This window comes from Actinoplanes sp. NPDC051388 (assembly GCF_055586225.1).
Genome location: NZ_JBVJIP010000014.1, coordinates 160,767 through 274,560, shown reverse-complemented (window position 1 = coordinate 274,560; position 113,794 = coordinate 160,767). Strand labels below are relative to the sequence as shown.

Annotated in this window: 100 protein-coding genes, 2 tRNA genes and 1 pseudogene; 47 read left to right on the top strand and 56 right to left on the bottom strand. The window is 71.7% G+C overall.

Going from position 1 to position 113,794, the window contains the following annotated elements:
* Positions 1-68: 68 nt before the first annotated feature.
* The gene (locus tag ACZ6TI_RS32075) at positions 69-707 is read left to right on the top strand and encodes a hypothetical protein (protein ID WP_465348919.1); all 639 of its coding nucleotides are present in this window, start codon (positions 69-71) and stop codon (positions 705-707) included.
* Here ACZ6TI_RS32075 and ACZ6TI_RS32070 read toward each other — a convergent pair.
* The 5 genes and pseudogenes from ACZ6TI_RS32070 to ACZ6TI_RS32050 all read right to left on the bottom strand — a co-directional run bounded on the left by ACZ6TI_RS32070 (position 704) and on the right by ACZ6TI_RS32050 (position 5,212).
* On the bottom strand, positions 704-1,912 hold the full coding sequence (locus tag ACZ6TI_RS32070; RefSeq protein ID WP_465348918.1) for a hypothetical protein: 1,209 nt from the start codon (positions 1,910-1,912) through the stop codon (positions 704-706). The two genes, ACZ6TI_RS32075 and ACZ6TI_RS32070, sit on opposite strands and share 4 nt — an antisense overlap.
* Positions 1,909-2,388 (bottom strand): sigma factor-like helix-turn-helix DNA-binding protein, encoded by a 480-nt coding sequence (locus tag ACZ6TI_RS32065; RefSeq protein ID WP_465348917.1) that lies wholly within the window; start codon positions 2,386-2,388, stop codon positions 1,909-1,911. The genes ACZ6TI_RS32070 and ACZ6TI_RS32065 overlap by 4 nt, the downstream gene beginning before the upstream one ends.
* A gap of 84 nt (positions 2,389-2,472) precedes the next feature.
* A complete protein-coding gene (locus tag ACZ6TI_RS32060; RefSeq protein ID WP_465348916.1) occupies positions 2,473-3,540 on the bottom strand; it encodes a TetR/AcrR family transcriptional regulator in 1,068 nt (355 codons plus the stop codon).
* A 649-nt stretch (positions 3,541-4,189) separates the two neighbouring features.
* Positions 4,190-4,435, bottom strand: a pseudogene (locus tag ACZ6TI_RS32055) (hypothetical protein); the annotation flags it as partial.
* Between the two features lie 516 nt (positions 4,436-4,951).
* Entirely contained in the window at positions 4,952-5,212 is a 261-nt protein-coding gene (locus ACZ6TI_RS32050; protein ID WP_465348915.1) for a hypothetical protein, read from the bottom strand.
* A gap of 1,046 nt (positions 5,213-6,258) precedes the next feature.
* On the opposite strand from ACZ6TI_RS32050, the gene ACZ6TI_RS32045 reads away from it, so the two are divergent.
* The 5 genes from ACZ6TI_RS32045 (at position 6,259) to fabF (ending at position 10,963) form a co-directional block, all read left to right on the top strand.
* A complete protein-coding gene (locus ACZ6TI_RS32045; protein ID WP_465348955.1) occupies positions 6,259-7,401 on the top strand; it encodes a PucR family transcriptional regulator in 1,143 nt (380 codons plus the stop codon).
* 165 nt (positions 7,402-7,566) lie between these two features.
* Positions 7,567-8,490 carry an ACP S-malonyltransferase gene (locus tag ACZ6TI_RS32040; RefSeq protein ID WP_465348914.1) on the top strand — a complete coding sequence of 308 codons (924 nt, stop codon included), beginning with the start codon at positions 7,567-7,569 and terminating at the stop codon, positions 8,488-8,490.
* Positions 8,491-8,509: 19 nt separating this feature from the next.
* Positions 8,510-9,460: a beta-ketoacyl-ACP synthase III gene (locus ACZ6TI_RS32035; RefSeq protein WP_465348913.1), complete on the top strand. Its 951-nt coding sequence runs from the start codon at positions 8,510-8,512 to the stop codon at positions 9,458-9,460.
* A gap of 32 nt (positions 9,461-9,492) precedes the next feature.
* Entirely contained in the window at positions 9,493-9,735 is a 243-nt protein-coding gene (locus ACZ6TI_RS32030) for an acyl carrier protein (RefSeq protein ID WP_183226129.1), read from the top strand.
* A gap of 1 nt (position 9,736) precedes the next feature.
* Positions 9,737-10,963 carry a beta-ketoacyl-ACP synthase II gene (fabF, locus tag ACZ6TI_RS32025; protein ID WP_465348912.1) on the top strand — a complete coding sequence of 409 codons (1,227 nt, stop codon included), beginning with the start codon at positions 9,737-9,739 and terminating at the stop codon, positions 10,961-10,963.
* Here the strand turns inward: fabF and ACZ6TI_RS32020 are convergent.
* Together ACZ6TI_RS32020 and ACZ6TI_RS32015 are read right to left on the bottom strand one after the other, a co-directional pair.
* The gene (locus ACZ6TI_RS32020; protein WP_465348911.1) at positions 10,960-12,567 is read right to left on the bottom strand and encodes a glycoside hydrolase family 3 protein; all 1,608 of its coding nucleotides are present in this window, start codon (positions 12,565-12,567) and stop codon (positions 10,960-10,962) included. The two genes, fabF and ACZ6TI_RS32020, sit on opposite strands and share 4 nt — an antisense overlap.
* A 28-nt stretch (positions 12,568-12,595) precedes the next feature.
* Positions 12,596-13,087 carry a DUF3145 domain-containing protein gene (locus tag ACZ6TI_RS32015; protein ID WP_465348910.1) on the bottom strand — a complete coding sequence of 164 codons (492 nt, stop codon included), beginning with the start codon at positions 13,085-13,087 and terminating at the stop codon, positions 12,596-12,598.
* 233 nt (positions 13,088-13,320) lie between these two features.
* On the opposite strand from ACZ6TI_RS32015, the gene ACZ6TI_RS32010 reads away from it, so the two are divergent.
* Positions 13,321-13,647: a hypothetical protein gene (locus ACZ6TI_RS32010; RefSeq protein ID WP_465348909.1), complete on the top strand. Its 327-nt coding sequence runs from the start codon at positions 13,321-13,323 to the stop codon at positions 13,645-13,647.
* A gap of 701 nt (positions 13,648-14,348) precedes the next feature.
* Here ACZ6TI_RS32010 and ACZ6TI_RS32005 read toward each other — a convergent pair.
* A complete protein-coding gene (locus ACZ6TI_RS32005) occupies positions 14,349-14,981 on the bottom strand; it encodes a carbonic anhydrase (protein ID WP_465348908.1) in 633 nt (210 codons plus the stop codon).
* Between the two features lie 185 nt (positions 14,982-15,166).
* Between ACZ6TI_RS32005 and ACZ6TI_RS32000 the strand changes: the two genes are divergently transcribed.
* Positions 15,167-16,117 (top strand): alpha/beta fold hydrolase, encoded by a 951-nt coding sequence (locus ACZ6TI_RS32000; protein WP_465348907.1) that lies wholly within the window; start codon positions 15,167-15,169, stop codon positions 16,115-16,117.
* Positions 16,118-16,672: 555 nt separating this feature from the next.
* On the opposite strand, the gene ACZ6TI_RS31995 is transcribed toward ACZ6TI_RS32000, so the two are convergent.
* On the bottom strand, positions 16,673-18,028 hold the full coding sequence (locus ACZ6TI_RS31995) for a glycosyltransferase family 87 protein (protein WP_465348906.1): 1,356 nt from the start codon (positions 18,026-18,028) through the stop codon (positions 16,673-16,675).
* Between the two features lie 175 nt (positions 18,029-18,203).
* Between ACZ6TI_RS31995 and ACZ6TI_RS31990 the strand changes: the two genes are divergently transcribed.
* On the top strand, positions 18,204-20,321 hold the full coding sequence (locus ACZ6TI_RS31990; protein ID WP_465348905.1) for a HelD family protein: 2,118 nt from the start codon (positions 18,204-18,206) through the stop codon (positions 20,319-20,321).
* Here ACZ6TI_RS31990 and ACZ6TI_RS31985 read toward each other — a convergent pair.
* The gene (locus ACZ6TI_RS31985; RefSeq protein ID WP_465348904.1) at positions 20,308-21,237 is read right to left on the bottom strand and encodes an SMP-30/gluconolactonase/LRE family protein; all 930 of its coding nucleotides are present in this window, start codon (positions 21,235-21,237) and stop codon (positions 20,308-20,310) included. The two genes, ACZ6TI_RS31990 and ACZ6TI_RS31985, sit on opposite strands and share 14 nt — an antisense overlap.
* Before the next feature lie 134 nt (positions 21,238-21,371).
* Here ACZ6TI_RS31985 and ACZ6TI_RS31980 point away from each other — a divergent pair, with 134 nt between their 5' ends.
* From ACZ6TI_RS31980 to surE, 4 genes are read left to right on the top strand one after another with little or no spacing between them, the layout of a single operon-like run.
* Complete coding sequence (locus ACZ6TI_RS31980; RefSeq protein WP_465348903.1) at positions 21,372-22,289, top strand: cation diffusion facilitator family transporter; 918 nt, start codon at positions 21,372-21,374, stop codon at positions 22,287-22,289.
* 42 nt (positions 22,290-22,331) lie between these two features.
* On the top strand, positions 22,332-22,637 hold the full coding sequence (locus tag ACZ6TI_RS31975) for a hypothetical protein (protein ID WP_465348902.1): 306 nt from the start codon (positions 22,332-22,334) through the stop codon (positions 22,635-22,637).
* Between the two features lie 42 nt (positions 22,638-22,679).
* On the top strand, positions 22,680-23,615 hold the full coding sequence (locus ACZ6TI_RS31970; RefSeq protein ID WP_465348901.1) for a 1-phosphofructokinase family hexose kinase: 936 nt from the start codon (positions 22,680-22,682) through the stop codon (positions 23,613-23,615).
* A complete protein-coding gene (gene surE, locus ACZ6TI_RS31965) occupies positions 23,612-24,454 on the top strand; it encodes a 5'/3'-nucleotidase SurE (RefSeq protein ID WP_465348900.1) in 843 nt (280 codons plus the stop codon). Before ACZ6TI_RS31970 ends, surE begins: the two co-directional genes overlap by 4 nt.
* Here the strand turns inward: surE and ACZ6TI_RS31960 are convergent.
* Positions 24,429-25,187 (bottom strand): alpha/beta hydrolase, encoded by a 759-nt coding sequence (locus tag ACZ6TI_RS31960; protein WP_465348899.1) that lies wholly within the window; start codon positions 25,185-25,187, stop codon positions 24,429-24,431. The two genes, surE and ACZ6TI_RS31960, sit on opposite strands and share 26 nt — an antisense overlap.
* A 118-nt stretch (positions 25,188-25,305) precedes the next feature.
* Between ACZ6TI_RS31960 and ACZ6TI_RS31955 the strand changes: the two genes are divergently transcribed.
* Positions 25,306-26,061: a PIG-L deacetylase family protein gene (locus tag ACZ6TI_RS31955; RefSeq protein WP_465348898.1), complete on the top strand. Its 756-nt coding sequence runs from the start codon at positions 25,306-25,308 to the stop codon at positions 26,059-26,061.
* A 4-nt stretch (positions 26,062-26,065) separates the two neighbouring features.
* Here ACZ6TI_RS31955 and ACZ6TI_RS31950 read toward each other — a convergent pair whose 3' ends face one another.
* Positions 26,066-26,887 carry a serine/threonine-protein kinase gene (locus ACZ6TI_RS31950; protein ID WP_465348897.1) on the bottom strand — a complete coding sequence of 274 codons (822 nt, stop codon included), beginning with the start codon at positions 26,885-26,887 and terminating at the stop codon, positions 26,066-26,068.
* Positions 26,888-26,978: 91 nt separating this feature from the next.
* The gene (locus ACZ6TI_RS31945; RefSeq protein WP_465348896.1) at positions 26,979-27,344 is read right to left on the bottom strand and encodes an STAS domain-containing protein; all 366 of its coding nucleotides are present in this window, start codon (positions 27,342-27,344) and stop codon (positions 26,979-26,981) included.
* Positions 27,345-27,632: 288 nt separating this feature from the next.
* Here ACZ6TI_RS31945 and ACZ6TI_RS31940 point away from each other — a divergent pair, with 288 nt between their 5' ends.
* From ACZ6TI_RS31940 to ACZ6TI_RS31915, 6 genes are all read left to right on the top strand, one after another.
* On the top strand, positions 27,633-28,130 hold the full coding sequence (locus ACZ6TI_RS31940) for a hypothetical protein (RefSeq protein WP_465348895.1): 498 nt from the start codon (positions 27,633-27,635) through the stop codon (positions 28,128-28,130).
* 564 nt (positions 28,131-28,694) lie between these two features.
* A complete protein-coding gene (locus ACZ6TI_RS31935; protein WP_465348894.1) occupies positions 28,695-30,095 on the top strand; it encodes a serine/threonine-protein kinase in 1,401 nt (466 codons plus the stop codon).
* Between the two features lie 3 nt (positions 30,096-30,098).
* Positions 30,099-30,941, top strand: a complete 843-nt coding sequence (locus ACZ6TI_RS31930) for a MerR family transcriptional regulator (protein ID WP_465348893.1) — start codon at positions 30,099-30,101, stop codon at positions 30,939-30,941.
* A gap of 92 nt (positions 30,942-31,033) precedes the next feature.
* Positions 31,034-31,615 (top strand): hypothetical protein, encoded by a 582-nt coding sequence (locus tag ACZ6TI_RS31925; protein ID WP_465348892.1) that lies wholly within the window; start codon positions 31,034-31,036, stop codon positions 31,613-31,615.
* A gap of 302 nt (positions 31,616-31,917) precedes the next feature.
* On the top strand, positions 31,918-33,195 hold the full coding sequence (locus tag ACZ6TI_RS31920) for a signal peptidase I (RefSeq protein ID WP_465348954.1): 1,278 nt from the start codon (positions 31,918-31,920) through the stop codon (positions 33,193-33,195).
* A gap of 85 nt (positions 33,196-33,280) precedes the next feature.
* The gene (locus ACZ6TI_RS31915; RefSeq protein ID WP_465348891.1) at positions 33,281-33,922 is read left to right on the top strand and encodes a hypothetical protein; all 642 of its coding nucleotides are present in this window, start codon (positions 33,281-33,283) and stop codon (positions 33,920-33,922) included.
* A gap of 57 nt (positions 33,923-33,979) precedes the next feature.
* Here the strand turns inward: ACZ6TI_RS31915 and ACZ6TI_RS31910 are convergent, their stop codons facing one another.
* Positions 33,980-35,728 (bottom strand): bifunctional metallophosphatase/5'-nucleotidase, encoded by a 1,749-nt coding sequence (locus ACZ6TI_RS31910; RefSeq protein ID WP_465348890.1) that lies wholly within the window; start codon positions 35,726-35,728, stop codon positions 33,980-33,982.
* Between the two features lie 97 nt (positions 35,729-35,825).
* On the opposite strand from ACZ6TI_RS31910, the gene ACZ6TI_RS31905 reads away from it, so the two are divergent.
* The 6 genes from ACZ6TI_RS31905 to ACZ6TI_RS31880 are packed head-to-tail and all read left to right on the top strand — an operon-like array spanning position 35,826 to position 41,617.
* A complete protein-coding gene (locus ACZ6TI_RS31905; protein ID WP_465348889.1) occupies positions 35,826-36,653 on the top strand; it encodes a hypothetical protein in 828 nt (275 codons plus the stop codon).
* Entirely contained in the window at positions 36,650-37,198 is a 549-nt protein-coding gene (locus ACZ6TI_RS31900) for a DUF4129 domain-containing protein (RefSeq protein ID WP_465348888.1), read from the top strand. Before ACZ6TI_RS31905 ends, ACZ6TI_RS31900 begins: the two co-directional genes overlap by 4 nt.
* Positions 37,195-38,490, top strand: a complete 1,296-nt coding sequence (locus tag ACZ6TI_RS31895) for a DUF4350 domain-containing protein (RefSeq protein ID WP_465348887.1) — start codon at positions 37,195-37,197, stop codon at positions 38,488-38,490. Before ACZ6TI_RS31900 ends, ACZ6TI_RS31895 begins: the two co-directional genes overlap by 4 nt.
* The gene (locus ACZ6TI_RS31890) at positions 38,487-39,437 is read left to right on the top strand and encodes an AAA family ATPase (RefSeq protein WP_465348886.1); all 951 of its coding nucleotides are present in this window, start codon (positions 38,487-38,489) and stop codon (positions 39,435-39,437) included. Before ACZ6TI_RS31895 ends, ACZ6TI_RS31890 begins: the two co-directional genes overlap by 4 nt.
* The gene (locus tag ACZ6TI_RS31885) at positions 39,437-40,756 is read left to right on the top strand and encodes a DUF58 domain-containing protein (protein WP_465348885.1); all 1,320 of its coding nucleotides are present in this window, start codon (positions 39,437-39,439) and stop codon (positions 40,754-40,756) included. The genes ACZ6TI_RS31890 and ACZ6TI_RS31885 overlap by 1 nt, the downstream gene beginning before the upstream one ends.
* Positions 40,757-40,807: 51 nt before the next feature.
* Positions 40,808-41,617, top strand: coding sequence for an alpha/beta fold hydrolase (locus ACZ6TI_RS31880; protein ID WP_465348884.1), 810 nt, complete (start codon positions 40,808-40,810; stop codon positions 41,615-41,617).
* Here ACZ6TI_RS31880 and ACZ6TI_RS31875 read toward each other — a convergent pair.
* Positions 41,614-42,606: a stage II sporulation protein M gene (locus ACZ6TI_RS31875; RefSeq protein ID WP_465348883.1), complete on the bottom strand. Its 993-nt coding sequence runs from the start codon at positions 42,604-42,606 to the stop codon at positions 41,614-41,616. The two genes, ACZ6TI_RS31880 and ACZ6TI_RS31875, sit on opposite strands and share 4 nt — an antisense overlap.
* Positions 42,607-42,642: 36 nt before the next feature.
* Between ACZ6TI_RS31875 and ACZ6TI_RS31870 the strand changes: the two genes are divergently transcribed.
* Entirely contained in the window at positions 42,643-43,539 is an 897-nt protein-coding gene (locus ACZ6TI_RS31870) for an RDD family protein (protein ID WP_465348882.1), read from the top strand.
* Here the strand turns inward: ACZ6TI_RS31870 and argS are convergent.
* A complete protein-coding gene (gene argS, locus ACZ6TI_RS31865) occupies positions 43,489-45,135 on the bottom strand; it encodes an arginine--tRNA ligase (protein ID WP_465348881.1) in 1,647 nt (548 codons plus the stop codon). The two genes, ACZ6TI_RS31870 and argS, sit on opposite strands and share 51 nt — an antisense overlap.
* Before the next feature lie 168 nt (positions 45,136-45,303).
* On the opposite strand from argS, the gene dhaL reads away from it, so the two are divergent.
* Both dhaL and ACZ6TI_RS31855 read left to right on the top strand, forming a co-directional pair.
* A complete protein-coding gene (gene dhaL, locus ACZ6TI_RS31860; RefSeq protein ID WP_465348880.1) occupies positions 45,304-46,977 on the top strand; it encodes a dihydroxyacetone kinase subunit DhaL in 1,674 nt (557 codons plus the stop codon).
* The gene (locus ACZ6TI_RS31855) at positions 46,941-47,399 is read left to right on the top strand and encodes a phosphatase domain-containing protein (protein ID WP_465348879.1); all 459 of its coding nucleotides are present in this window, start codon (positions 46,941-46,943) and stop codon (positions 47,397-47,399) included. Before dhaL ends, ACZ6TI_RS31855 begins: the two co-directional genes overlap by 37 nt.
* A 37-nt stretch (positions 47,400-47,436) precedes the next feature.
* On the opposite strand, the gene ACZ6TI_RS31850 is transcribed toward ACZ6TI_RS31855, so the two are convergent.
* A complete protein-coding gene (locus ACZ6TI_RS31850; RefSeq protein WP_465348878.1) occupies positions 47,437-49,431 on the bottom strand; it encodes a methyl-accepting chemotaxis protein in 1,995 nt (664 codons plus the stop codon).
* Between the two features lie 67 nt (positions 49,432-49,498).
* Here ACZ6TI_RS31850 and ACZ6TI_RS31845 point away from each other — a divergent pair, with 67 nt between their 5' ends.
* Positions 49,499-49,948, top strand: coding sequence for an SRPBCC family protein (locus ACZ6TI_RS31845; RefSeq protein ID WP_465348877.1), 450 nt, complete (start codon positions 49,499-49,501; stop codon positions 49,946-49,948).
* On the opposite strand, the gene ACZ6TI_RS31840 is transcribed toward ACZ6TI_RS31845, so the two are convergent.
* Together ACZ6TI_RS31840 and ACZ6TI_RS31835 are read right to left on the bottom strand one after the other, a co-directional pair.
* Entirely contained in the window at positions 49,945-50,754 is an 810-nt protein-coding gene (locus tag ACZ6TI_RS31840; protein ID WP_465348876.1) for a class I SAM-dependent methyltransferase, read from the bottom strand. The two genes, ACZ6TI_RS31845 and ACZ6TI_RS31840, sit on opposite strands and share 4 nt — an antisense overlap.
* 10 nt (positions 50,755-50,764) lie before the next feature.
* Positions 50,765-53,365 carry an ATP-binding protein gene (locus ACZ6TI_RS31835; RefSeq protein WP_465348875.1) on the bottom strand — a complete coding sequence of 867 codons (2,601 nt, stop codon included), beginning with the start codon at positions 53,363-53,365 and terminating at the stop codon, positions 50,765-50,767.
* 175 nt (positions 53,366-53,540) lie between these two features.
* Here ACZ6TI_RS31835 and ACZ6TI_RS31830 point away from each other — a divergent pair, with 175 nt between their 5' ends.
* Positions 53,541-54,941, top strand: coding sequence for a glycosyltransferase (locus ACZ6TI_RS31830; protein ID WP_465348874.1), 1,401 nt, complete (start codon positions 53,541-53,543; stop codon positions 54,939-54,941).
* Positions 54,938-57,052, top strand: a complete 2,115-nt coding sequence (locus ACZ6TI_RS31825) for a glycosyltransferase family protein (RefSeq protein WP_465348873.1) — start codon at positions 54,938-54,940, stop codon at positions 57,050-57,052. The genes ACZ6TI_RS31830 and ACZ6TI_RS31825 overlap by 4 nt, the downstream gene beginning before the upstream one ends.
* Here ACZ6TI_RS31825 and ACZ6TI_RS31820 read toward each other — a convergent pair.
* Positions 57,007-58,605 carry a glycosyltransferase family 4 protein gene (locus ACZ6TI_RS31820; protein ID WP_465348872.1) on the bottom strand — a complete coding sequence of 533 codons (1,599 nt, stop codon included), beginning with the start codon at positions 58,603-58,605 and terminating at the stop codon, positions 57,007-57,009. The genes ACZ6TI_RS31825 and ACZ6TI_RS31820 overlap by 46 nt on opposite strands.
* 36 nt (positions 58,606-58,641) lie before the next feature.
* The gene (locus ACZ6TI_RS31815) at positions 58,642-60,285 is read right to left on the bottom strand and encodes a glycosyltransferase family 4 protein (protein ID WP_465348871.1); all 1,644 of its coding nucleotides are present in this window, start codon (positions 60,283-60,285) and stop codon (positions 58,642-58,644) included.
* A gap of 121 nt (positions 60,286-60,406) precedes the next feature.
* Between ACZ6TI_RS31815 and ACZ6TI_RS31810 the strand changes: the two genes are divergently transcribed.
* On the top strand, positions 60,407-62,269 hold the full coding sequence (locus tag ACZ6TI_RS31810; protein ID WP_465348870.1) for an asparagine synthetase B family protein: 1,863 nt from the start codon (positions 60,407-60,409) through the stop codon (positions 62,267-62,269).
* On the opposite strand, the gene ACZ6TI_RS31805 is transcribed toward ACZ6TI_RS31810, so the two are convergent.
* A complete protein-coding gene (locus ACZ6TI_RS31805) occupies positions 62,266-63,291 on the bottom strand; it encodes an arabinan endo-1,5-alpha-L-arabinosidase (RefSeq protein ID WP_465348869.1) in 1,026 nt (341 codons plus the stop codon). The genes ACZ6TI_RS31810 and ACZ6TI_RS31805 overlap by 4 nt on opposite strands.
* 257 nt (positions 63,292-63,548) lie before the next feature.
* Here ACZ6TI_RS31805 and ACZ6TI_RS31800 point away from each other — a divergent pair, with 257 nt between their 5' ends.
* Positions 63,549-65,006, top strand: coding sequence for a diguanylate cyclase (locus tag ACZ6TI_RS31800; protein WP_465348868.1), 1,458 nt, complete (start codon positions 63,549-63,551; stop codon positions 65,004-65,006).
* A 172-nt stretch (positions 65,007-65,178) separates the two neighbouring features.
* A complete protein-coding gene (locus ACZ6TI_RS31795; RefSeq protein ID WP_465348867.1) occupies positions 65,179-66,240 on the top strand; it encodes a glycoside hydrolase family 43 protein in 1,062 nt (353 codons plus the stop codon).
* A gap of 69 nt (positions 66,241-66,309) precedes the next feature.
* Here the strand turns inward: ACZ6TI_RS31795 and ACZ6TI_RS31790 are convergent, their stop codons facing one another.
* From ACZ6TI_RS31790 to ACZ6TI_RS31775, 4 genes are read right to left on the bottom strand one after another with little or no spacing between them, the layout of a single operon-like run.
* Positions 66,310-66,576, bottom strand: a complete 267-nt coding sequence (locus ACZ6TI_RS31790; protein WP_465348866.1) for a hypothetical protein — start codon at positions 66,574-66,576, stop codon at positions 66,310-66,312.
* A complete protein-coding gene (locus tag ACZ6TI_RS31785; RefSeq protein ID WP_465348865.1) occupies positions 66,573-66,839 on the bottom strand; it encodes a hypothetical protein in 267 nt (88 codons plus the stop codon). The genes ACZ6TI_RS31790 and ACZ6TI_RS31785 overlap by 4 nt, the downstream gene beginning before the upstream one ends.
* Before the next feature lie 6 nt (positions 66,840-66,845).
* Entirely contained in the window at positions 66,846-67,271 is a 426-nt protein-coding gene (locus ACZ6TI_RS31780) for a hypothetical protein (RefSeq protein WP_465348864.1), read from the bottom strand.
* Between the two features lie 13 nt (positions 67,272-67,284).
* The gene (locus ACZ6TI_RS31775) at positions 67,285-74,574 is read right to left on the bottom strand and encodes an RHS repeat-associated core domain-containing protein (RefSeq protein ID WP_465348863.1); all 7,290 of its coding nucleotides are present in this window, start codon (positions 74,572-74,574) and stop codon (positions 67,285-67,287) included.
* A gap of 151 nt (positions 74,575-74,725) precedes the next feature.
* On the opposite strand from ACZ6TI_RS31775, the gene ACZ6TI_RS31770 reads away from it, so the two are divergent.
* Positions 74,726-75,175 carry a helix-turn-helix domain-containing protein gene (locus tag ACZ6TI_RS31770; protein ID WP_465348862.1) on the top strand — a complete coding sequence of 150 codons (450 nt, stop codon included), beginning with the start codon at positions 74,726-74,728 and terminating at the stop codon, positions 75,173-75,175.
* Here ACZ6TI_RS31770 and ACZ6TI_RS31765 read toward each other — a convergent pair.
* The 5 genes from ACZ6TI_RS31765 to ACZ6TI_RS31745 all read right to left on the bottom strand — a co-directional run bounded on the left by ACZ6TI_RS31765 (position 75,168) and on the right by ACZ6TI_RS31745 (position 80,170).
* The gene (locus tag ACZ6TI_RS31765; RefSeq protein ID WP_465348861.1) at positions 75,168-76,247 is read right to left on the bottom strand and encodes a Dyp-type peroxidase; all 1,080 of its coding nucleotides are present in this window, start codon (positions 76,245-76,247) and stop codon (positions 75,168-75,170) included. The genes ACZ6TI_RS31770 and ACZ6TI_RS31765 overlap by 8 nt on opposite strands.
* Before the next feature lie 92 nt (positions 76,248-76,339).
* Positions 76,340-76,693 carry a hypothetical protein gene (locus tag ACZ6TI_RS31760; RefSeq protein WP_465348860.1) on the bottom strand — a complete coding sequence of 118 codons (354 nt, stop codon included), beginning with the start codon at positions 76,691-76,693 and terminating at the stop codon, positions 76,340-76,342.
* Between the two features lie 6 nt (positions 76,694-76,699).
* On the bottom strand, positions 76,700-77,047 hold the full coding sequence (locus tag ACZ6TI_RS31755) for a hypothetical protein (protein WP_465348953.1): 348 nt from the start codon (positions 77,045-77,047) through the stop codon (positions 76,700-76,702).
* An 11-nt stretch (positions 77,048-77,058) separates the two neighbouring features.
* Positions 77,059-77,787 (bottom strand): hypothetical protein, encoded by a 729-nt coding sequence (locus tag ACZ6TI_RS31750; RefSeq protein ID WP_465348859.1) that lies wholly within the window; start codon positions 77,785-77,787, stop codon positions 77,059-77,061.
* 91 nt (positions 77,788-77,878) lie between these two features.
* The gene (locus tag ACZ6TI_RS31745; RefSeq protein ID WP_465348858.1) at positions 77,879-80,170 is read right to left on the bottom strand and encodes a S1 family peptidase; all 2,292 of its coding nucleotides are present in this window, start codon (positions 80,168-80,170) and stop codon (positions 77,879-77,881) included.
* Between the two features lie 157 nt (positions 80,171-80,327).
* Here ACZ6TI_RS31745 and ACZ6TI_RS31740 point away from each other — a divergent pair, with 157 nt between their 5' ends.
* Positions 80,328-81,482 carry a DUF418 domain-containing protein gene (locus tag ACZ6TI_RS31740; RefSeq protein ID WP_465348857.1) on the top strand — a complete coding sequence of 385 codons (1,155 nt, stop codon included), beginning with the start codon at positions 80,328-80,330 and terminating at the stop codon, positions 81,480-81,482.
* Here the strand turns inward: ACZ6TI_RS31740 and ACZ6TI_RS31735 are convergent.
* From ACZ6TI_RS31735 to ACZ6TI_RS31710, 6 genes are all read right to left on the bottom strand, one after another.
* A complete protein-coding gene (locus ACZ6TI_RS31735) occupies positions 81,463-81,891 on the bottom strand; it encodes a hypothetical protein (RefSeq protein WP_465348856.1) in 429 nt (142 codons plus the stop codon). The genes ACZ6TI_RS31740 and ACZ6TI_RS31735 overlap by 20 nt on opposite strands.
* 8 nt (positions 81,892-81,899) lie before the next feature.
* Positions 81,900-83,096, bottom strand: a complete 1,197-nt coding sequence (locus ACZ6TI_RS31730) for an ABC transporter permease (RefSeq protein WP_465348855.1) — start codon at positions 83,094-83,096, stop codon at positions 81,900-81,902.
* A complete protein-coding gene (locus tag ACZ6TI_RS31725; RefSeq protein WP_465348854.1) occupies positions 83,093-83,773 on the bottom strand; it encodes an ABC transporter ATP-binding protein in 681 nt (226 codons plus the stop codon). Before ACZ6TI_RS31725 ends, ACZ6TI_RS31730 begins: the two co-directional genes overlap by 4 nt.
* Positions 83,770-84,909, bottom strand: a complete 1,140-nt coding sequence (locus ACZ6TI_RS31720; protein WP_465348853.1) for an efflux RND transporter periplasmic adaptor subunit — start codon at positions 84,907-84,909, stop codon at positions 83,770-83,772. Before ACZ6TI_RS31720 ends, ACZ6TI_RS31725 begins: the two co-directional genes overlap by 4 nt.
* A 66-nt stretch (positions 84,910-84,975) precedes the next feature.
* A complete protein-coding gene (locus ACZ6TI_RS31715; RefSeq protein WP_465348852.1) occupies positions 84,976-85,683 on the bottom strand; it encodes a response regulator transcription factor in 708 nt (235 codons plus the stop codon).
* Positions 85,684-85,789: 106 nt separating this feature from the next.
* Entirely contained in the window at positions 85,790-86,893 is a 1,104-nt protein-coding gene (locus ACZ6TI_RS31710) for an efflux RND transporter periplasmic adaptor subunit (protein WP_465348851.1), read from the bottom strand.
* A 114-nt stretch (positions 86,894-87,007) separates the two neighbouring features.
* On the opposite strand from ACZ6TI_RS31710, the gene ACZ6TI_RS31705 reads away from it, so the two are divergent.
* A complete protein-coding gene (locus ACZ6TI_RS31705; protein ID WP_465348850.1) occupies positions 87,008-87,523 on the top strand; it encodes a hypothetical protein in 516 nt (171 codons plus the stop codon).
* Positions 87,524-87,526: 3 nt separating this feature from the next.
* Here ACZ6TI_RS31705 and ACZ6TI_RS31700 read toward each other — a convergent pair whose 3' ends face one another.
* Entirely contained in the window at positions 87,527-88,111 is a 585-nt protein-coding gene (locus ACZ6TI_RS31700) for a CGNR zinc finger domain-containing protein (protein WP_465348849.1), read from the bottom strand.
* A gap of 95 nt (positions 88,112-88,206) precedes the next feature.
* On the opposite strand from ACZ6TI_RS31700, the gene ACZ6TI_RS31695 reads away from it, so the two are divergent.
* Both ACZ6TI_RS31695 and ACZ6TI_RS31690 read left to right on the top strand, forming a co-directional pair.
* A complete protein-coding gene (locus ACZ6TI_RS31695) occupies positions 88,207-88,407 on the top strand; it encodes a hypothetical protein (RefSeq protein WP_465348848.1) in 201 nt (66 codons plus the stop codon).
* A gap of 21 nt (positions 88,408-88,428) precedes the next feature.
* Positions 88,429-89,238 carry an aminoglycoside phosphotransferase family protein gene (locus ACZ6TI_RS31690; RefSeq protein ID WP_465348847.1) on the top strand — a complete coding sequence of 270 codons (810 nt, stop codon included), beginning with the start codon at positions 88,429-88,431 and terminating at the stop codon, positions 89,236-89,238.
* On the opposite strand, the gene ACZ6TI_RS31685 is transcribed toward ACZ6TI_RS31690, so the two are convergent.
* A complete protein-coding gene (locus ACZ6TI_RS31685) occupies positions 89,214-89,423 on the bottom strand; it encodes a hypothetical protein (protein WP_465348846.1) in 210 nt (69 codons plus the stop codon). The two genes, ACZ6TI_RS31690 and ACZ6TI_RS31685, sit on opposite strands and share 25 nt — an antisense overlap.
* A gap of 248 nt (positions 89,424-89,671) precedes the next feature.
* Between ACZ6TI_RS31685 and ACZ6TI_RS31680 the strand changes: the two genes are divergently transcribed.
* Positions 89,672-90,346 (top strand): DNA alkylation repair protein, encoded by a 675-nt coding sequence (locus ACZ6TI_RS31680; RefSeq protein WP_465348845.1) that lies wholly within the window; start codon positions 89,672-89,674, stop codon positions 90,344-90,346.
* A gap of 16 nt (positions 90,347-90,362) precedes the next feature.
* Here ACZ6TI_RS31680 and ACZ6TI_RS31675 read toward each other — a convergent pair whose 3' ends face one another.
* Complete coding sequence (locus tag ACZ6TI_RS31675; RefSeq protein ID WP_465348844.1) at positions 90,363-91,187, bottom strand: phosphotransferase; 825 nt, start codon at positions 91,185-91,187, stop codon at positions 90,363-90,365.
* Between the two features lie 101 nt (positions 91,188-91,288).
* Between ACZ6TI_RS31675 and ACZ6TI_RS31670 the strand changes: the two genes are divergently transcribed.
* Both ACZ6TI_RS31670 and ACZ6TI_RS31665 read left to right on the top strand, forming a co-directional pair.
* Entirely contained in the window at positions 91,289-92,125 is an 837-nt protein-coding gene (locus ACZ6TI_RS31670; protein ID WP_465348843.1) for an MBL fold metallo-hydrolase, read from the top strand.
* A 48-nt stretch (positions 92,126-92,173) separates the two neighbouring features.
* Positions 92,174-92,929 (top strand): DinB family protein, encoded by a 756-nt coding sequence (locus ACZ6TI_RS31665; protein WP_465348842.1) that lies wholly within the window; start codon positions 92,174-92,176, stop codon positions 92,927-92,929.
* 61 nt (positions 92,930-92,990) lie between these two features.
* On the opposite strand, the gene ACZ6TI_RS31660 is transcribed toward ACZ6TI_RS31665, so the two are convergent.
* On the bottom strand, positions 92,991-94,529 hold the full coding sequence (locus ACZ6TI_RS31660; protein ID WP_465348841.1) for a glycerol-3-phosphate dehydrogenase/oxidase: 1,539 nt from the start codon (positions 94,527-94,529) through the stop codon (positions 92,991-92,993).
* Positions 94,526-95,131, bottom strand: a complete 606-nt coding sequence (locus ACZ6TI_RS31655; protein ID WP_465348840.1) for a TetR/AcrR family transcriptional regulator — start codon at positions 95,129-95,131, stop codon at positions 94,526-94,528. The genes ACZ6TI_RS31660 and ACZ6TI_RS31655 overlap by 4 nt, the downstream gene beginning before the upstream one ends.
* Before the next feature lie 17 nt (positions 95,132-95,148).
* On the opposite strand from ACZ6TI_RS31655, the gene ACZ6TI_RS31650 reads away from it, so the two are divergent.
* On the top strand, positions 95,149-96,714 hold the full coding sequence (locus tag ACZ6TI_RS31650) for an FAD-binding oxidoreductase (RefSeq protein WP_465348839.1): 1,566 nt from the start codon (positions 95,149-95,151) through the stop codon (positions 96,712-96,714).
* Positions 96,715-96,868: 154 nt separating this feature from the next.
* Positions 96,869-97,465 (top strand): hypothetical protein, encoded by a 597-nt coding sequence (locus ACZ6TI_RS31645; protein WP_465348838.1) that lies wholly within the window; start codon positions 96,869-96,871, stop codon positions 97,463-97,465.
* Between the two features lie 564 nt (positions 97,466-98,029).
* Here ACZ6TI_RS31645 and ACZ6TI_RS31640 read toward each other — a convergent pair.
* A complete protein-coding gene (locus tag ACZ6TI_RS31640) occupies positions 98,030-98,560 on the bottom strand; it encodes a peptidase inhibitor family I36 protein (RefSeq protein WP_465348837.1) in 531 nt (176 codons plus the stop codon).
* 252 nt (positions 98,561-98,812) lie between these two features.
* Here ACZ6TI_RS31640 and ACZ6TI_RS31635 point away from each other — a divergent pair, with 252 nt between their 5' ends.
* Positions 98,813-101,449, top strand: a complete 2,637-nt coding sequence (locus ACZ6TI_RS31635) for a tetratricopeptide repeat protein (protein ID WP_465348836.1) — start codon at positions 98,813-98,815, stop codon at positions 101,447-101,449.
* A gap of 75 nt (positions 101,450-101,524) precedes the next feature.
* On the opposite strand, the gene ACZ6TI_RS31630 is transcribed toward ACZ6TI_RS31635, so the two are convergent.
* The 6 genes from ACZ6TI_RS31630 to ACZ6TI_RS31605 all read right to left on the bottom strand — a co-directional run bounded on the left by ACZ6TI_RS31630 (position 101,525) and on the right by ACZ6TI_RS31605 (position 104,694).
* Positions 101,525-101,698: a hypothetical protein gene (locus tag ACZ6TI_RS31630; RefSeq protein ID WP_465348835.1), complete on the bottom strand. Its 174-nt coding sequence runs from the start codon at positions 101,696-101,698 to the stop codon at positions 101,525-101,527.
* Positions 101,699-102,154: 456 nt separating this feature from the next.
* A complete protein-coding gene (locus ACZ6TI_RS31625) occupies positions 102,155-102,556 on the bottom strand; it encodes a type II toxin-antitoxin system VapC family toxin (protein ID WP_465348834.1) in 402 nt (133 codons plus the stop codon).
* Positions 102,553-102,849: a type II toxin-antitoxin system Phd/YefM family antitoxin gene (locus ACZ6TI_RS31620; RefSeq protein ID WP_465348833.1), complete on the bottom strand. Its 297-nt coding sequence runs from the start codon at positions 102,847-102,849 to the stop codon at positions 102,553-102,555. Before ACZ6TI_RS31620 ends, ACZ6TI_RS31625 begins: the two co-directional genes overlap by 4 nt.
* A gap of 265 nt (positions 102,850-103,114) precedes the next feature.
* A tRNA-Ile gene (locus ACZ6TI_RS31615) sits at positions 103,115-103,191 on the bottom strand.
* A gap of 48 nt (positions 103,192-103,239) precedes the next feature.
* Complete coding sequence (locus tag ACZ6TI_RS31610) at positions 103,240-104,505, bottom strand: NAD(P)/FAD-dependent oxidoreductase (protein ID WP_465348832.1); 1,266 nt, start codon at positions 104,503-104,505, stop codon at positions 103,240-103,242.
* Positions 104,506-104,621: 116 nt separating this feature from the next.
* Positions 104,622-104,694: transfer RNA gene (locus ACZ6TI_RS31605), tRNA-Asn, on the bottom strand.
* A 198-nt stretch (positions 104,695-104,892) separates the two neighbouring features.
* On the opposite strand from ACZ6TI_RS31605, the gene ACZ6TI_RS31600 reads away from it, so the two are divergent.
* Positions 104,893-105,171 carry a hypothetical protein gene (locus tag ACZ6TI_RS31600; protein ID WP_465348831.1) on the top strand — a complete coding sequence of 93 codons (279 nt, stop codon included), beginning with the start codon at positions 104,893-104,895 and terminating at the stop codon, positions 105,169-105,171.
* A gap of 56 nt (positions 105,172-105,227) precedes the next feature.
* On the opposite strand, the gene ACZ6TI_RS31595 is transcribed toward ACZ6TI_RS31600, so the two are convergent.
* The 7 genes from ACZ6TI_RS31595 to ACZ6TI_RS31565 form a co-directional block, all read right to left on the bottom strand.
* Positions 105,228-106,235: a sugar phosphate isomerase/epimerase family protein gene (locus ACZ6TI_RS31595; RefSeq protein ID WP_465348830.1), complete on the bottom strand. Its 1,008-nt coding sequence runs from the start codon at positions 106,233-106,235 to the stop codon at positions 105,228-105,230.
* 183 nt (positions 106,236-106,418) lie between these two features.
* Entirely contained in the window at positions 106,419-107,522 is a 1,104-nt protein-coding gene (locus tag ACZ6TI_RS31590) for a TIM barrel protein (RefSeq protein ID WP_465348829.1), read from the bottom strand.
* 412 nt (positions 107,523-107,934) lie between these two features.
* The gene (locus tag ACZ6TI_RS31585) at positions 107,935-108,543 is read right to left on the bottom strand and encodes a DUF1349 domain-containing protein (protein ID WP_465348828.1); all 609 of its coding nucleotides are present in this window, start codon (positions 108,541-108,543) and stop codon (positions 107,935-107,937) included.
* Between the two features lie 85 nt (positions 108,544-108,628).
* Entirely contained in the window at positions 108,629-109,813 is a 1,185-nt protein-coding gene (locus ACZ6TI_RS31580; RefSeq protein ID WP_465348827.1) for a Gfo/Idh/MocA family protein, read from the bottom strand.
* Positions 109,814-109,850: 37 nt separating this feature from the next.
* On the bottom strand, positions 109,851-110,894 hold the full coding sequence (locus tag ACZ6TI_RS31575; RefSeq protein ID WP_465348826.1) for a substrate-binding domain-containing protein: 1,044 nt from the start codon (positions 110,892-110,894) through the stop codon (positions 109,851-109,853).
* Positions 110,895-110,965: 71 nt separating this feature from the next.
* Positions 110,966-112,021 carry an ABC transporter permease gene (locus ACZ6TI_RS31570; protein ID WP_465348825.1) on the bottom strand — a complete coding sequence of 352 codons (1,056 nt, stop codon included), beginning with the start codon at positions 112,019-112,021 and terminating at the stop codon, positions 110,966-110,968.
* Positions 112,018-113,574 (bottom strand): sugar ABC transporter ATP-binding protein, encoded by a 1,557-nt coding sequence (locus ACZ6TI_RS31565; RefSeq protein ID WP_465348824.1) that lies wholly within the window; start codon positions 113,572-113,574, stop codon positions 112,018-112,020. The genes ACZ6TI_RS31570 and ACZ6TI_RS31565 overlap by 4 nt, the downstream gene beginning before the upstream one ends.
* Positions 113,575-113,794: the final 220 nt, after the last annotated feature.

Sequence of the window (113,794 nt, the reverse complement as noted above, 5' to 3'; positions counted from 1 at the left end):
GTGGGTCGGCGCGCATCACGGGGCGGGGAGGCCGGGCGATGATTCGAGGGTTGCTGGACCGCGCGCGGATGACCCGACCGGTTTCCGCGGCATGCGCGCTCGCGATTGCCTTCGGTCTGGTCCTGGGCTTGGCGCCGGGCACCGCGCACGCGGCCCCGAAAGCGCCGAAGCCCACCGCGGTCACGATCACCGGCAAGGGTCTGGAAAAGATCACCGTCGACGGCGCGAAGAGCGGCGAGATCTTCCAGTTGCTGCTCAGCGAGGTCAGCTGGATGACCACCGCGACGCCGCAGACCACCCCGCCGAAGGCGAAGAACCTGGGTCCGCAATACGTGATCACGGTGCTGGCCAAGGACAAGGCGCAGCAGACCTTCGAGCTCTACCCGCTGGCGGCCGGCGGCCCCCGCGCGCACCGACCGGCCAAGCAGCCCACCGGCAAGAAGACCGACGGCTGGTTCTACGGCCGGCTCACCATGTCGGAGTCGCTGCGGGTCAGCGGGGTGCCGCTGAAGCCGCGCACCGACCTGGTCAGCGGCGGCATCGGCGGCGGCATCGGTGAGCAGGTGGTCGAAGAGGTCAACCCGATCGACACGGTCAACGACATGCTCGCCCAGATGCGCCAGCTGTTCCTGCTGAACGGCGCCGTCCTGGTCGTCATCCTGTTCGGCCTGGCCGGCATCTCGTTCCTGATCCGCCGCCGCGTCTAACGCTCCAGCGGCACGGGCACCTTCAGGACCGGGCATGCGGGATCAGGCCCGTTGCACCGTTCCGACGGATCAAAGGCAGACATCACGGGTACGGCCACAGCCAGCCCAGCGGTCTCCGCGACGCTCAACGGCGGCCGCCCGGCGTCGGCGCTCCCGGTCCCCCGCTCGCCGGTGGCCATCACCGCGATCACCCGCCCGTCCGACAGCCGCCGGGCGATCGCCTGGTGCACCTGCCAGTTCGGGTCCCGGTCGTCGCTGTAGCGGGCATATTCCACGTTGTCGCCGGCGTGCATGGCCCGCGCGCACGCCCGGGGATCGCCGCCGACCGGAAAGCAGATGCCGTCCGGCGCCGCGTAGGCCGAGATCTCGATCAGTCCGCGCGGGCGCCCCGACGTCCGGTCGACCACGGAATACTGCCGCCAGCCCTCGCCCCGCGCCGGCTCACGCGGGACGGCGCGCAGCCCTTTGGCTCGGACCACCGGCGCGATGGCGGTCAGCAGCGGGTCGACGTTCGGGGTGGGTCCGGCGACGACCGGGGTGACGGGTTGGCGTACGCCCGGGATGACCGCAGCGGTGAGCGCGTAGCCGACGGCGGCGACCAGCAGCGCGGCGAAGGCGCCGGAGGCGACGACCCGCCGCAGGCGACGGCGGCGCAGGATCTCGGCCCGCCGATAGACCTCGTCGATCCCGTCGCCGACCGGCGGTTCACCGACGAGCACGCTCTCCAGCAGCGCCGCAAACCCACCTTCCGCCGCGAGCGACCCGCCATTGCGAGCGGCCTCCCCCGCCCCGGCCGAGGCAGGCTCGGGCGCCGCTGCGACTTCCTGGTCGTCCTCGATCGCGGCCTCGGCGAGCGCGCCCTCCAAGCTCGCGGCTGCCGAGGCGCTGCCCGCGACGGGCTCACGGTCCGGCGCGGCCATGTCTTCCGGGTCCTTCTCAGTCGCCAGGACCGCCGCTTCCGCGAGCGCGCCCTCCACACTCCCGGCCGCCGACGCCCATGCCGTGTCCTCAGCAGGCTCATGGTCCGGTGCCTGCTGGTCGCCATCGCCGGCCGGTACCGCCGCTAACGGCCTACTCGCCTTGGATTTTCCTGCCGAGCTTCCTAGGGCGATTTCGGTGTCCGCCGCGCCCGCCTGGGCGGCCCGGGCGGCCTCGACGGTCAGCTCGTCCTGGTGGGAGCGCACGTCCGGAGCCTTGGGCGTCATGCCGGCACCACCTCGGACTCGGCCAGCATCTTCTGCATCGCGGCCAGCCCCGCCCGCTCGTAGGCCTCGACCCGATCATCGGAGAGATCCAGGATGTCCGCGGTCTCGTCCACCGCGAACCCGTCCCAATGCCGCAGCACCAGCACGGCCCGGCACCGCGGCGCCAGCTTGTGCAGCGCGTCGTGCACCAGAATCGTCCGCATCGGGTCCTCGACCGCCGCATCCGGCGTGGCCACGAAGACGTGCTCCCGCTTGGCCGGCCGGCACTGGAACCCCGCCATCAGCTCGGCGAAGACCCAGGCGTCCGGGTCGTCGACCCCGTTCCGGGCGCTCTCCGCCACGAACCTGGCCAGCGTCGCCTGTGTCAACTCCTCGGCGAGCACCCAGTCTCCGCACATCAGGAACGCGGACCGCCGCAGATCGTGATACCGCCCGGCCACGAACTCATGCAACGCCTGATCGTCGTCGCTCGCCATTGCTCGCCCCCGCGATGCGTACCCCTGAATCGGCCTTAAAGGTCTTTATAGGCCTCCCGCAGCAAGATCAACGGAGAACGGCCGTCACCGCCCCCGAATGGAGACCTCAACCAGCCGCACCAGGTCTTCGAGATCAGCATCAAACTCAGCGCCCGGCCCTCCACCAGCCGCTTCCGCGGCCCCGGTCTCCGCCACACCGCCGGCGGTCGGCAGCTCACCCCCGACGCCCGGCGTGCACTCAACCGACTCCCCGGCCGCCGTTCCTCCACCAGCCCCGGACCCACGCTCCGCCGACCCGACAGGCGCAGCCCGCCGCGGCTCAGCGCCGCCATTGGCCACTTCGTCCGGCGGCCCCGCATCCGCGTCCGCCGCGGTCGTCGGCCGCCCCAAGCCGGCGTCCGTCTCAGAGCCCGACGACCCGTCCCCCGCGCCCTTCGCCGCCTCCGAAAGCCCAGCGCCCAGGCTCACCGCACTCTCCGTCAGCTCGGTGCCTTCACTCGCCGCAACACCCGCCACCCCTGCGCCTGCGCTCGCCGCAGCACCCGCCACCCCTACGCCTTCACTCGCCGCAACACCCGTCAGTCCCTCACCCGCGCTCGCCGCAGCACCCGAAAGCTCTGTGCCCGCGCTCGTCGCGGTCTCCCGCGGCTCGGTTGCGGTGGTGTTCTGAGGCCGGGCACCGGGCGAACCGGGCAGACCACCGGTCACCTCGCCCGTGCTGTAGCCCAGCAGAAACGCACAGATCATCCGAGCCATCCGCGGCACCTCGAGATCCGGCACCCCGGCGTCATGCAACACCCCGCGCAGCGCCGCCACCAGCCACGACGCCGAAGCCCCGGCAGCGGCCCGATTCAGCAACAGCGGGAACGCCCCCGGATGCGCATGCGCAAGCCCTCGCACCGCCCGCCCGAGCGCCCGCAACCGCTGGCGCCAATCCGCCCCGGCCGGATCCCCGCAGGCCGCACCGAGCTCCAGGTGCAGCAGATCGACAAGCCCGTCAAGCAGCGCATCCTTGCCACCCACATAGGGATACAGCGCCATCGACGTCAGCCCGACCCGCTCGGCCACCGCCCGCATCGACATGGCAGCCAATCCGTGCTCATCAACGAGCGCGAGCGCCTGGTCCAGAATTCGCCGCCTCTTGTCATCCACTTACCAACGGTGAGTGCAAGCCCCCGCCAAACCCACCGGACGCGCCGCCACCGCACACCGTCCACCCAACCGGGCGACCCCATTCACCCCTTTCAAATCAAGATCCAGAGGTCGCAGCGGGGTGGGTGACCCAGACCGCAGCTCACGCCGAGGCCGGTACGGCCGCCCGCACGCTACGCTCCGCGGCCGCCCTTCCCTGCAACGTGCGTGAGCGCCCACTCCCCTCGCTCCGCTCGCAAACCCCAGCCCACAGAGTGCTGCTCGCCCACGGCTCTGGGCACGCCCGCCGGCTCTTTGCTCTGCACACATATACGCAACACCCGAACTGCCTGACCGAGCCGGCTCAACGGTCCAGCTCGGAGTGGTTGCTCCGTGAGACCTTCCAGCTCGTCATCACCCAGAGCAATCCATCGACATCGGCGACCGACCCATGCCCGCCGACGGCAAACCCATCATCGGATTCCTCCGACCGCCGAACCTGAACCCGATCCCGGCCTGTCCGTTTCGCCGCCGGGCACCGACAAACCAGGCCCGTGTCCAGCAACCGCGGCACGCCACCAGCAGGCTCAGCTCGGGTCTGTCAACGAACGGCAGCCAGCCCGCAGGCGGCAGGTATATCTCGATCGGCGCGCTGGTATGGCGTCAATGATCATGGCTGTAGACCGCGGTCAAACAGGTTGGTGTGACGGCGGCTCGTTGGCGGTCGGGTTGAGTCGCCTTCGAAGATCATCTCGAAGGCGTTGGGTGCGGATTTCCAGCGGATCGCCCACCGGCGTCGGCCGGCGCCGGTCGGGTCAGCTCATGACTGCCAGGCAGACGCATTAGAGCGCGGCTTGCTCGTGGGGAAGCGGCCGCTGGCCCGCACAGCGCGGCGGATCCGGGCGTTCATTTCCTCGGTCAGCGCGGGCGGACCCGCGCTCCGCGCCACCAAGGCCGCACCCGCGCTCCTCGCCCAGCAAAGCCGCCCCGCACCCCCTCGCCCAACAAAGCCGCACCCGCGCTCCTAGCCCATCAAAGCCGGCGCCGTCTTCTTCGCTTGGCGAGGTCGGAGCCGTAGCCCGCTCCACCGAGGAAGCAGAGCAAAGCCGCGGAGCGAAGGGTTGGGCGCCTCTTCCGAGGAAGCAGAACGGTGCGAGGCGGGCAAAACACCAGTTCAGCGACGGTGTTGCGCATACGTGTGCAAAGCAAAGGGCCCGCGGGGGAGCAGCCGGGCTGCGGCGGACTTCGGTTCTTGCCGAAGCTGCTAAGCCGCATCTCGGAAGCGCGCCAACAGCGGGCGATCATCGCGGCAGCGCTCTGGCAGTGCCGACGCTGTTCCGGTTGAGCGGCCGCAGAGGTCGACCGGGCGGAGCTCACACGGCAGATCTTGTGGGCGTCGCGGTCCTGGGTCAGAGAGCGTGGTGGGGCTTGGTCAGCACCAGCGGCCTGGGGGGCGGCCTCGGCCGGCGGCTCGGCGGCGGGGGCGGACGGCGCCGTGGAGGTGGGCGCCGGCCCAGCCGCTGAGGTGGGTGCGGCAGCCTACGCGGGCGGGGACGAAGTCGTGGGCGTCCTCGTCCGCGGGAGTGGGCTCGGTGCGGGCGGTGGGTGCCGCCTGAGCCGGGGCGACCTGGGTGTCCTCGGTGTCGGTCGGCTCGGCGTCGGCGCACAGCCGGCCGTCGTCGCGTTCGGTCATGTCGCCTCCTCTCCTCGCCGGTTGCCCGGATCCATCGGCGCCTCGGCGGCGTTCTTTACCTGTTGGCGGAGTGATTCCGCATGCTGTCCGACGACACCCTGCCAGGTCACCGACCGAAATCGCGGTAGAGGCGCACCGCTATAACGGTCAAATAAGGCAAAGGTTGCATAACGGAGCTGCCGTTTACTCTCCCGCCGGTTTGTCGCCGCCCATACTTGCGCGCTCACTCCATGGTCACCAACCATCACTCCCCTCAGTGACCGTTGTCGCACGTCGCGTCGTGCGGCAGAACCACTGGACCCGGCCACTGTTGGTCTTGCGCGGCACGCGGCGACGTGACCGCACACCAGCTCAGCGCCGACAATGAGATGCCCGTGCGAGCCATGGCAGACCTTGCAACGTGTGCACTCTTCAAGTCAACGGACAAACGGGCAACATCACCTCGCGTAGCCGTACCAAAGTGGAAAGATCGCAGAGCGCGGGCACGACCTCCCGGACCTGACGCACTCAGCCGGGCCGCGCAGAGCTAAATCGAGCCCGACCAGCGCGCGGCCGGCCCACGGCCGGGCGCCGCAGAACGGCTGGGTGGGGATCGGCGCTGGTCGCGGCGATAGCGGCCGGGCTGGGCGTGGGATGCTGGCGGCGTGGCAGCCGGAGCGGGACCCGAGAGCGCGGCCGAGGTCGGCGGCCGGGCCGACGCCGGGTCCGGCACCAGAGCCGACGCCGGAGCCCGCACCGCGGCCGGCGCCAGAGCCGACGACCACACAGGCACCGCGGCCAACACCAGAGCCGACGGCGGGTCCGGGACCAGAGCCGACGGCGGGTCCGGGACCAGGGCCGACGCCCGGGCCGGCACCGCGGCCGGCGCCAGAGCCGAGGGCAAGACCGGCATCGCGGCCGGCGCCGGAGCCGGCGACCGGACCGGCACCAAGGTCGATGCTGCAGTCGGCAGCAGAGCCGACGACAAGGGCGGCTTCAAGGCCGGCGACAAGGGCGGGAACAAGGCGGATGGGAAGGGCGGGGGTAAGGCTCCGCTCGCGGCCACTCTGCGGCGGATCGAGCGGCATGCCGGGAAGCTGGCCACTTCGGCCGTCGCCAAGATGGATGAGACGTTGCCCTGGTTTCGGGCTCTGCCCGCCGATCAGCGGTCCTGGGTCATGCTCGTGGCGCAGGCCGGGGTGCGGTCGCTGGTCGAGTGGCTGCGGTCGGGGGGCACGATCGCGGCCGACACGCAGGAGCTGTCCGATGAGGTGTTCGCGGCGGCGCCCCGGGCGCTCGCTCGGTCGATCACGTTGACGCAGACCGTACAGCTGATCAAGGTGACCATCGACGTGGCCGAGGCCCAGGTCTCGGCGCTCGCCGCGGCGGGCGAGGAAGAGGCGCTGGAAGCGGCGATCTTGAAGTTTTCGCGGGAGATCGCCTTCTCCGCGGCCCGGGTCTATGCGCGGGCCGCCGAGTCGCGCGGCGCCTGGGACGCGCGGCTGCAAGCACTGCTGGTCGACGCACTCCTGCGCGGGGACACGCCGGACACCGTGGCCAGCCGGGCCGCCGCCCTGGGCTGGACCGACAAACCGCCGGTCGCGGTCGTGGTGGGACGGTCGCCGGGCGGGGACATCACCGCCGTGCTGCATTCGGTCTACCGGGCGGCGCGGCGGGCCCGGGTCGAAGTGATCGGCGGCGTGCACGGCGACCGGCTCGTGGTCGTGGTCGGCGGCGCGGACGACGCCAAGCTCGCCGCGGGGCAGCTCGCGACCAGCTTCGGCGACGGGCCGATCGTCGTCGGGCCGGCGGTGCCCTCGCTGGACCAGGCCACCGAGTCGGCCCGGGCGGCGCTGGCCGGCTTTCGCGCGGCGACCGCCTGGCCGGGGGCGCCCAACCCGGTCGCGGCCGACGATCTACTGCCCGAGCGGGCGCTGGCCGGCGATCCGGACGCGCGGCGGATGCTGCGGCACGACGTCTACGGTGCGTTGTTCCGCACCGGCGGCGGGCTGCTGGAGACGCTGGACGCGTTCTTCACCACCGGCGGTGTGCTGGAGAGCACCGCCCGCGAGCTCTACGTGCACCCGAACACCGTCCGCTACCGCCTCAAGCGGGTGGCCGAATTGACCGGCCTGTCCCCTCTGGACGGGCGGGACGCCTTCGCGCTCCGGCTCTCGTTGACCATCGGGCGGCTCGACCCTGCGACATGAATCACCAATGACGTTGATGGATCGTTCAAGGATTCAACGACTATCAAACTGCCACCAATCGGGGCATAACCTGATAGCTGTTGTAGGAATCTGACAACGCGAGTCGTAGGGTTTCGTGCAGTGCAGCACCCGCGCAACGAACGCCTATCCGGGAGAGTCAGGGACGTGCTCGCCGTACTCTCGCCCGGTCAGGGCTCCCAGAAGCCCGGCTTCCTCGCCCCATGGCTCGAGTTGCCCGGTGCTGAGGCCCGCCTGCGCGAATGGTCGGCGCTGGCCGGAGTGGACCTGATCCACCTGGGCACGACGGCCGGCGCCGACGAGATCAAGGACACCGCGAGCACCCAGCCGCTGCTGGTGGCCGCCGCCCTGCTGGCCGCCGAGCAGCTGCCGATGCAGGACGTCGGCCTGGTCGCCGGGCACAGCGTCGGTGAGCTCGGCGCCGCCGCACTGGCCGGCGTGCTTCCGGCCGAGGCGGCGATCACGCTGGCCGGAGTGCGCGGCCGCGAGATGGCCGCCGCCTGCGCTCTGGAGCCGACCGGGATGAGCGCGGTGCTGGGCGGCGACCCGGACGAGGTGGTCGCCGCGATCGAGAAGCTCGGCCTCTTCCCGGCCAACCGCAACGGCGCCGGTCAGATCGTGGCCGCCGGGGCGATGGACGCGCTGGCGAAGTTCGCCGAGGAGCCGCCGGCCAAGACCCGGGTGATCGCGCTGCCGGTGGCGGGCGCGTTCCACACGCCGTACATGGCTCCGGCCGAGCAGGCGCTGGCCGCGGCCGCCGCTGAGGTGAGCGTCTCCGACCCGGCGCGCACCCTGTTGTCGAACCTGGACGGCACCGCAGTCGATTCCGGCCGGGAGATGCTGCAGCGCCTGGTCCGGCAGGTCACCGCGCCGGTGCGCTGGGACCTCTGCATGGCGGCGCTGCGCGAGCTGGGCGTCACCGCGATCATCGAACTCCCCCCGGCCGGCACCCTGGCGGGCCTGGTCAAGCGCGAGCTCAAGGGCGACGGCGCCCCCGAGATCCGCACCCTGAACACCCCGGACGACCTGCCCGCCGCCCGCGATCTGATCGCCCGGCACGGCACGCAGTGACATTCGAAGGAGACACCCGATGACCGCTGGTTCCCGCATTCTCTCGCTGGGTCATTACCAGCCGTCGCGCGTGGTGACCAATGACGATCTGGCGCAGATCGTCGACACCAACGACGCCTGGATCCGGGACCGGGTCGGCATCGCCGAGCGCCGCCTGGCCGACCAGGAAACGGTCGCCGACATGGCCACGTTCGCCGCGGAGAAGGCGCTGGCCGGCTCGGGTCTGACCGCCGCCGACATCGACATGGTGGCGGTGGCGACCTGCTCGTCGATCGACCGCTGCCCGAACGTGGCCACCCGGGTCGCGGCCCGGCTGGGCATCGCCGCGCCGGCCGCCTTCGACCTGAACACCGCCTGCTCCGGCTTCTCCTATGCGCTGGGCACCGCCGACCACGCGATCCGGGCCGGAGCCGCCCGCAACGCGATCGTGATCGGCGCCGAGAAGCTCTCCGACGTCACCGACTGGACCGACCGCTCGACCGCCGTGCTGTTCGGCGACGGGGCCGGCGCCGCGGTGGTGACCGGGGTGCCGGACGGCGAGGAGCCCGGCGTCGGCCCGGTGCTCTGGGGCTCGGCGCCGGACAAGGGTGACGTGCTGCGGATCGAGGGCTGGCAGCCGTACATCAAGCAGGAGGGGCAGATCGTGTTCCGCTGGGCGACCACCGCGCTCGCCCCGTTCGCGATCGAGGCCTGCGCCAAGGCCGGCATCAAGCCGAGCGACCTGGCCGCGTTCATCCCGCACCAGGCGAACACCCGGATCATCGACGGCATCGTGAAGCGGCTCGGGCTCGGTCCCGACGTCGTCGTCGCGAAGGACCTCGTCGAGTCGGGCAACACCTCCGCGGCGAGTGTGCCGCTGGCCCTGTCCAAGCTGATCGAGCGTGGCGGCGTGCCCTCGGGCGCCCCGGTGCTGCTGTTCGGCTTCGGCGGCGGCCTCACCTACGCCGGACAGGTCATCCGCTGTCCGTGAGCGATCCCCACCAATGGAAGGAAAGACTGACGATGGCAACTCGTACTGAGATCACCTCGGGCCTCGCCGAGATCCTGGAGGAGGTCGCCGGGGTGAACCCGGACGACGTCGCCGAGGAGAAGTCCTTCACCGACGACCTGGACGTCGACTCGCTGTCCATGGTCGAGGTCGTGGTGGCCGCCGAGGAGAAGTTCGGCGTCAAGATCCCCGACAACGAGGTGCAGAACCTGAAGACCGTCGGCGACGCCGTTTCGTACATCGAGGCGAACCACTGACATGAGCAGTCAAGACGTCGTCGTCACCGGGCTCGGCGCGACCACCCCGTTGGGCGGGGACGTCGCGTCCACCTGGGACGCCATGCTCGCCGGCCGCTCCGGGGTGAGTGCCCTCACCCAGGAGTGGGCCGCGCAACTGCCGGTCCGCATCGCCGCTCAGCTCGCCGTGGATCCGTCCGAGGTGATCGAGCGGGTCAAGATGCGCCGGCTCGACCGTTCCGAGGCGATCGCCCTGATCGCCGCGCACCAGTCCTGGGCGGACGCCGGCCTCAAGGACTCCGGGCTCGACCCGGAGCGCCTCGCGGTCAGCTTCGGCAGCGGCATAGGAGGCGCGCAGACCCTGCTCAGCCAGGACGACATCCTGGAGGCCTCCGGGCCGCGCCGGGTCAGCCCGCACACCGTGCCGATGCTGATGCCGAACGGTCCGGCCGCGTGGGTCGGCCTCGAGCTGGGCGCCCAGGCGGGCGTGCACTCGATGGCCAGCGCCTGCGCCACCGGCGCCGAGGCGTTGTCGCTGGGTCTGGACATCATCCGGTCCGGCCGCGCCGACGTGGTGGTGGCCGGCGGCACCGAGGCGGTCATCCACCCACTGCCGATCGCCGGCTTCGCCTCGATGCGGGCGATGTCCACCCGCAACGACGAGCCGGAGAAGGCGTCCCGCCCCTGGGACAAGGCCCGCGACGGGTTCGTGCTGGGCGAGGGGGCGGGGTCTCTGGTGCTCGAGCGCGCCGACCACGCCGCGGCCCGCGGCGCCACCGTGTACGCCCGGTTCGCCGGCGCCGGCATCACGTCCGACGGGTACGACATCGTGCAACCGCATCCCCAGGGACGGGGCAGCATCCGCGCGATGACCAGGGCGCTGCAGGACGCCGGGCTGCAGAAGTCCGACATCGTGCACATCAACGCGCACGCCACCTCCACCCCGGTCGGCGACATGGCGGAGATCCACGGCATCCGGGCCGCGATCGGCGACCACCCGGTGCTGACCGCCACCAAGAGCATGTCCGGTCACCTGCTGGGCGCGGCCGGCGCGCTGGAGTCGATCGCCACCATCCTGGCGATCCGCGACAGCGTCGTCCCGCCCACGATCAACCTGGACGACCCGGACGACGAGCTCAGCCTCGACGTGGCCGCGCACAAGGCCCGGCCGCTGGACATCCCCGCCGCGATCAACAACTCGTTCGGCTTCGGCGGACACAACGTGGCCCTGGTCTTTACGAGGGCTTAAGCACAAACCGTCCTAGGCAGCCCGGGAAGCGCCACCGGCGACTTCCCGGGCGCCTTGGCTTTTCCGGCCAGCACCTGGGCCAGCGCGGCGAGCGAGTTCGGGCTGGACGAATAGGTGGCGATCAGCGTCGGCGACTTGCTGATCGCCAGCAGGTCCGGCTTGTCCATGGACACCGTGACAGCGGCCGCCGGGTCGAGGTCGGCCTGCTTGTCGCCATAACCGACGAGGTGCACGACGGTGCCCCCGGTCTCCTGGACCGGCACGCCCGCGGCCTGCAGTTCCTTGATCAGCGTGGCGCGCGCGACCTCCCGGCCGCCGGATGCGGTCACGGTGATCGGGCCGGCCGCAAAAGCACAGCGGCCACGCAGCACGGTGATCGCCGCGGCGGCCGCCTCGCGCACCGCGGTCGGATCCGCGGCCGGCGCGGCCTTCGGCAGTGCGGACTTGAGCGCGCGGATCCGGGTGACCGCCTCCACCAGCCGGTCCCGCGGCAGCGTGCCGTCCTTGAGCGCGGCCAGGATGCCGTCCCGCGCGCCGGTCAGGTCCGGCGGCATCAGCAGCAGGTCGTTGCCGGCCAGCAGCGCCCGGACCGCGGCCTCGCCGGCCGGCCACTTCATCGCCGGCGCCATGTTCATCGCGTCGGTGACCGCCACCCCGGTGAACTTCAGCTCGCCGCGCAGCAGGTCGGTCATGACCTTCTTGGAGAAGGTGGCGGGCACGCCCTGGTCGATGCCCTGCACGTCGAGGTGGCCGGACATCACCAGCCCGGCGCCGGCCTCGATGCCCGCCGCGAACGGCGGCCGGTCCTGCCGATCCCACTCGGCCTTGGTCAGCGCCACGACCGGCAGCTCGGTGTGGCTGTCCGCGGTGGTGTGGCCGTGCCCCGGGAAGTGCTTGAGCGCGGACGCGACACCGCTCCTGCGCAGTCCGCGGACCGCGGCGGCGACCTGGGCGGCGTTCGCGGCCGGGTCGGCGCCGAACGAACGGGAGCCGATCACCGCGCTGCCGCCCGGGCCGAGGGTGTCCGCCACCGGGGCGAAGTCCACGTTGACGCCCATCGCGGCCAGTTCGCCGCCGGCCACGCCCCAGGCCCGCTCGGTCAGCTCGGGCCGGCCCGCGGCGCCGAGGCCCATCGCGGACGGCAGCAGCGTCACGCCCTCGCGCACCCGGGTGACCACGCCGTACTCCTGGTCGGTGCCGATCAGCAGCGGGCCGGTGGCGGCCGCCTGCAGACCGTCGGTCAGCTCCTTGACCTGCGCGGGGTTCTCCACGTTGGTCGCCGGGTTGGTGGCGCCGGTGGGATCCTCGGCGGCGAAGCTGACCAGGATCACCCCGCCGAGGTGGAACTTGGCGACCATCTCGGCCGGAGTGTCCACGCCGGCCAGCTTCTGATTGGCGGCGGCCGAGGCGGCGTCGACCTTGGTGGCGTGGTTGCCGTACGCATAGGGCATGAGCACCTGGCCGGCGAGCTGCTCATCGGTCATCTCCACCGGCGCGGACTCCCTGGGGGCGGCGGACTGCGGGGACGCCGTTGGCGCATCGTTGCCACAGCCCGCGAGCAGCACGAGTGGCACGGCGACGGCAACGCGAAACCCTCTGCTCATCGGAGCATTGGATCAGCTCGCCCCGCGGTCATCCCACCCGGGTCAGCAGCGTGACCGGGGCGCCGTCGCCCGCGTACCGATATGGCTCCAGCTCGGCGTCCCAGGCCGTACCCAAGGCCTTCTCCAGCGCGTGCGAGAGCGCCTCCGGCGCGCGAGCCGTCGCCATGATCGACCGCAACCGGTCCTCGCCGATCTGGATGTCGCCGGACGCGCCCATCGTGCCGTGGAAGAGCCCGCGGCCCGGCACGTGCATGAAGCGCTCACCGTCGACGCCCTGACTGGGCTCCTCGGTGACCTCGAAACGAACCATGGGCCACTGCCTGAGGGCAGCAGCCAGCTCGGCGCCAGTGCCCGGACGCCCGGACCAGCCGCACTCGGCACGGCGGGCCGACGGATCGACCGGCTGCGCAGTCCAGTGCAGGTTGACCGGCGCTGTCAGGACGCGCGCGATCGCCCACTCGACGTGCTGGCACACGGCGAGTGGGGTCGAGTGGACGTATACGACGCCACACGTTGGCACGGTGACCTCCCGGAGACCGAGGTGCGTCTTCCCCTACGACCTCGATCGCGGTTGATCGTGTCCCATGATGCCGGTTGCCACGGATGGTGCGCCAGAGAAACCGCAATATCGACTATGGAACCGCCGCGGGGGCGTACCAGGACTAACGCCCGGACCTGCTCCGACGGCACGGCGTCGCGGCGGTCGTGTAGGCTAGCTGCGGCCTTTTTTCTGCTTTTGCAAGGAGTACCGCCGTGGCGAGCAACACCTCAAAGACCGCCCGCGCATCAGTCCGCGCCGGACAGAGCACCGGTGGCGCGCTGAGCGTTCTCGGTGAGTACAAGTACGTCATTCCGCTGGCCAAGGGTCGCTTCGCCTATGTGCGAAACCTGACCAACGGGCGCACGAACCACCTCAAGACCGACTCGGATGCCTTCGTCGAGGAGATTCGCGTGCTCGCCGCCGCCGGTCACGGCGCCAAGATCCGGTCGGAGCTCACCGTGCTCGATTCGCAGTTCCCGAGCGACGGCTGGGGCGACACCGAGAAGCGCCTGGTCGACGCCGGCGTCTTCGAGAGCTGAGCCTGCTCGTTGGACAGCCCATCCGGCCTCTGTAGGACCGGATGGGCTTTCTTTCATGTTCTGAAGATCAACCCAAATCTTCGAGTACGCCGGGCGTCCGGTGCCCGTGGCACACACGCCGGCCAGGCGTAACTAACCCTCCGAGCCCCGCCGCCGGGCTGTCCCGGTCGGGTCGGCCGGCTTCCGCTGATCCTGGCTCTACCGCCGCGAGCAGATTGCCGGCTGAACTGACCGAGCGCGGGGTCCCGTCTCAGCGGCGGCACCTCCAGCACGACGACCCGATTCAACGGCCGCTCATCCGGCAGATGACTCACTGAAGCCGGCCGAACCTTCCGTTGCGAACCGAGCGCCGGTCGATCTGCCCTGGGGGCGGGTTACCGAAGCTTTCCCGCGAGCCGCGAGCAAGGGCGCCGGCCGAGCTGATCGCGGGCGTCGAACGGCTACGGCAGGATCGCCACGTCCGCGCGTCCGTCCCGCAGAGCCGGCGCTTGCTCGTCCACCCGCCAAAGCGTCAGGTCTACCGGCAGAGCCGCTGACCCGGCAGAGCCAGCCACCTTCCGCTGAAAGCAGAGCGCCGGCCGATCTGTTTGGCAGGGCAGGCCGAACCTCCCCGGCAGGGCAGGCCGAGCTTGACGCTCGGCTGCCCCGGCGCCGAGGGCGGCGAGCCTGCCCGCTGAACGCGCCCGGGACCCGAGCCGGCGTCAGGGCTGCAGGTCGACCCAGCCTGTGTCGAGGTCATAGACGGCACCGGCGACAGCCACGCGCCCCTCGGCGATGCCTTCGGACACTCCCGGCACCTCGTGCATGCGATGCACGGTGCGGGTGACATGGGCGCGCATCGCTCGATCCGGCGCCTCGGGGGAATCCAAGCCCACCGCCAGCGCGGCCGGGGCGATCTCGTCGACCAGGTAGCCGATGTCGCCCGGCGGGCGGCTGCCCTCGCGCAGCGCCTCCACGGTGGCCGTCACCGCGCCGCACCGGACGTGACCGAGCACCATGATCAGCGGCACTCCGAGCGCACCCACCGCGAAGCCGACCGAGCCCAGCACGGCCCGGTCCACCACGTGCCCGCCGGAGCGCACCACGCAGATCGAGCCGAACGTCTGGTCGAAGATCGCCTCGAGCGGCACCCGGGAGTCGATGCAGCCCAGCACCACCGCGTGCGGCTGCTGCCCGCCCGACGCGGCCGCCGCGGCCGACACCTTGTGCCCGTGCTCGGGGCGGCCACTGACGAATCTGCGGTTGCCGGCGACCAGCTCCGCGAGTGCGTCCGCCGGGCGCATCACCGGGGGTGCGGTGACCCGGTCGGAGGGAACTTGCGAGGTGGCCGTCATAAATCCACATTCTCGCCGAGTGGAGCCGCCGGAACACCCAGTGCGAGGCAAGTCACTTCGATGGCTCGTCGCGGCTGAACGACCGTTCGGCGCTTGATCCGGTCGGCCGGTGGATTTTGGCGCTTACACGAGTGATGCTTATTACCCGTGGGTACAACGGGGCCGTGCGAACCGCGGAGGTGCCCATGACCGAACGCTCGGAAGCGATCCTTCCGGACGGCGTCCGGCTGCACGTCGAGACGTCCGGTCCGGCCGAGGCGCCGGTCACCGTGGTGCTGCTGCACGGGTGGTGCCACGACACCAGCATCTGGAAGCACCAGGTCGAGGCACTCGGGGACGTCCGCGTGGTGTCCTACGACGCGCGCGGGCACGGCCGCTCCGACTCGTTCCGGCTCAAGTCGGCCACCCTCGGCCAACTCGGCGCCGACCTGGCCGAGGTGCTCCGCACGCACGTGCCGACCGGCCCCATCGTGCTGGTCGGCCATTCGATGGGCGGCATGACGATCATGGAGTACGCCGCCACGCACCCGGACGAGTTCGCCGACCGGGTGGCCGGTCTGGTCTTCGTCTCGACCACCGCCGAGGGGCACACGCACACCCGCTACGGCCTGCCCACCCAGCTCGCGACGCTGATGCGCTGCGGCGAGACGATCGGCGCCGGCGTGCTGGCCCGGCTCGGCGCATGGCGTCCGCACCAGGCTCTGCTGCCGGTGCTGCGGCCCAGCGTGCGGTGGCTGCTCTTCGGCGACGCGTGCGACGACGCGGCGCTGACCCTGACGATGCGGGCGGTCGGCCGGGCGTCGCTGCGCTCGATCGGCGGCTTCCGCCCCTCGATCGGCGCCCAGCAGCGCCTGGAGACCCTGGCAGTGCTGGGCGACGTGCCGAGCGCGGTGCTGGTCGGCGACCGCGACCGCCTGACTCCCCCGCCGTGCGCCGAGTCGATTGCCGCCGCACTGCCCGGCTCCGAGCTGAAGATCTTCCCAGGCGTGGGGCACATGCCGATGCTGGAGCGCCCGGCCGAGATCATCGAGGCGCTGCGCGACGTGATCGCCCGGGCGTCGGGGACCACGACGATCGAGCGCGGCCGCAAGCGCCGCCAGGAGCGCACCCAGCCCCGCTTGGACGAGGCCGCCTGACGCTTCCTCTCGGGAAGCAGAGCGGCTCTGCTGCCTAAAAGGAAGCGGCCACAACCGAAACCCACGCATCGGAGACCCCATCCGGAGGAAGCAAAGAAGCTCTGCTTCCTGAGAGGGTGCGGCCAGAATCCCGGTTCGCTGACCCCGAAGCCGCTTCCCCAGAGGAAGCAGAGCGGCTCTGCTCCCCACGAGGAAGCGGCGACAACCGAAGCCCGCCCACCCCACGCCCGCTTCCCCAGAGGAAGCAGAGCGGCTCTGCTCCCCACGAGGAAGCGGCGACACCCGAAGCCCGGCCACCCCACATCCGCTTCCCCAGAGGAAGCAGAGCGGCTCTGCTCCCCACGAGGAAGCGGTGACACCCGAAGCCCGGCCACCCCACATCCGCTTCCCCAGAGGAAGCAGAGCGGCTCTGCTCCCCGAGAGGAAGCAGAGCGGCTCTGCCCCCCGAGAGGAAGCAGCCACGAGCGCAGACCTGATGGCCTCAGAGGAAGCAAAGCAAAGGGGCCGCAGAGCTGCGGAGGCCCCGCGGGGCGGGGCGGCCACGGCCGCCCGGCCTCAGCGGGACATCCGCTCGGCTCGGCCGGTGTCCTCTGCCGGATGGTTCTGTTCGGCCCTGTCCGCGCGCCGCGCCCGGATCCCAGGGTCGGCGGCGGAGGCCGGATCGCCGGATGCCGGGTCGCCCGCGGCTGGAGAAGGACCGCCGGGTGCCGGGTCGCCCGCGGCTGGAGAGGGATCGCCGGGCGGTGGGGTCGGGTCGGGGCTGGAGGCGACGGCGCGGCGGCGGGTGATCGCGTCTGCGGCCAGGACGGTCAGCAGGATCAGGGTCCAGGCGAGGGTCTTGAAGGACTGGCGGTGGGCGGCCTCGCCGCCGTCGGCGAAGTCGACTCCGTACCAGTAGATCCAGCGGGCCCACGGGAGCATCGCGACCCAGAACCACAGCGAGCGGGCGATCGACCCGGGCAGCACGATGCTCGCCAGCATCGCGGGGACGACCACCATCGCGTAGTGGTCGAAGGACGGCGACATCACCAGGAAGGTGCCCACCATCAGGGCCGCCGAGGACTCCACGATGCGCAGGCGTTCGTCGTCGTTGCGGCGCCAGCGCAGCACCGCCACCGTGATGGCCAGGGCCAGGACGGCGACTCGTACCAGGGTGATCAGGAAGCTGTTGTCGACGCCGGCTCGCGGCAGGATCGCCGGGAGTGCCGCGTCGTAGAGGCGGGCGAAGTCGTCCTGACCGCCCAGCAGGAACGGCACGGTCTTGGTGAAGAACAGGCCCGGCTCGGGCAGCAGCGGCAGCACCACCGCGCAGACCAGCACCGGCAGGCCGGCGGCCAGGGCGAAGCCGCGCCAGCGGCGGGCCAGCAGGAAGATCAGCCCGATCGGCATCAGCATCGGCTTGATCGCGATGGACAGGCCGATCACCGCGCCCGCCCAGCCCCACTTCCCGCGGCTCATCAGCAGGAACGCGACGCCGGTCAGGCAGGCGACGATCGCGGTCCAGGTGCCCAGCGCGGCCAGGTGGGTGCCGGGGATGAAGGCCGGGAACGCGAAGACGCCGGCCACGCCCAGCCAGGAGAACAGCGAGACGTCGAACATCCGCAGGGCCGCCCACCAGCCGATGAGCAGCAGCACCCCGCAGACCCACGGCGAGGCGACGCGGATCGCGGCGTCACTGAGCGGCACCTGCACCAGCGCGAACGGGATGCTCGACGGCGGGTAGAGGAAGCGCTCGCTCACATAGGGTGACACGCCGTCCTGCAGGTTTCGCACGGCCTGCACCACGAGCAGGTTGTCCATGCTGCTGCCGGCGCTCAGCGCAGTGCGCCAGAGTGCCTGCGCCGCGAGCAGGACCGCGACGATCGGAACCGGCCACGGAGCTCGGCGCGTTACGACAGAAGTGAACAACACTTGGCGCACTGTAGAACATGGATGTGACGGTATGGCCAAGGGGACACCGCAGGATGAACGTCACAGTATGGGCGCGGAGCGTGCCGCGATCGACGCGGGCAGCCGTGCAGGAGTAGGTTCGAGTGCCCCCTTTTTACGGGGTGCGACCTGCGAAGGCACGAGGAGCGGAACAGAGTTGAGCGACGCCACCGTCCTGCAGCAGGAGATCGCCGTCGAGCAGGAGCACGTCAACCGGGTCTATGCCCGGCTGGCCGAACTGCGCCGCGACGCCTCCCGCGCGGAGAAGGAGGGCTACCAACTGGCCGGCGTCGGCACCTACGGCGCGCTGGTCGAGCGGGACGCCATGGTCTTTCACGCCGCCCGGCGCCGGCACGCCCTGGACACCGAATACGAGGGCCTGGTCTTCGGCCGCCTGGACCTGGACACCGAGGCCGTGCACTACGTCGGCCGGATGGGCATCCGGGACGAGAACTCGCTGCCCCTGGTGGTGGACTGGCGGGCCCCGGCCGCCGCCGCGTTCTATCGCGCCACCCCGGCCGACCCGATGGGGGTGGTGCGCCGCCGGATGATCCAGTCCCGACGCGAGCGGGTGGTCGGCATCGAGGACGACCTGCTCGACCCGGAGGCGGCGCCGGAGGACATGCGGGTGGTCGGCGACGGCGCCCTGCTGGCCAGCCTGTCCAAGGCCACCGGCACCGGCATGCGCGACATCGTGGCGACCATCCAGCGCGAGCAGGACGAGGCGATCCGCTCTCCCGCCTCCGGCGTGACGATCGTGACCGGCGGCCCGGGCACCGGCAAGACCGCGGTGGCGCTGCACCGAGCGGCCTACCTGCTGTATTCGGACCGCAACCGGTTCGCCGGCGGCGGCATCCTGGTGATCGGGCCGTCCGGCGTGTTCGTGGAGTACATCGCGACGGTGCTGCCCTCGCTCGGCGAGGACACCGCCACCCTGCGGTCGCTGGGCACCCTGGTGCCGGGCTACGCCGCGGATCGGGTGGACTCCACCGAGGTGGCCGCGATCAAGGGGTCGCTGCGGATGCGGCGGGTGCTCGAGCGCGCTTCGCACGACGCGGTTCCGGGTGGGCCGACCGAGTTGCGGCTGCTCTATCGGGGGGCGTTGCTGCGGCTCAACCAGCAGGAGCTGGAGAAGATCCGGCGCCGGGCGCTGCCGCGCGGGGCCCGGCGCAACGAGGTGCGCGGGCACGGCTTCGACGGGATCTTCGACGCGCTCTGGTCGCAGGCCCGGTCGCTGAAGATCGGCGGGCTGCCGGAGAAGGCCGACTTCGAGGCGGAGCTGGCCGATCGCGGCGACTTCCGGGACTTCCTGCGGGCATGGTGGCCGCGGCTCAGCCCGATCCGGGTGCTGCGCTGGCTGGCCGAGGGGCCGCGGCTGCGGGCGTACGCGAATGGGGTTTTGACCCGGGAGGAGATCGCCCTGCTGCAGGGCACCTTCCGGGAGAGCCCGACCATCGCGGACATCGCTCTGCTGGACGAGCTGGACGAGCTGATGGGCCGGCCGCGGCTGCCGCAGAAGAAGCAGCGCAACCCCTATCACGTGCGGGACGGCGTGCAGGAGGTCACCACGCAGGCGGACCGGATGGCGGCGCAGCGGGCGCAGCGGGTGCAGCGCGAGGAGGACTACCGGGATTACGCGCACGTCGTGGTCGACGAGGCGCAGGACGTCTCGCCGATGCAGTGGCGGATGGTCGGCCGCCGCGGGCAGTACGCGTCCTGGACCATCGTCGGCGACCCGGCCCAGACCGCGTGGTCGGGTGACCCGGAGGAGATCGACCGGGCCCGCGACAAGGCCCTCGGTTCGCGCCGCCGCAACACGTACGCGCTGACCACGAACTACCGCAACTCCGCCGAGATCTTCGCGGTCGCGGCTTCGGTGATCCGCCGGATCATGCCGGATCTGCCGCTGCCCACCGCGGTCCGCAGCACCGGCGTGGAGCCGGTCGACCTGGTGGTGGACGCGGCTTCGCTGCCCGAGGCGGTGCGCGAGACGGCGGAGAAGCAACTCGCCGACGTCGACGGCACGATCGGCGTGATCACGCCGGTGCCGCGCCGCGACGAGATCGCCGGCTGGCTGACCGGGCTGCCGGAGCGGGTGCGGGTGGTCAACGCGCTCGAGGCCAAGGGCATGGAGTACGACGCGGTCGTGCTGGTCGCCCCGGGAGAGATCGCCGTGGACGCGGCCGGCACCCGGACGCTCTACGTCGCTCTCTCCCGGGCCACTCAGCGCCTCACCACGGTGGGCGCCACGCCCTGGCGGACTACGGAATCCTGACCGACACCACGCTGTACGGCGTCTCCGGCGTCGGCGGCGTGGTGAACCGGGCGTTCGGCAGGTAGAGCCGGTGCCCGTACTCGGCGATGGTGGTCGGCACGTCGAATCCCTCGCCGGTGGTGCGCGAGACGACCGTGCCCCGGGTGCCGGAGGAGTTCAGTTCGACCTTGGCGATCACGTTGAGCCGGTTCTGCACCACGTAGAGCGTGCGGCCGCGCAGCCACAGCCCGTCGCCGTTGGGCACGGACTCGCCGCCCAGGTCGATCTCGGTGGTCACGCCGCGATAGGTGGTGTGGAACAGCTTGCCGGTGTTGGACTGCACGATGATCAGCGCCCGGCCGTCCGGGGTGGCCGAGATGCCGTTGGCGTTGATCCCGGTCGTGTACTGGATCGCGCCGCTCAGCGGGACGGGCCGGGCCGCGGCCGGCAGCTTGCCGTGCCGGCCCAGCTCGACCTGGAACAGCGTCGGGTTGGTCGAGTCGGTCAGCCAGGCCGAGCCGCCGGTGAGGATGACGTCGTTGATGAACGACGGTGTGGTGTCCGGCTGCAGCTCGTAGGACTCGAGGACGCGGCCGCTGCGGGCGTCGATCACCCGGGAGTCACCGCCGGCGCCACCGGCCACGAAGAGCCGGCCGCGGCCGTCGAGCTTCATGCCGAGCGACTGGGTGCCCGGGCCCTGCGAGATCACTTCGCCCCGGCCGGTCACCAGGCTGGCCCGGTAGATGTCGCCGTCGACCCGGGAGCCGAAGAACGCGTACGGGCTCTTGCCGATGGCGATGCCTTCGGGCTGGAAGCCGGCGGGCAGGTCGAAAGTCGTTCTGAGGTGGTTCCGATGCGACGATGCCGAGGCCGGCGCCGCGCCCGCGACGACCGCGAGAGCGGCCATGGCGACGATCGCGAGAATGCGTCTGGACACGAAGATGCTTCCTTCCAAACGGGTTCGATGGTCCTCTCCCCATACCCCGGTAACGACAATCGCGTTCAACTTGCACACATAGCGATGTGAACATATATTGGCGAAGGCTTGCCGCCGCGTCGGAGGGTTGACTCATGGGAGCCGGACACGACCACGCAGGCGCGGCGCGCCACGCCGGTGAGCGTCATCGCTCCCGGCTCTGGCTCGCGCTCGGCCTGCTGGCGGCGTTCATGGTGGTCGAGGCGGCCGCCGCGCTGGCCACCGGCTCGCTGGCCCTGCTCTCCGACGCCGGGCACATGTTCACCGACGTGCTGGGCATCGGCATGGCCCTGGCCGCGATCACCGCGGCCGGCCGGTCGTCGGCGGACTCGCAGCGCACGTTCGGGCTCTATCGCCTCGAGGTGCTTGCCGCTCTGGCCAACGCCGTGCTGCTCACCGGCGTCGCGGGATATGTGCTGATCGAGGCGGCGCACCGGTTCACCGACCCGCCCGCGGTGCCCGCCGGCTCGATGCTGATCGTCGCGGTCGGTGGCCTGCTGATCAACATCGTGGCGTTCCTGCTGCTGCGCTCGGGCGCCCGGGAGAGCATCAACGTGCGCGGGGCCTATCTCGAGGTGGTCGGTGACCTGCTGGGCTCGGCCGGGGTGATCGTCGCGGCCGTGGTGATCGCGCTGACCGGGTGGGCCTATGCGGACCCGATCGTCGCCGTCGTGGTGGCGCTGATGATCCTGCCGCGCACCTTCGCGCTGGGCCGGTCGGCGGTGCGCATCCTGGTGCAGGCCGCCCCCGAGCACCTCGACGTCACCGTGGTGCGCGACCGCCTGGCCGCCGTGCCGGGCGTGTGCGACGTGCACGACCTGCACGTCTGGACGCTGACCTCGGGCATGGATGTGGCCTCCGCGCATCTGAGCCTGGAACCGGCGGCCGAGCTCGGCGCGGTGCTGACCACCGCCCGCGAGGCGCTGCACCACGACTTCGCCATCGATCACGCCACCCTGCAGGTCGAACCGGTGGGCGCGGGTGGCGGGCGCTGTGGGCCGGCCGGATGGTGAATGGGTGTGGCGCTCATCACGTATCGAGGCGATGATGATGGCATGACGGTCACCCACCAGCCTCGCGTGGCCTGGGATGCGGCTCGCGCCTTCGTCCGGGTCGCTCAGACGCCCTATTACGACGCGTTCGCGGACCACGTGATCCGGCGCCTCGGCCCCGACTTCTTCCTGCCGCTCGAGGCCACCCGCCAGAACATGCTGGAAAACCTGGCCCGGACCGGCGGCGACCGCTCCGTCGTCGACCTCGAGATGGGCAAGTGGCGGATCAAGATGGACGAGCTGCTGCGCGAGCACCCGGACCAGCTCGGCACGGTCATGGAGCTGACCTCGATGGTCCCGAGGTTCTGAGAACACCCTTCGGTACAGACGGGCATCAGTGAGACTTGCGGCATGAGCCGTGTGCTGGTGTTCGCCCCCGCGCCGCAGCTCACGGTGACCATCGAAGGGCCACGTGACCGGCCCGATCTGCATGTCCACGCGGGCGGCCAGGGCATCTGGCAGACCCGCATGATCACCGCGCTGGGCGTCGAGGTCACCCTGGTGGCCGCCGTCGGCGGCGAGGTCGGCGCGGTGCTCGAGCCGCTGCTGAGCGCCGAGCGGATCACCGCGCGCACCGTCGCGCGGGACGCCGGCGGCAGCGGATGGTACGTGCACGACCGCCGCACCGGCGAGCGCGACGAGGTGGCCCACCAGCCCGGCCCTCCCCTGTCCCGGCACGAGCTGGACGAGCTCTGCACGATGGCGCTCGCCGAGGGCCTGCGCGCCGGGCTGGCGGTGCTGAGCGGCCCGGCCCACCCGTCCGTGATCGCGCCCGAGGTGTACCGCCGGCTCGCCGGTGACCTGGGCGCGAACGGCTGCCGGGTGATCGCCGACCTGTCCGGCGAGCACCTGGCCGCGGTGCTCGTGGCCGGACTGCACCTGGTCAAGGTCAGCCATGAGGAACTGCTCGCCGACGGCCGGGCCGAGGACGACTCGACCGAATCGCTGGTGGCCGCGCTGCGCCGGCTGCACGCGGACGGCGCCGAGAACGCCCTGGTGTCCCGGGCCGACCGCGGCGCGCTGGCCTTCCTGGACGGGCGGGTCTTCCGGGTCGGCATGCCGCGACTGACCCCGGCCGAGACCCGCGGCGCCGGTGACTCGATGACCGCCGGGGTGGCCGCGACCCTGGCACAGGGCGGCGACCTGCACGAGGCGGTGCGCACCGGCGCCGCGGCGGGCGCGCTGAACGTCACCCGGCACGGACTGGGCACCGGTCACCGGGACGCCGTCCAGGTGCTGACCGGCCACGTCGAACTGACCCCGATCGAAGAGGCGGGCGACGCATGAGCGAGCGCATCCTGATCACCAACGACGACGGGATCGAGGCGCCCGGCCTGCGCTGGCTGGCCCGTGCGGTGCAGCGTGCCGGGTACGACGTGGTGGTCGCCGCGCCGCTGACCGAGGCGAGCGGCAGCAGCGCGTCGATGACCGCGATCGAGCAGGACGGCAAGATCGTGGTGGAGCCCCAGCAGCTCGGCGGGGCGCGCAACGTGCCGGCCTACGGGGTGGCCGCGACGCCCGCGTTCATCGTGCTGCTGGCGCTGCGGGAGGCGTTCGGCGCGCCGCCGTCACTGGTGCTCTCCGGCATCAACCGGGGCGCCAACGCGGGCGCCGCGGTGGTGCACTCCGGCACGGTCGGGGCCACGCTCACCGCCTCGCACGCCGGGCTGCGCGGGCTGGCCGTGTCGCTCGACGTGCTCACCCCCGCGGCGGCCACGGCGGCCAGCGGCGGCGCGGCGATCGCGGACCTGGACCAGATGGACGACGAGCAGCGGCACTGGGCCAGTGCGGCCGGCCTGGCGGTGAAGCTGCTGCCCACGCTGACCCACACGCCGGCCGGGACGGTCCTCAACCTGAACGTGCCGGACCTGCACGTGGACGGCATCCGCGGGCTGCGCCGGGCCACGCTGGCCAGGTTCGGCCAGGTGCAGGTCAGCATCGCCGAACGGGAGGACGGCTTTGTGCGCACGGCGGTGCAGGCCGCGGACGAGACGCTCGAGCCGGGCACCGACCTGGCCGCGCTCTCCGAGGGATATGCGTCGGTGACGCCGATCCGGGCGCCCGGCGAGGCCCGCGACGTGCGGCTCAACCTGGAGTCGATCAGGGTGCAGACGCCCGCGATCTGAGCACCGCGGCGATCTGGGCCACCGCGGCGCCGGCCGCGTCGAAGATGGCCAGCTTGCGCACGAAGTTGTGGTTCACGCCCAGGTAGCGGGTGGCGATCACGGGCACGTCGGCGGCCTGCAGCCGGGCCGCGTAGCGCTCGCCCTCGTCGCGCAGCACGTCGAACTCGGCGGTGATCACCACGGCGGGTGGCATGCCGGTGACGTCCATCCGCAGCGGATCCACGGCCGCGTCGAGGCCGGCCGGCGCGAACGCGTCCCAGAAGAAGCGCATCTCGTCGCGGTGCAGGCCGTAGTCGTCCAGGTCCGGATAGGTCATCGCCGGGTCCAGGGCCGGGCAGATCAGCACCTGGGCGGCAATCGGGCGGGTCGCGCGCCGGGCCGCGACGGCCGCCAGGTAGCCGCCCGCCGAGTCGCCGCCGAGCGCCACCGGGCCGGGTGGCAGCCAGGCCAGCGCGCGCTCCACATCGTCCAGCGCCGCCGGGTGCGGGTGCTCCGGCGCGAGCCGGTAGTCCACCGACAGCACCGACCAGCCGGAGTCGTGCACGAGCTGCCGGGACAGCCCGTCGTGCGTGGCGAGGTCGCCCATCACCCAGCCGCCGCCGTGCGCGAGGACCAGCACCGGCGCATCGTCGCGGTCGCGGTAGAACCGGGCCGGCACGCCGCCGGCGTCGACGTCGGTGACGCTGCGCACGGGCGGGCCGGCGCCCACCTCCGCGACGGCAGCGTCGGTCATGCTGCGGCGCACCGCGGGAAGGTTTTCCGTGGTCAGCGGGGCTCGAACTTGAGCACGAAGGGCGGAACGAGCCTGGGGGTGGAGGCGCGAGAGGTCCACGCGGAGCAGACTATCCGCCATGAGCGATCTGCTGCCCGCGCTGCCGGAGGACTGGGACCGTTGCCTCTGCGTGGCCGCACACCCGGACGACATCGAGTACGGAGCCGCCTCCGCCGTGGCGCGCTGGACCGCGCAAGGTAAGACCGTGACATATCTGCTGGCGACCAGCGGCGAGGCCGGGATCGACGGCATGCACCCGGACGAGGCGAAGCCGCTGCGCCAGGAGGAGGAGCGGGCCGGGGCCCGCGAGGTGGGGGTCGAGGTGGTCGACTTCCTCGAGCATCGCGACGGGGTCGTGGAGTACGGGAACGAGCTGCGCCGGGACATCGCCCGGTCGATCCGCAAGCACCGCCCCGAGATCATCGTCTGCGGCGACTTCGAGGTGCGGATGATGGGCGGCATGGTCAACCAGGCCGATCACCGGGTCGTCGGCCTGGCCACCCTGGACGCGGCGCGCGACGCGGGCAACCGGTGGATCTTCCCGGAGCTGCTCGACGAGGGCCTGGAGCCGTGGGGCGGCGTGCGGTTCGTCGCGTTCGGCGGCAGCGGCCGCTCCACCCACGGCGTGGACATCTCCGGCGAGCCGTTGCAGCGGGGCATCGCCTCGCTCAACGCGCACGCCGAATACACCAAGGGCCTGGGCGCCGGCGGCCCGGAGCCGCGCGCGATGCTGACCTGGTTCGCCCGCAGCTCAGGCCCGGCGATGGGGGTCGAGGAGGCCGCTCTCTTCGAGGTCTATCAGCTGGCCTTCACCGGCCCGCCGCCCTGGGCCTGAGGGCCTATCCGAAGGCGGCGTGCGGCGGTGTGTCGAGCACCGCCCACAGGCTCAGCGCCACGTCGGCGCTCGCCGGGCGCGCGTCCGCGGTCTTGGCCATGCAGTTGCGGACCAGATCCCGGATGCGCGACGGCAGACCGGGGATGGCCAGCACCGGGGTGGGCGCGAGGTGGGAGGTGCGGCCGGCCGCCAGGATGGTGGCGGCGGCCGCGGCCGGATAGGGCGAGCGCCCGGTCAGCATCTCGTAGAGCAGGACGCCGAGCGTGTAGATGTCGTCGGCCGGGCGGGCGAACGCCGTCTTCGGATGATGCGGCCGCTGGGCGCCCGCCCAGGGCGCGGAGCCCGACGCGGCGGTGGCCAGGCCGAAGTCGATGATCTTGGCGCCCTCGGCGGTGACCATGATGTTGCGCGCGCTCAGGTCGCGGTGCACCACGCCGCGGCGGTGCGCCACGGCCAGCACGTCGGCGGCGGTCGCCGCGATCCGCACCGCCTCACGCCACGGCAGGGCCCCGCCGGCCAGCAGTTTCGTCAGCGGCACGCCGGCCAGCAGCTCGAGCACCACATAGGGCACCACCGTGCCGTCCGGCAGCGGCGCCTCGCCGTATTCGAACACCTTGGGCACGCTCGGGTGCCGCAGACGATCCGTGATCAACGCCTCGCGCCGCACGTCGTCGCGGGCGCCCGGGTCGTCCGCCAGCGCCGGTGCCAGGATCTTCACCGCCAGCTTGCGGCCGCGCCGGGCGTCCACCGCCGAATAGACCGTGGAGACACCACCCTGACCGATGGCACCGATCAGCACATAACGCCGGAAGATGGCGGTGCCCATCGGAAGTCTTGCCACAAACGGCGACTATTCCGCATCGACGAGCGTGCCAACAAGCCCCTTCAGGAGGGCTTAATGTGAGGGGTACTCGCGGTCAGGTGCCGGACACAGCGGGCTGCCCCGCGGCGTCGTAACCCCCCGGCACCGGGTCGGGGTTGCCGAAGAGGCCGAGCAGTCCGGTCACCCAGAGTTGCCGGTGTGCGAAGCGGCTGGGCTTCGTGACGACGACCTTGACACCGGAGACCCCGGCCAGCTGATGAGCGCTCACGAGACCGCTGATGCCCACGGAGTCGATGAACGTGACGCCACGCATGTTGAGCTCGATGCGACGCGGCCGGCCCTGTGCGAGCGCCTCCACCACCGCGTCCTTGATCATGTACGCGTTCTCAACGTCGATCTCCCCGGTGGGAGCCACCTCGACCGTGTCGGCCGATGTCGACGTCGTTATCGACAGCGTCACGCCTCTTACCTCCACCCACCCGGGATGCCCCGAGCGTCTGCCTTGCAGAGCCGTGTCGCGACTCTGCGAAGGGTCCGGTGAAACTGCCTGCAAGGCTATGCACCGAACCTGATAACCACCTGTGTGATCACCTTGAATCGACCCCACCCTACCCAGCCGGGTCCAGCGGTTTTCCCCCTCGTGACGCTCCACACAAGACCGGCCCGCGCACTGTTGGCCGTACGTTTGCCGCGGGGACCGGTTGGTTACTAGAAGACTTAACCCGGCGAAACGGAAGGCGGGAGCACGATGTTCTCGAAAAAGAACAAGGCGGAGCGTACGGCCGCTGAGGCGTGGGAATATCTGTCGTCCGCGGTGACCACGGCCGGCGACAGCGCACGGGAGGCCGGCGCGCACGCGGTCGACGTGACCAGCGCCACCGCGAGCAGGCTGGCGGGTCAGGCCGGCAAGAAGTCGTCGAAGCTCGCCGACCAGGCGAGCAAGAAGTCCTCGAAGTTCGCCGCCAAGGCGTCCAAGAAGTCGTCGAAGCTGGCGGGCAAGGCGTCGAAGAAGTCGTCCGCGGCCAAGGACGAGGCGTGGACCCGTGCGGTGCTGGCCGCCGACGCGCTGTCCGGCAAGCGTCCCGGGGTGCCGTGGGGTCTGGTGATCGGCGTCGGCCTGCTGGGCGCGGCGATCGGCTGGGCCGCGGCGACCTCCGCGCGGGCCGCGCTCGAACGTCAGCAGGAGCAGGAAGAGCTCGAGCTGGCGGAGACCGCGGTCGTGGTCACCCCGACGTACGACAAGTAAGACAAAGCAGGACCGGTGGAACCGCCGGGCGGCGCCCCTCACTGCCCGGCGGTTCTGCGCTTGCCCGATGATCGACGCTGTGTTCTTCGCCACCCCCGCCGAGCTGCGCGAATGGTTCGAAAGCACCCATGAGTCCGCGCCCGGACTCGTCCTCGACCGGCGGCCAACGCCCGGCTCACCGAGCAGGGGCCGATGCGGCCCGCCGGGGATCGAGGTGTTCGAGCAGCGCAAGCCGGACCCGGTCGCGGTCCGCTCCGGTGAGCAGCCGGACGGCACGGACCTCGACGAGATCCAGATCGCCCAGCTCAGGGCCGATCCGGGGCCTGCCACCGGTCGTCGGCGCGGACCGCTTCCTCTCGCAAAGCAGCAGCTCAGCGGGTGGTCAGCGGCAAGCGGGAGGACACCCGCGCCCGCCGCCTGGCGCAACCGGTCGCCGACCGCGCCGAGGGCCGCCGGGCGCCACCGCTGGTCCGGCGGTGAGGGCCGACTCTCGGTAGCATGGTGCGTTGTTCCGTCCCCACCCGCGTCACCCCACGAACGCCCCCTCACAGATAAGGTCCGCTGGTGCTCGATGTCGGTCATCTCCTCGACAACCGTTACCGGTTGGACGAGCGCATCGCCACGGGCGGGATGGGCGACGTCTGGAAAGGGACGGACGTGGTGCTCGGCCGCGTGGTGGCCGTCAAGGTGCTGCGCCAGGCGATGATGTCCGATCCCGAGTTCGCCGCGCGGTTCTACGGCGAGGCCCGGATGATGGCGGCCTTCCGGCACCCGGGCGTGGTCGAGGTGTTCGACTACGCGAGCTCCGACGACACCGGCGACCCGGACCAGTGCGCCTACCTGGTGATGGCGTTCGTCGAGGGCGAGCCGCTGTCCACCCGGCTCAAGGACGCCGGCAAGCTCGAGGTCGCCGAGACCATGTCGATCGTGGCCCAGGCCGCCGACGCGCTGCACGCCGCGCACCTCAACGGCACCGTGCACCGCGACGTGAAGCCGGGCAACCTGATGGTCAAGCCCACCGGCGCGGTCATCCTGGTCGACTTCGGCGTGGCCCGGTCCAACGCGGTGACCAGCGTGACCGGCATCAACTCGATCGTCGGCACCGCGCTCTACATGGCTCCCGAGCAGGTCGCCAAGGGCAACGTCACACCCGCCACGGACATCTACGCGCTGGGCGCGGTGGCCTACCACTGCATCGCCGGGCGGCCGCCGTTCGACGGCGACAACGCCCTGCAGGTCGCGCTGATGCACCTGGAGGACGAACCCGAGCCGCTGCCGGCGGACGTGCCGATCGCGGTCCGCGAGCTGATCAGCCGGGCGATGGCCAAGCACCCGGACGACCGCTTCAGCAGCGCCGCCGAGTTTGCCGAGGCGGCCCTCAATGCCACGGGTCCGCTGAGCTACCGATCCGTCACCGGCACGGCGCTGACCGCGCCATTGACTCCGGCGCCACCGACCCGGCAGGTGCCGGTGCCGCGCGATCTGCCGCTCGCCACGCCCGGGCCGGGCCGGGACAAGCGCACTCCCGGGCAGCTCGCCGTGCTGGTCGCGGTGATCGTGCTCGGGCTGGCCGCGGCCGGTCTGGGGCTGGCCATCGCGCTGCGGCCCAGCGACAACGACGGCCAGGTGGTCGAGCCGAGCAACAGCAGCACCGCCGAGCCGTCGCAGAGCGCCGAGCCCGAGGTTCCGCTCGCGCCGCTGCCGACGTCCACCCCGACCCGGCGACCCAACGGGGAGCAGCCGGCGCCGCCGCGCACCACGCCGCCGCGCTCGACGACGCCCAGTTCGCAGGCGCCGACCTCGAGCACGCCGACGACGCCGACCGACGACCCGACGCCACCCACCGACGACCCGACCCCGCCGACCGACGACCCCACCCCGCCGACGGACGACCCGACGCCCCCGGCCGAGGGCGGTCAGAACAACGGCGGCCTGGGCGGCATCTTCGACGGCGCCGACACCTGAGCCGTGTTCGGCATCGGGGACTTCGCGAACCTCGGCCGGGTGTCCGTGCGCATGCTGCGGCACTACGACGCGATCGGGCTGCTGCGACCGGCCCGGGTCGACGAGTTCAGCGGCTACCGCTACTACACCGCGGTCCAGCTGTCCGTGCTCAACCGGATCGTCGCGCTGAAGGATCTGGGCTTCACGCTCGAGCAGGTGCAGACCATGATCGACGAGAAGGTCGATCCGGGTGAGCTGCGCGGCATGCTGCGGATGCGCCGCGCCCAGCTCACCGAGCAGCTGGCCGCGGACACCGCCCGGATGGCCGGGGTCGACGCCCGGCTCCGGATGATCGAGACCGAGGGCCACATGGAGACCGGCGACGTGCTGCTCAAGAGCGTGCCGGCACAGCGCGTGGCGCAGCTCTCGGCGCCCTGCGCCAGTTATCAGGCGGCCGACATCTCGCCCGCGCTCAGCCCGCTCTACGCGCCGCTGCTCGAGCGGATGGAGGCGGCCGGGCTGCGGATGACCGGCGCGCCGATCGCGCACTACCGGGGGGCGCCGGCCGGTCCGGGCGACGAGTCGATCACCGTGCACGCGGCCTTCCCGTTCGCCGGCGAGCCGCCCGCCGACCCGCCGTTCGAGGTGGTCGACCTGCCGGCCCTGCCGCACGCCGCGACGATGCTGCACCGCGGGCACATGAACGAGGCGTTCCGCACCGTGCAGACGATCGCGGCCTGGATCGACGAGAACGGCTACCGCGCGGTCGGCGCGGGTTACGCGCGCGAGATCTACCTCGACTGCCCGCCCGGCGAGTTCGATCTATGGGTCACCGAGATGCAGGTGGAAGTGCGTTCGCCGGACTGAGCAACTTCTCGCGGGAGATTCTCAAGTGTGACGCTCCGTCACCGAAAGGGACTCTCGAGCCGGTAACCGGCCGGTAACTCGAGGAGAGACGCATGATGCTCAACCGGACACGGGTGGCGACGGTGCTTGGCGTGCTGCTCGGCGCCTCTCTGACCTCGACGATGGTCGTGCGGACCACCCAGGCGGTGTTCGCCGGATACGACTCGACCGGCAACACCTGGGCCACCGGTGGCGCGGAGATCACCAGCGACGGCACCGGCACGGCGGTGTTCAACAGCGCGGGCGACGGGCTGCTGGTGAACGGGCAGACGATGACCAAGTGCATCGTGGTGACGTACAAGGGTGTGACGGCGCCGGCCGCGGTGCGGCTCTATGCAAGCGCGATCAGCGGCACCCTGCCGACGTATCTCGACCTGACCGTGGAGACCAGCACCAACACCTCCTCGACCAACGGCGACTGCACCGGCTTCAGCTCCCCCACCAGCGTCTGGACCGGCACGCTGGCCAACTTCGCCTCGGCAAAGAACTCGTTCGCCAACGGCGCGGGCACCTGGGGACCTACCGTCAAGGACGAGAAGCTGACGTACCGGTTCACCGTCTCCGTGCAGAACGTGCCGCAGGCCCAGAACCAGACCGCGTCGGCCACGTTCACCTGGGAGGCCCAGACCGTTTGATCCCGGCTCGATCATGCGGACCGCAGAGCCGGCCCGCTGATCGCGGGCTCGGCGTGCTGGTGTTCGCCGCCGCCGCCACGCTTGCCTATGCCGCGTGCATGGCGGCGTCCCGGCCTCCACAGACTCGGCCTCCAAAGACCCGGCGTCCAGAGACCCGGCCTCGGAGAACCCCTGTCGCCGGGGGTCCGCACGAGCAGGTCGCCGGCACGCCTCCCCGGCCGGTGGACGGGAGTCCGTCGCGGGAGGCGGGGGCCGGGGCCGGCGTACCCTCCGGAGGAGCCGGACCACCGCGCTTGCGGTGGGTGATCGCCGAGGGTGTGCGACTCCTGCTGGTGATGTCCTTGATGGTGGTGCTCACGCTTGGTGCGTGGGTGGTCGTGCCGCTGCTGTGGGGGTGGGACGCCTACACGGTGACGTCCGGCTCGATGACTCCCCTGGTGCGCCCCGGTGACGTGGTGGTCGCCTCGGGGATCGCGCGCGGGCACACCATCCGGGTGGGCACCGTCGTGGTGATCGCGGCGCCGCGAGCGGGCGAACAACCGGTCACCCATCGTGTTGTCGAGCAGTTGCCGGACGGTCGCTATCGCACGAAGGGCGACGCCAACCGGCAGGCCGACACCCGGCTGATCGGCGGCGACCAGGTGATCGGGGCGGCCCGCATCGTGGTGCCGCTCGCCGGGCTGGTCCAGCTGCACTTCGGGCGGGCGGCGCCGATCGCCGGGCTGGTGATCATGGTGCTCAGCCTGCTGCTGCCGCTGCGCCGGCGGATCCCCGCCAAACCGGCGCTGTCGGCGGCCGTGGCCTGCGTGCTGGTCAGCAGCGCTGGGGCGGCCGGCACCTCGTGGGTGAGCTCGCGGGCGGCCTGGACCGGCACCACCACCGCGACGCAGAGCTGGGGCACGTCGCTGACCTACTACAACGCGGTGCTCGCCACCGGGCCGGTCTCCTACTGGCGGATGGGCGGCACCACCACCTCGATCCCGGACGCGATGGGCGGGGCGTCGCTGGCCGTCACCGGAACGGCCGCCTCGCTGCGGAGCGGCGGGCTGCGCGGCGACACCGACCAGTCCACGCACTTCACGCACACGTCGTCCACCACCTCGACGGTGGCGACGGTGAGCAACGCGGCGCACCGGTTCAGCACGCCGTTCACGGTCGGCGCGTGGACCAACGGCCTGGGCGGCTCCTTCTACCGCCTGGTGTTCAAGGGCAGCGCCGGCACCGGCGACATCAACTACCTGCTCGCCTGGGGCAGCACCGGCAACTACATGCGGTTCCTGGTGGACACCGCGGTCGGGACGCGGCTGACCGCGGGGTCGGCGACCAAGTCCGTCTGGCCCAAGGACGGCGCGTGGCGGTTCGTGGTGGGGGTGTGGGACGGCGGCTACGCGCGGCTCTACATCAACGGGGTCGAGGTGGACACCGTGAACGTGGGCACGGTCGGCGGCTCGAACAATCCGCTGACCGTGTCCGAGGGCAGCGCCAGCGGCATGGAGGGCGACGTCGACGAGGTCGCGGTCTGGGGCAAAGCACTCAGCGCGGCCGACATCCTCAACCTCTACAAGATCGGCAAGAAGTAGCGCTCAGGTCCCACCGCGCGCCGCCGATGTTGAGGCCACTCAGGTACGACGTTGCTCCCGACCAGCAACCGGAGAGGCCCCCCGAATGACCACTCAACTCCCCTACCAGCAGCAGCAACCGCCCCCACCGGCATACTCCACCGCGCCGCCGTGGGCGACTCCGCAGGCCCCCGCCACCGTTCCGGACGAGGCCCCGGCCTGGCCCTACGGCGAACGGTCGACCCCGCACGGCGGCCTGCTGGTGCCGTTCCCGGAGGAGATGCAGAACGCCGCCCGCCCGCAGCCGCCGGCCTGGTGGCCGGTGGTGATCTGGACGTTCTTCTTCGGCATCCTGGCGCTCATCTCGGTGGTGAAGCGTGCCAACATGGCCCAGCGCGGCCGCAACAGCGCGGCGCCCTACTGGATCGCGTGGGGCGTGACGATGGTGCTGGCCACGGTGCTGGGCAGCATGGTCGTGTCCGTCGGCGTCCCGGCCTACCTGAATTTCCGCGAGGGCGCGCTCACCAAGCAGTTGCAGGGGAACATCGTCGAGGACGGCAACCTGATGAACACCATGCAGGTCAAGGCGACCTCGGCGAAGTGCGAGCCGGTGGGGCCGCGGGACGTCGCCGGTGAGCGGGCGTACGACTGTGTGCTGCAGCTGGACGATGGGCGTACCGGGACGCTGGCGGTGATCGCGGACGGCGACGGCAAGTGGTCGGCCGTGATCCCCACGAAGAAGAAGTAACCGACAGGCTCGCGGCGCACCCCTCCGGCGGGGAGGGGGTGCGCCGCGTTTTGTCGTCTAAGCCGGGAAAACCGGTTCGCCGGCCCGGACCAGCCGCCAGTTCGGCACGAAGAAGTCGGCCGGGTTGATCTCTCCCTGGGCCTGGGCCCAGTCGATCAGCAGCTGCCGGATCTCCTGCTGGGCGTTGTAGACCTGGGTCTTCACGATGCCCGGGAAGTTGCCGCCGCCCGACCTGCGGTAGTTGTTGACCGCGACGACGAATCGGGCATCTGCCTGGATCTCGATCATGATGCGGTCACCGACCGGCCTGCTGATGTCGATGTCGTAATCGATGCCCGAGATCACGTCGTAGTTGTAGTCCGGCACGGCCGGGTCGCTGATCGTGGCCGGGTCCACCGGCGCGCCCGGGGCGAGCGTGCGGAAGTACTTCGCCGAATACTCCAGATAGGCCTTCACCTCGGCGCCGGTGAGCACCACCGCTTCCAGGGTGTTGTCGTAGATGTAGAGGCCGGCCACGTCCTTGATCTTCACGTCGCCCTGCGGGAAGACCGCGGTGCGGCTGAACGGCGCGGCGATGGAGAGCACCGGCAGGTCCGCATATTCCGTGCCGGCCAGGGCGGCGGTCACCGTGTCGGTCTGCACCCGGTTGATGTAGTCCAGGATCGGCGTGTCCTTGTAACGCGACTCGGCGGCGGACAGCTCCACGGTGGATCGGGCGACGACCTGGTTCACGTAGGCGACCGTCGTGGCGTGCTGGCGGCGCACCGCGCGGAGCACGTCCGGGTCCTCGGTGACCGTGTTGGTGTTCAGGGTGGCCGACTTCTTGGCCGCGACCACCCACTTGCCGCGCTCGCGGGCCAGCGTGAAGTCCATCCGGGTGAGCCGCTGACCCCAGCGGGACGGCTCGGAGAGCAACACCTGATCGCCGGTCTCGGCGTTGGTGACGAAGCGCTGCGCCACCTCGGCGTGCGCGTGGCCGAACAGGATCGCGTCGATGCCCGGCACCTGCTCGGCGATCAGCGCGCTGGGGTTCTCGTTGGGCAGCTCCGGGCCATAGCTGGAGGTGCCGCTGTCCCCGCCGTGCGCCGAGATGATCACCAGGTCGGCGCCGTTGCGCCGCATGATCGGCACGAACTTCGCCGCGGTCGCGACCAGATCCTCGAAGCGCAGCAGCCCCTCGACGTTGGCCCGATCCCAGATCGCGGTGCCCGGGTTGGTCAACCCGAGAATGCCGACTCGCAGGGTTTTGCCGCCCACGGTCAGCTTCTTGATCACGTACGGCCGGAAGGCCGGCCGTCCGGTGGCCACGTTCACGGCGTTCGCGGCGAGCGCCGGGAAGCCGAGCTGGCGGATCCAGAGGTTGAGCAGCGGCAGGCCGTAGTTGAACTCGTGGTTGCCCAGGGTCACCGCGTCGTAGTGCAGCACGTTCATGGCCTTGGCCATCGGGTGCTTCTCGCCGGTCTCGGTGATCGGCTCCTGCTTCGCGTAATAGGTGGCCAGCGGGGTGCCCTGAATCGTGTCGCCGGCGTCGAGCACCAGCGTGGTGATGCCCTTCTCCTCGCGGATCTGGTTGATCAGGGCGGCCAGCTTGGCCACCCCGACGTCGTTGTGGGCGCTGTCATCGTATTCGGCGTCCTTGTAGTAGTCCCAGTTGTAGACGTTGCCGTGGGTGTCGGAGGTGCCGAGCACGGTGAGCTGATAGGTCTTCGACCCGGCCGCGGCGGCGGGGCCCTCGAAGGCGAGCGGCGCGGCGGCGCCGGCTGCCGAAGCAGCCAGCACGGTGCGCCGGGACAGTCCGGAGGTCATCGCCGCACCATATCTTTCGATGCATCGATGAGCGAGGTCAGACGGCATCCGCGTGCTCGGCACGGGCGGGATGACCCGGTCGAATAGGATTCGGCGCATGTCTGCGCAGCCGGAGCTTCCGCTGCGCCCGATGACGCTCGGCGAGCTGCTGGACGCGGCGATGGCGCTGCTGCGACGCCGGGCGTTGCCGCTGCTCGCCGCGTCCGCGGTGCTCGCCTCGGCGGAGCAGGTCGCGCTCGCGCCGCTGCGGGCCTGGGGCAACATGACCCCGCCCTGGTACGGCCCGACCGAGGCCGAGCTCTTCGAGTGGTGGACCACCGTGGCCGTCGGGTTCGGGTTCGAGCTGACCATCCTGACCCTGCTCGGCGCCTATGCGGGGGCCGCCGCCGGGCCCGCGCTGCTCGGGCGCGCCGTGCGGCATCGCGCGCTGTGGCGGCAGACCCGTCCGCTGCCGGCCGTCGGGCTCGCGCTGCTCCTCGGGCTGGTCGGCGCCGCCGCCGCGGTGCTCGCCGTGCTGCCCTGGGTGGCGGTGTTCGGGTTCTTCGCGATGACCGGCGCGGCGCTGACCAACGACCGGGCGCGCAATCCGCTCGGGCGGTCCGCGGCGCTCGCCGGGCGCGGTCTCGCGCGTGGCTTCTGGGTCCTGGTGGTGGCATATCTGACCTGGTGCGCGGTGCGGTTCGCGCTGGGCGCCGGCTGGACCCAGCTGGTCGCGCAGATCACCGGCGCCGAGCCGGACGGGCAGTCCTGGCTGGTGCCGATCGCGCGGGCGCTGGCCAACACGGTGGCCTACGCGGCGCTGGCCTGCCTCACCGCGGTGCTGCTGCTGGACGTGCGGGTGCGCACCGAGGGCCTGGACATCCTGATCAGCCGCACCCGCAGCCGGGGCGGCGACCCCGATGCGATGTTGGCACATCGGCCATGACCCGGGCCTGGGACGAGTTCATGGCCGGCGTCTTCGACGTCGTGCCGCCCGGCGTGCTGCTGCTCATCCTGCTCGGCGCCGCGGCGCTGGTCGGCGGCCTCTGGTACTGGTGGCCGGCCTGGGTGCCGCGCCGGTGGCCGCGGCTGCCGCGGTTCAAGCGGCGGCGCAAGGACAAGAAGGACAAGGCGCCGAAGACCGACGCGGTGATCACCGCGGCCGAGCCGGAGGAGGCCGCGCCGGTGCCGGTCGGCGACCTCTCGCTGGCCGACCGGCTGGCCGCCGAGGGGCGCTACGCCGAGGCGATCCGCCAGCGGCTCCGGGTCACGCTGGGTGAGCTGGTCGCCGCGCGGCTGGTGCCGCCGCAGCCGGGCTGGACCGCCGCCGAGCTGGCCGGCATCGCGGGTGGGCAGCGGCCGACGGTGGCCGCGCCGCTGGGCGGTGCCACCGAGCTCTTCTCCGAGATCTGGTACGGCGACCGCCCCGCCGAGCAGACCCACGACCAGCACATGCGCGTGTTGACCGACCAGGTGCGGGCGGCGCTGTGAAGAAGTGGATCAAGGCTGTCCTGCCGATGGGTGTCGTGCTGACCGCGGTGAGCGCCACGCTGGTCGTGCACTCGATCGAGAAGCCCGACCCGTCGCGACCGTCCTTCCTCTCCCCTGCCAGCACCGCGCAGGACGGCGCCGCCGACCTGGCCGAGCAGCTGTCCAGTGCCGGGATCGCGGTGGACCGGCGCACCCGCACCCCGGAGGCGATCGCCGCGGCCACCTCCGCGCCCGGCTCGACGATCTTCGTGCCGGCGCCCGAGATGATCCATCCGGAATACCTGCGCGACCTGCGCAGCATCCCGCCTTCGGTGCGGATCGTGCTGGTCACGCCGACGATCGGGGTGCTCACCCGGCTGGGCGCGGTGGTGCCGATGGCCGGGCCGCGCTGGACCGCGGCGGCCCCCGACCCGGGCTGCGGCGAGGAGTTCGCCACCCGGCCGGCGGCGGTCGGGCGGTGGCAGTACCACGGCGACGACGGCATGACGTTCAGCTGCTACGCCGGGTCGGTGGTCGAGCTCGACCGCGCCGGCGGGCCGCCGTTCACGCTGGTCGGCGCCTCCGACCCGTTCCGCAACGACCGGCTCGGCGAGTGGGGCAACGCCACCTTCGCGACCCGCCTGCTCTCCCGGGGGCAGCGGGTGGTCTGGCTGGATCTGCACGAGCGGGAGCAGCCACCGGCGGTCGACCCGGCGCTGGAGGGCGAGCCGGAGCCGGGCAGCGAGCCGGAGCCCGACCCGGACGCGGACCGCGACTACCCGGACAGCGGCGACGGCCCGGCCGAGCCCCGGGAGGACGGTCCCGGACAGCAGGAGCCGCAGAGCGGTGGCCGGCCGGACGACGGCAACGCGCTCGCCGAGGCGTTCCCGGCGGCCTTCTGGGCCACCCTGCTGCTGCTCGCGCTGGCGCTGCTCGCGCTGGCCCTGGCGTCCGCGCGCCGGCTGGGGGCGCCGGTCCCGGAACCGCTGCCGGCCCGGGTGCGCGCGGCGGAGACCGTACACGGGCTCGGTGGTCTCTATCGGCGGGCGCGGGCGCGCGACGCCTCGCTGGCCACCGTGCAGGCCGCGGCCGTGCGCAGGCTGGCCGTGCACTTCGGGCTGCCGCCCGAGAGCGATGTGGACGTGGTGTCGGAACACGTGGCCGAGCATCTGGGCGAGCCGACGCACGAGGTGCGCGCGCTGCTCGGCGGCGGGGTCGAGGACACCGACGAGGACCTGGCCGAGAAGGCCGCGGCCGTGCAGCGGCTGGTACGCCATGTGATCGGCGAACAGAACGAGGGGAATCAGTTGTGACGTCTTCCGTGGACGCGCTGGGCCGGCTGCGGGCCGAGGTCGGCAAGGCGGTGGTGGGCCAGGACGCCGTGGTCGGCGGGGTGGTCATCGCGCTGCTCTGCGGCGGGCACGTGCTGCTCGAAGGTGTGCCGGGGGTAGCCAAGACGCTGCTCGTGCGCACCCTGGCGACCGCGCTCGACCTGGACACCAAGCGGGTGCAGTTCACCCCCGACCTGATGCCCGGCGACGTGACCGGCTCGCTGGTCTACGACGCCCGGACCGCGGCCTTCAACTTCCGGCCCGGGCCGATCTTCACCAACCTGCTGCTCGCCGACGAGATCAACCGGACGCCGCCGAAGACGCAGGCGGCGCTGCTCGAGGCGATGGAGGAGCGCACGGTCAGCGTGGACGGCGTGCCGCGGCGGCTGCCCGAGCCGTTCATCGTGGCGGCCACCCAGAACCCGATCGAGTACGAGGGCACCTATCCGCTGCCCGAGGCGCAGCTGGACCGGTTCCTGCTGAAGCTGTCCGTGCCGCTGCCCGAGCGCCACGACGAGCTGAACGTGCTGCGCGCCCACCACCACGGCTTCGACCCGCGGGATCTGAAGGCGGCCGGGGTGAGCCCGGTGGCGACCGCCGAGGATCTGGCCGAGGGCCGGGCCGCGGTGCGCCGGGTTGGCCTGACCGATCCGGTGCTGGAATACATCGTGGACCTGGTGCGTGCCACCCGGGTGGCGCCGTCGCTCGAGCTGGGCGCGTCGCCGCGCGGCGCCACCGCGCTGCTGGCGGTGTCCAAGGCGCGGGCCTGGCTGAGCGGCCGCGACTACGTGACGCCCGATGACGTGAAGGCGTTCGCGCTGCCCACGCTGCGGCACCGGGTGCGGCTGCGCGCCGAGGCGGAGCTGGACGGCATCACGGTGGACTCGGTGCTGCGCCAGGTGCTCTCCGCCGTGCCGTCGCCGCGCTGATGGTCACCCGGCGCTTCGCGCTGCTGCTGGCGGTGGGCGCGGTGCTGCCCGCGGTGCTGCCGTGGCCGTGGCTCGCGGCGATCGTGGTGCTGCTCGGACTGGCCGCGATCACGGTCGGCGACCTGGTCGTCGCCGGGCCGCTGACCGGGGTGGCGCTGCGCCGCGAGGGTGACACCACGGTGTGGCTGGGCGGCACGGCGACGGTCACGCTGGGCGTCGCGAACACCTCGCCGCGACTGCTGCGGCTGTCCCTTCGGGACACCTGGGTGCCGTCCGCCGGTTCGGCCCACGAGGAGCACCGGCTGACGTTGGATCCGGGTACGGAGGACACGATCGCGACCGTCCTCACCCCCACCCGGCACGGCGATCGCCCGTCGGTGCGCGTGACGCTGCGGTCGTACGGTCCGCTGCGCCTCGCGTATCGCCAGCGCCGGGCGGCCTGGAACGACGAGCACACGCCGCCCTGGGTGTTGCGTGTCCTGCCACCCTTCCCGTCCCGCCGCCTGCTCCCGGAAAAGCTGGCCAAGCTGCGGGTGTTCGACGGCGCCGTGGTCACCCGCGGGCGCGGCCAGGGCACCGAGTTCGACAACCTGCGCGAATACGTGATCGGCGACGACGTCCGCTCGATCGACTGGCGGGCCAGCGCCCGTGCCCAGGACGTGGTGGTGCGCACCTGGCGGCCGGAACGCGACCGCCGGGTGCTCTGCCTGCTGGACACCGGGCGCACCTCGGCGGCCCGGATCGGCGACGAGCCCCGGCTGGACGCGGCGATCGACGCCGCGCTGCTGCTGTCCGTGCTGGCCACCCGCGCCGACGACCGGGTCGACCTGCTGGCCGCGGACACCGCGATCCGGGCCAAGGTGGAGGGCGGCGGCCACCGCACCAAGCTGACCCGGCTGATCTCGGCCATGGCGGCGCTCGAGCCGGCCCTGGTGGAGACCGACTTCCAGCTGGCGGTGGCGGAGCTGCTGCGCCGCGACCACAAGCGCGCGCTGGTGGTGATCTTCACGGCGCTGGACGCGGCGCCGATCATCGAGGGCCTGCTGCCGATGCTGCACCGGCTGACCACCCGGCACCGGGTGGTGGTGGCCAGCGTCCGCGACCCCGAGACGGCTCGTCTGGCGGTGCTGCCGGAGGCCGGCGCGACGGCCGACGACGTGCACGTGGCGGCCGCCGCCGAGCTGGCGCTGGCCGAGCGCGACCGGGTGCGCGCGGTGCTCACCCAGCTCGGCGTGATCGTGGTGGACGAGACCCGCGACCTCTTCGCTTCCAAGGTCGCCGACGTCTATCTGATGTTGAAAGCAGCCGGCCGCCTGTAAGCCTTCTCAAGAAACGCGATGATTTCGCGCGGCGGCGCCGGTCCTACCAACATGACGAAGACCGACATCCTCTCTGTTCCGGACGCTGATCTCTACTACGAGCTGCGCGGCGACGGCCCGCTGATCGTGCTGGCCGCGGCGCCGATGGACGCCGGCGCGTTCGCGCCGCTGGCCGATTTGCTGGCCGTCGACCACACCGTGCTGACCACCGACCCGCGCGGCATCAACCGCAGTTCGGTGCGCGACCGTTCGGCGCCGTCGACCCCGCGCCAGCGCGCCGGCGACCTGGCCCGCCTGATCGAGCACACCGGCCGCGGTCCGGCGGCGCTGGTGCTGGGCTCCAGCGGCGGCGCGGTCAGCGTGCTCGCGCTCGCCGAGGAGCACCCGGCGAGCGCCGCGATCTTCGTGCCGCACGAGCCGCCCCTGCTGGAGGTGCTGCCGGACCGCGACGAGCTGTGGGCCGGCACCGAGGACATGCTGGCCACCTTCGAGACCGGCGACCGGCTCGCGACCTTCCGCAAGTTCATGCGGGTCGCGAACCTGGAGCTGCCGGCCGAGGTGGTGCAGATGATGGCGGGCGGCGTGCCGACCCCGCAGGAGGCCGCCGACGAGGCGTTCCAATACCGGAACATGTATCGCGGCACGGTCGGCTTCCGGCCGGACGTCGCGAAGCTGCGGGCCACGCGGGTGCTGGTCGGCCTGGGCGAGGACTCGGCCGGCGAGCTCTGCGACCGTGCCTGCCGGGTGCTGGCGACCATGCTCGGCACCGAGCCGACGATGTTCCCGGGCGGCCACGTCGGCTTCGCCCAGGACCCGGCCGCGTTCGAGGCCCGGCTGCGGAAGGTGCTGGCGGAGGGTTAGCGCTGGGGCAGCTCGGCCGGGGCGATGTCGTCCAGGTCGGCGGTCGACTGGCGGCGGTGGGCCGCGGCGCCGAGGCCCAGGGCGTACGCCAGGAAGGCGAGCCAGACCATCGCGCCCAGCGCGATCCGGACCGCCGCCGGGAGCGGTGACGGCGTCACGTAGGCCTCGACCAGCCCGGCCACCAGCAGCACCAGTACCAGGCCGAGCGCGACCAGCATGCCGCTGCGGGCGCGCTCGGCCAGGGCCTGCCCGCGGGTGCGGTGCGGGCCCGGCGCGATCCACGCCCAGCCGATCCGCAGGCCCACGCCGGCGCCGACGAAGACGCTGGTCAGCTCGAGCAGGCCGTGCGGCGCGATGTAGATCAGGAAGATGTCGCCGGCGCCCGCGCCGACCATCACGCCACCGGTCACGCCGATGCTGAGCAGGTTGGTCGCGAGCAGATAGAAGACCGGCACGATGAGTACGCCGGACGCCAGGCATTGCGCGGTGAGCAGGGCGTTGTTGGTCCACACCTGGGCGGCGAAGTTCTGCGCGCGGAACTCGCTGTAGTAGTTGACGAAGTCGGTGGCGACCAGGCGGTCGATGTCCTGCTGGGACATGAACAGGCCGGCCACGTCCGGGTTCGCCGCGACATATTGGATCATCGCGGTGGCCAGCACGACGCAGGTCACGCCGACCGAGATCCACCACCAGCGGGTGCGATAGAGCTCGCCGGGCAGGGACGTGGTGAAGAACCGGCCGATCGGCGCCCAGGAGAATCTGCGGCTGCCGGTGATCGCGGCGCGGGCCCCGAGCACCAGCCGGGACAGGCCGGCCACCAGCACCGGATCGGGCGAGCGGCTGCGGATCACCGAGAGATGCGTGGCGGCCCGCTGATAGAGCAACACCAGCTCGTCCGCCTCGTCGGGCTTGAGCCGGCGCTTGCGGGTCAGCGCCTCCAGGCGGTTCCACTCCCCGCGGCGCTCGGCGACATATGCGTCGAGGTCCACCGGCGCAGCGTAGCGGGCGTCGTGTTGACTACGTGTGTGGAGAAGGGGTCGGATCGCCTCGTCAACGGTGAAGCCGTCGAGGTTGATGTCCGTTATGCCCGGCTCGGTTCGCGGGCGCTGGCCCTGGTGCTGGACATCGCCGTGCAACTGGTGCTGGGCTTCTTCCTCTTCATCGTGGTGCTCACGCTGCTGCCCCTGGCGCTGGGCGACCTGGTCGACGACGCGCTGCTGCAGACCGTCTCGGTGCTGGTGCTGGTGGCCGTGTTCATCGCCTATCCGACCACGATGGAGACCCTGACCAACGGTCGCAGCCTGGGCAAGCGGGCGCTGGGGCTGCGGGTGGTGCGCGAGGACGGCGGCCCGATCCGGGTGCGCCACGCGCTGACCCGCACGCTGGTCGGCGTCGCCGTGGAGTGGCCGGGCCTGATCATGCCGCTGGTCACCTGGGTGGTCAGCATGCTCACGATGACCCTGCATCCGCGCGGCCGCCGGCTCGGCGACCTGGCCGCGGGCACCTTCGTCATCCACGAGCGGTCGGCCGCCGAGTGGGGCTGGATGCCGGCCATGCCGCCGCCGCTGCGCGGGTGGGCGGCCACCGCCGACCTCAGCTCGGTCGACGACGACCTGGCCCTGGCCGCCCGGCACTTCCTGTCGCGTCAGCGGGACATCCGGCAGCCGCACCACGAGCGGTTCGCGCAGGGGCTGGCCGCCGAGATGATCGAGCGGATCCCGCAGCACCCGCCACTGGGCACGCCGCCGCTGGCCCTGCTCGCCGCGGTGCTGGCCGAGCGGCGGCGGCGCGCGGGCGGCCAGGTGCTGACCACCCGCGCGCTGACCGAGCGGATCTGGCCGGGCTTCGGCCGGATCGACCGGTTCACCCGCTCACAGTCGCTCGGGAGTGCCGATGCCGAGCAGACCCAGCCCCTGCCGTAGCGTCGCCGCGGTCCGCGCGCACAGCGCCAGCCGGCTCTCCCGCACGCCGGGCGGCGCCTTGAGCACCGGGCAGTGCTCGTAGAACGTGGAGAACGCGCCGGCCACCGCGTGCAGATAGCCGGCCAGCCGGTGGAACTCGAGCGACTCCGCGACGCCGGCCAGCAGCGGCTCGAAGGCGAGCAGTTCCAGCGCGAGGGCCCGCTCGCGCGGATCGGTGAGCGTGACCGGGCCGGGCCGCGCCTCGTCCCCGGCCCGCTCGAAGATCGACCGGATCCGGGCGTGCGCGTACTGCAGATAGGGCCCGGTGTTGCCGGTCAGCGCGAGCATCCGGTCCCAGTCGAAGGTGTAGTCGTTGAGCCGGTCGCCGGACAGGTCGAAGTACTTGATCGCGCCGATCCCGACGGTCCGGGCCACGCCGGGCGGGCCGGGCAGCTCGGCGGCCCGGGACTCCGCCTCGTCGAGCAGGTCGGCGAGGCGCACGGTGCCGCCGGCCCGGGTCTTGAACGCCTTGCCGTCGGCGCCCAGGATCGAACCGAAGCCGACGTGTTCGACCTGGACGTCGTCCGGGATCCAGCCGGCCTCCCGGGCGACCGCGAAGACCATCTGGAAGTGTGTGCGCTGCGGTGAGCCGACGACGTAGAGCAGCCGGTCAGCGCCGAGCACCCCGACCCGATGCCGGACGGCGGCCAGGTCGGTGGCCGCGTACCCGAAACCGCCGTCGCTCTTGCGCACGATCAGCGGAAGCTCCTCGCCGGCCCGGCCGGTGAAGCCCGCCGGGAACGCGCACAGCGCGCCGTCGCTGACCCGGAGCAGACCGGCGGCGGTCAGGTCGTCGACGACTCCGGGAAGCAGGTCGTTGTAGAAGCTCTCCCCCACGAAGTCGTCCGCGGTCAACGTGACGCCGAGCCGGTCGTAGACGTCGAGGAAGTAGCTCTCGGACCGGGCGACCAGCCGCCGCCACACCGCGAGGGTCTGCTCGTCGCCGCTCTGCAGGGCGACCACCCGCAGCCGCGCCCGGGTGCGGAAGTCGTCGTCGGAGTCGAACCGGGCCCGGGCGGCCTGATAGAACGCGGTCAGGTCGTCGTCGCCGGCTCCCGTCTCGAGCAGGTGCTCGACCAGCATGCCGAACTGGGTGCCCCAGTCACCGAGGTGGTTCGCCCGCCGCACGTCGTGGCCGAGCGCCTCGAGCAGCCGGGCCGCGGCGTCGCCGATGAACGTCGACCGCAGGTGCCCGATGTGCATCTCCTTGGCCACGTTCGGCGCGGAGTAGTCGATCACCACGGTCTGCGGCTTGGCCGCGCGCGGCAGCTCCGGCGGCCGGGCGACCAGGTCGGCCAGCAGCGCATCGTCGACGGTCAGGTTGAGGAAGCCCGGGCCGGAGACGGCGGCCGTCGCGAGGCCGGACAGGTCGGCCCGGGCGGCGACGTCGGCCGCGATCTCCCGCGGCGGGCGGCCCAGCTCGCGGGCCAGCTGCAGGGCGGCGCCGCTCTGGAAATCGGCGTGCTGGGAACGCCGCACCAGGGGATCGACGGGATGCCCGGCGACCGCGGCGAAGGCGGACGCGAGCCGGTCCTCGAGCTGTGCTTCAAGATGCATGACGACCTCGGAAGGATCGGGCGAGCCGTCACCCCGAGCAGCCCCGGCGGCGGACAACCCGCCGGCGGAAGACATGTGTCAGCGCGGACGGTCGGGAGACTCCCGGCGTCGGTCGCGGCGCACGCTGCTGCTGAGCACGGAGACCACTTTACAAGAGAAGATGAGCGGGTGAAGAAACTCATCAACGCCACCGACGACGTGGTGGCCGATGCCCTGGACGGGCTCGCGCTGGTCAACGCCGGGATCGCGCGGCTCGGCGAGTCGACCACGGCGATCCGCTCGGACGTCGCCGCGGTGCGCGCGGCCGGGCAGGTCGCGCTGGTCTCCGGTGGCGGCGCCGGCCACGAGCCCGCGCACGCCGGCTACGTCGGCGCCGGCCTGCTCACCGCCGCGGTGGCCGGCGCGGTCTTCACCTCGCCGCCGGTGGACGCGGTGCTGGACGGCATCCGGGCGGCCGCGACACCCGGCGGGGTGCTGCTGATCGTCAAGAACTACACCGGCGACCGGCTCAACTTCGGCCTGGCCGCGGAGCTCGCGCGGGCCGAGGGCATCGCGACCGAGATGGTCGTGGTGGCCGACGACGTGGCGCTGAACGCGGCCGACGGCGCCGGGCGGCGTGGGCTGGCGGGCACCGTGCTGGTGCACAAGGTCGCGGGCGCGGCGGCCGCCGAGGGCCTGCCGCTGGCCGAGGTCGCGCGGCGGGCGCGGCGGGTGGCGGACACGGTCGGCACGATGGGTCTCGCGCTCAGCTCGTGCACGGTGCCGGCCGCCGGGCAGCCGGGCTTCCTGCTGGACGGCGACGAGGTCGAGTGGGGGCTGGGCATCCACGGCGAGCCGGGCGTCGAGCGGGCGCTCCTGCAGTCCGCCGGCGACGTGACCGCGCGGCTGGTGGAGTCGATCGTCACGGACCGCGGGATCGCCGCCGGCGCCCGGGTCGCGTTGCTGGTCAACGGATTGGGCGCGACGCCGCCGATGGAACTGTCCATCGTGGCCGGCGCCGCCGCGTCCGCACTGCGCGACCGCGGAATCGAGGTCGCCCGGGTGTGGGCCGGCAACTTCCTCACCGCGCTGGACATGGCCGGGGTCTCGCTGAGCGTGCTGCCGGTGGACGACTCGCTGCTGGCCGCGCTGGACGCGCCGACCTCCGCGCCGGCCTGGCCGGCCTCGATCACCGCGGCGGCGCCGGTTTCCATCCCGGCGCCGGCCGCCGCCGCTGCGGCCGAGGCCGGCACGCTGCCCGCCGACGACCCCCTGCGGCGCGGGCTGGAGACGATCGCGGAGGCCCTCATCTCGGTACGCGACGAGCTGACCGAACTGGACCGCGAGACCGGCGACGGCGATCTGGGCATCAACCTGGCGCGCGGGTCCGCGGCGGTGCTGGCGGAGTGCCCCACCTATCCGGGCGAGCGCGGCCCCGCGGCGGTTCTCGAAGCCCTGTCGGCGACGCTGCGCCGCAGCATTGGCGGCACCTCCGGCCCGCTCTACGCGATCATGCTGCTGCGCGCTGCGGCGGCACTTCCTTCCTGGCCGGCGGCCTTCCGCGCGGGCGTGGACGGCGTCCGGGAGGCGGGCGGCGCGGAGGTCGGCGATTGCACGATGGTGGACGCCCTGGTCCCGGCGGCGGACGCGTTCGAGGCGGCGGTCTCGCGGGGTGAGCCGTGGCGCGATGCGCTGGGCGCGGCGGCCGACGCCGCGGCGGCCGGTGCGGCGTCCACTGCGGACCTGCGGGCGCGACTGGGCCGGGCCAGCTATCTCGGCGACCGGGCGCTGGGACACCCCGACCCGGGCGCGCAGGCGGTGGCGCTGTGGCTGTCCGCCCTGGCCGGGCCGGCGCGGCCGTGACCGGGTTCTCGGCCGGGGACCCCGGCGTGGTGACGCTGCCGTCCGGACTGCTGGTGCGCGGACGCGGGCTGCGAAATCCGATGCCGTCCGGGCACCCGCCGACGTTCGGGGTCTATCTGCTCGGCGCGGCGCCACCGGAGTTCGGCTGGGAGAGCCGATGGGTGTGCTGGCCGGATTTCCGGTTGCCGCGCGATCCGGCGCACCTGCGGAAGGTGTTGGAAGAGGTCCTGGACCGCGCGCGGGACGGCCGCGTGGAGATCGCCTGCGGCGGTGGTCGCGGCCGGACCGGCACCGCGATGGCGTGCCTTGCGGTGCTCGACGGAGTGGCCGCGCCGGCGGCGGTGGCCTGGGCGCGCGAGCACTACGACAAGCGGGCCGTCGAGACGCCGTGGCAGAAGAAGTTCGTCCGCCGGTTCAGCTGACCCGGTGGATGTGGCCCGCCGGTCGCCTGTGCTTCGGTCAGGCCAGCAGCGCGCTCACGTGTTCCTCGACGCGGGCGGCGTGGGCCGCGTCGGTGAACTGGAACTGCAGGCCCACCTGGTCGTCGTCGTTGTTCACGACGCGGGCCTGCACCGGCACCGCGTGCGCGCCGTCGCCCAGGTTCAGGTCGACCAGGGCGCCGACGTTCAGGCTCTCGGCGCGGTCCGGGTCGACCTGGATCCGCATGCCGCCGACGCTCAGGTTGAGCAGGACGCCGGTGACCGGGTCGTGGCCGGGCACCCGCACGATCACCGGCCCGGTCGCCGCGATCCGGTCGGACTGCCGGCGTTCCAGCTGCGCGGCCAGCCCGGACATCTGCTCGACCCGCGCGATCGTCGAGTTCATCTGGTCGGCCAGCCGGGTCACCACGGTGCCCTGGTCGGAGGCGAGCGACCGCAGCGAGGTGGCCGCGTCGCCCACGCTGCCGATGCCGGTCACCATCGCCGAGATGGTGTCGGCCATCTCCGCGGTGGCGCGTTCCAGCTCCTGGATCGTCTCGGCGATCTGCTCGGTGGACTGCGTGGTCGTGGTGGCCAGTTCCTTGACCTCGTCGGCCACCACCGTGAAGCCGAGCCCCAGCTCGCCGGCTCGGGCCGCCTCGATGGTGGCGTTCAGGGCCAGCAGGCGGGTCTGCCCGGCGATGCCCTTGACCAGCGCGGCGGTGCTCGCCACCCGGCGCAGGCTCAGCTCCAGCGTGGAGATCACCTGCTCGGCGTGCCGGGCATGCCCGACCACGGCCGAGGTCGCCTCGTCGGTCGCGGAGATCTCGCTGTCGATGGTGTCGGCCGCCTGCCGCACCTCGCCGACCTGCTCGGTGACCGTGCGCAGCTCGTCGGCGATCACCGAGGTGGACTCATCGATGATCGACTGGGCGCGGTCGCGCAGCCGCAGCTCGGCCTGCCGCTGGTGCAGGAAGCTGACCCGCAGCTGCTCCTCGCGCACCGCCTCGGCCTCGGTGAGCTCGCCGTCCTGCTGCATCATGCGGTCGCGGGCGACGGTCAGCGCCTGGCCGATGTCGCCCAGCTCGTCGCGGCCGGAGGGCAGGGCCCGCTCGGTGAGGTCGCCGTCCGCGATGGCCTGCACGCCGGTCACGGCAAGGGCCACATCATGACGGGTACGCCAGAGCACCCCCGCCGCGAACCAGGCCGCCAGCACGAACCCGCCCAGCGCCAGCGCCAGCACCACGAGCCGGCCCTGGGTGAAGCCGCCGATCCGGGTCTCCAGCAGCCCGCGCATCGCGTCGACCAGTGCCGGAACGGCGTCCCGGATGGCCGTGGCGGTGGTCGTGACGTCGGCCGGGCCGGGAGTCTCCAGCGAGCCGGTGAGCTCGGTGGCGAGTCCGGCCAGGGCGTCCGCGGCCCGGCCCAGGGGCTCGAGCTCGGCGTCCAGCCCGCTCGCCTTCGTGGTCTCGGTCGCGGTCTTCACGTCCGTACGCAGACTCTCCGCCGCACCCGACAGCGTGCCGGCCCGCACCGCCTGCGCGGCCACCGCCTCGCTGGTGTCCGCCCGGGTGGCGGTGGCCGCCTCGGCCGCCGCCAGCAGCGCCTTGGGCAGCTGCACGATCTGCGCGTCCATCACATAGAACGAGTCCAGATCGGGGTCCAGGATCAGGTTCGAGTTGTTGCCGACCTCGGTGACCAGGGCGACCAGCGCGGCCGGGTCGCCGGACACCTCGGTGGTCAGGTTCAGCTCCGGGTTGGCGGCGATCGCCGCACGCACCGCGTCGACGTCGGGCGTGCGGCCGCCCACGGCATCGGCGAGCGCCAGCAGCGCCGGCTCGACCACCTCGGTGCCCTGCTCCTCCATCGTGCTGAACAGGATCTTCGCGTTCACCTCGGCGGTGTACGCCCAGGTCACGACGATCCCCGGCACGCAGAGCACCAGCACCAGCACGCCGAGACGCATGCTGGTGCGCATCCGGTCGGCGGCGTGCAGCACGGGGCGCAGCAACACCGGCGGCGGCGTGGCGGGCATGCCCCGATTCCACCATGTTTGAGATCATTCCGAGCCGGTTCGCCAGAGCCGCCCGTAGTCTGGTGCGATGAGCATCGTCGTGAAGCGGAACTTCGGCGTCGGCGCTCCCGCCGAGGCGGTGCTCGATTATCTGCGCGACTTCGGCAACACCGAGGAGTGGGATCCGGCCACCCGCCGCACCGAGCGCATCGACGACGGCCCGATCCGGGTGGGCAGCTCGTGGCACAACGCGTCGAAGGTGCTGGGTGTGACCACCGAGTTGACCTACACGCTGTGCGAGGCCGATGCCGACCGGCTGGTCTTCATCGGACGCAACGAGGGCGCCACCGCGACCGGCACCATCACGGTGCGGCCGCGGGGCCGGGGCTGTGAGGTCACCTATCACCTCGATCTGGAGATGCACGGCGTCGCCAAGCTGGCCACACCGGTGATGAAGATCGAGTTCGAGAAGCTCGGCAACGAGACCGTGCACAGCCTCGCCGCCGTGCTGGACCGCCGGTTCGCCCAGGCCGCTTAGGCCCGGATCGCGACGACCTCGACATACTTCGACGGGATCTTGGCGGTGCCGTCGGTGGCCACGTTGAACTCGCTCGCGAGCGCGACCAGGTCGTCGTAGAGAGCCTTGCCGCCGTCACCCAGCGCCTCGAACGCCTTGAGCGTCGGGCCGTAGTGCAGCTTGAAGTAGTCCGCCCAGGCGGCCGGTGTCGGGAACCGGAAGACGAAGTTCCGCGGCGTGATCCGCAGGTCCGAGACGCCCTCGCCGAACAGCTCGCGCAGGCGGGCCTCGTCGCCCCAGAGCGGCGGCGGGCGCACCCCGGCGGGCGGCGGCACGTGCCGGCCGATGGTTTTGAACACCTGTCCGATGAAGCCGTCCGGGGTCCAGTTGGCCAGCGCGATCGTGCCGCCGGATCGGCAGACCCGCACCAGCTCACCGGCGGCGGCGTCCTGGTTCGGCGCGAACATCACCCCGAACACCGAGATCACCGCGTCGTACTCGCCGTCGTCGCAGGGCAGCGCCTCGGCGTCGGCCTCGCGGAACTTGATCGTGAGGTGCTCGGCCGCGGCCCGCTCCTTCGCCCGGTCCATCAGCTCGGGCACGTAGTCGATCGCGGTGACCTCGGCCTGGCACCGGGCGGCGGCGAGCGCCGCGTTGCCGGTGCCGGTCGCCACGTCGAGCACGCGGGAGCCGGCGGCGAGGTCCGCGGCCTGCACCAGATCTTCCGCGGTCACGTGGATGAGGGTCGCGACCGCGCCGTAGTCGCCGCTGGCCCATGTCTTCTGCTGCTTGGCCTTGATGCCGTCGAGTGCAAGTGAGGTCGTCATGCCAGGGACGTTAGGTGCGCGGCCGACCCGGCCGCATGGGTGAAGCTCCCCATGTTGGGTCGCGCAGCGCGGCCGCCGCCTGACCCCGGGAGGACACCCCGAGCTTGCCGAGGATCGCCGAGACGTGGTGGTCGACGGTCTTGGTCGAGAGGTGCAGCCGCTCCGCGATGCCGGCGTTGCTGAGTCCCTCGGCGAGCAGCTCGAGGACCTCACGCTGACGGGCGGTGAGGCCGGTGGGGTCGGCCGCCGTCGACGGTCGCGGTCCTCTGGGTACGCGCAGACCACGCTCCCGCAGGTCGAGCCGCAGCCGCCGGGACCGGGCCACCGCCCCGTACCGGTCGAACTCGCGCAGCGCCTCGGCGGCGGCCTCCGCATCGCCCTGGGACAGCGCCTCGGCCCGCGCGTACGGGCAGCCGCGCGCCGCCCACTCCTCGGCCGCACCCCGCCAGTCGCCGTTGATCAGCAGCCGATAGGGCGTGGCCGCGCGGGCCGGCGCCTCGCCCATCCGCCCGCAGCGCCACAGCCAGAACGCCAGCTCACCGACGTACCACGGCTGCTCGCAGCGCTCGGCCACCTCGAGCCCGCGCTTCGCCTCGGCCGCCGCGCGGTCCGGCTCGCCGATCATCCACAGGTGCTCGGCCAGCGCGATCGAGGCCGGTGCGACGAACTGCGACTCGCCGGTGCGGTGGGAGCGCTGTGCGGCGAGCATCAGATCGGCCTCCCCGGCCGGATCGCCGCGCCGGGTGGCGATCAGCCCGCGCACGGTCAGCGCTCCGGTGATGCAGCCGCCGGGCTGGTCCGGGCCGATGATCGCCTGCTCGGCGTCCGCCGCCGCACCGGACCAGTCGCCGCGCAGCAGGCGCAGGCGGGCCCGATAACCGAACATGTGCCGGGTGTAACCGTCCAGGTCACGAGCCACCGTGAAGGGCATCACCCGGTCGAGGGCGTCCGCCGCGGTCTCCAGGTCGCACCAGTCGAGCGCCATGCTCGCCAGATTCACCAGAGACCGGGCGGCCTGGTCGTCGTCGCCCGCCTCGACCGCATAGGCGTGCGCGCCCTCCAGCTCGTCGCGGCCCACCGGGTAGCGCCGATGCATCATCGCGGTGCCGATGTTGACCAGTGCGTGCAGTTCGACCTGGACGGCGCCGACGCGGCGGGCCAGCTCCAGCGCGCGCTCACCCCAGACGATCGCGTCGTCCGGCTCGTCGCCGAGCATGTGCAGGCCGGACAGCTGGCTGTAGGCCGCCGCCAGACCCGGGCCGGGCGGCAGCCCCTCGAGCACCTCGATGGCCCGGACCGCGGCCGGCCGGGCCTCGTCGGGCCGCCCGTTCCACCAGCTCAGCCGGGACACCCAGCGCAGGTCGTCACCGATCCGGGCCAGGTCACCGGTGCCCTCGCGCAGCACCAGCGCCTCCCGGTAGGCCCGCAGCGCCTCCGCCGTCAGCCCGCCCAGGTAGGCGGCCAGCGCGTATTCCTCCAGCAGCTCGGCCCGCTCGGCCGGGGCGAAGTCCACCGCCATCGGCAGCGCGGTCGCGTAGTGCGCCGCGGCCTGCCGGTAGGCGCCCAGCTCGGCGGCGCGCGCGGCGGCGGCCGGCACCCAGCGCAGCACCGCGGCCGCGTCGCCCGCGTGGTAGGCGTGGTGCACCAGCCGGGCCGGGTCGACGCCCGGCCGGCCGGTCAGCGCGGCCAGCACCCGGGCGTGCAGCGCGGCCCGGCGCACCGGGGACAGCGACTCCTCGACCGCCCGGCGCAGCAGCTCGTGCCGGTAGCCCACCCGGTCGCCGGCGTCCGTCAGCACGCCGTTGGCCAGGCATTCGTCCACCTCGGCGGCCCGGTCCGCGAGCAGCGCCGCCTCGACCCGGGTGGCGGCCACCGCGACCAGGCCGGCCACCGCGCGCGCCTCCGGGGACAACGCGGCGAGCCGGGAGAGCACCAGGTCGCGGACGTTCGCCGGCACGCCCGGCGCGGTGGTGGCGAGCACCTCGGTGACCAGCAGCGGGTTGCCGCCGGTGAGCTCGTGCACGGTCGTCGCGGCGCGGCCGGCCCGGCGGGCCAGCTCGGCGACCGCCGCGACGGACAGCGGCGCGAGCGGCATCCGGCGCAGCGCCGGCCGGGGCAGCCCGGCGAGCACGGCGCGCAGCTGGTGGTCGGGGCCGACCTCGTCGTCGCGATAGGTCAGCACCAGCAGCGCCCGGCATTGGGCCAGCCGCCGGCCGAGGAACGCGACCATGTCCAGGGTGGCCTCGTCGGCCCAGTGCAGGTCCTCGATCACCACCACCGGCCGCACCCGCTGGGCCGGCCCGTCGAGCGTCTCCAGCAGAGCGTCGAAGACCTCACCGCGCGGCCGGTCGCCGATCCGCTCGCGCAGCGCGCCCCCGGCCTGCCGGGCGATGTCGTGCAGCGGCCCGAGCGCCCGCGGCGTGAGCAGCGGATCGCAGGCGCCCCAGAGCATCCGGGCGCGGCCGCCGACCCGCTCGGCAAACGCGGTGGCCAGCATCGATTTGCCGGCCCCGGCCTCCCCGGAGACGAGCGCGACCCGCCCGCCGGCGGCACTGGCCGTCAGCAGTTCGTCCAGCTCAGCGAGCGGCGCACCGCGCTCCAGAAGCTCCATCAACCCCGATGCTAGGAGCTTCCCGCCCCCGGAGTCAGTCCCCTTCCGGTCAGAACGCTCCCTGGTCACGACCATCTGCCGCGGCAGTATCCGGACGGGGAGGGCGGTAGTTAGGCCTTGCGGCGCCGTCCGGGACCCGGTCGGCCGGCTCGGCGAGGAGAGGCACGCAGCAGTGATGAAAGTCGACGCCCGGGTGCGGATCAGGTCGGTCGCGCACAAGGACTGGCGGGTGATCGGGCCGGAGCGGCGCGCCGGGGGCCGGCCCCACGCCTACTACCTGGCCATCGGCTTTCCGCCGGCGGCCAAGTCCTGTGCCTATCGGATGCGGGAGACGGCCAACCAGCTCTACGCGCACGGCTGGGACGTCACCGTGGTGACCATCCGGCAGGAGTCCTGGGAACGCGAGTTCGGCCTGGACCACACGCTGTCCGATGCGGTTCACCCGGCCGTGCGGATCGTCGAGTTGCCGCTGGTCCGGCAGGATCTGGAGACCGACATCCGGCAGTTCTCCGAGCGCCGCTCGCGAGACCCGATGCGCTGGATCCGCCAGTCCCGCGCGGCCGATCTCGAGGTCTTCCCGGAGGCGGTGTTCGGCGGGTGGCGGCCGGTGCTCGAGCAGGCGCTGCTCCGGCTGCACGACCGCGACCCGGCCGACCTGCTGGTCACCACCTGCGTTCCGTACGTGAACGTGGCCGCCACGCTGCGGTTGTTCGAGGACGCCGGGGTGCCCTATGCGGTGGACTTCCGGGACGGCTGGTCGATCGACGTGATCGGTGGCGGCGAGGCGTTCCCCAAGGACTCGGAGGCCGGCCGCTGGGAGTCGCGGCTGCTGCGCCACGCCACCCGGTTCTGGTGCGTCAACGAGCCGATCGCCCAGCACTACCGGGCGCGCTATCCGGAGCTCAGCGACCGGATCGAGGTGGTGCGCAACGGCTTCGACGCGGACAGCGTGCCGAGCCAAACCCGCACCCCGGACTCGGCACGAGGGCTGACCTTCGGCTATCTGGGCTCGGTCAACTTCAAGCCGGACTTCCTGGCCGCGATGCTGGACGCCTGGCGGGCGGCGCGGGCGGCGGATCCGCTGGTGGCCCGCTCGCGACTGCACATCCGCGGGCACATCGGCGCCGGCTCGGCCCGCGAGGACACCACGCACGTCGAGTTGCTGCGGGCGGCCGCGGGCGACGGGGTGACGTTCGGCGGCCCGGTGCCCAAGGCGCAGGTCGCCGACACGTACGGCGGTTGGGACGTCCTGGTCCTGATGCTGGTCGGCGGGCGTTTCGTCACCTCGGGGAAGGTCTACGAGGTGCTGGCCAGCGGCCTGCCGGTGCTGTCCGTGCACGACACCGACCACGACGCGTGCACGGTGCTGGACGGCAGTCCGCTCTGGACCGGCGCCGTCGGCCTGGACGTCGACCGGCTCACCGGCTCGATCCGGGCGGCCGCGCGGATGGCCGTCGAGGCCACCCCGGAGCAGCGCGATCGGGCCCGTGCGCTGGGCGCCCGCTATGCCCGAGCGGTGCAGATCGAACCGGCGGTGGCCCGGCTGACCGCAGCGATCCGGAAGGAAACCGCATGATCAACGTTCTGGTGGTGGCCGCCGAGGCGCCGAGCCGTCCGGCCACCCTGGCCGAGTCCGTGCAGCGGCTGGTGGAGGCGGGCGCGACGGTGTCCCTGGTCGGCGGTTTCGCGCCGGACGACGTCGAGGTGCCGATCCCGTACACCCTGCTGGAATGGCTGCCGATGAGTCACCGCCACCGGCCCGGCTCGAAGTCGCAGCGACTGTGGTGGCGGGCCGCCGCCGACCGCGCCTTCCGCAAGGCCGCGGCGCAGGCGGACGTGCTGGTCGCACTGGACGCGGCGGCGGTGCACACGGTGTGGCAGCTGGCCCGCCGGCATCGGGGCGCGGACGCGGTGCTCGGCCTCACTCCCGCGCTGCGCCGGGTCGAGGCCCGCGCGGCCGAGGGGATGCCCCAGCGGGTGCGGCGGCTGCTGGTCCGCGGGCCCTCCCCCGCATTCGTCAAGCAGGCGGTACGCGGGCGACTGCGCTCGTACGGCGGAAAGGCCGTGCGCCGGGCCACCGGCGTCCGGTTGCAGCGCACCTGGCCCGGCCGGGTGGCCTGGCGCACCGCCCTGCGCGGCCTGCCGATGCCGGCCCAGGTCCGGCTCCCGCTGGCCCGCCGGGTGGCCGACAGCCTGAACCGGGCGGGCTACGCCGACCAGGCCGTGAGCACCCTCACCGCCGCCGTCCACCGGGTGCCGCAGCCCCGCCGCCGCGCCAAGTTCCTCAGCTCGGCGGCCTTCACCGAGCTGCTGCACGGCCGGGTCCCGTCCTATCTGAGCGTCGCCGCCGACACCGAGCTGGAGAGCGCGGACGCGGCGCTGGCCGAGGGCCGCCCGGGCGCCGCCGCGCACGCCCTGAACCGGGCCCAGAAGCTGCTCTTCCACCGGTTCCTGCACTACGACTCGCTGACCTCGCCGGCCGCGCCGGACCCGACCGGGTTCTTCGCCGCCTGGCATCGCAGCGCCGCCGTCCGGGTGGTGGCGGCGCCGCGCGGGCGGTCCGCCGCGGCCGTCCCGCCGCCCGCCGACCGGCCGGCGCGGTTGCTGTTCCTCTATCGGATCAACAGCAACTTCCTGGACCCGATCGTGGACCGCTACCGGGATCGCCCGGACGTCGAGGTGCGCTGCGTCGACACGTTCCACCACGCCTATCTGGAGGACGCGTCGGTCGACCCGCAGCGCTACGCCGAGCACGTGCTGGGCGGCGCACCGGGCTATGCCCGGGCCGTGGCCGAGCAGCTGGGACCCGAGCTGGCCTGGGCGGACACCGTCTTCATCGACTGGTTCTCGCCGGCGGCCGCGCTGCTGACGCTGCTGGACCCGGGCACCACCCGGATCGTCGTGCGGCTGCACAGCTTCGAGGTCTTCACTCCGTGGCCGCAGCTGGCCGATCTGAGTCGCATCGACGACCTGGTCTTCGTCTCGGAGCACCTGCGCGACTACGCGCGCAAGATCCTGCCCCGGCTGGACGAGCCGGGCGCGCCCCGGACGCACGTCCTGCCGCACCCGGCGGACCTGCGCGGATGGGCCCGGCCCAAGCCGGCGTCGGCACGCTTCACGCTGGGCCTGATCGGGATCAGCGCGGTCGCCAAGGACCCGCGCTGGGCGATCGAGGTGCTGCGCCGGCTGCGCGACTCCGACGAGCGCTACCGGATGGTGCTGATCGGCGCGGACATGCGCGGCGACACCAGCGTGGCGGCCAAGCGCTACCGCCGCGAATACGCCCGGGAGCTGCAGGAGTTCGAGTCGATCGGCGCCATCGAGCGGATCGGCGAGACGGACGACGTGCCCGGCGCGCTCACCCGGGTCGGCACGATCCTCAGCACGTCGGTGCGGGAGAGCTTCCACTGGGGACTGGTCGAGGGGGCCGCCAGCGGCGCGGTGCCGGTGGTGCGGGACTGGCCGTTCTTCCCGGGCGCGGCGGCGGAGCTGTTCCCGGAGTCCTGGGTGGCCGCCACGCCGGAGGAAGCGGCCGCACGCATCCTGGCGGCCACCTCCTCCGAGGAGATCTGGCGTGAAACCGGCGCCGACGCCACCGCCCTCGTGATGAGCACCTGGGACGGGACGAGCACCGGACCGGCCTACGACCGGGTGCTGGGAATCGGCGCCGGCATCAGCCGCCGGTAGACGTCGTCGAGGCGGGCGGCCTGTGCCTTCCAGGTCCACTGGTCGAGCACGCCGGCCGCCTCGTACGCGGCCCGGTACCGCTCCGGGTCGGCGAGCACGGCACGCACCGCCCGGATGTAGTCGTGCACGTCGTCGGCGTCGTACACCTCGCCGTGCCCGGTGCGGCCGACCATCTCGGCCATCGCCTTCACGTTGCTGACCACCAGCGGGAGGCGCGCCTGCGCGTACTCGAAGAACTTGTTGCTCAGCGCGATCTCGTGGTTGGGCAGGTGCCGCAGCGGGCTGACCGCGCAGTCGGCGGTGCTCAGATAGGACACCACGCGGTCGTGCGGCACATAGGGCAGCAGGTGCACCCGGTCGGCGACGCCCAGCTTCTCGGCGAGCTCCGCGATCGGGTCGGCGTTCGTCCGGTTCCCGCTCGGGTGCAACGAGACCAGCGCCAGGTGCATGCCCGGCAGGGACGGCATCGCCTCCACGATCAGGTCGACGCCGCGTACGCTGCTGATCCCGCCGCAGTAGGCGATCAGCGGCGTGTCCGGGCCGATGCCGCAGTCCGCGCGCAGCTGGTGATCGGTCTCCGGTGGCAGTCCGTTCGCGGTCGGCGCGTTCAGCACCACGGTCGGCAGCTCGGCCAGCTTGTGGTCGGCCTTGAGCATGTCGGCCAGCATCGGCGACACCGTGACCACCGCGTCGGCGTACCGCGAGTACTCCCGCTCGTGCGCCGCCTGGGCGAGCAGCCAGCGCGGGTTCCCCGGACGCTCCGGCATGCCGGGCAGGAACTCGTGCGCGTCCCAGACCAGCCGCACCGAGCGGCCGTTCGCCGCGGCGCGCAGCTTGGCCCGCGCCCCGACGCCGATCATCCGGTAGTCGTTGGCGTGGATGATGTCCGGGTTGAGCTGGTCCACGACGCGGCCCAGGGCCAGCTCGAAGTCCCACAGCGCCGGGTCGAGGTGCCGCCAGCTGCGGGCGCCGCGGGTGACCATCCAGTAGCGGATGCCCAGCTTCGTGAAGAAGTTGTCGCCGTCGCTGCGCGCCTCCTGCAGCTTGCTGAGCTGCTTGCGGCGGTAGCGCACCCAGGTCTTCGCGACCCGCAGCGCCAGCTGGCTCGGCACCAGCGCGGCCCGGCCGGCGGCCAGCCGCCAGCGTGGCGCGCCGGCCAGCCGGGCCGCGGCCAGGGCGCCGAATCGGGCCACCAGCTCGGCCTTGCGAGCGCGCAGCAGCTGCAGGTGGTAGGCCACCGGCTGCCACGGCGGATAGGCCAGCGGCCGCCGCAACGAGCGGCGGTAGCGCAGCTTGTGCACCCGCAACGGGGCCGGCACCGGGTGCAGCCGCACCTCGGCGTCGCCGATCTGCCAGGAGTCCCGCGTGCTCCCGGCGGTCTTCAGTCCGACCAGCGTGACGTCCCAGCCCGCCTCGGCGGCCGACCGGGCGGACTTCTGCACCCGGGAGTCGCCCTCGACGCCGTTGTCGACGAGCATCACCAGCCGGCCACGACTGCGTCTGGGCCCGTCGTCAGGCTGGCGGACGTCCCCGGCTATCAGGGTTTGGGTCACGTTGTCTCCATTTCGCGAAAGGCCACCTTCTCGGCCTCAGTCCTCAACTGGCGACAGGGCGCGAGGTTGCGTGGCCGCGACCGGGCTCGGCGTGCGCGCTTTCGGCGCCGACGTGGCGACCCGCAGCTGGGCGGCGTAGAGCGCGTCGAGCACGGCCGTCTGCCGTTCCCAGGTCCAGTTGTCGAGCAGGCCGGGCCGCTCGTAGCCGGCCCGGTAGCGCGCCGGATCGGCGAGCACGGCCCGCACCGCGCGCACGTATCCGTCCTGGTCACCGGCGGGGAAGACCTCGCCCACATGCGCCTCGCGGACGGTCGCGGCCATCGTGCGCACGTCGCTGACCACCATCGGGAGGCGCGCCTGCGCGTATTCGAAGAACTTGTTGCTCAGCGCGATCTCGTGGTTGGGCAGGTGCAGCAGCGGGCTCACCGCGAGGTCCGCCGCCGCCAGATAGGGCACCACCTCGTCGTGCGCCACATAGGGCAACACGTGCACCCGGTCGGCCACGCCCAACTCGGCCGCGCGCGCGAGATGCTCGTCCGCGGCGACGCGGCGCCCGCTCGGCGGGACACAGACCAACGCCACGTGTACGCCGGGCAGCGCGGTCAACGCCTCGACCAGCAGGACGGTGTTGCGGGCGACGGAAAGCCCGCCGCAGTAGGCGATCAGCGGGGTGTCCGCGCCGATGCCACAGTCGGCCCGCAGGTCCCGGTCCGGCTCGGCGATGTCGGTCGTGGGGCAGTTCAGCACCACGGCGGGCAGCTCCCGCAGGCCGTGGCCGTCGCGCAGCAGCTCGGCCAGGGCCGGCGAGACGGTCACCACGGCGTCCGCGTGCCGGGCGTGCTCGCGTTCATAGGCGACCTGGGCCGGCAGCCAGCCCGGCCGGCCCGGGAAGGGGGCCAGGCCGGGCACGTACTCGTGCGCGTCCCAGACCAGCTTGATCAGGCGGCCGCGGGCGGCGGCACGGACTTTGGCGCGGGCGGCGACGCCGAGCATCCGGTAGTCGTGCGCGTGGATCAGGTCGGGCTTCAGCTCGTCGACCACCCGGCCGACGGCCAGCTCGAAGTCCCACAGGCTGGGGTCGAGGCCGCGCCACGCGCGGGTGCCACGAAGCGCGCGGCGGAGACCGATCCCGGCCCGGGTCAGCGGCGCGGCCGGGTTCTCGCGGGCCTTCGTCAGGCGCTTCAGTTCGCCGCTGCGTACCCGTACCCATCGGCTTGTGATCTTGACGGCGGCCCGGGCCGGCAGCAGCCGCAGCCGGCCCGCGTGCTCGGACCACCGGCTGCCGCCGGCGCGCCGCGTGGCGGACAACTCGGCGAACCGGAAGCCGATGTCGGTGGCGCGCGCGGCGACGGCCTGGCGACGGTTGGCGGCCAGCGCGGCGCCGGAGTAGGCCAGCGGGCGGCGCGGCGACCAGCGCAGCTTCGAGTGATGGGTGAAGAGCGGGCGTTTCATCCGGACCAGCCGCACCTCGGCGTCCCCGAGCCGCCAGGCGACCCGCCGGGCGCTCGGCGCGGTCACCCCGACCAGCGTCACCGACCAGCCCGCGGCGGCCGCCGACCGGGCCGCCTTCTGCACCCGGGAGTCGCCGTCGACACCGTTGTCCACCAGCATGACGACGCGGCCACGACCGGGCGGGCGCGGACCGCTGTCGCCGAGTGGCTCGTGCATGGTCACGGTCATCAGTCACTCCCGAGGGATCCACCTGCGGTTCCGCAGGCATGCTCACTCCAACGGGTGCGACGGATCTCAGGAAACGGAGTTATTCACCGCATCGAGGTCACGGCTCGATCGTTTTCTTGCCGTGCATGTCGCCCTGGCCTGGTTCGCCGCCCGACCGTTGTCGCCCGCGGCCCGCGGAGTGTTCCGCGCGCGCTTCGAGGCCTCGATCCGTGATCTCGTGCCGGACTCCTATCAGCGCTATGAGATCGGCGGCGACGACTGGGGCGTGACGATGGTGCACCCCGGGCCGAATCCGGCCACCCGGTGGGCGGCGGTGGCGTCCGACGAGCAGGTCACCGCGATCTCGCTGGGCATTCCGATCGGCGTGCCGCGCGGCGACACCCCGGTCGCGATGGCTCGGCGCCTGCTGGCCGGCGAGAGCGTGCATCGCGAGCTGGTGCCGCCGTTCAGCCTGCTGGCCGTCGACCGGGCGAGCACCTTTGCCGTGCAGCAGGACTGGCTCGGGATGAGCCGTCTCTTCACCGGTGGGTCGGACGGCGTCACGGTCCTGTGCACGCGGCCGAGCATGCTCGCCACCGTGCTGCACGGCGCCGCCGAACCCGATCTGGACGGCTGGGCCTCGTACGCGGTGTGCGGGCACTTCGCCGGCGAGATGTCCCCGATCCGCGGCGTCCGGCTGCTGGCGCCGGGCGAGCGGATGACCGGACGCCGGGCCCGCGACGGCGGCTGGCAGATCTCGTCCACCAGCGGTTTCACGGTCGACGACGTGGTGCTGGCCGGCCTCGGCGCGCAGGGCCGCCCGCTGGCGGAGTCGCTGGCGCTGGCGGCGGACGAGTTCACCACGGTCGCCACGCACATCCACGACCAGTACGACGATCTCGTGCTGGGCCTGTCCGGCGGCAAGGACTCCCGGCTGATCGCGGCGTCCCTGCTGGCGGCCGGCGTGGTGCCGCGTTTCTCCACGAACGACGACATCCCGGCGGAGGGTGCGACCGCCCGCGAGCTGGTCCGGATCCTGCGGGCGAAGCGCGGGCTCGACGTCGAGCACACCGTGGTGCCCATCGCGGAGCCGGAGAACGTGCTGGCGATCGGCCTGCGCGACCGGGTGGTGCGGCTGCAGCACCGCTACGACTTCCAGTTCCCGTGGAGCTATGCGATCCGGCCGGCCCCGCCGATGCTGCTGCCCGCGACCGTGGCCCGGGCGAGCATCACCGGCGCGGGCGGCGAGCTGGGCACCGGCTACTGGTATGGCCCGCTGGACGCCGCGATCGAGGATCCCGAGCGGGTCGCGACGGCGGCGCTGATGCCGAGCGTCACCGGTCTCGCCGAGGCCGCGGTGGCGCAGGAGCGGGCACGGGTCGGCGCGGTGCTGCGGCATGCCCGGGAGATCGGGGTGCACGGCCCCCACCTGATCGACTACCTGTATCTGGTCGAGCGGGTGCGCCGGTGGTACAGCGCGGCGTACTCGCTCAGCATGATCACGCCGTTCCTGCGACCCGCGCTGGTGTCGCTGATGTTCGCGCTCACCCCCGAGCAGAAGCGCGCCAAGGTGCTGCACGCGGGCCTCACCCAGCGCCTGGTGCCGGAGTGGGCCGAGGTTCCGTATGTGACCGGCGGCATCAGCACGTCGACCGCACCGAAGGTCTGGCACGGCGACGGCGCCGAGGTGATCGCCGACCTGATCGACACCGCACGCGGGCCGATCGCCCGGCTGGCCGACGCCGGGGTGGCCACGCGGATGCTGCTCGAGCCCGACGGGGCGGCCCGCCGGGACCTGCAGCGCTTCGCCTATCTGGCGCTGGCCTCCCACCGCCTCGAGCCGGACACCGTGCGGCCCTCGACCTCGGTCACCTATCGGCGCGTGCTCGCCTCCAGAAAGCCGCGCCCAGTTCCCCGGCCGCGGCTCGCCCGGTTGCAGTGGATCAAGCGGACGCCGGCCGGGCGTGCCGTCTGGGGTGCGGTGCGGTCCCGGATCCGGCCTTAAACCGGGTCCGGGCGGAAGAACGGCCAGCCCTGGCGGTCCCACTCGACCTCGCGGATCTGCATCCGGATCACGCCGTTCGCGGCGCCGTCGTAGTAGTGGTGGACCATGTACCAGCGGCCGTGCTCGAAGATCACGTCCGGCGCGCCGGTGCCGATCTGGTTGCCCCGGCTCTGCAGCAGGATCGTCCCGCCGCCGTCCAGCAGCGGCGTGCCGTTCCGGTCGACGAACGGCCCCTTCGGTGAGGTGGCCCGGCCGACGATCGTCTTGTACGTGCTGTTCACGCCCTGGCAGCAGAAGTCCCACGAGGCCAGCAGGTACCAGTAGCGGCCCTGCTTGAACAGCTGCGGGTTCTCGATCGGGTTCGGCGGGTTCTCCGGGTGCCGGGCCAGCGACAGCACCGGGCCGACCGGCCGGGTCATGTCCGCCAGCCGCTGCATCTTGAGCCCGTCCCAGAACGATCCGAAGGCGATCCACCAGCCCTTGCCGTCGGAGAAGACCATCGGGTCGATCGCGTTGTAGTTCACGCTCTCATCCGAGGTGAGGATCGGGCCGAGGTCCTGCCAGCTGGACAGCACGCCTGGGGTGCGGGTGCGGGCGGCGCCGATCGCGGACCGGTTCGAGCCGAACGACGACGCGGCGTAGTAGAGATAGAACCAGCTGCCGCGCCGGACGACGTGCGGCGCCCAGAGGTGATTCACGCCGTACGCCCGGGTCCACTCCGGCAGCGCGATGGCGCCGAGCGACTCCCACGGGCCGGCCAGCGTGCCGCGGGACCGGCGGGCGAAGACGCCACCGGGGTCGGCCGGGTTCAGGATGCCGGTGGAGAACACGTAGTAGGTGCCACGGTCCTCGAAGAGCGTCGGGTCGTGCACCGGGTCGTCGATCACGCCCGGCACGAAGTCACCGATGTCCCCGGTCATCTGCAGCATGCCGCGCGGCGGACGATGGCCGTGCGCGTCGGCCGGAGCCGCGAATCCGAGGACCAGGGCAAAGGTCAGCAGCGCTGCCGCGACTTTCCGCATCGCCCGAGAGTGGACCATGAGGCCGGGCCGGGCATACCTCTGAACGGGGTCTGCGCCCATGTCGCGAAAACACGCCGAATCCGCCGGCCCATTCATCCGCGTCATTGCCTCGCCCGGCCTCCTGACCTGGCTGTTCGTCCCCGGACAACGCACACCGCCGTGCAACAACAGGCCGCCTGCCGCTGGGCACCGGTGTCGGCAGACAGTCGGCCGGGCGTAACTCTCCGCACCGGCGTCCGCCCGCCGATAGGAGAGCTGTGAAGCGCCATGCCGCAGCCGTGCCCGCGACCGCCTTGATCGCGGCGCTGCCGACGTTCGTGGCGCCCGGGTCGGTCGTGGCGGATGTGACGTACACGTGTGCCTTCGGGTTGTTCGTGGTCCTGTCGTGGCTGGGGGTGCGCCGGCGCACCGGCCGGGCCCGCCTCGCGCACGCCCTGATGGCCGCCGCGCTGACGTCCTGGCTGGCCGGCGACCTCCTCTACGCGCTGCTGATCTGGCAGTTCGACGAACCCGGCGACGTCTCGGCCGCCGACTTCCTCTGGGTGGCCGGCTATCCGCTGCTCGCGGCCGGTCTGATCCAGATGGTCCGGCTGCGGGCGCCCGGCCGGCTGCGCGAGGCCGCCCTGGACGGCCTGGCCATGGCGGTCGTGGTGGCGACGCTGTTCTGGCAGTTCATGGTGGTGCCCGCGTTCGGCGAAGGCGGCCTGTCCGCGCCGGTCATGTTCGGCGTTTTCTACCCCTTCGGCGACGTGCTGCTGTTCGCCGCCGGCGCGCTGCTGGTGCTCTCCCCCGGCGGTCGCCGCGGCCCGGTGCGCCACCTGGTGATCGCGCTGGCCATCACCTTCGTCGGCGACGTCGCCATCTCGCTGGTCCCGCTGTGGTTCCCGAACTTCGACGTGGCTCGCCTGGACGGCCTGCTGCTGCTGGCCAACAGCCTTTTCGCGGCGGCGCTCTGGCACCCCGCGGCGGGCCTGCTCACCGACGCGAGCGACGGCGACTCCAGCCGCCTGCACCCGGCCCGGGTGATCTTCCTGGGCATCTCACTGCTCGCCCTGCCGGCCCTGACCGACCTGCGAATCAGCGACGTGGTGCTGGGTCGCCCGGAAATCATGACGGCGATGGTGCTGCTCACCGTCATCGTGCTGATCCGCTTCATGCTGGTGGTCCGCGACCAGGAGCGCAGCCACGCCGCGCTGGCCCACCGAGCCACCCACGATCAGCTGACCGGGCTGGTCAACCGCCAGGAACTGCACGTGCGGCTGGCGGCGGCGCTGCGGGAGGGCGGCGACGGTCCCGTGGTCCACTTCCTGGACCTCAACGCCTTCAAACCCATCAACGACCGGTACGGCCACGCGGCCGGCGACTTCGTGCTGGTGGAGACCGCCCGGCGCCTGCTCGCGACGGTCCGCGCGGGCGACACCGTCGCTCGGCTCGGTGGCGACGAGTTCGTGGTGGTCACGGCGTCGGTCACGGACGCGGCGGCGATAACGACGCGGTTGCGCCAGGCGGTAACCGAACCGATCCGGCATGAGGGGCGCGAGCTGTCGGTCGAGGTGAGCATCGGCGTGGCCGTGGCGGCGGGGCTGGTCCAGCCGACGTCGGACGCCCTGCTGGCGGCGGCGGACGCCGGAATGTATCGGGAGAAGGCCGTGGATCGCGCCCGCTTGGCCGGTGCCGCGCCGCCATCGACCCCCGAGCACTCCTTCATCCATTGACCTTCGCACGCGTGCCGGTGCCCCTTTTCGTCCTTGACATCGATGTAAATCGAAGCGGATGCTGCTGAGAGCGCTCTCCATCGACCTCCCCCAAGGTCGCCGGGCGCGCCCGTCAGGGCACTCCCCCGAGCCCTGCACGCGGCCATCCCCAGGGCTCTTCAAGGACGTGATCATGAAGCGTTCCCGGCTCGTCCCCACCCTGCTCGTGCTCGCTCTGACCGGCGCGCTCTCCCTCGTCTCCTCGGCCGGCACGGCCGACGCCGCGCAGACCACGCTCCGCGCGGCCGACCCCAGCGTCATCCGGATCGGCGGCACCTACATCTCGGTGCAGTCGGCCGGCGGCGGCATCCACGTCCGGCAGGCCTCCTCGCCGGCCGGGCTGGCCTCGGCGCCGTCGCGTCAGGTCTGGTCCGACACCCGCAACCGCGGCGAGGTGTGGGCGCCCGAGCTCACCACCGAGGGCGGCCGCTACTACATCCACTTCTCCGCCGGGCGCGGCAACCTGCACCGGATGTTCGTGATCAGCTCGGCGGTGGCCGACTCCGGATACGGCGCCGAGGTCCAGGTCGCGCTGCCGGACGACAAGTGGGCGATCGACGGCGCGATGTTCACGTTCAACGGGCAGCGGTGGTTCGTCTGGTCCGGCTGGGCCGGCGACACGAACGTCGAGCAGAACCTCTACATCGCCCGGATGTCGAGCCCGAGCCAGGCCACCGGCGGGCGCTACGTCATCTCGCAGCCGCGGGAGCCGTGGGAGCGGGTGGTCGGCAACCCGTTCATCAACGAGGGACCCGAGCCGATCCGCGACCCCAACGGGCAGCTGCACATCACGTACTCGGCCAACGGCAGCTGGAGTGAGCAGTACTGCATCGCCGACCTGCGGCTGCGGGCCGGCGGCGACCCGACCTACGTCTGGGACTGGTACAAGTCGAACGGCTGCCTCTTCGGTTCGAACCCGGCGACCATGATGGCCGGGTGGAGTCCGACCACCACCGTCAACGGGCCGGGTCACCACACGTTCGTGCTGCTCAACGGCGACATCGCGACCAGCCCGCCGGCCGGGCCGCGGTTCCCGCTGATGTTCCACGCCGTTCCCAAGGGCACGCCGTACTCGTGGGCGAACCGCTGGTGGTACACGGGAACGTTCAGCTGGCAGGGCAACACGACCTACCGCCGCGCGAACGTGCCCGGACCGAACACGGACACCGGCTGGAGCATCCGGTTCTTCGAGTGAGTCAGATCCCGTCGTCGACCACCCGCCGAGGCCTCCGCGGAGGTGTCCCGGGCCGGCCCGGCACGGTGGTCAGCCGCGAGGATCTACGCGGTCGATGAAGGCCTCGAAGACCCGGCGCAGGTGCGGGCTCCGCACCTGATGCAGGTAGTCCCGGTAGCGTTCCGCGAACTCGAACCGGTCGTCCGCGCCGAGATCACGGAAGATCTGCGCCAGGTCCTCGTGCTGCTCGGCGACGGCCTCGGCGGTCACCGTCTCGTCCTCGAAGTCGTCGAAGAACGCGAACCAGAGCACCAGCGCCCTCATCAACGCCCGGTCGATCGCGTCCACCGGGCTCACGCCTCCTCGTCCTCGGGATCGTCGATCAGGTCGAACCCGATCAGCAGGTCCTCGATGATCTCCTGATCGCGCTCGTCCGACTCCGCCGCCAGCGCGGTGAAACCGTCGACGTAGTCCTGTTTGCGCTCGTCGCTCAGCTCGTCGACGCGGGCCGCCATGATCTCCTGCTCGCGGACGATGCCGTGCAGGTCCAACTCTCGGCCGGCCCGCTCGTCGAGGAACTCGAGCTGGTGGAACAGCGCCTCCAACAGGGATTCGTCCATGCCCGGTCAGGCCCCGGCGAAGTGCGGATCGGTGAGATCGATGGTCAGCGAGCGGTCGAGGTTGGTGGTGAAGGTGGCCACCGCGCCGTGCACCTCGGCGCGCACGAACGGATTCGACCGGGTCAGCACCACCGCCCAGACCACCGCGCCGTCGCCGTCCTCACGGGCGAAGAAACCGTCCCCGCCGAGCGGCCCCGCACCGCAGCAGACCGACCCACCGCCGGCCAGCGACACTCGCGCGGCAGGGTCGATCTCGACGACCGCGTCGGGGTCGGCGTCCCAGTCGTCCTGATCGAACGGTTGCGCCACCTCGAACCGGCTCAGGGCCGGCCCGTCGATCACCACCTGGTGACTCGGGCCGGCCCCGCGGCGGAAGAGCCCGTCGACGCTGGGCGCGGTGTGCGCCCGCAACAGCTCTTCGATCACAGTCATGACGTGCTCATGGTCATTCGATGTCCGGCCTTTCGAAGAGACCCTTCCACGGTACGCGGCACCCGTTGGCGTCCTGGTTCCGCTTGGACCTCATGCGCTGCTCGAAGCTCTGGTCCCAGGACTTGCCGGTCGACTTGGCCGGGTTCGGCGAGTTCGGATCGACCCGCTCCACCTTCACCCGGTAGTTCGGGTTCTCCGAGCGGACCTGACGTGCCGCGTCGAGCCGCCGGTTGTCATAGCTGACCAGCTGACCCCCGCGGTTGATGACGGTGAGCGGGCTGCGATTCCAGTCCCACAGGCCGGCCCGCATCAGCTCGGCGTAGTTGTTCGCCGAGATCGTCCGCTGCGAGAAGTTGATGTCCTCCGGATCGACCCAGTCGTCGCCGCCGTCGTCCGGGCCCGGCGCGCAATCGTCGTCATCCCCGCCGGTCGGTGGCTTGTTGGGCTTGGTGCCCATCGGGTCGGTCAGGCCGGTCGGCTGGTTCAGCACGTACGTGTACGGGTTCGTGTCCCCTGACGCCAGACCCAGCGGATCCCGGCTGAGGAACCGGCCCTGCCCCGGCGAGTAGTAACGCGACCGGTAGTAGTAAAGCCCGTCGCCCTCGTCCTCGCGCCCGGTGAAGCGGCTCGGGTTGCCGAGGTCGTCACCATCGGCCGCGGTGGTGCCGAACGGGCCGTAGGTGTACTCCGAGTCCACCGTGGACGCACCGGCGCCGGCCACCGTGCTGCCCAGCGCGTCCCGCAGCAGCGACTGCGATCCGCCGCTGGTGGTCCGCGAGTACACCTCGTCGAGGTCACCGCTGAGCATGGTGGCGGTGACGCCGCCGCCGACCTTCTCCTGCACGGGGTTCAGCCCGTCGTAGAGGTAACCGGTGGTGGCGCCCGCGGCGGTCCGCGCCGCGCGCCGGCCGAGACCGTCGTACGCATAGCTGAACGTGCCGCTGTCCGTCGTGCGGCTCGCCAGCTCGCCCCGCGCGTTCCAGGTGTAGGTCGCGGTGCCGTCGCCGGTCACGTTGCCGTCGTCGTCGTAGGTGCTGCCGGCCCGCTGATCGGCGGCGTCATAGCCGACCGACCCGAACGCCTCCGGCAGGGCCACCCGGGCATAGGAGCCGTCCAGGTGCGTGACCCGGCCGAGGGCGTCCAGCGTGTATGCCAGCTCGCCGATCGTCGACCCGCCCCGCTTGTAGGTGAGGCCGGTCAACCGGTTCGCGTCGTCGTATCCGTAGGTCTGGGAGACCCCGGCCGGCAGGGTCAGGCTCTGGCGCCGCCCGGCCGCGTCGTAGCCGATCGTCGCGACGTCCGACCCGCGCGTGGTCGAGGTGAGCTGGTTGGTGTCGTTGTATTCGTAGACCGTGTCCGGCTGCCCGGGCACCGCCATCGTGCGCCGCCGGTCGGCCGCGTCGTACGTGTACGACACCGTGCCGTTCGCGTCGGCGATGCTCACCGGCCGGTCGAACGCGTCCGGCGTCATCGTGATGGTCCCGGATCCCGAGTCGACGATGGTCCGGTTCCGGTTGCCCGCGTCGTACGTGTAGCCGATCTGGCTCTCCTGCGTGGCGCCGGAGACCCCGAACCGCACCAGCTTGACCCGGCCCAGCTCGTCGTAGTCGTAGACGGTCTGCTTGCCGCGCGCGCTGGTCGCCGTGCGGACCTTGCCGCCGGCGTCGTAGGTGAACGCGGTCTCCCGGTTCAGCGGATCGGTCACCAGCTCGAGCCGGTCGCTCGCGTCGTAGTCGTAGACCGTCGTGTGGTCGCGCGGATCGGTGACCTCGTGCAGGTTGCCGTTCGCGTCGTACTCGTACTCCGTCGTGCGGCCGATCGCGTCGGTGAGCCTGGTGAGCCGGCTCGCCGCGTCGTAGCCGGCGGTGATCACGTTGCCGCCGGCGTCGGTGGTGACGAGCTGCCGGCCGGCCGCGTCGGCGAAGGCGCGAGTCACGTTGCCGAGCGGGTCGGTGACCGTCGCGACGTCGCCGAGCCGCAGCCCGTAGTTCGTCTGCTTGGTGTTGACGTCGGTGACCCGGGTGACCTGACCCGACTCATTGGTGTCGTAGGTGATGGTGCGCTGCATCGCGTCGGTGACGGTGTGCAGGGCGCCGTCCGGCCGGTAGGCCAGCCTGGTCTCGTGCTGCAACGGATCGACGATGCGGCTGAGCTGACCGAACGGCCCGTCGTATTCCGTCGTGGTGGTGCGGGCGTCCGGTGTGCCGGCCAGCTCGGTGGTGGTCCGGATGTTGCCGTTCGCGTCGTAGCCGTATTCGGTGCGCCGGTTCAGCGCGTCGACGGTCGCGGTCGGCAGGTTGGTGGTCGGGTCGCGGGTGATGGTGGTGGTCTGGGCCAGCCCGGTGCCGTGCGCCTCGGTCTCGCTGGTGACCGCCCCGGCGGTGTTGAAGGTGACCCGCCGGATCCGGCCGTTCGGATCGGTGAGCTCGGTCGCGGTCACCTTGTTGGCCGCGTCGGTGGCGTAGGCGAACCGGTACGTCGCCCCGCCCGGCATGGTCTGCAGCCGCACCCGGCCGTTCGCGTCGTACTCGTTGGTGAGGAACGTGGTGCCGCGGGCGTCCTCGATGGTCTTGAGCCGCCCACCCTCGTAGGTGTACGTCGTTACGCCCTGGTTGACGTCGGTGACCGTGTGCAGGCGGCCGTCTCCGTAGTAGGTGTAGGAGACCGCTCGCCCGAGCACGTCCTCGGCCCGGGTGATCCGGTTGCCCGTGTCGTAGCTGTACTTGATCCACTTGCCGTTCGGCGAGGTGACCTGGGTGATCGGGCCGCGGGCCCGGGTGATGCCGTCGGTCCACGGCTCCGACGGCGCGCGGCTGATCGTCACCGTGTTGCCGAACTTGTCGCGGATCGCCTGCAGCGGCGCCTCGTCACCGAACACGTAGGTGGTGCCGTCGCGGGTCTTCAGATCCCAGCCGTCGCCGTTCCACGCCAGCGTGGCTCCGCCGAAGACGGACGGCGACGGGTCGGCGGCGAAGACCGAGTTGATGTAGCCGTTCGGCGGCTCGCCGCCCGGGCTGACGCGATGGAAGCGGACCCGGCTGCCACCGGGCAGGATCAGCCAGCAGTCGTAGAACCGGTTCTCCGAATAGAGGTCCAGGCCGTAGTTCGAGTACGAGCCGATGCCGAAGGCCCGCTTGCCGGTGTCGCTCTGCTGGTAGGTCCGGGTGACCTCGAGCGGGATCACGTCGTCCACGACGAGGTCGGTGTGCTGGTCCAGCAGCAGGCCGGTGCCCAGGTCGACCGGGTCGCCGCCGCGGCCGCCGCCCGCCGTCTGCGGCTCCTCCTCCGGCGGCGGGTCCTCGCCCGGCGTGATCAGCATCGCGCCGGTGAACTGGTAGACCTCCGTGCCCTTGTTCGGCTCGACCCGCTTGCCGTCCGGGGTGACCGTGCCCTTGCCGTAGATGAACCAGCCCTTGCCGGCCGGGTCGTAGTGCCAGAAGTCCATCGACGTGCCGGCCGGGGCGTGGGTGAAGTTCGGGTAGATCACCCGGGCGCCGGTCGGGAACACATAGGAACTGCCCGGCTGCACGGTGAAGTAGCTGGGCACCTGCGAGCGCGGCAGCGGGAACGGCGCCCGGTCGATCGGGATCGCGGTGATGCCGAGCTCGGTGACGACCTTGCCGTTGACGTCACGGACGACGGCGCCGTCCGGCAGCTTCACCTCGAGGCCGGGGATCACCGGGGTGCTGATGGTGACCCCGCCCTTGGCCGGCGAGCCGAACTTCACCGTGTTCTTCGTGTCGAGCTGGGTGAGCCAGACCGTGTAGGGCAACACCGTGGTCTGCTTGTCGGCCAGGTCGACGCCGATGTCGTGCAGGCCGAAGGCGCGGCCCGGCGACGAGGCGGTGACGCCGTCGACGCGCAGCACCCGGTGCCCGGCCCGCAGGCCCTTGAGCAGGAACTGCCCGTTGGCGTCGGTGCGCATGCTGGTGCCGTCGACGGTGACCGTGACGCCGGCCAGCGGCTTGTCGTCGATGGTGCGCACCCGGCCGGAGAGTGCGGTGACCCCGGCCTCGGCGCGCAACGGGTTGGCGAGCTGCTGTGGCGCGCCCCGGCCGGTGGACCAGTCGTGCCCGGCCAGGTTGGCCTTGCTCGGCTGCCAGGCGGCGCCCGCCTGCGCCGACGTGGTGGCCGGCGGGACCTGCTCGGCCGGGTAGCGCTTCGCGTTTGGCGCCTGCGGGTGCGCCGGGCGGGTCTTGCCCGGCAGAGCCGGGTTGGCGGCCAGCTGTGGCACCACGGTGGACGGATGCGCGTCCGTCACCCGCGCCTCGCCGGCCGCGGCGGCCCGGGTGCGCAGCGTGGCGGTCGCGTTGCCGGTCGCCGAGTTCGGGCTGATCAGGATCTCGTAGGTGCCCGTGGTGGGCAGCGTCGGGATGTTCACCGTGGCCGCGCCGGCGAGCCAGGCCAGCTCGGCGCCGTTCGGCCGCCGCACCCACACCGACGGGAAGTAGGGGTTGGTCACCGAGGTGAAGGCCAGCGCCAGGTTCTGCCCGGCCGTGCCGGAGTACGTGTACCAGGTGCTCTGCCCGATGCGGGTCACGGTCTGGGTCTTCGCGGCGTTCAGCGCCCAGGAGCCGCCGCTGATCTGCGCCGACGCGGTGACCGTCACCGACCCGGTGCCGGCGCCGGTGGCCATCACCGAGAGGCGGTAGGTGCCCGCGGTCAGCTGGTAGGTGTCCAGCGCGGTGACCTTCGGGATCGTCTCGCTGATCGCCACCGCGCCGGTCGGGCCGACCAGCCGCACATAGATCGTCGAGGCGGCGAAGGTCCAGTTGGTGAAGCCGAAGGACAGCCGCTGACCGGCGGTCACCGTCATCGTGGTGTCGACATAGCGACCCGCGGTGGAGGCGGTGAGCACCTTGGCCGCGCCGCCGATCGTCGTCGCGCCGGCGTCGATCGACTGCACCAGCGCGAAGGTCAGCGAGCCACCGATCGCCGCCCGGGGCTGCACCTCCATCGAGTAGGTGCCCGCGACGGTGAATGGCTCCATCGCCAGCCAGACGTCGTTCCACCATCCGGAGTAGACGACACTGCCGTCCGGCCGCTTGATGTCGACCCAGACCACGTATTCGTATCCGTAGTTGCTGATCGCGGCGCTCAGCCGCTGACCGACGGCGCCGGTGAAGGTCATCCTGGTCGGCTGGCCGAGCCGCGGCGAGGTGATCGTCTTGCTGGTGCCGACGGTCAGTGCGCCGCCCGCGATCGTCGACGACGCGGTCACCAGCACCGAGCCGGTGTTGGCGCCGGGCCGCAGCACCACGCGGTAGGTGCCCGCGGTCACCGTGGGCACCGTGATGGCGTCCAGGCTGTAGACATAGGAGTCGGTCACCACGACGCCGGCCGGGTTGACCACGCTCATCGTGATGCGGCTGCTAGCGGGCAGCGTCCAGCCGCTGAACGCCAGGGTGAACTCGCTGCTCGCGGTGCCCGCGACGGTCAGCGCCACGGCCCGCCCGGCGGGCATCGACACGGTCGTGCCGGCGCCGGTCAGGCTCAGTGCTCCCCCGCTCTGCGGCTGCCAGAGCCCCAGCGTGTAGGTGCCGGTGCTCGAGTTTGTGCTGATCGTCAGCGTGTAGGTGCCGGTCGCCGGCAGCACCGGCAGATCGGTCCAGCTGCTCTGCACGCCCGTCGTGACCAGCGTGCTGCCGTCCGGCGCGGTGAGCTCGATGCGCGGGTAATAGGGCATCGGGTAGTCGGTGAACTCGAGACCCAGGCTCTGCCCGGCGGTCCCCGCGAAGGTCAGCCTCGTGTCCTGCCCGGGCCGGGTCACGCTCACCGACCGCGGCGTGCCGATCGCCACCGTGCCGGCCGCGCTCGGGGTCGAGGCGGTGACCGCCAGCGAGCCGGTCGCCAGGTTTTGGCTGCGGAACAGGATCGTGTATTTCCCGGCGACGCTGGTGGTGAAGTCGACGTCGAAGTCGGGCAGGTCGAGTTCGTAGCGCCAGTAGCCGTAACTGCCCGCGCGGGGGAACACCACCGGCACGCCGTGGGGGTCGCGGACCTCGACCGTCAGCGCGGCGGAGGAGATGGCGACGCTGGACACGCCCAGCCCGATGCGCTGGTTGGCGCCGGCGTCGATGGTCATCTCGGCCTGCTGGCCGGCCCGGGCGAAGTTGATCGTGGAGGCCGCGCCGTCCAGGGCGAGCGAGCCGAGCGCGTTGGTGGACAGCGTCGCGGTGAGCGAGCCGGTCGCGGTGGCCGAGGTGGGCTTGAGCACCACCTGATAGGTGCCGGTGGTCGGCAGCGGCGTGATCGACCAGCCGCCCAGGGAGTCGGACTGCAGCCAGGGCGTGTCGAACTCGTCGCGCCCGATCGAGCCGCCATAGGGCGTGAAGCCGTAGATCGCCACGTCGCCGACCGTGGAACCGGTGAGGCCGAGGCTCAGCCGCTGGCCCTTGGTGCCGTTGAACCGCAGCACGGCGACCTTGCCCGCGGTGGCGAAGTTGACTGTGGTGGCGGTGCCGTCGATCGTGAGCGGCCCGGTGAAGCCGATGTCGCCGGCGCCGAACGGGGTGGTGACGGCGACGAAGTCGCTCGCGCTGGTGGCCAGTCCGCCCGGGGTGGCGACGCTGATCTTGCCGGAGACCGCGGCGCCGGGCACCACCACGGTCAGCGCGGTGGCGGTGGCGGCGGTGACCCGGGCGCGGGTGCGGCCGAAGGAGACGTTGTTCTCCGCCGGGGTGGGCGCGAAGCCGGTGCCGCCGATCGTCACGACGGTGCCCGCGGCGCCGGTGCCCGGGCTGAACGCCGAGATTGCCGGCGCGGGCGTCGCCGCGGTGACGGTGAACGGCTGCGTGCTGGTGGCCGTCTCGGCGCCGGTGGTCACGGTGATCGCGCCGCTGGTCACGCCGGACGGCACGGTGGCGACGATCTTGGCGGCACTGGCCGCCGTGACGGTCGCGGTGGTGCCGTTGAACTTGACGGTGTTGCCACCGGTGGACGCCGCGAAGCCGGTGCCGCTGATCGTCACGCTCGCGCCGATCGGGGCCCGGCTGGGCGCGATCGCCGAGACGGTCAGCGCTCCCGCGGCGGTGCGGTCGACCGAGGTCGGGTTGCCGGCGTCGTCATAGGAATAGCGCGCGCCCGCGCCGTCGGCCGAGGTGCTGACGCCGCGGAGCTGGCCCGCGCCGTCATAGCCGTAGTCCGCCGGAACGGCGGCCGCCGCACTGGGCTGCGGGCCCTCCTTCGCGGCCCGCGCGAGCGGGCCGGACGGGGCGGCGGATGCCGCCGTCGCGGAACAGGTGATCTGCCCGGTGAGCAGCAACCCGACCGACAAGAGTGTGACCAGACGACGACCGATCATGACGACCTCCCCGACCATCAGCGCCGCGGTCACCTTATGGGCGGAGACCGATGGATTTCGATATCCACGTCTCACATCGGGACAGGGGCGGGACAGAAGGGAGAGTCGACAATAGACTCGGGACGATGCATCACTCACGGGGAGAACAGAGATGATCACTGATCCGCTGCCAGAGATTTCCGATGATCTAGCAGGGCGATTGCGTTCGCTGCGCGCCCGGTCCGGCAAGACGCTGCGCGAGCTGCAGGGCGTCACGTTCGCCAGCGATTCCGCCCTGTCGCGTTATCTGTCCGGCCGCGCGGTGCCGCCGTGGAACGTGGTGGCGGCGCTCTGCGCGCAGGCCGGCGTCGACTCCGGCGAGGTGCGGCCGGCCTGGCTGCGAGCGCGGGCCGCGCGGCGCACCCGGCGCAGTCCGGGTCGTCCGCTGCTCGAGCTCAGCGCCGTCGAGGACCACCTGAGCCGCATCTCGACCGAGGTGGCGGCCGCGATCAGCGCGGCCCGGGCGCGCGGTGACCAGGTGCCCGAGCATCTGCTGGCGGTGGCCCGGTCGGGCGCCGACGCGACCGACCGGCTGCGCGCGGCACGCCGCCTGATCAGCTAGTCGTCAGCGCACGCAGACTGTCGATCGACGGCGGCACGAAGTAGTAGCCGCCGCCGAACGGCAGCACGTAACGCTGCAGCGCCTCGCCGGTCAGTCGGTGCTGGACGGTCGCGAAACCGGCCTGCACGTCCCGCTGGAAACAGATGAAGATCAACCCCTGATCAACCCCTTCCCGGTACGAGAAACTGCGCCGCAGAATGCGATGGCGCTCGCCCTCCGGGGTGCGCGGGTTGGCCCGCCGGATGTGCGAGTCCAGCGGGGTGATCCGCCCGTCGGGGTCGTCGGCATAGGTGAACTCGGTGTCCTCGGCGCCGCCGGCGAGCGGGGTGCCGTCGTCGCGGCGCCGGCCGAGCACCGCCTCCTGATGCGGCACCGGGTCGCGGTCCCACAGCTCGGTGGCGAAGCGGATCAGGCGCACCACCTGATAGGTGCCGCCGGCCGCCCACGACGGCTCGCCGTCGCCGGCCCAGACCAGCCGATCCATCAGGCCGGCGTCGCGCGGGTCGGGGTTGCCGGCGCCCTCGCGGAAGCCGAAGAGGTTGCGGGTGGTGGGCAGGCCCGCGGTGGTGGTGGCGTTTTCCGCTCGGTAGCCCGCTCGCGCCCAGCGGGTCGTGAGGCCGGGCGCGGCGGCGGCCACCACGTCCTGCGCGGTGGCGGCGGCGAGCTCGGGCTTGTCGGCGCAGACCTGCAGGAGCAGGTCACCGTGACTGTGCGCGGGGTCGAGCACGTCGCTCGGGAAGGACGGCATCTCGGTGAGGTGCTCGGGGCGCGCGGCGGAAAGGCCGAAGCGATCGTCGAAGAGCGAACCACCGACCGCGACCGTGACGGTCGCCGAGCCGGACACGTGCACCCGGGCGATCCGGTCGGCCAGCCGGTCGAGCTGGGGGCCCAGCTGGGACCCGGACACGGTGAGCGCGAACAGGTGCACGAATCCCGGCGGCGGCGTGACCACGCCCGGCTGATGAGTTGACGCTGTCGTCGTCGGCGGAGGCGACGGTGTCTCGTCGGGCGTCGAGCAGCCCGCGAGGCCCGCGCCCACGGCAGTCGCCGCCAGGATGGTCCGTCGCCGCATCCCGCGATGATAGGGCCCGGTCGATGTCGCGCGGTGCCCCGGCCGGGAAAGCGGGACGACCCCGGGACGGGCACGCCGGCCTGCGGGAACGGCTAGTCGAACTCGGCGAGCACGTCGCGCAACATCTCGGTCAGCTTGCGCAGCAGCTGTTCCGCCGCGGCATCGGACGCGTCGTCCAATCCCCAGTTCGCGTCGATCTCGATCAGGTAGCGGAAGGTCCCGGGGGTTTGCGGCTCGGCCAGCACGGTGTCGAGCGCCGCCAGATCGAGACGGAGCCCCCAGGTGGTGGTCAAAGCTACGTTCCGGATGTCCTGGCGGATCTCGTCGAAGCCGTCCATGTCGGCGACATGGCTGCTCAGGAACTTCTGGACGGCCTCAATGGGCGGCATGGCGACGCGCTCGGCCATGCGCGCGCGGAACATCTCGCGAAGCTCCGACTGATCCACAACGCCTTATTCAAACTCGGCCAGGACACCACGGATCAGGTCGGCCAACTCCCGCAGGAACTGAGCCGCCCCGGCATCCGACGGATCGGCCAGCACCCAGTTGCCGTCCCAGCCCACCAGACGCGCCAGTGTGTCCGGCGGCTGCGGCTCGGCCAGCAGAGACTCGATGGCGGCCACGTTTCGATGCAGGGATCGCGTGGAGACCTGAGCCGTCTGCCTCAATGAGGCACGAAGCTCCTCGAAGTCCTCGGCGTCGGCGACAGAGACGCCGACGAAGAGTCTGACGGTCTCCAGCGGAGGCCTCGCGTCCACTGCCGCAATGTGCGCGCGGAGAGGTTCGGGAAGGCTCGACATGTCCACGGCGCCTACAATATCCCGGACGGAAAGGCGGTCACCACAAACGGCTGTGGCGGATCCGAGCCCGGCACAGTCCGGATGAGGATCTTCACAAGGCCGGTTACGGTGTATCGCGCGTCGCGAGGTCCGGCGCCATACATGCCGGTGTTGTAATAGCCCTCGCCGATGCGATGTCCGGCATTGAAAGCGTCCTCGTGTCTGCCGTCAACCGCCAGGTTGCTGCGAATCGTCTCCCAGTTCTGGCGCACGTAGTCGTTGATCGTGCGATTCATGGTCGAGTGGTCGGTCCACCGGTAGGACCAGTTCTCCTCACGGGCCCACGGCGGATCGCCATAGATTCGGCCTTCGATCGTTCTGCCGCTCGGATCTCGCTGAAGTGGCACATCAGGCCCGTGGCGCTCCCCGGTGTGCGCGCCGTCTCCGGCGTGCGCGCCGTCGTTGGCCGCGATGTCGAACTCAAAGGGCTCGTCGCCGAGTTGGTCATACCGGCGCATCAGCTCGGCGACTGCGGCGTCCTGCGGACTCGGGGTCGCCGCCGGCTGGGTGCTGCCATCGCCGGAGTGCCCTGCGCCGGAACTCGGCCGACCGGCCTGCGCGGCCGCGGCCGTCGACTCGTGGGCCTGGGCGATGTTGCCCGCGCGGCCCGGGGTCGAGCCGCCGTCCGGCCGACGCCGGCCCGGAGGCGGACCGCCGCCTCCATCGTCGCCGCCGCCTGGTGTCCTCGGGCGCCCGGTCATCCTCGATCCCGTTTTGCAGGTCGCGTGGGCACCGCAGACTACCAACCGCGGTCATCGATGGACCGCGGTTGGTAGTCGGAACACGGACGCGTCAGTCGCGGGGACCGAAGCGGATCGGGTCGGCCCAGTCCACATTGCCCTTTGGGGTCGAGGTGCTCAGCACCATCGCTCCGGAGGGGTCCTTGGCCAGCAGGGCGTCGTTTTCGCCGGGGGCGAACTGGATCGCGACCAGCTCCGTGCGGCCGGCCCAGACCGCGCCGGCGCCCGGGTCGACCGCCGGGTTGAACTGCTCGCCGCCGGCGTTGCTGCCATAGAGCCGCAGCTTGCCGGTGGCGTTGTCGACGGTGAGCAGGTCGTCCCACTCGTCCTGGTCGAACCGGCCCAGCGTGACCTGCGAGCAGCACTGCCAGCCGGCGCCGAAGCCGACCCCGGCGGCGAAGTTGCCGCCCGCCGCGGTGCCCTTGTAGAGAAGCAGCCGGTTGTCGTTGTTCGCGACGGTCAGCAGGTCGTCGTAGCCGTCCCGGTCGACCCGGCCGATCGCCACGTCGCGCAGCTGGGTCCAGCCGCCGCCGATCTGCACGCGGGTGCCGAACGGGCCACCCGCGGCGGTGCCCGGGTAGAGCCACTGCTGCGCGGCGCTGCCCGTGTCGATCGTGATCAGGTCGTCGTATGCATCGCGGTTGGCGCGGGCGATGACCAGCTCGCGCTGACCGTTCCAGCCGCCGTTGCCGATCTGCACGCGCGGCCCGAAGGTGCGCGCGGCCGTGCCGGGGTGCATCCAGAGCACGCCGGCGCTGTCCGCCCCGAGCAGGTCCGGGTACGCGTCCCGGTTCAGCTCACCGATGGCGATCTTGCTCAGCTCATAGGGCTGCGGGGCCCATACCTTGCCGACCGGCGCGAAGCGGGCGCCCCAGCCGCCGTCGCCGGTGCGCGGGTGCACCCATGACTGGCCGGTGGTGGCGTCGATCGCGAGCAGGCCGTCCATCCCGGTGCCGTCGACCCGGGCGCGGGTGATGAACGAGCTGGTCGTCCAGCCGGTGCCGGCGCCGGAGTCGACCCCGGCGGCGAACTGGGTGCCGGCCGCGGTGCCCGCATAGATCCGCAGGCGGCCGTTGCCCCGGTCGACGGTGACCAGGTCGTCGTAGTCGTCCTGGTTGAACTTGCCGATGGTGAGCTGCTGGCAGCACTGCCAGCCGGAGCCATATTCGACGCCGGCGTCGAAGCGGATGCCGCCCGCGTTGCCCTTGTAGAGGAACAGCTTGCTGTCCGTGTCGCGGACCACGAGCAGGTCGTCCCACGCGTCGCGGTTGACCTTGCCGATCGTCACGTCGCGGAACGGGGTCCAGCCGGAGCCGTATTCGGAGCGGACGCCGAACGCGCCGCCCGCGGCAGTGCCCGGGTAGAGCCACAGCTTGCCGGTGGCCGACTCGATGGTGATCAGGTCGTCGTACTCGTCGCGGTTGACCTTGCCGATCGCCCAGTCGCGGTAACCGGCCCAGTTGCTGCCGATCCGCACCCGGTCGCCCCACCGGCCGGGCGTGTCCGTGCCCGGGTAGAGCCACTGGATGCCGGCCGCGTCGGCGGCGATCAGGTCCTGCTTGCCGTCCCGGTTGAACTCGCCGGTGACCGGCTCACGCAGGCTGCTCGGCTGCACCGCGATGGTGGAGTCGACCCAGCTCGCCAGGTCGTCGGTGCGGGTGGCGACGCCGCCCTCGGCGCCCTCCGGCCGGCCCAGGCAGCCCTTCTGCTCGGAGGTGCCGCCGATGCCGACCAGCTCCGCGCCGGCCGGCGTCTCGCGGAACGCCGGAGCACCCGCGTCGCCCTTGCAGAGGGTGCCGCCCGTCACCGCGAACGACGTCTCCGCCGCGGACTCCACTGTGAACGTGGCGGCGTGCATGCGGTCGGGCACCCACTCGGTGGCGGTGCGGCCGTACCCGGCGATCCGGAGCGACTCCCCCACCACCGGGGCCGGGCCGCCCAGCCGGACCGGCGTGATGTTCTTGACCGGCGCGGAGAGCTCGGCCAGCGCGATGTCGCGCTCCGGGTGCGGGACCACCGACTGCACCAGCAGGCGATGCCCGGTGACCTTGGTCAGGTCGGCGCGGCCGAGCAGCACCGTGGTGGGCACGGCCGGCGCGCCCGCGGTGACCGGCCCGGAGCCGGTGGCGAAACAGTCCTTGTGGGTGATCACCCAGCGGGCGCCGACCAGGGCGCCGGTGCACGACTGCCCGTCGCCGAAGCTGACCTTGGCGACGAACGGGAGCGCGCCGTCCGCGACCGGCTCGCCGCCGGCCACCGCCGATGCCGCGCTGCTGCTGAGAAAACCGGCTGCCAGGCCGGCGACGACTATCGCACTTGCCCATGCATGGGCGTGTATACGCACCAGAAAACCCCCGTGATCAGATGGACGCCCGCCGATCCTATGCGAGGCGACTTCGCGTCCGCTGCCCCGTCCGGCGGCGGATGGTCGGGCCAGCACCACCACGCGAGGGGGATCCACCGCTCCTGCACCGAGGGCGCAAGAAGAGTGGGCTGATGGGGTGACCACACGAGAGCGCATTCAGGACGTCGACGTGCTTCGCGGGTTCGCCCTGCTCGGCATCCTGGTCGTCAACATCACGTTCGCGGCGTCCGGCTATCCGATCCACGTGGCGGAGGATCCGGCCTATTCCGCCGCGCTCGACCACGCCGTGCGATGGCTCGGCTCGGCCCTCTTCGACATGAAGTTCTACCTGCTCTTCTCGTTCCTGTTCGGATACAGCTGCACCCTCCAGATGCGCGCGGCCGAGCGGGCCGGCGCCGCCTTCAAGCCACGCATGCTGCGCCGCCTGGCCGGCCTGTTCGGGCTCGGCGCGGTGAACATGATCTTCCTGATCACCGGCGACATCCTGACCGTCTACGCGCTGCTCGGCCTGGTCCTGCTGGCCATGCGCGGGGTCCGCGACCGCACCGCCCTGATCGTCGCCGCGGCGATGTACGCCTACCTGCTGCTGACCCTGATCCCGGCCATCCTGTTCGTCGACACCTCGGCGTTCCTGGACCCGGCCGCCGCGCTGGCAGGCGGCCGCGAGACCACCGAGAACCTGGCGTCCGGCTTCGGTCCGGTGATCGGCGAGCACCTCGCGGCGCTCCCGCTCTACGGCCTCTCCCAGCTGACCATGCAGGGCCCGACCTGCCTGGCGATGTTCCTGCTCGGCCTGGTCGCCGGGCGGCGCGAGCTGCTGGCCGGCCTGACCGGCGACGAGCCCGCGCTGCGCCGGATCCAGCTGGCCGGCTTCCCGGTCGGACTGGCCGGCGGCGCCTACTACGCCTCGGCCGGTGGCAACGGCGTCACCTCGGCGGTGCTGGTCAGCGCACTGACCGCGCCGTTCCTGGCGGCCGCGTACGCCGCGACGCTGCTGCGCGCGGCACACCGCACCCGAGCGGTCGGCGACGCCCTGGCCCCGGCCGGCCGGATGGCGCTGTCGAACTATCTCGGCCAGTCGATCGCCACGCTGCTGATCTTCACGGGCGTCGGGTTCGGCCTGGTCGGCCGGGTGTCGCCGCTCGCCATGCTGCTGATCGCCGTGGCGATCTTCGCCGGGCAGGCGGTGCTGAGCCGCTGGTGGCTGGCCCGCCACCGGCACGGCCCCGCGGAGTGGGCGCTGCGCTGGATCACCAACGCCCAGCGGCCGGCTAGCGCGGTTCCTTCGTGACAGCGCTCGCCGTGACCGTGCCCTCGGCGTCGGCGGCGCCCTGCACGCTGACCGTGTCCCCGGCGGCGAGGTCCGAGAGCTTGGCGGGGGCGGCCGCGCTGACCTTGGTGTCGCCTCCGGTCCGGACGGTCACCACGGTGCCGTCCGCGGTCTCCACGTAGATCGTGGTCCCGTCCACGAGCTTGACCTTGCCGGTGGTGGGACCCGCGGCCGGGGCCGCGGAGGGCTGCCGGAAATCCTCGCGCGGACCGGCCGAAGGACGAGTGGCGGCGACCGGTGTGGGCGAGACCTGCAGACCACCGAGAAAGCCGCCGAGGGCCAGCGCGATCCCGACGAGCACGAGAGTGCCGCGGTTCCACCAGCGACGTGGGGCGGCCCTCGCGAGTTCGGTGGCGAAATCGTCGTTCATCGTGGTCCTCACTCGTAGCGCAACGCGTCGATCGGGCGCAGCCGGGCGGCTCGGCCGGCCGGCAACCCGCCGAAGAACAGTCCGATGGCGATCGAGACGCCCAGCGCCAGCCCGATCGAGCTGGGCACGATGATCGGCCGCACACCGACGATCTCGAAGCTGCTGCCGATCAGCGCGGCCGCCACCCCCAGGGCCCCACCGATGACGCTGAGCAGCACCGCCTCGATCAGGAACTGGGTCAGGATCACCCGCCGCGGCGCGCCCAGGGCCTTGCGGATGCCGATCTCGCGGGTCCGCTCGGTGACCGTGACCAGCATGATGTTCGTGATCCCGATGCCGCCGACGAGCAGGCTGATCGCGGCCACCGCGCCGAGCAGAGTGGTGAACGTGTCCGCGGTCTCGGACTGGGTGGCGAGCAGTTGAGAGGCGTTCTGAATGCGATAGGGCGTGCTGCCGTCCGTACCCGGATCGAGGTGTTGATCGAGGACTGTCGCCACCTCGGACTGGACGTCGGTGACGCGGCCGGGGCTGCGGGATTCCACCAGGATCGAGTTCAGGGCGCCGTAACCGGTGAGGGTCTGGCGCACCGCGGAGAGTGGGGCGATCGCGGTGTCGTTGCTGTCCTGGAAGCCGGTGGAGGGCTTCTCGGCCAGCACGCCGATCACGGTGAAGAGGGTGCCGCCGACGGTGACCTGCCGGTCGATCGGGTCGACGCCGGGAAACAGCTCCTCGGCGACGGTCCGCCCGATCACCACGACCCGGCGGGCCTGCGCCTCGTCGTCGGCGGTGAACGCGGCGCCCGTGCCGACCGGCGTGTTCGAGGCGCCGAACCAGCTCGGCGTGGTGCCGACGAAGCTGCTCACCTCGTGGTCCGAGCCTTCGAAGGTGAGCGTCGCCGTCGCGCTGACCACCGGCGAGACCGACGCGACGTCCGGCGCGAGCACCGGATCGACCAGCGCGGCGGCGATCGGGACGGTGAGCGCGGTGCCGGTGGATCCGCCACGGCCGGTGCTCAGCACGGTGACGGTGTTGGTGCCCAGGGCCTCGATGCGGTCGCTGACCGCCTTGGCCGAGCCGTTGCCGACCGCGACGAGCAGGATCACCGCGGCGACCCCGATCAGGATGCCGAGCATGGTCAGCGACGAGCGCAACTTGTTGGCGGCCAGCCCGCGCAGGGCGAAGCGCACGACCTCGGCGAAGCTCATGTGTCCGACACGATCCGGCCGTCCATCAACCGGATCAATCGTCCGGTGCGGGCGCCCACCTCGGTTTCGTGGGTGATCACCACGATGGTCCGGCCCGCCGCGCTGAGCTGGTCGAAGACCGTCAGCATGTCGTCGGTCGAGCGGCTGTCCAGGTTTCCGGTGGGCTCGTCGGCCAGCAGCAGGGCCGGCTCGGTGACCAGCGCGCGGGCCACCGCCACGCGTTGCTGCTGCCCACCGGAGAGCTGGTTGGGCTCGTGCCGGGCGCGATCGGCCAGGCCGACCACCTCGAGCGCGGCCATCGCGCGCTCCCGACGGACCCGGGCCTTGACCCCCGCGTAGGCCAGCGGCAGCTCCACATTGGCCAGTGCGGTGGTGCGCGGGATCAGGTTGAAGGCCTGGAAGATGAAGCCGATCAGCCTGTTCCGGGCGAGCGCGAGCTGGCGGTCGGCCAGTCCGCTGACGTCGACGCCACCGAGCAGATAGCTGCCCGTGGTCGGCACGTCGAGCGCGCCGAGGATGTTCATCAGGGTGGACTTGCCGGAACCCGACGATCCCATGATCGCCACGTAGTCGCCGCGCTGCACGGTCAGCGAGACGCCGCGCAGCGCGTGCACGGTCGCCTCGCCGTCGCCGTAGACCTTGGTGACGTCGCGGACATCGAGCACCGGCGCGCTCACCGAGGGCCTCGCTCCTGGCCGCCGCCCGGTGGTCCGGCGCCGCCGGTCAGCCCGCCGAAACCGCCGCCGGGTGGGCCCGTGCCGGTCGTCGACGTGCTCGTCGTCTTGACGACGACCTGCTCCCCTGCGGTGAGCCCTTCCGTGATCTGGGTGGTCTGGTCGCCCTCCAAACCGATTTCCACGGTACGGGTCTCCTGCGCGCCGTTGCTCAACACGGTGACCGTGTGCCGATTGCCCACAGTGGTCAGTGCCGCCGAACTGACGAACACGGCGTCCTCGACCGTGCCGGTGGTGACCGCGACGGAGACGGTCTGGCCCGGCTTGGCGCCGGCCGGCACCCTGTCGAGGCTGAGCGTGACGCCATAGGTGACCACGTCGTTCTCGGTGGTCGCCTGCGGATCGACCGCGACGACGTGGGCGGTCTGCCGGGTGCCGCTCAGCGCGTTCCAGGTGACCGTGGCCTCCTGCTTCTCCTCCAGCTTGGTCGCGTCCGCCTCGGCGAAGTCCGCCACCACCTGGAGTTTGGTCAGATCGGCCAGCTCGATGAATCCACTGTCACCGCCGTCCTCCTGCTCGGCTCCGCCCGACGAAGAAGAGCCGGCCGACGACGAAGAGCCGCCCAACGTTCCGTTGATCGCCACGACCGTGCCGGTCATCGGCGCCTTGAGCACTGTGCCGTCCACGCCGGCCTGGGCTTCGTCGACCGCGAGCCGGGCCCGGGTCACCTCGTTCTCGGCGGTGGACGTGTCCGAGCCGGCGTCCTCGGCCCGGGCCAGCGAGTCCTGCGCGGCGTCCAGGTCCGCCTCGGCCGCCGCGAGCGTGCGCCGGGCCGGCGCCGGGTCGACCTTCGCGAGCGTCCGGCCCTTCTTGACCCTGTCGCCGACGCGTACCGAAATGCTGGTCACCGTGCCGGCGGTGACAAACTCGGCGCTCGCCGCGCCCGCGCTCTGCACCGAGCCGGCGGCGGAGACCGAGGCGGTCACGGCACCCTGCTGGACCGGTACGGAGCGCACCGAAGCACCCGCCGCGGAGGCGGTGTCCGGGCCGGCGATGGTCTGGTATGCCCAGAAGCCACCACCGGCGAGCAGCAGCACGAGCGCGGCGTTGACCACGACCACGGGGCGGAGCCTAGGCATGACGGACACTCTGGTCACGCCCCCTCGAGAGATCTTCGGGATTACCTCGGAGCCACCTGAAGAACCTCACGAGCCGGCCCGCGGCAACCGCAGCGCATAACCGACCCCGCGCACGGTGTGGATCAGCGGCAACCCGATCGTGTCGATCTTCCGGCGCAGGTAGTACACATAGGACTCCACGATGCGCCCGTCGCCGCCGAAGTCGTAGTTCCACACGCGATCCAGGATCTGCGCCTTGCTGACCACCCGGCCGGCGTTGATCAGCAGGTACTTGAGCAGGTTGAACTCGGTCGGCGACAACTCCACCAGACGACCGGCGCGACGCACCTCGTGGGCGTCCTCGTCGAGCTCGAGGTCGGCGTAGCGCAACACGCCCAGCGGCGCCGGCTCGACCGGCCCGGGCCGGCTGCGCCGCAGGATCGCGCGGATCCGCAGCACCACCTCTTCCAGGTCGAACGGCTTCGTCACATAGTCGTCGGCGCCGGCGGTGAGCCCGGCCACCCGATCCTCCACGGTGTCCCGGGCGGTCAGGATCAGCACCGGCGTGGTCCGGCCGGACCGCCGCACCCGGCGCGCCACGTCGAAGCCGTCCAGGTCGGGCAGCGTCACCTCGAGGATGACCAGATCGGGCTCGTACTCCTCGACCGCGGCGAGCGCGGCCCGCCCGGAACCGGCCACCCGCACGTCGAACGCGACCAGGCGCAACGCGGCGGACAGAAGCGCGGACACGGCGGGCTCGGCGTCGACGACCAGGACGCGTGCCCGACCCGCCACGGATGGCTCGCCGAGCGCGACCGAACCTCGATTTTCTGTGTGCACCGCGAAGGAGTATCAACGGTTCCTAGGAATCTGCCATGAATACCGTAAGAACCGGCTGAGGTCACCAGGACCGGACGACGGTGGCGCCCTCGGCCAGCCCCGACCTGATCTCGGTGTACTGGTCGCCGCGCAACCCGATCGTCACCGCGACTTCGGCGCCGTCCCGGCGGACGGTGGCGGCGCCGCCGGAGACGTCGTGCACGGCGGCGCTCGGCAGGCGCAGCACGTCGTCGGCCGAGCCGGTGGTCACCCGCACCGCGGCGCTCTGACCGATCAGCAGGTCCTCCGGCGGTTCGTCGAAGGAGAGCAGCACGCCGAAGCGGACCATCGTGCCGTCACTGGCGCCGACCGGGTCGACCTGCACAACGGTGGCGTCGAAGGTCTCGCCCGCCCGATCCGCGAGGGTGACGACGGCGGGCTGCCGCACGGCCAGGCGGTCCGCGTCGGCCTCGGGGAACGCGGCGCTGATCTGCATGCCGGCCACCTCGGCGAGGGTGACGAACGCGCCGCTGCCGGACTGCGCGCCCACCTTGCCGGCGACGGTGAGGATGCGGCCGGCGATCGGGGCGGTGAGGGTGGTGCCGTCGAGGTCGTCCTCGGCGTCGGCGAGCGCGACCTCGGCCCGGTTGACCCGCTGTTCCGCGGAGAGCACGGCATCGCCACCCGATCCACCGCCGGCGCCGCACTCGTTGCCGGCGCTGGGGCCGGGGCTCGGGCTCAGCCCTTGTGACGGCGGCGGGGCGGCGCAACGCGCGGAATCTTCCCGGGCGCGGGTCAGAGCGTCCCGGGCGTCGGCGAGATCCTCCTGGGCGGCGTCGACCGCCTCGGTCGCGTCGGTGTCGTCGATCGTCGCGAGCTCCTGGCCCGGCGTGACCAGCACCCCGGCGCGCACCCGCACACTCTCGACCGTGCCGGGCACCGCGAACGACAGGCTCCGGGTCTGGGCCGGCTCGACCGTGCCGGTGGTGGCCACCTCGCTGGTCACCGCGCCGCGATCGACCGCAACGGTGGCGGGCGGCGCCGGCGTCTCGCCCGCGCCCGCGCCCGCGGTCACCGTGCGGACCACGGCCAGGCCGACGACCGCGAGCGCGGCCAGCGCGCCGACCGGCCACAGCCAGCGCCGCCGGTGTGCCCCGCCGATACCCATGTGGCGCAGTCTCGTCACCGGTCCTCGCCGCGGGCTCGGCTCCACCTCGGAGTTGGCTCGGAACACTCCGAGCGGACTCCGAGCGGCGTCCGGTTGGCTGTGCTCCCCCGCCCGCCGATGTGAGGAGAAGTCGTGCCGTTCACCCGAACTCCGTCCACCCGCCGGACCGCCGGTGTGCTCGCCGCGTGTGCGCTGACGGTGCTCGCGGCCGCCGGATGCGGCGGTGGCGGGTCGGACGGCTCCACGACCGCCGCGAGCACCTACACCGAATGCATGCGGCAGAACGGCGTCACCATCACGACGCCGTCGGGCCGGCCGTCCGGGATGCCGCGTGCTTCCGGAATGCCGCCCGCTTCCGGGATGCCACGGCCGTCCGGCGGCGCCCGGCCCGGGGGTGGTGGTTTCGGGAAGCCCGAGGGCGTGGACGACGCCACGTGGGAGAAGGCCCAGACCGCGTGCGGGTCGCTGCGGCCGAGCGGCGGGCCGGGCAATCGTGACGGGCGCGGCGGCGGCATGAGTGCCGCGTACCGGAATTGTCTGCAGGATCACGGCGTGACCCCGGGTCCGGACCTGGCCGGCGCGGATCCCGCGGCGATCGAGGCCTGCGAGGCCTTGGCGCCGGCGGTGAGTCCCACACCGTCGCGATAGGTCTCAGGTCTTCCTGGCGGCCTTGCGTCGCTCGGCCTGCTGCCGCACCTTGGCGTCCATGCCGCAGCCGTCCGTCGTGCACCAGCGGCGGCTGCGGTTCTTGCTGACGTCGATGAACACCGCGATGCAGCCCGCCGGGGCGGCGCAGACCTTGACGCGGTCGAGCGGCCCCTCGGTCAGCAGCCACACCGCCGAGACGGCCAGCGGCCACCAGACGCGATCCGGGGAGTCGTCCCGGAACCGCCAGCCTTCGTGCGGGACCAGCGTGGCGACGGCCATCGCGTCGGCGTAGCGCTGCTGCACCACCTCGAGGGCGGCGGCCGGGGCGTCGTCGCCGCGCCCGATCGCGCGGAAGACCTGGAAGATCGCTTCGCGCAGGTCGATCGCCGTCGCCATGGTCGTGCCGGGAGCGAGGCGCCGTAGACGCGTGGCCGTGGCCGGCTCGAGAAAGCCCGCGTGCACGCCCCAGCCGACCAGGTCGGCGTAGGTGTGCAGCGAGTCCCGAGGACTGTCGGTGCCACGCGCGTCGAGTGTGTTGGCGAAGTCCAGACAGGCGGCGCCACCGTAGATCTCGAGAAATTCGGCCATCTTGATTCCACCAAAGTGTGTTTGACTCGCATCATCTGCGGTATGGTTCTAGTGAAAGGAGCTTAGCTCGCATCACACGAACGGGAGGTCATGAGATGCAGGAAATCGCTCTGGTTCCCTTGATCAAGAACGCGGACACCCGCATCAGCCACTCCGCACTGCCGAACGCCCCGGTCGTGCCCGACGCCCCGCCCGGCCGGCTCCGGCTGCTCACCGCGGCGGCTTTGCACCGACTGGCCGGCCGCCTCGATGGGGGCCTGCGCGCGCCCGAGCTGCGCCCGGCGAAAATGTCATAGCCCTCATCTAGGTTGGCGGGCGTGCGCGACGACGCGAAACGCTGGTGGTCCCGACTGGGCCGTGGCGAGCTGGTCGAGGCGCGTCCGCTGACCGCGGGCGCGTCCGGCGCGGTGGTCTTCGCGGTGAACGACGGCTTCATCCTGAAGGTCGAGGGCCCCACCGAGCGGGCCCGCCGCGAGCTCAGCTTCTATCGCGACCTGGCGCCACGCGTGCCGGTCGCGGTGCCGGGCTTCGTGGCCGGCGCCGAGCATCACGACGGCGTCGGCCTGCTCCTCACCGCTGCCGGAGCGCCGGCCCCGGCCGGCCGCTGGGAGCTTCTCGCCACCCAGCTGGGCCACCTGCACGCCGCGCCCCTGACGGATTGGCCCGCCGCCAAGCCGGAGCACCCCGGGCACCCGGCTCCGCCTGCCGAGGGCCGGCCGAGCCTGGACCTTCTCCACGCCGAGCTCACCCGGCTGCCGCCCTGTCTGGTGCACGGCGACTGGCATCTGGGCAACCTGCTGCTCGACCCGGCCGGCCACATCGTCTGGATCGATTGGCAGGAGGCCGGCCACGGTCGCGGCCCGGAGGACCTGGCACTGCTGTGGCAGCGCGCCGAGTTCGCCGGCGCGACACCGCCGCGCGAGGCCATGCTGGCTGCCTATGCCGCGGCCCGAGGCATCCCCGACGACGAGGTCCTGCACCGAGCCGCCGACGCGGCCGAGCTGAAACTGCTGCTCCTGGCCTGGCCGCAGCATCTCCACCTGGGTTCGGACGAGGGGCGAGCCCGCCTGCGGGCCCGGCTCGACCACCTCCTCGCGGCACGTCACATGAGGTGGACCTCGACCTGAAATCCGGGCGCCAGCGCGCGGTTGAGGTGCGCCGCGTGGGCGCCCAGCCATTGCACCGCGCCGCTCTGCGCGGCGGTGAGCTGCAGCAGCACATAGTCCTCCGCGCCATCGGTCGCGTCACCGCAGACACAGCAGCGCAGGCGCTCACTGACGGCGCCGGTCCAGTCCGATTCGTCGGCGCTCATTCCCACTGCGCCCGCGAGATGTTCTCCGCCGGACGCACCTGCGGCGCCGACGACCCATCGGGCCGCCGAGGGGTGGGAGTGCCGTCGCCACCGGGGCTCGAAGGCCCGTCGCCACCCGGCGACCGGGGGCGCCCGGTCACTGCTCCACCTGGTCAGCCGAGCCCACAGCCGCCACCCTGGCGAGCGGCGCCGACCGCCGCTGTCCCGCTTAAGCTGTCCTTCGGTGAGCAGCGGCGACAGGAGGCAGAGTGGCCGAGACGACGGTGGCCGAGGTGATGGCCGAGCTGGCCGCCTTGGAAGACCCGAGAGCACGCGAGGTGAACGAGAGACACGGCGACGACCACGGCGTGAACCTCACCAAGCTGCGCGCCCTGGCGAAGTCCCTGAAGACCCAGCAGGACCTGGCCGTCCAGCTGTGGCAGACCGGCGACACCGCGGCCCGGCTGGTCGCCCTGTTGATCTGCCGCCCCAAGGCCTTCACCGCCGACGAACTGGACACGATGCTGCGCGAGGCCGGCCGGCCCAAGGTCCACGACTGGCTGGTGAACTACATCGTGAAGAAGAGCCCGCACGCCGAAGAGCTGCGCGTGAAGTGGTCCGCCGACCCGGACCCGGTGGTGGCGAGCGCCGGCTGGGCCCTGACCACCGAGCGGGTGGCCAAGAAGCCGCAGGGCCTCGACCTGGCCGCTTTGCTGGACACCATCGAGGCGGAGATGAAGAACGCCCCGGACCGCCTGCAGTGGGCGCAAAACCATTGCCTGGCCCAGATCGGCATCGAGCACCCCGACCACCGGGCCCGCGCGTTGGACATCGGGGAGCGCCTGCAGGTCCTGAAGGACTACCCCACTCCGCCGAACTGCACGTCCCCGTTCGCCCCGATCTGGATCACCGAGATGGTCCGCCGCCGGCCCGCCGGCCTCTAGCGGCGGGCCTTGTCCCTCACCCCGGAAGCGCCGCCCGGATCTGGCCGAGCCACTCGATGCCCAGCCGGCGGCCGTCCGGGAGTTGGTCGCCACGATCCCACCGCCACGTCGTGATGAGCGCGAGCATGAGGATCCGGCACTCGCGCAGCAGCCCGGGGTCGAGCCCCGGATAGTGGTCGCTCACTTCTTCGGGCGCATGCGCGAGGTCGAACTCGACCGGCCCGCGGCAGCACGTCTCGAAGTCGATGAACAGCGGCCCGTTCTTCGTGTTGAGCAGATTGCCGGGGTGCGGCTCGCCGTGCAGGATCTGCTCGGCGCCACCGTGGTCGCCGATCGCCCGGCTCGTGCCGCGCAGCGCGTTGCCGAGAAACTCACGGTCCTCGTCGGTGAGCGCCGGACTGAGTTCGCGATCTGTCACCACCCGCAGCGCATCCGCGACGCGATCCGTGAAGTGCGGCGCGGCGAAGTCGAGCGTGCGCATCCCGGCGTGCAGCCGCGCGAGCGCATCCGCGAAATCGGCCGGCCCACTGGGCGCGGCGGGCTCGTAATAGGTCCACAGCGTCACCTGGAAGCCGTCACGCTCGTAGACGCGGGACTCGACTCGAGGGTCAAGAGCGGCCACCGGACTCCCGCTTTCGGCGAGCCGCCGAGCCAACTCGATCTCGAATTGTGCGACCTGGTGCGTCACCGGCGCGACCCGGGCCAGGGTGTCGCACGGCAGCAGACGCAGGGTGAGCTTGTTCGAGTCGTGAAGAACGATCGCGTCGTCGGCGGTCAGACCGAGCTCTCCGGCGATCGACCTGGCCGCGGCCACCGCACGTGCGCGTTCCGAGACCTGCATCCTTGCCTCTCCGCACGGCTGACAGGCTTGAGCGCCACCGAGCGTCCCGATTATGCCGCGCAGCCGGGTGATCATGGCGCCTGGATCGCTAAGGTGGGCCCGTGCTGACGCAGGTCGCGGATGGTGTGCAGGTCCACCAGAGCGAATTCATCCAGAGCAACGCCATTATCGTGCAGGGCCCCGCCGGCGTGTTGCTCATCGACCCCGGCGTGCAGGCCCACGAATTGGCCTGCCTCGCCAACGACCTGTCCCGATCGGGCCGGACCGTGGTAGCCGGCTTCTCGACGCATTCGCATTGGGATCACCTGCTCTGGCACGCCGAGTTCGGCGCGCCCCCTCGTTATGGCACGGCCCGCTGCGCGGCAGCCGTCCAGGACGAGCTTTCCGACCCGGACGCGAAGGCGAACATCAAAGACCACCTGCTGGAGACGGGCATTGCCGATCAGGTCCCGCTTGACCTGTACGGCCTGATCACCGCCCTGCCGGCCGAGACGACAGAGTTCCCCTGGGACGGCCCTGGCGTCGACATCATCGAGCATCAAGCACACGCACCGGGCCACGCGGCGCTCTTCATCGAAGAGTCCGGGATCCTGGTCGCCGGCGACATGCTCTCCGACGTCCTGATTCCCATGCTCGACCTGAACGGCACAGCCGACCCGATCGAGGAATACCTGGCAACGCTCCGGCGATTCGAGGCCGTGGCAGGCGGCGTCGATGTCGTCGTCCCCGGCCACGGGTCAGTCGGCGAAGCCGGCGAGGTGCAGAAACGGATCGAGCGGGACCGGGCGTATGTGCTCGCCTTGCGCGACGGCCACATTCCCAGCGACCCGCGAATCGGCCCATCGGCCAAGCCCGGCTGGGAATGGGTGAGCGACGTGCACGCCGGTCAAGCCAAGCGCCTGGCCGAAAGAAACAACCGCGGCGGCACTCCCAGGTGACGCGAACGACCATTGACGCGGGCGGGGCGGATGCGCGAGATTGTCCCGATGCCTGCCGCGTACGCCGAGAGTGACCAGTTCCGTGGTGCGCGCATCCACCTGTGCGACCTTGCCGGCCTCGAGATTCGCGATTGCGAGGTCAGCGGCCTGAAGATCGTGGACTGCTATGGGGGCGACGTCTACATCGGTGGCTCCTTCGAGCGTCTCGTGGTCAACGACGTCGACGTGACCGCCTACGTCGAGGGCGAGCTCGACCGGCAGCACCCCACGCGGGTGCTGGCGCGGGACGCCGCGTCCCCCGTCGACTACCGGGCCGCCTGGGATGCCATCGAGGCGCAATGGCAGGCGACGCTCGACCGCGCCCGGCTCCTGCCCGAGGCCAAGCTGCACGAGCGGGTCAACGGCGAGTGGTCGTTCGTCGAGACGCAACGGCACCTGCTGATGGCCGGCGATCTCTGGCTCGGCAACGCCGTGCTCGAGGAAGAGACGCCGAATCACCCGCTGGGCCTTCCGCACGGCGGGATGCCACCCGACGCAGCGGCGAAGCTCGGGCTCACCCTCGAAGCCACCCCGACGCTCGACGAGATACTCGAGCCGAGGCTCGCTCGCATGGCCACGATGCGGCGTGTCGTCGACGGGCTCACCGAGGCCGAGCTCGATCGGGTGTGTGGTCGCAAGCCGGCGGACCCATATCCAGACCAGGAGTACGTGGTGCGCCGCTGCCTCAAGGTGGTGCTCAAGGAAGAGGCCGAGCATCACCGTTACGCGGTGCGCGACCTCGCCGTGCTCGAAGCCGGAGCCTGAACCGGACGGAGGCGCCCGTGCGATCTCCTCATTGGCCAGGCTGTCTCCGAGTGCGAGCAGATCAACACGAGGGGGCTAGGGCGAGCGCGCGTTGGGCGGCCGGTGCGGCCCGGTCGCGGTCCGCGGGGACCAGCCCGATCCGGGTACGCCGGTCCAGCAGGTCGCCCTCGTCTTGGGCGCCCTCGTGCCGCACCGCCCAGAGCAGCTCGGCCATGGTGACGTCGATGCCGTCCGCGATCGGGGCCAGAAGCGTCGGGTCGCCGCCCGCCTCGGCGAGGACCGCCGGCGCCTCCACGCCGTACCGGGCGACCAGCCGGGCCGGCGCCGGCACCGTGGCGAGCCGCCTCGGCGAGCCCGCGCCGATCAGCGGCATCCGGTCCGTCCGGCACGGCCCGGCGGCCAGCCCACCGTGGCGCACGGCCGCGTCGACCGCGTCGGCGGCCATCCGGCGGTACGTGGTCAGCTTGCCGCCGACGATCGTGACCATGTTCCCGCTGACCCGCACCAGGTGGCGGCGGGACAGGTCCGCCGTGCGGGCACCGTCCGCGCCGGCCAGCAGCGGCCGGATGCCCGCGTACGTGCCGATCACGTCCGCCTCGGTGATGCCGGGCCGGACCGCGCCGTTGAGCACGTCCAGCAGGAACTCGACCTCGGCCGGCTCGGTCTGCGGCAGTTCCGGGGCCGGGCCGTCCACCGGCTCGTCGGTCAGCCCGACGTAGACCCGACCGCCGCGCGCCGGCAGCGCGAAGACGACCCGGTGCCGGTCGCCGGGCACCGGCACGGTCATGCCGGCCACCGGGTTGCCCAGTGCGGCGGCCGGCAGCACCAGGTGGCTGCCCCGGGACGGGCGCAGACGGATGCCCGGGTCCAGCCGGTCCGCCCAGGCTCCGGCGGCGTTGACCACCACCCGGGCGCGGATCTCACCGGTTTCGCCGGTGAGCGCGTCGCGGACCGTGGCGCCGCCCGGGTGCACGGCATCGACCCGGCACCGGGTCACGATCGAGGCGCCGAGGCCCGCCGCCGTGCGGGCCAGCGCGACCACCAGCCGCGCGTCGTCGATGAGCTGACCGTCCCATTGGACGAGTCCGCCGCGCAGACCGTCGCGCCGCACGGCCGGCAGCAGCCGGCACACCTCGGCGGGCGCCAGCCGTCGGGTGCGTGGCAGGACGGCAGCCGGCGTGCCCGCGCCGATCCGCAGCGCGTCGAGGGCGACGTACACCGCCCGACTCGCCGCTGCCCAAGCGGCGCCGATGTCCGGCGTCAGCGGCATCACCATCGGCAGCGGCGCGATCAGGTGGGGGGCGACCCTGGTCATCAGGATGTGCCGCTCGACCGCGCTCTCGTGCGCGAGCCGCACGTGGCCGCTGCCGAGGTAGCGCAGGCCGCCGTGGACCAGCTTCGAACTCCACCGCGAGGTGCCCGACGCCAGGTCACCGGCGTCCACCGCGGCCACCGTCAGTCCGCGCGACGCCGCGTCCAGGGCGACACCGGCGCCGGTCACGCCCAGGCCGACCACCAGCACGTCCACCCGTGTCCCGCCGAGCAGTGTGGTCAGCTCGGCGGCCCGGCGGGCGGCGGTGAGCGAGGTGCCGGCGTTCATGCGGTGCCCTCCGGGGACAGGTAGCGATCGAGCAGCGGGCCCAGCTCGGTGCCGAGCCGTCCTTCGTCGACCTCGTCGGTCATGGTCTGGGTGGACAGCGTGAAGCCTTGGATGGCGAGCATCACCGCGCGGGCCAGCAGAGCCGGGTCGCCGGCGCGCACCGAGCCCTCCCGCTGACCGTCGGCGATGCGGTCCACGACCAGATTGAGCAGCCGGTCGATGCTGGTGCCGCGCCGGTCCACCACATATGGCAGCAGGATCTCCGGGTCCAGCTCGGCGATCCGGCGCAGCATCGGGCTGCTCCGCACCCCGGCCACGCACGTGACCAGGCCGTCGACCAGCCGCTCGCGGGTGGATCCGCCGTGCGCCGAGCCGAGGGCGGCGGCGGACACGGTGGCCCACTCGCGGGTCATCAGGGCGGACATGAGCGACTCCATGTCCGGCCAGCGGCGGTAGAGCGTCATCCGGGAGACACCGGCGCGGCGCGCCACGTCGGTCAGACTCGTGCGCCGCAGGCCCACCCGGATGATGCACTCGCGGGCCGCGTCGAGCAGGGCGTCGTCGCCCGTGCGCCGGGAAAGCTTGTGACGAATGGACTCCACGTGTCACAGTGTAACCCATGGCCATTGCAGACGCCGCCCGCTGGGGCCGCCCGGAGGACGCCCATCCGCTGCCGGCGGAGATCCAGTCAGTGCTCGCCAACGCGCTGGGGGTGCGGACCGCCCGGCCGGCCGCGTCCCGGACCCGGCTGCCCGAGCTGGCGCTGCCGGCCGAGGCGCTGGCGGCGCTGCGCGCGGCCTGCCCCGACGTGCGCGACGACGACGCCGCCAGGTATGCCCACGCAGCCGGCAAGTCCACCGTGGACCTGCTGCGCGCCCGGGCCGGCGAGCTGCCCGACGCGCCCGACGCTGTGGCCCGGCCCGCGGACCACGACCAGGTGGTCGGCCTGCTGCGGGCCTGCGCGGCGCGGCGGGTGGCCGCCGTGCCGTTCGGCGGCGGGACCTCCGTCGTGGCCGGGCTTCGGGCGGAGCGGACCGGGTACGCCGGCGTCGTCGCCGTCGACCTCGGCGCGCTGGACCGGCTGGTCGCCGTCGACCCGGTCTCGCGTACGGCCACGCTGGAGGCCGGCGTGCCGGCGCCCCGAGCGGAGGAACTGCTTGCCGCGCACGGATTCACCCTCGGACACTTCCCGCAGTCCTTCGAGTACGCCACGATCGGCGGCTTCGCCGCCACCCGCTCCAGCGGGCAGGCGTCCGCCGGCTACGGCCGGTTCGACCAGCTCGTGGTCGCCCTTCGCGTGGCGACGCCGGCCGGCACGGTGACCGCCGGGCGGGCTCCGCAGTCCGCGGCCGGGCCAGACCTCCGCCAGCTCTTCCTCGGCAGCGAGGGCGCGCTCGGGATCATCACCGAGGTGACTGTGCAGGTGCGGCCCGTGCCGGCGCAGCGCCGGTACGCCGGCTGGGCGTTCGAGTCCTTCGTCGCCGGCGCCGACGCCGTCCGCTCGCTCGCCCAGGACGGGCCGCTGCCCACCGTGCTTCGCCTGTCCGACGAGGCGGAGACCGTGGCCGGCGGCTCCGGGCTCGACGGCGGCTGCCTCGCCGTCGTCGGCGTGGAGGCCGGTGTGGACGACGCACCCCGGCGGCAGGCCGAGGTGTCCGCCCGGCTGGCCGCGCTCGGCGGCAAGGACCTCGGCCCCGAGCCGGGCGAGGCATGGCGGCGCGGCCGATACGCCGGACCGTACCTGCGCGACGCCCTGCTGGACGCCGGTGCGCTCGCCGAGACGCTGGAGACGGCCACGTTCTGGCACAACCTGCCGCGGGTGTACGCCGCCGTACGCGAGGCGCTGGCCGGTGACCTGACCGCGCAGGGGACGCCGCCGCTGGTGCTGTGCCACCTCTCGCACGTCTACCCGACCGGCGCGTCGCTCTACTTCACCGTGCTGGCGGCCCAGGCGGACGATCCGATCGCACAATGGCAGCGGGCGAAGATCGCGGCGAGCGACGCCATCGCGGCCTGCGGCGCCACCATCAGCCACCACCACGGGGTCGGCCGGGACCACGTGCCCTGGTACGCCGAGGAGATCGGGCCGCTCGGCCTGGCCGCGCTGCGCGCGGTCAAGGACACCCTCGACCCCACCCACATCCTCAACCCCGGCATCCTCCTGCCCCGCGCCGGCCAGGAGTGACGAGGCCGCCGTCCAGTTCGACCCTCACGTCCGGGGAACGGCGGCCTTACCAATGACTTAAGTCGCGTCACGACATCGTGGACTCGCCATACCATCACGATCGTTGATCGAACGCCTGCGCCGGGGTGCCGGCAGATGAGGAAGGTGCAACAGCGTGAAGGACCAGAACGGCGCGCCCCGGACGGGACGCTTCCGGAGTACGTTCCGACCCACGTTGCTGATCGCCGGCGCGGCCGTGGCCATGGCCGTGGCAACTTTGCCGGCGCTGGCCACCGACAAACCCGCCGACCGCTCCGGGCGCACGTCAGCGGCCCCGGGCGTAGCTGCGACCCCATCCCAGCCACCCGTCACCGGCCCGTTTGCGGACCTGGTCGCGCAGGGCAGCCTCCTCACGCCCAATCCCAGCCTTACCCCCGGCGAGTTGGTGACCGGCAGCCGGACCATCACCGTGAGCTTCGCCAACCTCGGACCCACCGCCATCCCAGCGGACACCGGATACCAGGTGAGACTCACGGTAGGACGTGGCGCCGACATCACCTTCAGCAATTTCAGTCAGGGCGAAACGCGTAGCTGCAAAGGGGCGGTCTGCGTGGTCGATGTCCACGAGCGAATCGCCTTCGGCGGAGGCACACAGCTCCGGTTCGAGATTCAGGGGACCTGGACCGCGGGAAGAACAGACGTGACGGCCCACATCGTTTCAGCCACGACCGACCTGGTCCCCACCAACAACTCCCTACGGGTCAAACTCTGAAACTGGCGGAAGCCCGCTGACCGGCGATGACTACGCTCCTGTGCCTGACGGCACATGGCCGCCGGTCGGCGGCGGGATCCGACGGCGACAGCGCCCAGAATTCGAGTCAGGCTTGGCAGGAACTCGCTGCGGACTACGAGCAGGCACGCGCCCGGGAAGACTCACTGGACCGGCTGGCCGAGTGGCCGGCCGAGCGAGACCTTCTCGGTGAGAAACTTCATCACACCTCCCCGCCGTCCGGTGTCGATCTGGTTCAGGGTGGCTTGTCCAATCCGGACTCGTTGCCGGAGCTGAGTGGTCGCACGTTCGATCGGATCTTGTGCTCTAGGTACGTAGAGAAAGTCTCACCGGCCGCGCGACCCAGTCGCAACTTCTGTCGAACTCCACCGCGGCGTCCCGGACGTCTTCGATCTCGGCCCGAGCCAAGGGGTCACGAGGACGACGGCCGCCGTCCTGGGGACGGCGGCCGTGTGCTGCGCTTTCGATTCAACGCCTGCCTTTACGCGTTCGAGGCTCTTGCAGGCAACGTCAAGGCCTCGTTCACCGCGCGGCCACGGGGCCGGTTCAGCAGAAGACGTTCACGACGTCGGCTCCCATGTTGGCGTGGAAGTCGCCCGTGCCTGGGTTTGTGCCGATGACCCAGCCCTTCAGCTCGTAGCCATAGCCGTTCCAGTTGTAGAGCGAGACTGAGACGCCTCTTTGGTTCTTGACCGAGTGGACGTTGTCCATGATCGCAAGTCCGCCCAGGCCTTCGAACCCGCATTTCGAAAACGCGTAACCCGTGCCGGTGCCGCCGAGTCCGGTGTAGAAGCAGGCCGTGGCGCCGGCCGGGCAATCGTAGGCGAGGAGGCCCCGGTCCGGGATGGATGTCAGGCTCGGGTGGCTCGTCGCGGCGCCGGTCGACGGCTCCGGGTCCGCGTCCGCCTTCAGTGCGCCGGCCTTGTCCGCGCTGAGCCCTGCCGCCCTGGACGGGGCGACGAATTTCGCCCCGTCTCCTTCCGCCTGGGCCGTGCCGCTGGGAAGCAGGGCGGCGAACAGCGCGAGTACGGCCAGTAGGCCGAACGATCTCGCGACCCGGCGTTTGTTCTTCAACATGTGAGTCCCTCCGTCTGCCAGTGATCGACATGGATGTCGTGCCGGAGTCAGTGTCGAGTGGGGACTTGGGGGGATGGTGGATTCGGGACGAATTTGGACGTGGGTTCCGCGGCGGGCGGGAAGGCGCCGCTTAGGCAGCGCGCCGACTGTCATGTGACTGATACCGCCGGTTGCGAGTAGCTCGCTAGCCTCGAACCGGAGATATCGAATATGACTGATGGGTGGTGAGGGATGCCGCTGTCAGGGGAGCCCGTGACCGCGCCGGAAGACGCCTTCGTCACGCTGCCCGATCCGGCGCAGGCCGGTAGCCTCACCGATCTCGTCGAGCGGCTACGCCGGTTGAAGGTCTGGGCCGGTGACCCCTCCTACGAGACGATCAAAGACCGGGTCAACGCGGCCTGGACCGCAGCCGGCCGGCCGGCCGGTGAACTGACGCGCAGGTCCACGGTCGCGTATTGCTTCCGGCCCGGTCGGCGACGGCTGGACACCGACCTGGTGGTCGCGGTGGTCCACGCGCTGCATCCCGATACCGGGTACGTGACCCACTGGCGCCAAGCCCTGCGTGCCGTGGGCGGGGAGATCGAGGCGGTGTCCCAGGTCCGGGTGCAAAACAGCCTGCCGCAGGATCTGGCCGAGTTCACCGGCCGCACCGACGAACTCAACCGGCTCCGCCACGCAGTTCGGGGCGAGGGCGCGGTGGTGATCTCCGCGATCGAGGGGATGGCCGGGGTCGGCAAAACCCAACTCGCCATCCACGCCGGACACCTGCTACACCGGGAGCGTCCGTTTGAGCGGGTGTTGTTCGTCAACCTGCGCGGGTTCGATCCCGACCCGGCGCAGCCGCCAGCGGACCCGGCCGCGGTCCTGGACGGGTTCTTGCGCCTGCTCGGAATACCCGGCCAGCAGATCCCCCACAACCTCGCTGCGCGGGCCGCCGCCTACCGCGATCGCCTCGCCGGAACCCGGGCACTGGTGGTGCTGGACAACGCCGCGACCGCCGAACAGGTCCGCCCGCTGCTACCAGCCACACCAGGCTGCCTCACCCTGATCACCAGCCGACGTAGCCTGGCCGACCTGTGTCCCGCGACCCACCTGTCCGTGGACGTGTTCACCCCGGACGAGGCCCTGGCATTCCTCACCCGGGCCGTCTCCGAGATACCCGTCGACCCAGACCTGGACGCCGCGGCCCGGATCGCCCGGCGCTGCGGCTATCTGCCCCTGGCCCTCAGCCTGATCATCGGGCACATCGGCAGCACACCGGGCTGGACGTTGACCGACCACGCCGACCGGCTCGACGAACGCCACCACCAGCGGCGCCTGGACACCGGCGTCGAACTCGCTCTCCATCTGTCCTACCAGCGCCTACCCGCAGACCAGCGTCGGATGTTGCGGCTGCTCGCCCTGCACCCCGGACAAGACTTCGACGCCTACGCCGCCGCGGCCCTGACCGACACTGACTTGATCACCTCTCAGGCGAGCCTGGATAACCTGCACAGCGATCACCTCCTGCAACGGACGGCACCTGGCCGATTCACCTACCACGACCTGATTCGCGCCTATGCCTCAGGCCGGGCCCACGACGAGGACCGCCCGCCCGCGCGCCGCACCGCACTGACCCGCCTATTCGACTACTACCTGGCCACCACATCGGCCGCGATGGACCTGCTGGTTCCAGGCGAGGCCCGTTGGCGGCCCGCCATCCTCCCGTCGGTCACGCCTACTCCGGACCTGACCGGTCCGGGCAACGCCCCGGCCTGGTTGGATGCCGAACGGTCCACACTGGTCTCCGTCGCCGCGCACACCGCCGGCCACGGCTGGCCCACCCACGCCATCCGGCTCTCCGGCGTCCTGTACCGCTATCTCTGCGGCAGCCACCTCACCGACGCTCTAACCGTGCATGGCCACGCCTACCAGGCCGCCTGTCATAACGGCGACCCGGCCGCGCAAGCCCACGCATTGACCTACCTGGGCAGCGCCTACGGCCAGCTCGACCGATACGGGCCGGCTGCGGAACACCTCCAGCAAGCCCTGACTCTGCATCGAAACGTCGGCGACCCGGTCGGAGAAGCACGCACCTTGAACAACCTCGGCTACATCGAGCAACGGCTGGGTCAGTACCGGACGGCCAGCGATCACTACGCACAAGCCATAGCTCTGTTCCGGCCGACCGGCAACCTCGTTGGCGAAGCGCACGCCCTGAACAACCTCGGCACCCTCGAAAGGCACCTAGGCCGATACCAGTCGGCGACCAGGCACTACGAGCAGGCCCTGATCCTGTACCGGCAGGCCGGCGACCGGGACGGCGAAGCCTGCGCGCTGACCAATCTCGGCGACATCGAGACCCGGTCGGGCCGACACGGGCCGGCAGGCGATCAACTGAAGCAGGCCTTGGTCGTACTTCGGCAATTCGGCAACCGCGATGGCGAATCCTGGGCGCTGGACCGCCTTGGCACCCTCCACACCCACCTCGGCCAGCCCGATCGCGCCGCTGAGTTTCACCAGCAAGCCCTGGCCATCCTCGACGATGCGGACAGCCGAAATTGCAAAGCCTCCGCACTCAACGGCCTCGGCGAAGCCGCCCATACCGCCCGCCGTCCCGCAGAAGCCCTCACCCACCACACCGTCGCCTACACAGTCGCCGCCGCCCACACCGACGAACGCGACCAGCTGGCCCGCGCCCTCACCGGCATCGGCCGCGCCCAGCACGCCCTCGGCAACCCCGCCCTTGCCTGCGAGTACTACCAGCAGGCGAGGGCTCTCTACGACGGCCTCGGCATACCGGCCGACGAGATCCGCGCCAATCTCACCGCTCTGGACCTCACCGCAACCGGCTCCGAACAGCAAAGGCGAGCGCTTGCCAGGTGCCTTCAGGAAAGGTCCCTTCTGTGAAGGCAATCGGTAACCTGGCGTCGTGGCCACCCAGGTGACCGACATCAGCCCCGGCCGGATCGGCGCAGATTGCCTTCACGAAAGGTTGTACCGCTGCCGATCGGCGGTCTCGCCACCCCGGGCGCGATCGAGGCGTGGGCCGGCCGCTACCTCGACGCCGCCGTCCGCGGCGTCCGCTCGGCCGAGGTCGCCGACCTGCCGCTGCCCCCGCTCGAACCCCCGCGCCCTGATGCCCGGACGGGTCCGCACGCCGACCGGTTTAGACCGGACCGCGATGACGGCATCGCGTTGAAGCTGCCCCTGTCATTGGCAAGACGGTCCCGTCCCGGTTGAACCTCACCCAGCTGCATCACCTGCTAGCCGATGGCGATTAACTCCACCGGCCTGCTCGCTCTGGCCGGGCAACGGCTTATCGTCCGCATCGACCACGGCGTCCTGCACCTGCTCGGTCCCGACCGTGTCGTATTGCGGTGGCTACCCAACCCACTCACCGCCGCTGAGGTGTCCCGTATCCTTGACGCCCGTCCGGGCGGCCCCGCGCCGAAACCACTGCGAGTCGACCGTCGAGTCAGCAGCCGCGGCAGCATCAGCATTGCCCGGCAGAGCAGTTCTGTCACGGACGTCCGAGACTCGGCACGCGCGACCCGGTCGCAACTTCTGTCGAACTCCACTTGAGACGCTCCAGGATGGCTCGTCCTGAGCAGATCAGTCGCGCGGGTCGATCACTTGCATTCCTGCGTCTTTTGCTGCGGCGGCAAGCCGATCGTCGTATGTGGCCAGGCCGTCCAGATCTGGTCCCAGGACTCGCGCCGTGGCCAAGTGAATCGCGTCCAGCGAACGCAGCATGCGGTCCGGCTCATTCATCGCGGCGTCGACGATCTCGTCGTCGATGCTCACATAGTTGAAGGCCAGAAGGAGGGCCCTCGCGTCCGGCAGCGCGGCCGGCATGACCCTGCTGACGGCGCGCATCACTTCGATCCGAAGCAACGCTGAGCTGACCCACGAGGCATCGGCGCCGTCGTCGTAGAACTTGGCGAACGCGCGGGAATGACTCTCCTCAGCAAGCAATTTGAGCGCCGCTGAGGTGTCGACGTAATACAGGCTCACCAGCGTTCCTCATCGCGCATCGCGGACAGTGCGTCGCCAAGTCGGTCAGTGCCATCTCCGGCGCGCATCCGCGGCCGGAATCCGGGTCGCACGGCCAGGCGTGCCCGACCAGCCTCGACCAAGCGGTCCAGCGCCGGCGTCGGCTCTCGCTCGCCGACCGGCACGATCCGCGCCACCAGCTTGCCGTACTCCGTCACGTCGATGGTCTCCCCGTGCCGCACCCGCGCCAGCACCTCACTGGTGTTGTGCCGTAGCTCCCGAAGACCTACCGAGTGCTCACCGAGAGTCGCCATGGGCTGAATGTATCACAATATTGTGGCCACAACACGCGACTTCGATTTCTTCCGGCCGAGCGTGGCGCGCGGAACCTCGGACAACCGGGTAACCACTGATCCTGTCCACACAGGATCAAGCGGGACAGCGAGCTACCCAGAAACAATCCCCGGGGCCGGGCCGGTGGCGCAGCCTCTCGATCGGCGAAAAACGGACCGGCACCCGGCCGCCCGGCGCGACCCACGGAACGCGGGGCGTCCGGGGGCTCGGCCCCCGGAATGGATATGGTGGGGCGGACGGGACTCGAACCCGTGACCGATCGATTATGAGTCGACTGCTCTAACCCGCTGAGCTACCGCCCCGGTACCGGCGGCGATCCTATCCTCTGGGAACTGCCCCCAGCCACTGATCTAGGCCGCCGCGACCGCCGCGCTGAGGGTGGTGAGCACTGCTCCCGCAGTGCGCCAGCCACCCGCCAGCGCGCCCTGTATGGAGGGGCTGTCGCGGTGGTCGCCGGCCACGAACAGGCCGTCGCCCATCGCCACCGGCTTGCGCAGGTCGCCCTGCGGAGCGGGGGCCGCGGGCAACGCGTTCGGAATCGTGACGACCTCGAGCAGGGTCCAGTCCTCGGACGGTGCGCCGTACATGCGGGCCAGCTCGACTCGGATGACCTGCTCCGAGGCGCCGGACGGGGCGGATACCCCGACCACCGAGGCGGCGATCAGGCTCTTGCCCGCCGGCGCGTATTCGGGCGCGGCGTTGCTCATCACCACCGTGTTGGCGATGATCTCGCGCCGGTCGCCGTCGAGGAGCAGGGTGGGCTCGTCGATGGGGGCTCGGTCGGCGCCGAAATAGAACGTGGTCAGGCCGTGCATGTCGGGGGCCGGCAGGCGCGGCAGGAGCTGGGACGCGGTGACCGGGTCGGTGGCCACGATGACCGCCCGGCAGTGGATTTCGCCGCCGTCCGTGACGACGACGCCGGGTCCGACGGACAGCGTGCGGACGTTCACCAGCAATTGAGGGTACGGAAGGGGTCCCGCGATCGCCGCCGGCAGCGCTGCCATCCCGGCCGCGGGGACGCCGATGCGGCCGCGCGCGAAGGAACGCAGCACCATCGCCAGCACATGGCTGGACGTGTCGAGGGCGCGGTCGCCGAACACCCCGGAGAGGAACGGCCGCAGCGCCTCCTCGATGATCCGGTGGGACAGCCCGGCCCGGCGCAGCGCCTCCTGCGTGGTGCACTCCGGCGCCTCGAGCAGACGGGCGACGGGCGTGGTCGCGTACCGGGTGGCGAGGGCCGCGAACTTGAGCCGATCGCCCAGCGTGCCCACCCCCGAGGTGATGGTCTTGGGCGCCGCCAGCGGCTCGCGCAGCGGGTTTTCCAGGCGGTGCAGCCCGCCGCCGCGGCGGACCAGCACGCCGGGAGTGAAATAGCGCATGTCGAGCGCGTCGATGTCGACCAGGGCGGGCACCCGCGGATAGGCCGTGTTGAGCACCTGGAAGCCGCGGTCCAGCCGCCAGCCGTCCACGACATCGGTGGCGACCCGGCCGCCCAGGCGGTCGGCCGCCTCGACGAGGAGCCAGTCGACGCCGGCCCGGTCGAGCCTGCGGGCGGCCGCCAACCCGGCGAGACCGCCGCCGACGATGACGACGTCCACCTTCACGGGCTGCGACACAGAGCACCTCACATGGACAAACGACCCAGCGCCCAGACTAGCGGGGCAGCCTGCGCGCCGGATGCGAAAAGTGCCGGTCGCCCTCGAAGAGGGTGCCGGCACGCAGAGAGGTGATGCTCCCCGAATAGGACTCGAACCTATAACCTGCCGGTTAACAGCCGGCTGCTCTGCCAATTGAGCTATCGGGGAAAGACGACCGCCCCTGGACCCTGCCGAAGCGGGCTGTCCTGGCGACCGGAACCACAGTACATGACCCCGCACCCCCCTTGTCGACAGGGTTACTCCTGGAGCGCCGATCAGGCGAAACCCGGCAGCAGGAATGACTCCGGGGCAGGATGGGTATGCCAGCAACCAGACGCAAGCGCGTCTTGAACGGAAGGAGCCGCCATGCGCGGAAAGCTCATGTTCATCAGCGGTCTCGCGGCGGGCTTCGTCCTGGGCAGCCGTGCCGGCCGGGAGAAGTACGAAGAGATCCGGGCGAACGCCAAGAAGGTGTGGGAGCACCCGACGGTCCAGGAGGCCGCCGGTGTCGCTCAGGCACAGGCCAACAAGCTCTACACCGAGGGCAAGGACAAGCTGGACCAGTCCAAGCTCGGGCAGAAGCTGCACACGACCGACAGCACGACCCAGCTGAGCACGTCGAACAGCACGGGCACCACGTACTGATCGCCGCAGGGCAAGACGCAAGGGGCCGCACCAACGAAGGTGCGGCCCCTTGGCAATTATGAAGACGAGGAGAAGGCCGCGTCGAACGACGCCGACGGCGCGTCGAAGGCGAGCCGGCGCACGAACTGCAGCGCCTCGGGGGCTCCGACCAGGCGATCCATGCCGGCGTCCTCCCACTCGATCGAGATCGGTCCGTCGTACCCGATGGCGTTGAGGGCTCGGAAGCAGTCCTCCCACGGGACGTCGCCGTGGCCGGTGGACACGAAGTCCCAGCCGCGGCGCAGGTCGGCCCAGGGCAGGTGTGAGCTCATCCGCCCGCGTCGTCCGTCGCCGGTGCGGACCTTCGCGTCCTTGCAGTCGACGTGGTAGATCAGGTCCTTGAACTCGAGGATGAAGTTGACCGGGTCGAGGTCCTGCCAGACGAAGTGCGACGGGTCCCAGTTGAGCCCGAAGGCGGGCCGGTTGCCGATCGCCTCCAGCGTGCGGCGGGTGGTCCAGTAGTCGTAGGCGATCTCGCTCGGGTGCACCTCGTGCGCGAACCGCACGCCGACCTCGTCGAACACGTCGAGGATCGGGTTCCACCGGTCGGCGAAGTCCTGGTAACCGGCCTCGATCATCGACTCCGGCACCGGCGGGAACATCGCGATGGTGTGCCAGATCGAGGAGCCGGTGAAGCCGACGACGGTGTTCACGCCCAGCTTGGCGGCGGCCCGTGCGGTGTCCTTCATGCGCTCGGCGGCCCGGGTGCGTACCCCCTCGGGATCGCCGTCGCCCCAGATCGCCGGACCGACGATGTCCTGATGGCGCTGGTCGATCGGGTGGTCGCAGACCGCCTGACCGACCAGGTGGTTGGAGATCGCATACACGGACAGGCCGTGCTGCTTCAGGGTTTCCAGCTTGCGCTGCACATAGTCGTCCTCGGCGAGCGCCCGGTCCACCTCGAAGTGGTCGCCCCAGCAGGCGATCTCCAGGCCGTCGTAGCCCCACTCGGAGGCCAACCGGCAAACCTCGTCGAACGGCAGGTCGGCCCACTGGCCGGTGAAGAGCGTGATGGGTCGCGCCATGGTCATCTCCCTCGTCGCTTGGCGGAACACGGGCGGCGAGGGCAGCCTGCCCGGGCGGCACGGCGCGGATCGGCGTCGCGGCACGGCTCGGGTTTGCGCCTCCCGGCCGGCCCACCGGGATCTCGGCAGTGCCTCCCAAACTCTAGAGGCGCGACCGCCGTCGGCGGAAGAGAAGCGCGAGGCTCAGGCGGCGCGCACTTGAGCCGGCGGCGAGAGGCCGAGACTCTCCAGCTCATTCCTGGTGTACGCGAGCTCCGCGAGCACGTCCGCGGCGGTGCCCTCGGCGGGCACGTCGAGATGCTCGATGATCGGCGCCGGGCCACCCACCAGGTGCCGCAGCGCGTCCCGCCAGACGTCCGTGGTGGCGGTGAGCGGGGCCGGCGGGGCAACGTGCAGGGGCAGACCTCGCCGCACCCGCCACGGCCCGGGCGGCATCTCGGCGATCGCCTCGGGCAGGTCGTCGACATAAGCCCCGGCGGGGTTGGTCACCGGGTGCCGCTCGCCGGCCCGCACGAAGCGCTGGAGCACCTCCGCGGCGGCCCGCGGCTGGGCCACCTCGACGGCGGCGGTGAACTGCACGCCGACCACCGAGATCTTGGCGGCCGCCAGCCGGTCCAGCGCGTCCGCCGGGTCCTCCCAGGTGCACGCGAGGTTGGCCAGGTCGAGGGTGACGCCGATGCGCTCCTTGCCGACCTGGGCGAGCGCGGCGATGGTCTGGTCGGTGCCGTCCAGCACGCTGCCGGGGGCGGGCTGCATGCCGACCCGCACGGCGCGGCCGGTGTGCCAGGCGACCTCGGCGAGTCCGGCGGCGAGCCGGCCCATGATGCGGGCGGAGGCCTTCTCCTTGCCGGCGTCCCAGCCGGCCCGGCGACCGAGGCCGGTGGTGGTGACCGCGCCCCGGACGGCGTCGTCAGGCAGCAGGTCGACCAGGATGCGGGCCAGGTCGAGGGTGTATTCGAGGCGGGCCGGGTCGCTCCAGTCGGGCTCCTCGGAGGCCTCGCCGCCGCCCTCGGCGAAGGGCACCCCGCTCAACGTGACGACCTCGAGCCCACGGGCATCGAGCTCGCCTCGCAGCCGGGTGCGGAGACGCCCGTCGACAGCGAGGGCGGCGGCGAGGGTGGGCGGCAGCCAGAGGCTTACGCCGAGGATGTCGACGCCGAGCCGGCCGCGAGTCGCGGAGGCGAAGGCGTCGAGCCGGCTGACCACGGCGGGCAGATCGCGCGCCGCACGGAGATCGAGGCCGGAGCTCAGGTGGACAAGTCGGCCGGAACGGTGACGCAACCGCATCAGAGTCCTCCCTGGACGAGTGCACCGGTGCATGTGCACGTGCATCCGCGCGTGCTCATGGCTCCAGTATGGACCAGGGCGTCGCCGGGTCCCGACTTGCGTACGGCCGACCGCGGGGTTGCCATGACGCCTCCATCCGTGGGGTTGTCTAGCCCCGGATACGAGAGTCGGCGTGTGCCCGGATCAGCGGCGTACCGGCCGTGCGACGCCGTGACCGGCGCGAACATGATCGATTTGGAGCGTCCACATCGGTCTCAGCCACTCGCGCGAAAGGGCATGACCAGCCCGTGGACGCCACCGGGAAGACATCCGCAGGCCATGTGAGAGCGTTTTCCACGTTCATCATCTGCACGAACGGGCATGCACGAAACGATCACACGTGCCGATGTCGCGGTGCGCTACGGAGCATTCGTCACGACCCGTCACGGAGATCCTCCAGTCGTTGCGCGCTGAAGCGGATCTGATCGAACGTCACCGTGCAGCCGTCCCCGGTCGGCGACTGCGCCTCGAAGCCGATCCGATGGCCGCTGACGTCGTCGGTCAGCCGGAAGATCCGGACCAGCTCCCAGGCCTTGCCGTCGGTCGACGCGTGATAGGCGTAGACGCGGTCGATCCGGGCGACCCGCAGCCACACCGTGCGCTCCGGCACGGTGAAGGCGTTCGCGTCATCGGACACACCACGTGTGATCACCGAGACCACCATGGGTGACGACGCCGGCGAGAACTCGAAGCAGAACTTTCCCCAGTGCGTCTCGTCGGCCCACAGCAGCAGGACGCCGGCGTCGTACTGCGCGCGGAAGTCGACAGTGACCCGCGCGCTGAGCTGAAAGTCGCCGGCCGGCGGCGACCCGAGCAGGGTCGCGGCGTCGAGCATCGACTCGGCGTCGCCGGAGTCGGGGCCCCCGGGGTTGATGTAGAGGTCGGTGTGCGCGGGCGCGGTGGCGACCACCGTGCCGGACTCGTGCCGCCACGCTTCGGCGGGCGATGCGGTCAGGGCGAACGGAATTTCCTGCAGATCCATGAGACCTCCCTGGGAGTCAACCCGTCGCGCGCCGGCCGGCGCGGGGCGCAACCGCACCGTCCCTCCCGGCGCGCGACGGGCAGTCTCACACGGCGGCGACCGCCGCGGGCTCCACCTCGATCCACGCGGACGCGGCCGCCGACCGCTCCACCGCGTCCAGCACCAGCTGGACCTGCAGCGCGTCGGCGAACGACGGTGTCGGGTCCTGGCCGGTGGCGATCGCCTCGATCAGGTCCCGCATCTCGTGGGTGAACGTGTGCTCGTAGCCGATCGGGTGGCCCGGCGGCCACCACGCCGCCATGTACGGGTGCTCCGGCTCGGTCACCAGGATGGTGGCGAAGCCCTGCTCGGCGCTCGGCAACTGTCCGTCGTAGAAGGACAGCTCGTTCATCCGCTCGAAGTCGAAGGCGATCGAGCCGAGGGACCCGTTCACCTCGACCCGCAGCCCGTTCTTGCGGCCGGTGGCGAACCGGGTGGCCTCATAGGTGGCCACCGCTCCCCCGTCCAGCCGGGCGATGAACAGCGCGGCGTCGTCGACGGTCACCTGTCCGGTGCCGTTGCCGTTCGCCGACGCGGCCAGGCCCGCCGACTCGGCCGGCAGCGGGCGCTCCTTGATGAACGTCTCCGTGAGAGCGCTTACCGAGGAGATGTGCTGACCGGTGACGAACTGGGTGAGGTCGACGATGTGCGCGCCGATGTCGCCCAGGGCGCCGGAGCCGGCCACCTCCTTGCGCAGCCGCCAGACCAGCGGGAACTCCGGGTCCACGATCCAGTCCTGCAGGTAGACGGCGCGGACGTGGCGGATCTCGCCGATCCGCCCGTCCTTGATCAACTGCCGCATCAGGGCCACGGCCGGGACCCTGCGGTAGTTGAACGCGCACATCGCGCGTACCCCACGGGTTTGGGCCTCAGCCGCGGCCGCGGCCATCTGCCGCGCCTCGGCCACCGAATTGGCCAGGGGTTTCTCGCACAGCACGTGCTTGCCGGCGGCGAGCGCGGCCAGCGTGATCTCCGCGTGGGTGTCGCCCGGGGTGCAGACGTCGACCAGGTCGATGTCGTCCCGGGCGATCACGTCACGCCAGTCCGTGGTGTGCGATTCCCAGCCGAGTTTGGCGGCAGCCGCGGCGACGCCCGCCTCGCTGCGGCCGCACACCACCGACATCTGAGCCGACAGCGGCAGGTCGAAGGCGTGGTTGACGGTGCGCCACGCCTGGGAATGCGCGGCGCCCATGAACGCGTAGCCGACCATGCCGACCCGCAGCTGCCCCATGTTGATCTCCCTTAGGTGGTCTTGAACTGCCGATACGTCAGAACCCGAGCTTCGCGTAGCGAGCCGCGTTGTCCTTCACGATCGTCTCCGACGCGAGCGTGATCTCCTTGGGAACCTGCAGTTCCACCAGGTCGGACATGCCCTTGTTCTGCCCGATCAGGCGGGCCAGCGAGATCGCCGAAGAGGCCATCGAGGGGCTGTAGGTGACGGTCGCCTTGAGCACGCTGTTGTCCGCGACGATGGCGTCGATCGCGGCCTTGGAGCCGGCCCCACCCACCATGAGCATCTCGGTGCGGTTGGCCTGCTTGATCGCCGCCAGCACGCCGATGCCCTGGTCGTCGTCGTGGTTCCAGAGCGCGTCCACCTTGGGCAGCGCCTGCAGCAGCTCGGTGGCCGCCCGCTGACCGGTGTCCGCGGTGAACTCCGCCGGGCGCCGGCTGGCGACCCTGAAGCCGGCCACGGCCAGCGCCTCCTTGAAGCCCGCGCTGCGCTCCTGGGTGAGCTCCAGCGAGTCGATGCCGGGGATCTCGCCGATGATCGGCGCGGCGATGTTCTTGGCCTTCATCTGCTCGACGATGTAGTTGCCGGCGGCCACGCCCATGCCGAAGTTGTCGCCCTTGATCTGCAGGCGGTAGGCGGCCCGGTCCGGGAACGCCCGGTCCAGGTTGATCACCGGGATGCCGGCCCGCATGGCCTCCAGGCCGACCGCGTTCAGCTCCTTGCCGTCGTGCGGGAGCATCACGATGACGGTCGGCTTCTGCGCGATCAGGGTGGCCAGGGCGGCCCGCTGGGCGGCCGCGTCCGCGCCCGCCTCGACCGACTTCAACTCCACGTCGGAGTACGCCTGGGCCTGCGCCTTGGCGTTGTTCGTGATGGCCGCGATCCAGCCGTGGTCCGCGGCCGGCGCGGAGAACCCGATGACCACCTTGGTGCCGGTGGCGGAGTTCGGGTTGGCCGACTCGTTGCTGGTGTTGATCTGGGTGTTCTCGGCCGGCTCGTTGCTGGTGCAGGCGGTGAGAAGAGCGCCGGCGCCGACCGCGGCGCCGCCGAGGAGGATGCGGCGGCGGGACATGTTCGACATGTTTTCTCCAGGGGTGACCTGGCGGCCGTCACCGGTCGCCTGTGATTTTTGTGTGGGATTTAAAGGTTCGGTCAGCTCTTGGTGCGACCCAGGAGGTGGGTGAGCGATTTGTAGCGGAACTGCTGGACCAGCACGGCCGCGACGATGATTCCGCCCTTGACCATGTTCTGGACCTCGGTGGAGAGGTTGTTGATCGCAAACAGGTTGGTGATGGTGCTGAACACCAGCACGCCGAAGAGCGCGCCGATGATGGTGCCGCGGCCGCCGCTGAGCAGCGTGCCACCGATGATCGCCGCAGCGATCGCGTCCAGTTCGTAAAGATTCGCCATGGCGGCCTGTGCGCTGGTCGCCTGGGACGTCAACATGATCGCGGCGATCCCGCAGCAGAGGCCGGAGAGCGCGTAGAGCAGCACGGTGTGGAAGCGGACGTTGATGCCGGCCAGCCGGGCCGCCTCCTCGTTGCCGCCGATCGCCACCGTGCGCCGGCCGAACGTGGTGCGGTTCAGCAGCACCCAGCCGGCCGCCACCACGAAGGCCAGGATGATCACCAGCACCGGGATCCCGATCACCTTCGTCGAGGCGATGCTGTTGATGGTGTTGTCCGCCGACACCTGCGTCTGCTTGCCGGAGATCTGCGCGGCCAGGCCGCGGGCGGCCACCATCATCGCGAGGGTCGCGATGAAGGGCACCAATCTTCCGTACGAGATGAGCACCCCGTTGATCAGCCCGACCACGATGCCGACCAGGACCGCGGTGAAGATCATGCCCGCGGTGCCGTAGCTCTGGGTGGCGAGCGTGGTGGACCACACGCCGGAGACCGCGATGATCGCGCCGACCGAGAGGTCGATGCCGCCACCGATGATCACGAACGTCATCCCGACCGTCACCACGCCGATGGCGGAGGCCTGCTGCAGGATCGTGAAGACGTTGTTGCGCACCCAGGTCGCGTCGCCGTAGAGCTCGGGCCTGGTGACCACACCGATGATCACCAGAACGATAAGGACGCCGACCAGCCCGAGATTGCGCCGCACCGGCTCCGCGGCATCGCTCTTCCACCAGCTCTGCCGGGACTCGTGTTTGGGGGTCTCGGGCGCGGGCGCCGGTTTGGCCACCTGCGTGTCTGTCATGCGGGTTCACCTTCCAGCAACGACCCCGCCATGACGAGGTCGAGTACGGCCGCTTCGTCGAGGTCGCCGGCCGGCGCCTCATGGATCAGATGGCCCTCGCGCATGACCAGGACCCGGTCGGACAGCCCGAGCACCTCGGGCACCTCACTGGAGACCAGCAGCACACCGACGCCGCTCTCCGCCAGCTTGTGAATCACCTGGTAGAGCTCGGCGCGCGCGCCGACGTCCACCCCGCGGGTGGGCTCGTCCAGGAGCAACAACTTGGTTCCGCCGAGCAGCCAGCGGCCGACCACGACCTTCTGCTGGTTGCCGCCGGACAGCGTGCGCACCGCGCGCGTCACGTTGCGCGGGCGCAGTTCGAGCGAATCGGCGACCTTGGCCGCGGCGGCCCGCTCGTCGCCGGTGTCGGTGAAGCCCACCGTCGCGAAGGAGGCGAACGAGGACAGCGTCATATTGCGGTAGATCGGCTCGTCCAGCAGCAGCGCCTGACTCTTGCGCTCCTCGGGCGCCATGCCGATGCCGGCCTTCACCGCGCCGCCGACCGACAGGACCCGTTTGCCGTTCATGGTCACCGTGCCGGCGTCCGCCGGACGCGCGCCGAAGATGGTCTCCAGCAGCTCCGACCGGCCCGAGCCGACCAGCCCGGCGATGCCGACGATCTCGCCCTTCCGCACCTGCAGCGAGGCGTCCGCGAACTCGCCCTCACGGGTCAGGCCGTCCACCACCAGCAGCGTCTCGGGGTCGTCCTCGAGGGGCACGCGGGGCGGGAACACGTACTCGATGCTGCGGCCGGTCATCCGGTTGACCAGTTCGCGCGTCGGAGTGCTGCGTGCCGGCAGGTTCGCCGCGGTGGTGCGGCCGTCCTTGAGCACGGTCACCCGGTCGCCGATCTCGCGGATCTCCTCGAGCCGGTGCGAGATGTAGATGACCGCGATGCCCTGGGCGGTCAGCTCCCGGATGATCCGGAACAGGTTGGCCACTTCGTCATGAGCGAGCACAGCGCTGGGCTCGTCCATGACGATCAGCTTGGCGTCGTGCGAGAGCGCCCGGGCCATGCTGACGATCTGCTTGCCGGCGGCCGGCAACGAGCGCACCGACCGGCGCGGCGGGATCTGAGGATGCCCGAGACGAGCCAAGATCTCCCGGGTACGCCGGGCCATCGCGCCCCGCCGGACGAACCCGAACGTCCGCTCCTCGTGGCCCAGGAACGCGTTCTCCGCGACGGAGAGGTCGTCGACCAGGTCGAGTTCCTGATAGATGGTGGCGATGCCGGCCTTCATCGCGGACTGCGGATTGGCCGGGGTGAACGGCTCGCCCTGCCACGTGATGCTGCCCTCGTCGGCCTGGTGCACACCGGCCAGGATCTTGATCAGAGTGGACTTCCCGGCGCCGTTCTGACCGAGCAGACAGTGGACCTCGCCGGCCCGCACCTCGAGTTGCACGCCGTCCAGCGCGCGTACCCCAGGGAAAATCTTGACCACGTCGTTGAGTTGCAGAACGACCGGCCTTTGCTCTGCTTCCTCTGAGGAAGCGGTCTGCGCTGCCTCGTCCATGGCGATCGCCTCCTCCCGGGCCGTTGGGTCCTGCCTGGCTGTTGCTTCCGCTGCCGCTCCGCTTACGCCTGCGGCTCCTGCTCCCGCTTGCTCGCCTGCGGCAGCTTGCTCGCCTGCCGCCGCCTGCTCGCCTGCCGCCGCCTGCTCGCCTGCCGCCGCCTGCTCGCCTGCCGCCGCCTGCTCGCCTGCCGCCGCCTGCTCGCCTGCCGCCGCCTGCTCG

Bases quoted from the DNA above. Each gene is read 5' to 3' on its own strand.
- argS (WP_465348881.1), bottom strand. From the start codon at position 45,135: ATGCATCTTGAAGCACAGCTCGAGGACCGGCTCGCGTCCGCCTTCGCC.
- ACZ6TI_RS31640 (WP_465348837.1), bottom strand. From the start codon at position 98,560: ATGTTGAAGAACAAACGCCGGGTCGCGAGATCGTTCGGCCTACTGGCC.
- ACZ6TI_RS31765 (WP_465348861.1), bottom strand. From the start codon at position 76,247: ATGCGGCGACGGACCATCCTGGCGGCGACTGCCGTGGGCGCGGGCCTC.
- ACZ6TI_RS31720 (WP_465348853.1), bottom strand. From the start codon at position 84,909: ATGCCTAGGCTCCGCCCCGTGGTCGTGGTCAACGCCGCGCTCGTGCTG.
- ACZ6TI_RS31595 (WP_465348830.1), bottom strand. From the start codon at position 106,235: ATGGCGCGACCCATCACGCTCTTCACCGGCCAGTGGGCCGACCTGCCG.
- ACZ6TI_RS31780 (WP_465348864.1), bottom strand. From the start codon at position 67,271: ATGACTGTGATCGAAGAGCTGTTGCGGGCGCACACCGCGCCCAGCGTC.
- ACZ6TI_RS31925 (WP_465348892.1), top strand. From the start codon at position 31,034: ATGATGCTCAACCGGACACGGGTGGCGACGGTGCTTGGCGTGCTGCTC.
- ACZ6TI_RS32070 (WP_465348918.1), bottom strand. From the start codon at position 1,912: ATGACGCCCAAGGCTCCGGACGTGCGCTCCCACCAGGACGAGCTGACC.
- ACZ6TI_RS31565 (WP_465348824.1), bottom strand. From the start codon at position 113,574: ATGGACGAGGCAGCGCAGACCGCTTCCTCAGAGGAAGCAGAGCAAAGG.
- ACZ6TI_RS31980 (WP_465348903.1), top strand. From the start codon at position 21,372: ATGGGAGCCGGACACGACCACGCAGGCGCGGCGCGCCACGCCGGTGAG.
- ACZ6TI_RS31750 (WP_465348859.1), bottom strand. From the start codon at position 77,787: ATGACCGGGCGCCCGAGGACACCAGGCGGCGGCGACGATGGAGGCGGC.
- ACZ6TI_RS31570 (WP_465348825.1), bottom strand. From the start codon at position 112,021: ATGACAGACACGCAGGTGGCCAAACCGGCGCCCGCGCCCGAGACCCCC.
- ACZ6TI_RS31970 (WP_465348901.1), top strand. From the start codon at position 22,680: ATGAGCCGTGTGCTGGTGTTCGCCCCCGCGCCGCAGCTCACGGTGACC.
- ACZ6TI_RS31785 (WP_465348865.1), bottom strand. From the start codon at position 66,839: ATGGACGAATCCCTGTTGGAGGCGCTGTTCCACCAGCTCGAGTTCCTC.
- ACZ6TI_RS32030 (WP_183226129.1), top strand. From the start codon at position 9,493: ATGGCAACTCGTACTGAGATCACCTCGGGCCTCGCCGAGATCCTGGAG.
- fabF (WP_465348912.1), top strand. From the start codon at position 9,737: ATGAGCAGTCAAGACGTCGTCGTCACCGGGCTCGGCGCGACCACCCCG.
- ACZ6TI_RS31960 (WP_465348899.1), bottom strand. From the start codon at position 25,187: ATGACCGACGCTGCCGTCGCGGAGGTGGGCGCCGGCCCGCCCGTGCGC.
- ACZ6TI_RS32050 (WP_465348915.1), bottom strand. From the start codon at position 5,212: ATGACCGAACGCGACGACGGCCGGCTGTGCGCCGACGCCGAGCCGACC.
- ACZ6TI_RS31685 (WP_465348846.1), bottom strand. From the start codon at position 89,423: ATGAGCGCCGACGAATCGGACTGGACCGGCGCCGTCAGTGAGCGCCTG.
- ACZ6TI_RS31805 (WP_465348869.1), bottom strand. From the start codon at position 63,291: ATGCGGAAAGTCGCGGCAGCGCTGCTGACCTTTGCCCTGGTCCTCGGA.
- ACZ6TI_RS31795 (WP_465348867.1), top strand. From the start codon at position 65,179: ATGAAGCGTTCCCGGCTCGTCCCCACCCTGCTCGTGCTCGCTCTGACC.
- ACZ6TI_RS31915 (WP_465348891.1), top strand. From the start codon at position 33,281: ATGACCACTCAACTCCCCTACCAGCAGCAGCAACCGCCCCCACCGGCA.
- ACZ6TI_RS31845 (WP_465348877.1), top strand. From the start codon at position 49,499: ATGAGCATCGTCGTGAAGCGGAACTTCGGCGTCGGCGCTCCCGCCGAG.
- ACZ6TI_RS31575 (WP_465348826.1), bottom strand. From the start codon at position 110,894: ATGTCGAACATGTCCCGCCGCCGCATCCTCCTCGGCGGCGCCGCGGTC.
- ACZ6TI_RS31825 (WP_465348873.1), top strand. From the start codon at position 54,938: ATGATCAACGTTCTGGTGGTGGCCGCCGAGGCGCCGAGCCGTCCGGCC.
- ACZ6TI_RS31585 (WP_465348828.1), bottom strand. From the start codon at position 108,543: ATGGATCTGCAGGAAATTCCGTTCGCCCTGACCGCATCGCCCGCCGAA.
- ACZ6TI_RS31580 (WP_465348827.1), bottom strand. From the start codon at position 109,813: ATGGGGCAGCTGCGGGTCGGCATGGTCGGCTACGCGTTCATGGGCGCC.
- ACZ6TI_RS31730 (WP_465348855.1), bottom strand. From the start codon at position 83,096: ATGAGCTTCGCCGAGGTCGTGCGCTTCGCCCTGCGCGGGCTGGCCGCC.
- ACZ6TI_RS31620 (WP_465348833.1), bottom strand. From the start codon at position 102,849: ATGGCGACTCTCGGTGAGCACTCGGTAGGTCTTCGGGAGCTACGGCAC.
- ACZ6TI_RS31900 (WP_465348888.1), top strand. From the start codon at position 36,650: ATGACCCGGGCCTGGGACGAGTTCATGGCCGGCGTCTTCGACGTCGTG.
- ACZ6TI_RS31660 (WP_465348841.1), bottom strand. From the start codon at position 94,529: ATGAACGCCGGCACCTCGCTCACCGCCGCCCGCCGGGCCGCCGAGCTG.
- ACZ6TI_RS31650 (WP_465348839.1), top strand. From the start codon at position 95,149: ATGGCCATTGCAGACGCCGCCCGCTGGGGCCGCCCGGAGGACGCCCAT.
- ACZ6TI_RS31695 (WP_465348848.1), top strand. From the start codon at position 88,207: ATGCAGGAAATCGCTCTGGTTCCCTTGATCAAGAACGCGGACACCCGC.
- ACZ6TI_RS32035 (WP_465348913.1), top strand. From the start codon at position 8,510: ATGACCGCTGGTTCCCGCATTCTCTCGCTGGGTCATTACCAGCCGTCG.
- ACZ6TI_RS31590 (WP_465348829.1), bottom strand. From the start codon at position 107,522: ATGCGGTTGCGTCACCGTTCCGGCCGACTTGTCCACCTGAGCTCCGGC.
- ACZ6TI_RS31880 (WP_465348884.1), top strand. From the start codon at position 40,808: ATGACGAAGACCGACATCCTCTCTGTTCCGGACGCTGATCTCTACTAC.
- ACZ6TI_RS31955 (WP_465348898.1), top strand. From the start codon at position 25,306: ATGAGCGATCTGCTGCCCGCGCTGCCGGAGGACTGGGACCGTTGCCTC.
- ACZ6TI_RS31910 (WP_465348890.1), bottom strand. From the start codon at position 35,728: ATGACCTCCGGACTGTCCCGGCGCACCGTGCTGGCTGCTTCGGCAGCC.
- ACZ6TI_RS31950 (WP_465348897.1), bottom strand. From the start codon at position 26,887: ATGGGCACCGCCATCTTCCGGCGTTATGTGCTGATCGGTGCCATCGGT.
- ACZ6TI_RS31600 (WP_465348831.1), top strand. From the start codon at position 104,893: ATGCGCGGAAAGCTCATGTTCATCAGCGGTCTCGCGGCGGGCTTCGTC.
- ACZ6TI_RS32075 (WP_465348919.1), top strand. From the start codon at position 69: ATGACCCGACCGGTTTCCGCGGCATGCGCGCTCGCGATTGCCTTCGGT.
- ACZ6TI_RS31850 (WP_465348878.1), bottom strand. From the start codon at position 49,431: ATGCCCGCCACGCCGCCGCCGGTGTTGCTGCGCCCCGTGCTGCACGCC.
- ACZ6TI_RS31775 (WP_465348863.1), bottom strand. From the start codon at position 74,574: ATGATCGGTCGTCGTCTGGTCACACTCTTGTCGGTCGGGTTGCTGCTC.
- ACZ6TI_RS31665 (WP_465348842.1), top strand. From the start codon at position 92,174: ATGCCTGCCGCGTACGCCGAGAGTGACCAGTTCCGTGGTGCGCGCATC.
- ACZ6TI_RS31735 (WP_465348856.1), bottom strand. From the start codon at position 81,891: ATGAACGACGATTTCGCCACCGAACTCGCGAGGGCCGCCCCACGTCGC.
- ACZ6TI_RS31905 (WP_465348889.1), top strand. From the start codon at position 35,826: ATGTCTGCGCAGCCGGAGCTTCCGCTGCGCCCGATGACGCTCGGCGAG.
- ACZ6TI_RS31885 (WP_465348885.1), top strand. From the start codon at position 39,437: ATGGTCACCCGGCGCTTCGCGCTGCTGCTGGCGGTGGGCGCGGTGCTG.
- ACZ6TI_RS31830 (WP_465348874.1), top strand. From the start codon at position 53,541: ATGAAAGTCGACGCCCGGGTGCGGATCAGGTCGGTCGCGCACAAGGAC.
- surE (WP_465348900.1), top strand. From the start codon at position 23,612: ATGAGCGAGCGCATCCTGATCACCAACGACGACGGGATCGAGGCGCCC.
- ACZ6TI_RS31770 (WP_465348862.1), top strand. From the start codon at position 74,726: ATGATCACTGATCCGCTGCCAGAGATTTCCGATGATCTAGCAGGGCGA.
- ACZ6TI_RS31835 (WP_465348875.1), bottom strand. From the start codon at position 53,365: ATGGAGCTTCTGGAGCGCGGTGCGCCGCTCGCTGAGCTGGACGAACTG.
- ACZ6TI_RS31755 (WP_465348953.1), bottom strand. From the start codon at position 77,047: ATGTCGAGCCTTCCCGAACCTCTCCGCGCGCACATTGCGGCAGTGGAC.
- ACZ6TI_RS31815 (WP_465348871.1), bottom strand. From the start codon at position 60,285: ATGACCGTGACCATGCACGAGCCACTCGGCGACAGCGGTCCGCGCCCG.
- ACZ6TI_RS32000 (WP_465348907.1), top strand. From the start codon at position 15,167: ATGACCGAACGCTCGGAAGCGATCCTTCCGGACGGCGTCCGGCTGCAC.
- ACZ6TI_RS31940 (WP_465348895.1), top strand. From the start codon at position 27,633: ATGTTCTCGAAAAAGAACAAGGCGGAGCGTACGGCCGCTGAGGCGTGG.
- ACZ6TI_RS31840 (WP_465348876.1), bottom strand. From the start codon at position 50,754: ATGACGACCTCACTTGCACTCGACGGCATCAAGGCCAAGCAGCAGAAG.
- ACZ6TI_RS32005 (WP_465348908.1), bottom strand. From the start codon at position 14,981: ATGACGGCCACCTCGCAAGTTCCCTCCGACCGGGTCACCGCACCCCCG.
- ACZ6TI_RS32065 (WP_465348917.1), bottom strand. From the start codon at position 2,388: ATGGCGAGCGACGACGATCAGGCGTTGCATGAGTTCGTGGCCGGGCGG.
- ACZ6TI_RS31700 (WP_465348849.1), bottom strand. From the start codon at position 88,111: ATGGCCGAATTTCTCGAGATCTACGGTGGCGCCGCCTGTCTGGACTTC.
- ACZ6TI_RS32020 (WP_465348911.1), bottom strand. From the start codon at position 12,567: ATGAGCAGAGGGTTTCGCGTTGCCGTCGCCGTGCCACTCGTGCTGCTC.
- ACZ6TI_RS31675 (WP_465348844.1), bottom strand. From the start codon at position 91,187: ATGCAGGTCTCGGAACGCGCACGTGCGGTGGCCGCGGCCAGGTCGATC.
- ACZ6TI_RS31975 (WP_465348902.1), top strand. From the start codon at position 22,332: ATGACGGTCACCCACCAGCCTCGCGTGGCCTGGGATGCGGCTCGCGCC.